The sequence below is a fragment of the Paenibacillus sp. AK002 genome (assembly GCF_053903045.1).
In genome coordinates this window covers 4,742,074-4,857,416 of the sequence record NZ_CP096377.1, presented here as the reverse complement: position 1 = coordinate 4,857,416, position 115,343 = coordinate 4,742,074, and the positions used below count along the sequence as shown (strand labels likewise).

Genomic DNA, 115,343 nt, shown 5'->3' with positions numbered 1-115,343 from the left:
GGAAATACGCCTGACCGTGCATAAGGATAACCTGATAGCGAAAAATTTGTACAGCAATCTAGGTTTTGTGGAAACGGGGAACTGGTTCGGCGATGAGGAAGTTATGAAGCTGAATGTTCAATCCAATCAAGAGGTTAAGAGAAGGGGGAGCGACCCATTGTCGCAGATCAACATCAATCGAAGCAGCCCGGAAGAAGCGCTTGCGGTACGGACGAACCTGATACAATTCAATGCTCGGTTTATCGCAGAAGATTTGCAGCAGAATTACGAGGAGATCAACTTACATATAAAAGATGAGTTTGGAGAGATCGCAGGCGGCATCAACAGTGTTTTTTGCTGGAATTGGATTGAGGTCGATATTCTGTGGATCGATGATCGATATCGAGGGCGGGGATATGGCTCAAGATTACTACAAGAGATTGAGACGATCGCAAGAGAAAAGCAGTGCACCTTCATCAAGCTCAATACCTTCAGCTTTCAAGCGCCGGCATTCTACCGTAAACATGGATTTCAAGAGATAACTCGCATTGAAGATGCCCCAAGGGGACATCAGCACTATTATTTTGTTAAATATTTGGCGTAAACCCGTGTGAACATTAACAACGATTCGAAGGAGCTTGACATGATTAGACTGCAGCCCATAGATAAGGATAATTGGACCGAATGCATTAAACTGAAAGCGAAACCGGAGCAAGAAGGCTTCATTGCCTCCAATCTGTATTCGATTGCCCAGTATCAATTTCTTGAACATTTTGAAGCGATGGCCATTTATGATGATCAGACGATGGTCGGGTTCGCGTTATATGGCTTGGACGCCGATGACGGCAACTATTGGATTTACCGTTTCATGATCGACGGGAATTTCCAAGGGGAGGGCTACGGGAAAGAGGCTTTGCGATACATCGTTGAACAAATCCGTAACAAGCATGACCGGACAGAAGTCCTTATGCTAAGTTTTGATCCGAAGAACGAACGGGCCAGACAACTGTACATCAAAGCGGGTTTTGAGGAAATCGGCGTTATGCCCTGGTCGGGGGGAGAATCCGTAGCGAAGCTGGGGCTATGAGATATCAACTTAGTGGTGTTCAAAAAGGCGTGAAAAGCACTGTATGACAAAAAAGGGAGTGCCTACTGTTTGCAACAGTTGTGCACTCCCTTTGTTAACTTAACTAGAACTTGGGTTCATACCATGTGGCTTGGGTAAAGTCCTGGAACGTATCAGCGTAATAATACATAACTTCAATGTTGTTATTGTCGCCGGTTGCTTTTTGACCCTTGCTTCGGATAATGGGGATGAATTCCGCGTAGTATGCGCCATTCAAAGGGATTCGTACAGGCTGCTTAGGGTTGCTCAACTGCTCGTAAGTATAATAGGATGGCTCCCCGTTCACGTTGATCTGCAAGTCGATTTTCTCCGTAGCCTTCAAGGCCAGATAGAACTCCGGCAGGGCATCGGAATTCACCAAAGCGAAGTCATAAACCGGACTTTGTCCGTGTCCTGACGGGGAACCCGCATAGATAAAGTTTCTTGTGCCATTCGGAATGAGATCATCCGGCGATGGTTCTCGAACATAGCTGCCGCCATCAAAATAGTCGTAAATTCGATGCAGGACAACTGCGGTTTCTGCTAACGTTACCTTTTGATTCGGGCGAAAATACCCTTTCGTATCGGGTTTCATGATGCCGGCCTCGGCAAAGCCGAGCAGTGCATAGGCTTTGACGTGATCGAGATCGGAGGCTAAGGAAAGCCCCCATCTTTTGTCTTGCATCAACCCGATTTCGGGCGCTAATGGCTGATAGGCATACTTCCACTTATCATATTGCTTGTAGGAATTGAAATTTCTTTTGGGTAGGTCTTTAATCGCCCGCAATCTCGCGATATCCTCACCGTCGTATAACTCCAAGGAATAACCAATATCATCGAACAGCGTATTCAGCGTAATCAACAAGTCCCAGCGTGTTAACACTTTCTCCGGTATATACTTGAAGGTTTCATCGTTGTAATTGATTCTGTCTGCGGCTCCGATTAATCCGTTCGGCGCTGAAGGTATGCTGCCGTAAACATCCTTAAAAATCTGGTAGGATGGGTGCCCGTTAGGGACGCCGGGAATGTTGAACTTCTTATCAGCATCGACCCGGAAATCGGTAAACAGCCGGTGAACCATAAGGGTCAGATCGGCTTTGGTCACCATCCTGCCTAGCGTTTTTGTCCGATATTCCATGTTCTCAAAAACCCCATGGGATCGAAGAAAGTCAATGGACTCATTGGCCCATGCATACTTGGCTTGACCAGATTCCGCCGCACTTGCCACGGATGTCATGCAAAACGATAATATAAGGGTTAAAGATAATAATTGACGCCACCTTTTTAAAAACATGAAATCCTCCTGTATGTATCGATAGATTGGATTAATATTCCTCCATTGTAGACGACAAATTATGACAAGAGCAATGTTTTTTTAGTCCTCCTTACCTATTAAAAAAAGAGTCGGTTTGCATTGTTCTTGATCCGAAGCGTATTGGAAGCGAACGATTGCCGGGGAAATCGAATGAAAGTGGATGATTTTCGACGGGAAATTTAAATGTAACCGTTGACATTACGGAACAAAATGGTAATATTTTAAGACATTAGCAATAGCGGTTGGTTCGTTGATTCGGTACCTATTGGCATTCACAAGATCATGTAACGACAGGGTTGTGCCATCTTGGATTGTGAATGCAGTACAGCCTATCACGGAGGGGGGGAACGCATGGGAATCGACTGGTATGACATGATCGCGCGCAGGAATGGCGGCTATAGAGGAAGAGCGGTGTGTACCGTAGTCGGAAGGTCGGCGGAAGAAGTGTTTGAGGAGCGGCTGGTGGAGATGCTGCCGCAGTATCATTCCGTGCTGGACGCAGGCTGCGGGCATGGCGAGTTCACGCTTCGGATGTCCAGACATGCTGAGAAAATCATTGGCTTTGACAATTCCGCGGAGATGATTCGAATCTCCCAATCCTTGCTCGAGAGCAGCAGAACCCGGAATGTGGAATTCGTATTTGCCACAACGAAGACACAGATGCCTTTTCTAGACGGGCAATTCGACCTTATCTATGACCGCAGAGGACCTACCTCAATCTTGGAACATCCCAGGATATTAGCTTCAGGCGGCACCATCTTCGGGATACATACCGATGTGACTCACGTTCGAAGGCGATTGTCGGAAAATGGCTACATGAATGTCGAGATTGAGGAGTATAATGAAGCGATTATTTACTTCCCGAATGCCCACGAATTTGCATTAAACCTGTCGGATACGCCAGGCAATCCCGATTATACTTTACCGGAAATGAATGGTGAACTGGAGGCCAAGATACGGGAGAACCAGATCGACGGCCAGCTTGGAGTCCGCGAGCACAAATATATCTGGAAAGCGATGAAGGCATGAATCAAGGATCTTTTATCATACCGAATAAGGAGTGTGCGATATGGATCATGAGTTCAACCGGAAGTGGCTGGAGGACAAATTTGAAAACATCCGCAGCCGTATCTTGAAAGCGTTGGTGCAGTTAAACGATGAGCAAGTGAATTGGCGGCCCAATCATTCCAGTCTGAGCATATCTACGTTGATCAGGCACATCGAAGGCAACATTCAAGAACGGGTCATGAAAGGGATATTGCAACAAGACGTTGCCCCGCGAAACCGGGAGCAGGAGTTGACCCAGGTATTTGTCAGCCGGGATGATCTGATCCAGATTGTGAAGAATCGGTTCCAGTTCCTGATCGATACGGTAAAATCCATGTCGAGTCAGGACTTTGAACAGGTTCACCTGGTCCGGGGAAAAGAACGGAGCAATCTCGACATCCTGCATCAGTGCGCCACGCATTATTCGGAGCATATGGGTCAAATTTTTTACATCGCTAAGCAGTGTTTGACGGTTCAATATAAAACCACATCGATCTAATAAACGAGTCCCCCTTAGATGGCGTTACCAGCTAAGGGGGACTTTGTTTCGGTAGAATCATATAGAGACTGTGTACAAATCAATCCAGGGAAGGCGTCACGCTGGCTTTCAGCACATTCCCGCTGGTGGTCCAGTTCACATGGGCTCCGAACAGAGCAGGGATCGTCTTGACGGGAATCATGGTTATGCCATTCTTCATAATGGCCGCGTCGCTGTTGTACACCGCCTTGCCATCCATTTCATAGATTGACTGTCCGATCGGGACGGTTAAGTTTTTGCCCGGGGCGGTTGCTAAGGCCGCGTGCCGTTTAGGGTCCCACTCCACTTCATAGCCCAAACCTTCAGCGAGCGGACGGAGGGGAACATAGAACTCATCCCCGATGATGGAGGAGCCTAGTGCCGAGCCGTTGATGGCGATCGACAGCTTAAGATTGTCGATAAAATGCCGCTTATGAATCAGCGCATGGATACCTTTGGTTTTGTCCACCACTTGGGAGACCTCGTAGTCCGTAGCGGCACTCATATAGGCGTATGCCGTTGCGCGATCCATGCCCAGCTTCTCATTCAAGAAGCCAAGGGCTTCGCGCACCGCTTCCTTCATGGCCTCATCCAGATCGGGATCGAGACCAACGGGAATCCAGTAATCCTCCGTTTCGGCAAAAGGCTGCTTGAGCTCTGCACGCGGCAAGGAAGGATCGCCAGCCTTCAGCACCGTCAACCGGAAGGTGCCGCGAAGGGAGGCCTCCATTGCGGTCAGGGCAACCTCGCCATCTCCCTGTGCAAAGTGAGGATCGCCGGTATAGAAGAGTCCGCCTTTCACCTGAATCGGAAGATACAGCGTAGATCCGACGCCAAGCTCGTTGATATCGATGTTGCCTCCGGTTTCGATCGGAGGGACGCTGCTAACTTTTTCACTGGTATCCGGTGCGACGCCCATTAGCCCCATAAAAGGCTTGAGCGGGAAGCGGACATGGCCACCCTGCTCAACGGGAAGCACGCCATAGAGTTTGCCGTTGATTTCTTCTACCGGCGTGAACTTGGATATATTTTGGTATAACTCGGGATTTGCTGCGCTTGCCCCTTCCTTGCGCCCGTCATTCTCGGGATATTCGCCGGGAAGGGCACCCTTGTAATGCCGGTTGGATATGACGCCATAGGGCACCCGGGGGGTGAGAGAAAGAACCTCGACCTTCAACACATCTCCGGGTTCTGCTCCCTGGATTTCGATCGGTCCCGTTACGACATGCGGTCCATCGTTGTCAAAATCATGCTGCAGCTCAGAGGCAGCAACCGCTTTAGCGTCATCCAGCACTTGATCCGGCCGGATACCGAAGGAAGCGAAATACTTCTCCGGATCCCTTCCCTGGTCTTCTAGGATGCCTTCATGGGATAGCGTATCAAACATGATGGTGCTGCCGGAGGTGACGGTCATGATGGATTTGCTGTCCCGATTCGGAAGATGTCCCCAACTGATGTTCTCTACCGTGCTGGGGACATAATAATCGGCTTTGACATGGTCTTTGCTGGTGGATTGCAGGATGGGAAACGAATCGAAGGCAGCGGCTTGCGCGGGTACAGCGGTTAACAACGAAATCGTACATAAAGCTGCTGTGATTGAATGAAAGCGAAGTCTCTTTCTCATTGATGGCATATTATCTCCCCCCGTTTTCTATGCGTATGATCAATTTAGCCGTATTATATATGGGAATGGTTAGGTTTATCAATACTTATGTAATGTTATATTACATATAAGGATGGAATTAATTACATAGAACTAGATTTCTGAGAGTGAGTACCTAAAAAAAATCTTCCACGCACCAAGAACCTGAGCCATGGCATGTGGAAGATCTATCTGTTTTTTGGGAAGAAGCTTACGGGTGACCAGGAGAAGGGAGCTGAAACGTGTCTTTTTTCTGCATAATGCTCATCAGCGGCGCAGGCTCCTGATAGGTGATCGACTCGTTAACCCCGGCATCCAGCTGCCCGTTATTAAACTGGACGCCCACGAGATGGGTGCCGGATGGCGATGCAATGCCTAAGGAACGTCCGCTGGTGGAGGTTCCGTTCAGCCCCTGATTGTTGCCCGGCGTAAAGACGGCGAGCAGTTGAGAAGGTGAGAGCTCATCTCCGTTGACTTGATAGTTGGCAAGGAACTGCTCAAAGCCCAGGTCAAAACAGCAAGGCTGCTTCTTGATCCAGATCACCTTGGTTTCATTCGGACCGATAAGGGTATTGGTGCTGTAGCGATCCTTCGTAATGGTCCAGCGGTTGGACTTGGATTTGTCGAACGGAAGGGCAGGGTCGTAATAGTAGTAGATTTGATACCCTTCCAGGTCGATTTCCCGGTTCGTGGGGTTATAAATCTCCACATAATTGTAATTCCCTTGCTCGTTCGAGTTGGCGACCACTTCGGTGATATGAAGAGCCGTGGTCAAGGGCTGCTTGGGCACCGTTTCTCCGGTGGTTTTGTTGGATTGTTGCGAGGTGGCCTCCATCATGACGGGATAATGATCGCTAGGGTATTGGCCGTCTTCCTTGTAGTTGATAATCTCGCTGTGCAGGACATTCCACCCTTGGCCGTGCAGAATCCAGTCGATCCGGTTTCCGCTGCCGCCGCCCGTAGGGTCCTTGTAGTTATGGAAGGTTCCCAGATCATCGTTGGTTCGCTTTTTGGCCGTGACATGGGCATCCGACAACCCGTTGCTTGTAAAAATCGAGTACGTATCGCTCCCAGGAAGCGTGTTGAAATCGCCGGTGATTACAACGGGGATTTCCGGGTCAAATGCCTTCATCTTATCAACGATAAGTGCGGCGCTCTTCTGCCGGGAAACCTCGGATTGATGATCCAGATGCGTGTTGACCATATAAAAGGTTTTGCCGTTTCGAAGATCCTGAAAGCGAACCCAGGTTGCCATCCGCGGAATTTGGTTGCCCCAGCTGGCCGAGCTGATCGTCTGGGGCGTATCGGACAGCCAAAAGTGAGACTGCTCCAGTGGCTTCAGCCGTTCCGTATTATAAAAAATCGCCATATATTCCCCTAAGCTCCCGCCTTCGCGTCCGACTCCGATTCGATCATATCCCGGCAGATCATTCTCCAGATCCACGATTTGCCGGTGAAGTCCTTCCTGAGTTCCAATGACGTCCGGCTGATGCTCCAGGATGAGGTTCCTGGTGACTGGGCGGCGGTTCTCCCAGGGCTGACCGTCATTGGCGGCATACCGCAGGTTGAAGCTCATAACCTTTAAAGGACCCGACGAGGCTTCCGCGGTGCTTCCCATTTCGCCGGAAGCGGATAGCGATGCCGTCGTCAGAAATGTAAGCATCATGAATAGGCTGGTGATTTTGGGGATTCTCATTAAAACTCCTCCTTTGTCATGTGCAAAAAAATATGTTCTTAATGGATGCTAAGCAGGTCACTTGTCCTCCCTTCCTGATTTGCCCATATCATATCGTATTTTTAACGGGCTGCGTATTTACATTTTTTTAGGTTTTTGCTGTTGTTTTGGATATTCGTGGAGGAAAAGGATGAGGACGGAGGGATCAAAAGCGATTTCGGCTAGTACGGAAGAAGCCAATATGGTGCAATCGGAACGTCCGTTAATGACGCTTGAAGAAACGGCCGAGTTCTTGAACCTTACCGAGTATCAGGTGAAGAATATAATCTCATCCGAAAATGCCTTAAGAGAGCAATATGGATCCGAGGTTGGTACATTGTTTCCTTATATCGTGGTGCAGCATGAGATCTACGTTAGCAAAATGGGGCTTATCTCATGGCTGGAGGATGCTACTCGGGATAGAAGAGAATATTGATATGAAGAGATGATGGCGATATGAGGTCCATCAGGCTGTTCGTAATATGTAAACCTAGCACCGCCTATCCGGTTGTTCCCGGCTCCGCGGTGGTTCGGTACAAGAATGAGGCCAAGAAGACACCATTGTCCTGCAGTCCCGTTTGACCTCAATACCGTCGTTAACGTAAATAACGTCTCAAGAAGCACGGGCTCCCGAGTTCTAGTTCTTTTGTAACCACCCATTTCAGGTTTTTAAGAATACGCCGAGCTCCCTTACTTTCCCAGTGCCCGATGTGGCCGCCAGCTTTACAAACCGGGTGAAATGCGTATTTTGCAGCAGCAGCGATTTTTCCGTTTCCGGTTCGCCACCGGATTCCCAGAAGAGCATATCGGTTATGCATTGATTGATTTTCCGCAAGAAAGCGTTACGGATATCCGAGTCTCCCATATGATGATAAAAAACGGTTAACAGGAGGCCGATCTCATACTGCTGAAGTCTTGATGAAGATTCGAAGCGGTCCGGAAGCAGGTCAAAGTTCACCCTTTCCAGCCGATTCAGCCGCAAAGCCAGATCATAATGCTCAGCCAGCGGCTCCAATCCGGTTACGTGCGCACCTTCGCGGGCGAAATGCCGCGCGTAATATCCAATATTGCAGCCGATATCGATCACTTTCGTACCGAGAAGAGAACGTGTACCCAAGAAATCCATAATGACATCAAGTCTTGTCGGATAGGTTTGATCGCGCTCGCTCTTCAAATGAAGATAGGAAGGGTGCAGTATGGGGGTATAAATAAGGCTCCGTTGATATCTCTGAAAAGAATCGGCAACCTCTGACAGCCCTTCGATATTCATCCAGTCCATATAATCTTCGCTGGACATTTTGACTTTCATGCTCCTTTTACCTTGGCAATACAAAAAAGTCGACCTGTGATGTCCATCCTTCAGGTTAAAATAACCTCCTGCGCGATTAAATTTCACCAGAGGCGGGTCTTGGTGAAAAAAAGCGCTGTTGGACGACAGATCCACCTTCATCATGTGATACTGATTTTTCCTAAAGGCGAGGACCTCTTCATCCTGTAAAGGCGGGTCGATCCCCCTGGTGAGAAAGATCTTCTTATACCAATCCAGGTACGCGGACGGGCTGGCTTGTTCGTTCATGAAATATCGGTACAGGCTCTTGTGCGAATCAAAACGCATGATCGGCATATCAGCGGAAAGCTTGTGATGTTCGTACCAGCTATCGGTGTAGTTGGGAATATCCTTTTTTCTTTCCTCCGTAACCAGATCCGTGAACAGCAGTTCGATCGGAACATCAACATTTACATACCCGGACATCGCTCAACCTCCAATTAATCGAATCATCATCATGGTGATGTTCAGGAACGTTTTAGTATTCAATAATATACTCTCTGCCCTATCGGCTTGACCCGACGCGTGACTCTATCTTTAAAAAAGACTTCTAGCAGCGGTGGGCCAAATACTTGAGAAGGAGAGGCATTCGAGTTGAAGATTCAACAACGTCGTCCCGATTGCGTGTTATGTGCGTTAACGGTAGAATAAGGGGAGTTACCAGATATTTCATCCAAGAACCCTCCTCGTGGTTAACGCCAAAGGTGGGTTCTGTTTATGTAGATCATGTGCAGAGGAATGTGGATATGACGGAAAACGGGATCGTGCTTGTGGTCAGCGTTACCCTCGTACAAGGGGATCAAGTGCTCATCATTCAAGAAAATAAACCTTCGGTTCGGGATACGTGGAACTTCCCGGGAGGGCGCATCGAGCCTGGAGAAACGATGTTTGAGGCGGCTATTAGAGAAGTGAAGGAAGAAACAGGTTATGAAGTCCAATTGACGGGCACTACAGGGGTTTATCAGTTTATCAGCAGTTTGAATCACCATGTCGTCATGTTTCATTTTACCGGAATCGTGACGGGGGGCTCGCTTCAATTGAATGCCGACGAGATAAAGGATTGCCGCTGGGTCACGCTGCCTGATATCTTCGCGGATGACAGCATGATATTCCGGGATGCCGAAGTCATGAGGCGGATTGTGGAGAGCCTCGAAAAAGGCGTACAGCACCCGCTTGCGTTGTTTCATCCGTCTTAACTGCTTCTAACTTCGGGGTCATCGCATAATCATAATTCTTAGCGGATATTTCGTATTATTTTTTTCGAATAAAGGAGCGAAAGAGGGATGATCCAACCTAAAAAAATCGCTTTTGGCGGATTCGTTGTCATCGGTATGTTCATATTACTGTACCTGATGACAGAAACTCATAATGAAATTCAAAGGGCATATACAGATTTATCTCCCCAGCAATTCTCGTTATTAAAGATGAGTTTATACGGATTCCTGTTCGGAGTTTTAATAGAGTGGAGAGCACTGGGTAGTTTAATTAAGGGGCAAGTTCGATTAAGGTGGCTGTTATTGCCCGCTGCTATACTTACAGTTATCATCTTTATTCCTAGTGTTTATTGGATCGAGTGGTTTGGACTTGGAAGGCTGTTCGTTATTGAGGTGTTTGGGAAACCGGAAATACACATGCTGCTTTCCGTGCTGTCAGGTATATTGTTTATAAGGTCTATCTGTGACTACAATCCTAGATCCAACCCATAGATAGGGACTGTTAATAGGATGGGGACATGATATTTCTTGTGCTGCAGCGAAACAAAAGATCATTTGTTCCATATATGAAGGGTACGATGATGTTTGGAGGAGGTAAGGAAGTGGTGGTCAGCATCCGTTATCCCCTGGGCTCCTTTGAGCCATTGGTGGAGCCAACTTTGGAGGACAGACAGAAGTTTATGCAGCAGATTCCTTCAATCGTACCGACGCTTCGGCAAATCATCATGAAGTGTCCGCTTTCCCAGCTGCACATGCCATACCGTGAAGGTGGCTGGAGCATTCAGCAAATCGTGCACCACCTCGCCGATAACGACATGAACGCTTACTTGCGATTTAAACGGGCATTGACCGAGGATGAGCCGCTGGCTAGCTCGTACCGGGAGGATTTATGGGCTGAGCTGAGTGATTACACGGAGGTACCCGTTGAGAACTCGCTTTCGCTTCTGGAAACACTTCATTTTCGTTTTCTTATCCTGCTTAAGGATCTACATCCCGAGGATTTCAAAAGAACCATGAGAACCCAAGTGCTCGGCAGCATTACCCTGGACATCGCCTTGCAGCGATTCGTATGGCACAACCAGCATCATATCGCACAGATTAGATCCATAGCGAACCGCGAAGCTGTGAAGTTACATAAGGAGTGAGCCCATATGAGCTGGAGATCCAGGACAGAAGAAGATAGATTCCAAGCCTTCCATGTCAGCATGAAGAACCAAACCAAAGGAGCGTAAAGCCATGGGAATGTCGGATTACTATAAAGATTTGAGAGAGAAGATCGGAGATCAGCTGATATTCATGCCGTCCGTTGCAGGCATTATCCGAAATGATCAGGATGATATTTTGTTCGGAAGGAAGCATCACGAAGAATTATGGGGCCTTGTAGCCGGTGCCATCGAGCTGGGTGAGTCGCCGGCGGAGGCGATGATTCGCGAGGCGAAGGAAGAGACGGGGCTTGATATCAAGCCTGAACGAATCATTGGGGTGTATGGCGGAAAAGAACGCCGATATACATACAGCAATGGGCACCAAGTGGAGTACCTCACCATTGTATTCGAGTGCAGCGTTGTGAGCGGTGAGCTGGACCGGGAGAATGACGAGTTTGCGGAGCTGGCGTTTTATCCGGAGGATCAGCGGCCGCCGACGGCTTTGAAATATCCGGAGCCTATTTTCATCAAGGGAAATGGAGAGCGAGCTCATTTTTAATAGAAAGCAGGCGCCTATGACATTAAAAGCGATCATCTTCGATCTGGATGAGACATTAACGGACAGAAGGGCAGCGATTAACACGTTCATCAAGCGATTGATTGCCAGGTACTTTCCCAGTTCCGATGAAGCTGCTCAAATGATGATAGCCAAGCGATTCAAGGAAGCGGATCATCATGGCTATCGGGATAAGCGCGAAGTATATGAGATGCTGGTCGAGCAGCTTCCGTGGGTGAATCCCCCGAAGGCGGATGAATACTTGTCATTTTTCAGAGGGGAAATCGCCAGTTGTATCCAGCCGATGGATCAGCTGGTTTCCGTCCTGCGCGAGTTGAAGACTTGGGGACTTAAGCTTGGCATCATCACCAATGGAACCGTTCAAGTCCAAGAGGGCAAGATCCATCAGCTGGGGATTCGCGAATACTTCGATTCTATCGTGATCTCCGAAGAGGCTGGCGTCAAAAAGCCGGATCCGGCAATCTTTACGAGAGCTTTGAACCAACTTCACGTAATGCCATCAGAGACATGGTACGTCGGAGACCATCCGCATAACGATATAATCGGGGCCGCTCAATGCGGTATCAAAGCCATCTGGTATACAAGAGACGGGAGATGGGACGACTCTTTGGACGTGAAGCCATACAGGACCATACATAAGCTGGAACAATTGATCCCTATATATGCCGAACACCATGAAGGCAAGTGCATAAGATAAATTTTATGTAGTTGGAGGTGCAGGTATTGAAGCGATTCAAAAGCAATCATGGACAAAAGCTCGTCTATGCATCCTACGACCGCCTGCTGTCAGCGTGGACGGTACCGTATGAGCAGCATAATATTTCTACTTCCTACGGTATGACTCACGTTATAACAGTAGGTTCTTCGGATCTTCCTCCGCTGCTACTACTGCATGGAACGGGCGATAACATCGCCATGATGTGGATATATAACGTGGAGGAGCTATCCCGTAACTTTCATATCATCGCGGTGGATAATATCGGAGGGTCCGGGAAGAGCGAGCCGAACGACAAGTATGCACGCGAATTCAATCAGGCAACATGGTTGGACGAGGTCCTTGAGGCAATGAATGTGGACGCTGTCTATATCGCGGGCGTATCCTACGGAGCTTATCTGGCCTACCATTACGCCATCGTCAGACCGGATCGGGTGAGCAAGATCGTATGTTTGGCCGGGAGCATTGCCGGAAGCCAGTTTGAAGTGATGAGCAAAATGATGCGGGCTTTTCTGCCGGAAGCCTTATTCCCTTCGGAACGGAATGTGCGTTCATTGCTTCGTAAGCTGTGCGGTACCCATGCAGATGCATTTGAGAACAACCCAGAGCTTATGCAGCACTGGTTCTACTTGCTGAAGTACTTCAACAATCGCTCCATGATGAAGCATGCGATTACGATCCATTCGCCTGCCGACATTCAGGCTATTCGCAGCAAGTCCTTGTTCGTCATTGGCGAGCGGGATTTGCTTAGTCATTATCCGCAGGCGGTTGCCAGATTGGAGACGAACGGGATGCGCTACCGCATCGTTAACGGGGCGGGTCACGCCATTAACCATGAGATGCCGGAGCTCGTTCATGAAGAGATTATAGGCTTTTGCAAGGAAGCTTGAGCGAGGTGTGCCGATATGAAAATGAGACGTTTTGCCGCTTTAATCATCATTGCACTTGCCGTGCTAGGCGTGGTTCTATTCGGCAATATGATGACGCCTCGGCCCGGCAGCAGCTCCGGAAACGGCAATCCTGCCATCCTGCTGCTCATCCCTTTAGGCATTCTTTTTCTTATGTTGGTCTATCAATGGATTCGTATTTTTAAAGACCTGAAGATGCCTTTCAGCTGGTTAAGCCTTGTGATCTTAGCTCTGGCTGGCTATATCCTAGCGGGTTATGCATATCAGCTTCATCGACTCGAAATCTATAGAGAAATCCTAGCGGAGGCTTTTCAATTGAGGTGGGGCCAAGCGGACTGGGATCACATCGAATCGATAACGTCCGGCGGACTCCTTTCGATACATATGAACAATCAATTTTTCAATTGGAACACGTATTTCATGATGATTGCCTTCTCGCTGCTGCTGTGCTTCATGTACAAACTGATACAGCACATCATGAACAGAAGACAAGGACCATCCGCGGAGAATTAATTCCGTAAGCGGGCTGGATAGGGGGAACAATCGTGTCTATTGATGAAATTTACGACAAGCAGGCTCAAGCCTATGAGGCCATGGTTAGCAGACAGCCTGATTTAACTGAACTTATCCATAGGGTCAAACCGTACGAAGGACTGGATGTCCTTGATTTGGGGGCAGGCTCAGGCCGATTATCCATGCTGCTTGCCGCCGATGCTAGATCATTGATCTGTACCGACATATCGCAACCCATGCTCGATATTTTGGACGATAAATGCTCTGAAGCTTTAGATTCTCACAATTGGACCACAATGGTTGCTGATCATCGCAATCTCCCGGTTGCTTCATCGAGTGTAGATCTGATTGTATCGGGCTGGAGCATTAGTTATCTGGCCGATTCCAGCCACGAGGAATGGCGTGAGAATCTTGAACTTGTGATGTCGGAGCTGCATCGAGTTTTGAGACCCGGAGGGACGATTTTGATACTGGAAACGATGGGAACCGGAACGGAGACCCCGAATCCTCCCGATTTCCTAACCGGTTATTACGCTCAATTGGAGCAGCAATACGGATTTAGCCATCAGTGGATTCGGACCGATTATGTTTTTGATACGGTAGAGGAGGCATTGCTACACACAGGCTTCTTTTTCGGTGAAGAGTTAACGGACAAGATCATAGCGAACCAATGGTCAACGGTGCCGGAGTGCGCTGGGGTCTGGTGGAAGCATGTTTAACTAGGAGGTGACGCGGCCTCGTGGAGCTTCTAGTTTATGTCGTGTTGTTCATCCTGAATATTCCGATCTATAAGTGGATCTTTAGACGGATATTCGATGACGTGGATGATCTGAAGCAGTCGGTGAAGTATTCGTTTACGCCGGATATTATCTCCTTGTTCCGCAGACGTTATTGGAAGGATCAGTTCGGGGAGCTGAAGCTGTCCGTTTTCTATTTTTGTTGTTTACTGATCTTCGTCATGGAGTGCGTGGTCGTGGCGAAGGTGTTTGGCGTGATCTTTCGATGATTCAGTAAAGGCTATCCAAGCGTCGTTTTGACCTGGATAGCCTTTTATTGTGCACCAACCGGTTACTTCCCGCTGACTTGATAATGATGCTCCACATATTCAATGAATCGTCTGGCCGCAGGCGAGAGGTAGCGGTCTTCCCTCCACTTCAAGCCGATCTCCCAGTACCAGCCTTCATCGGTAATGGGAATCCACGAGAGACCTTCCAGCATGAGGCCGGCCGTTTTCGGCAGAACGGAGACGCCAAGTCCCTCTTTAATAAAACCCGCAACGGTGGCCAAATCTTCTGCATCGTACGTCGAAGACAAAATAAAGCCGGTATGCTGAAATCGCGATTGAATCGTGGCTCGAAGGCCGCAATTATGCTTCAGACCGACGAACGGCTCTCCGGACAGATCCATCAGACTTAGGGAGGGACGTTTCGCCAAGCGGTGGCGGCTTGAAACCACGATATATAAAGGCATGGTTCTCATGACCAGCCAGTTATGATGATCCATGGTGGATTCTCTCGATGTAATCATGAGGTCCGAATGCCCTTTTTCCAAATGTTCGTCAATATCGCCGAGGTTTCCCTGATTCAATTCAAAACGAACCTTGGGATGAGCCAGCTGATAGGCCCTGACAAGGGCAGGGACGAGATCGACCCCTAAAATATTCAGGTAAGAAACCGAAATGATCCCCGTGTCCGGATTGGACGATTCTTCGATTTCCTGCATCCCGTTCTGAATGTCCTGAAGTGCCTGCTCCACCCATCTGGCAAACATGCTGCCATAGCGGTTAAGCTTCACATTACGGCCATTTCGTTCAAACAGCGGGACGCCCAGCTCGCTCTCCAACTTGGAGATGGCGTGGCTTAAAGCTGGCTGCGTGATGCTGAGCGCTTTCGATGCCTTCGTCATATGTTGAAGACGGGAAACCGTCAAAAAATACTCCAGCTGGGTAAGCTCCAATCTTCAAGCACCTACTTTATATGAATTTTATTTATAAATTTTATGATTATTATAAATTGGACGTTATGAAACCGTCAAGGTAAGATATCCTTGTCTTCAACCGGACCGGAGGAGGATAAGCGGCGTCAAGCCTGAGGAATATCACATCATAAGGAGTGAAGCGTTTATGATCGAGATAAGCGAGAAGCAGCTGCCGAGTGTAATTCGCACATTTATATCCGCAAGCAATGATCATGATACAAACCGGATGCTTTCATGCTTCGGCAAGGATGCTATAGTCGTCGATGACAGCAGGGAGTTCAGGGGCAAGGCAGCCATACAGAAATGGAGCGACGACGAATTCATCGGCGCACGGGTAAATGTCCGGGCGACAAACATTCATCATCGCCTAGACCAGTACATCGTTTCAACCGAAGTAAATGGTGATTATCCGGCAGGCCCTTACTATTTTGAATTTTGTTTCACGGTGCAAAGCGGTCAGATTTCAAAATTGCAGATATCTGAATCCAAGTAAGAAAAAATACCATATTCAAAATTTAAGCGTACGAATACTGGAGGGCAATTATGAAACAAAGACATGAAGGACCATGGAATGAGTTTGAAGGCAAAAGAGTGCTGGTTACTGGAGGAACCAGAGGAATGGGTCAGGCCATCGTAAAGCGGCTTTCAGACGGTGGGGCGGCTGTACTGACTACCGCCCGTTCCGAACCTAGCGTTCGGGTCGGCTCCGGCTTGTTCGTTCAAGCCGATATTGCGACGTCTACAGGCGTCGACAAGGTGGTTCAAGGTGTACAGGAGCACCTGCATGGAATTGACATCGTGGTGCACTGCGTAGGCGGTTCGACCACACCCCCTGGAGGGGCGCTTGCCTTAACCGACGAGGATTGGGTTCAAGCCTTGAATTGGAATCTTCTCGCAGCGGTTCGTTTGGACAGGAGGCTGCTGCCGTACATGGTAGAGCAGGGATCAGGTGCCATCATTCATATCACTTCGATACAGAGACGCCTGCCGCTCTATGAAACCACGCTGGCTTATGCCGCGGCGAAGGCTGCCCTTGCCAATTACAGCAAAGGGTTATCCAACGAGTTTTCCCCGCGGGGCATTCGAATTAACGCCGTATCGCCCGGTTTCATTCAGACGGAGGCTGCAGATGCCATGATCGACCGGATTGCGTCGGTATCAGGAAGCCGAGAAAGTGCGCTCCAGGAATTGATGGATTCGCTCGGTGGGATCCCTCTAGGACGTCCCGGGCTTCCGGAAGAGGTAGCCGAACTGGTGGCATTTCTTGTATCGGACAGGGCGTCATCCATAACGGGAAGCGAATATGTGATCGACGGCGGCACCATACCAACCGTCTAATGATAAGATCTAGCGTGAGAACAGTGGTACTTCATCATCCATAGGTAAAACAGGCTATCCGGAGAACTTTAGGCGCTCTGCGATAGCCTTTTTTTTCGAGTGGGTCCGTCGCCAGCGATCGGCGGAAAGTGGCCATATTGCATTTTAACAAATGGGTCGCTCCAGATGCGTTATATCCCGATATGGATCGGAAGATCGTTGTATAGTAAGCGCTTTACCCGCGCTTCTATAATGGTAGCAAGCTGTAAAAGGCGCTTGATGCGATAGCGTCCTGAATGCAGCACAGATGCACGCAGAAGGAGGCAATCCACAGATGTTAGGAAGCAGCGATACGGCGGTGAACGTGGGGGTGAATGCCGAAACTCACATTCGCTTGGCGAATGGTCTGGTGGCCATCGAGGTGGATTTGGAAAAAGGCGGTTACGCCTACGCAGGCAGCAGGGGATTCGCTCTGCAAGAAGTACGAAGCGGCTTTCGATGGCAGGGCCGGGAATACCATACGGGACATTACGACCGCCACTATATGATGGGGCAGCCGGAGAAGATCCAAGATCCGTTCGGTACCGGAATCCATGCCGTGATTAAGCATGAATCCGATCTGCTCCCAGGCCTGGAACAGCATTTTTATGTCTATGAGGGAGCTTCATCTTTCATCACACGGATCGTCATTGTCGGCCAAGAGGAAATGAAGGTAAACCGCATCGCGGTGGTGAAAACCGATAGCGTATCCAGCGGGAACGAGACGGTTCCAGCAGAAGCGCTGCATGTGCTGCGCGTGCCTTATGACAATGACAAATGGGTGCGCTATCTGACGGAGAAGGCCCCGCTGGAGACGGAAAGCTACGAAGTGACGGCCTTGTTCCAGCCGGATAGCCGCAATGGATTGATTATGGGATCGATCAGTCATGACGTGTGGAAGACCGGCATTCGCGTGAAAGGGGAAACCGCAGGCAAGCTGGATGAATTGGAACTGTACGCTGGCGCGGCCGACATCATGACCCGAGATTCCCAGCCGCATGGCTACGTAAGAGGAACGCGCGTCGAATCTCCGCTGGTTATGGTAGGGGATTACGGCGATTACCGGGCAGGACTCGAAGCGTATGGGGAAGCGAATGCGAAGATAGCGCCTGCTCTGAGCTGGGAAGGCGGCGTTCCGATCGGCTGGAACAGCTGGTCGGCTGCCATGAGCACGCTGGATTACGACCTGTATGTGGCGACGAGCGATTTTCTGAAGCGGGAGGTTCAGCCGCAGGGCTTTCATAACGAGAATACCCTGTACGTGAATTTCGATGCGTTCTGGGATCGCCTGACGCCTGCCGAGATGGAGGATGCCTTGAAAAGGGTCCGCGAGAACGGGCACAAACCCGGTACATACTGGACGCCGTTTGCTTTCTGGGGAAGTCCGGCTGGGTTCGGGAACCCCGTGGAGGGCACCGATGGGAAGTATACCTATGGCGATATCCTGCTTCGCGACCAGGATGGCGAGATTTTGCCGGATGTTGACGGCGGACTTGCGATTGATCCTACACATCCCGGAAACCTGGCGCGAATCGATTGGTTCACGGATAAATTCATCTCCGAGGGATTTGAGTATATCAAGCTGGACTTCATGGCGCACGGGGCTCTGGAGGGCAAGCATCATAACCCGGATATTACGACGGGGATCGCTGCATACAACTACGGCCTCTCGTATCTGACGGAAAAGCTCTCCCCGGAGCGAATCGGCAGACCGTTCTTCATCAACCTGTCGATTGCCCCGCTGTTCCCTTATTCCTATGCGCACAGCCGCAGAATTTCCTGCGATGTATTCGGAACGATTAAGGATACGGAATATTTGCTGAACTCGCTGACCCACGGGTGGTGGATGAACGATACGCTGTACCGCTTTAACGATCCGGACCATGCCGTGATCTATAAAAGCTACAATCAGGATTCGACGACCCGCCATGAAGGGCGAAGCCGTCTGACCGCGTCCGTGATCTCGGGAACGGTGCTGCTGCTGGGCGATGACTTCCGGCATGAGGAAGCGGCATGGCGCGCCAAGACCTGGTTGGGAAATGAGGCAATCACTGAGATTGCCCGATTGGGTAGAACCTTTGTGCCCGTAGAGGGGAATCTAGGGAAACAGTCTGCGGATACGTTTGTACTGACACATCCAAGCGAACCGGGAACAACGTATATTGCCGTATTTAACTTTGAGGGGGCCGAGTCCGTACAGAAGACGGTTTCCTTGGAGCGGTGCGGACTCGAGGCGCACGCTTCCTACACTGTCCTGGATGTGTGGGAAAGCACGACAGGTCAAGCGAACGGCACACTCATGGTCGAGCTGGCGCCAGCCGAATCGAAAATCCTGAAATTAAGTAGAAATCAATGAAAAGAAGGGGGAGAGGTTCAGTGAGTATTCATCCGTTCAAATTCTTCCAAAAGCCATTCATGCTATTCTTATCGATGCTGTTAGTGGGGTCTGTGCTAGGCAGCTCCTTTGCTTCGGCAGAACCGCAGCTTTCGGGTACGGCGACGGCGGGAAGCGACCTTACCTACGAGGCCGAGGCTTCTCAGAACTCGTTTACCGGCAATGCAGGTGCAGTCGATTGCGGCTTCTGTTCAGGCGGGCAAAAAGCTGGCAATCTGTACGGCGGCTCCACCCTGACGTTCAACGGGATTCAGGCCGATAAGGCCGGTATCTACAATATGAACATGTTCTACATCTCCGGGGATTCCCGCGCGGCTTCGATCTCCGTAAACGGAGCGGAGAAGGAGAACTTCAGTTTTCCGAAAACAGCAGATTGGAACACGATCGGCACCTATCAGATTCAAATTTACTTGAATCAGGGCAGCAACACGATTCTGTTCGATGATGCAGGCGGATACTCGCCCGATTTTGACAAGATTGAGCTGACCTTTGATTCAGCCGGCGATGACGGATCAGGCCCAGATGGCAGCATTGGCGATTTGGGCAAGCAAAAGAAAGCCACGAGTTATGGCTCCATCACCTTAACCGAATATGCCAACGGCTTCAAGGTATCCAATCCGACGTATGAGCTGCTGTACAACACCTCGACCGGGTTGTCCCAATACAATTGGAACGGCAAACCGGTCGCCAAGGGGTTATACAGCGAGATCCAGCTCGACCGGATGGTTGCAAGCAAGGATTATAAACATCATAAATTCTATAAAAATCAAGTGGTCCCATTCCAGGATGCCACCGGCAAGGGCATCAAGGTGACGGTCGTGAATGAGGATGGGGGAAAACCATCGCTCAGCCAAATCTATTACGTCTATGAAGACGGACCGTATCTGCTTACGGAAACAGTCGCTTCCCATCATTCCGCAATTTCTACGGGGAACATCGCACCTATCGCGATGGAAGCGAGAGGCGGCATCGACATCGGCAGCTATGACGATAACCGGGTCCTCGTCGTTCCGTTCGACAATGATGCTTGGTCCAGATACCAAGCGAAGTCGATGAATACCGGCCTCAACAACGGCCTGTATGTCAGCTCGGAGCTGACGGCCATCTATGACAATACGAGCCGGAACGGCCTCGTCATCGGATCGGTGACGCATGACACGTGGAAGACGGGCATCTATTGGAGCGGCTCGAATGATAAATTGAACAAACTGCGCGTATATGGCGGATTTACGTCATCCACCTCCACGTGGGATACGATTCCGCATGGAAAGGTAACGGGCAAGCAGGTTGCTTCGCCGAAAATCATGGTCGGCTATTTCGAGGATTACCGGACCGGGCTGGAGGAATTTGGCCGGGTGAATGCAGCGATCCAGCCTCCATTAGCCTTTGGCGAGGACATTCCTGAAGGCGTTCCGGTCGGCTGGAACAGTTGGGGAGCTTATGCCAGCGATTTGAGCTTTGACAAGGCGGTTTCCGTCTCGAATTATTTTAAAGACCATATTCAGAACCATTCCTTCAACAATGAAGGCAATATCTATATCAATCTTGATTCCTATTGGGATAACATGACGGATCAGCAGCTGACGGATCTGGTTCAGCTCATTCATAGCAATGGACAGAAGGCCGGCATCTATTATTCGCCGTTCGTGTACTGGGGCAACAATATGGAGCAGGAAGTCGAAGGGACGAACGGCAAATACAAATACGGCGATATCGTGCTGCGCGATATGGACGGCAACGTGTTGCCGACGCTGGACGGCGCTTATGCCGTGGATCCGACGCATCCGGGCGTGAAGCAGCGGATCGATTATTACATGAATAAGTTCAAGAGCAAGGGCTTTGAATATATCAAAATCGATTTTCTGAGCCATGGGGCAATGGAAGGCAAGCACTATGATGCCAACGTTCAAACCGGCATCCAGGCTTATAACCAAGGAATGGCTTACGTGAATGAAGTGCTGGACGGCTCCATGTTCATCAGCGCTTCCATCGCGCCGCTGTTCCCTAGCCAATATGCGCACAGCCGCCGCATCTCCTGCGATATCGACGGCAGCATCGGCAGCACGGAATATCAGCTGAACAATCTCACGTACGGCTGGTGGCAGAACGGAACGATCTACCATTATACCGATCCGGACTATATGCACTTGACCAAAGGCGGATCGATCGAAGGCGCGCAGTCTCGCGTCAATGCGGCCGCGATCTCCGGCACGGTCTTCCTGAATTCGGATGACGTAACGGATGCGACGGCACGGCAGTACATGGAAACGCTGTTGACCAACCCGGAAGTGAACGGGCTAGCGATGAAGGGTAAGGCGTTCCGGCCGGTAGAAGGCAACACGGGCACGCAGGCAGCGAATGTATTTGTGCTGGACGATCAGGGAACCCACTACGTAGCTGTGTTTAACTATACGCAAAATGCGGCACAGCACACCGTGGATCTCGTTCGTGCCGGTATCGCTTCGGAAGGGGCGGCGTCCTATACGGTGACGGATGTTTGGAGCGGCCAATCTCAGACGGCGTCTGGCTCTTCGCTGGATGTGACGCTAAAAGCGGCCGAATCCAAGCTTTATAAAATCGTCCCTAATCCATAACAAGTAGTCATCGATTCATCACGTACATCTGCAAGTCCATCGCGGTTCTCGGCTCCATCCGGGGATCGCGATTTCTTGCTTTTGCTGTAAGGGTAGTGCTTGTCTCGATATTGGAAAATCAAATGAAGAGGAGAAAACAACATGTCAGATATGAAGCTTTGGTATACGAAACCGGCCCAGGGCTGGTCGCAAGGGCTGCCGATCGGCAATGGCCGAATGGGGAATGTGGTGGTATCCACCCCTGACAGAGAGATATGGAATATCACCGAAACCACCTATTGGTCCGGCCGGCCGGAGCCGGCTCAAGGGCAAAGCAACAGCAAAGCGGATTTGGAGCAGATGCGGCAGCATTTCTTCCAAGGCGATTATCGCGAAGGCGATCGACTGGCTAAGAAGCACCTGGAGCCGGAAAAATTGAATTTTGGCACCAATCTGGGACTATGCCAAGTCGTTCTGGAGTTTGATCATAACGTGAAGCCATCCGAAGGCGGGAGACAAGATGCAGCAGCTGAGCCGCTGTTCCATCGGGAACTGGATCTGCAGGAGGCGGTGGCGCGTTCTTTCTACGAGATCGATGGAGTGGAGATGACGCGAGAGGTCTTTGCTTCCCATGCCGATCAGGTCATCGTTTCGCGGATCCGCAGCAGCTTTGGCTCGTCAGGCGTGTGGTTGCGCATTTCGATTCGAGGGGAGAATGGTCCTTTTCATGCTGTCGTTACTGGGAAGGACACAATCGAATTCCAGGGACAGGCGCTGGAAAGCGTACATAGCAATGGGGAGTGCGGGGTGTCCTGCCAAGGACAGCTGCGCGTCGTAACGGAAGGCGGGCAGGTGAGCTGCACGGATGACACCATAAACGTCTCCGGAGCGGATGAGGCGGCGATTTATTTTGTGGTGAATACGGATTACCGTCAAGAAGGCGAGAGCTGGCGGGAGAAAAGCGTGTTGCAGCTAGAACAGGCTGTGCTGCTGGGATATGACGCGCTGAGAGCCAAGCATCTGGCGGATTATCAGCCGCTGTATGCCCGCGTACGATTGGATTTGGGAAGTAGCCAGCATGCCAGTCTGCCAACGGACGAGCGGATCGGCAGGTTTAAGCAGGGCAAGCGGGACGATCCAGCGTTGTTTGCGTTGTTTTATCAATATGGCCGGTACTTGACGATTAGCGGGTCACGACAAGGCTCCATCCTGCCCATGCATTTGCAAGGCATATGGAATGACGGCGAAGCCAACAAGATGGCCTGGAGCTGCGACTATCACCTGGATGTGAACACCCAGATGAACTATTTTCCGACGGAGGCGGCGAACCTGAGCGAGAGCCATGAGCCGCTCATGCGGTATATTCAGCAGCTATCGGTCGCCGGTCGCTCGGCGGCGCGCCATTATTACGATGCCGAAGGCTGGGTGGCCCATGTATTCTCCAATGCCTGGGGATTTGCGTCACCGGGGTGGGGAACCTCCTGGGGGCTTAACGTGACGGGCGGGCTATGGATCGCCACGCATATGATGGAGCACTATGCGTACAACCGCGATCAGACTTTTTTGGAGGAGCTGGCTTATCCTGTCTTGAAGGAGGCCGCAGCCTTTTTCATGGATTACATGACCGTGCATCCGCAGTATGGCTGGCTGGTGACAGGTCCGTCGAATTCGCCGGAAAACAGCTTTTATACAAGCAAACCGGAGGATGGGCATCAGCAGCTGTCCATGGGCCCGACCATGGATCAGGTCCTGGTCCGGGATCTGCTGGCGTTCTGCGTGAAGGCTGCACAGACGCTGGGCGTGGATGAGGAGCTTCAGCAGAAGTGGCAGACGGCGCTGAATCAACTGCCTCCGCTGATGATCGGCAAGAAGGGGCAGCTGCAGGAATGGCTGGAGGACTATGAGGAGGCGCAGCCGGAGCATCGCCATCTGTCGCATCTATATGCCCTGTATCCCGGCAGCCAAATCACGCCGCATCGTATACCGGAACTCGCTGCGGCAGCCCGAGTGACATTGGAGAACCGGAACAGCCGGGCCGACCTGGAGGATATCGAATTTACTGCGGCCCTGTTCGGACTCTTCTACGCCCGATTGCATGACGGGGACCAAGCCGTGCAGCATATTGCCCACCTGATCGGGGAGCTGTGCTTCGACAACATGCTCACCTACTCGAAACCCGGCGTAGCCGGAGCCGAGTCCAACATCTTTGTCATCGACGGCAACTTCGGCGGCACCGCCGCCATTGCGGAAATGCTGCTGCAGAGCCACGAAGGCGAAATTCATCTTCTGCCCGCACTGCCGGCAATATGGCCGACAGGCAGTGTGAAAGGGCTGAAGGCGAAAGGGAATATAGAGGTGGATATGAGCTGGGAGAACGGGAAGCTGGTTGAGGCGAGGGTGAAGGGGAATGAGAGTGGGAGTGTGCGGGTGTTTTATGGGGGGAGGGAGATGGAGGTGGGGTTTGAGAAGGGGAAGGTGCAGGAATTGAAGGTGGAGTTGTAATTGTAAGCATGTTTCCGGTATTTGTGATACTCAAGGACTTTACGTAGTACTATCTTAATTGATACGGCGTCTGGATCCATGCTGAAAAAGCAATCAAGACAGTAAACTAATATAAGTTTAAATCGTTAAACGGTCTTTGTCCTGAAATCCATGGGTCTACTGGCCGTTTTGTTTTGCATGTTGATCGATCAGAAGGTAGTAAAAGTACGTGTTATGGACATCTTTTCCAAAATGATATGTATAAATAAAATAAGAGATATCGATTTAGAAGGGGGAAGTTGAACCTAATAAAAGTAAGCATCAGACAGCAGTAGCAATTATAAAAAGGGGGATGTAAATGAATGCAGGCTTTGTACTTCGTTTTAAAGCGTTTATGATCGATTATTTATTTATCTTAATATATTTAGTAGTTTTATTTCTATTTAATGCAGTCTTGTTCCCATCTTTGCAACAGTTTTTTACGGGCTCTCTTGTAGTCGCACAATTTAGAGGTTTTCTAATGGTGACATTACCAGTATCCCTTTATTTTATCCTTAGCGATTCGGTGATTGGCGGACAGTCATTTGGAAAAAGGAAGATGGGTATCCGAGTAGTGAATAGTAAACATGGGTCCGTTTCGGTTATAAAGATGGTTTATCGAACGGCATTAAAATTCCTGCCCTGGGAGTTGTCACACTTCCTTGTTTACCGTTTAGTTCATATAGGAGATGAAGCAGTGCCGCTTCATTATTACTTTATAGGCGGCCTAATTTATTTATTGATTTTGGTATATATTGCGACTACTATTTTGACAAAAGAGAAAAAATCCCTGTATGATATGATCTCAAGAACAAGGGTAATCAGGACAGGGTGAGTATTGTGCGTTTACTCTCCTTCTAATGAAACATGAAGAAATCGACCTTGGTAAAAATGGTGTCGAGCAGCCATTTCCAAAGTCGGTTTCTTTGTTGTTCTTTGATGGAGCAACTAGGAGTAACTTCATCTACCCATGGATGTGGAGATGACAATTCCTCGTAATTTTTAAGTCTATGAATCATCCAATCGCTTGGACGCCCCAATCTTTTTCACCGCTTATTCTGACAGAGAAAAATTATATCTAACTCTTGATAGCCCCCATCATAATCCCCTTCACAAAATACCTTTGCACAAAAGGATACACCATAATGATCGGCAGCGTAGCGACCATGGTCACCGCCATCCGGATGCTTTCGCTGGAAACCGGGATCCGCTTGGAGCCCTGCGCCAGCTGCTGGGCATCGGACATCATGCCGGCAGTCTGGAATTGGTTGAGGATTTTGACCAGGACGGCCTGCAGGGTCTTGAGCTCCGGCTTGTAGGTATACACATAGGAGTCATACCAGGAGTTCCAATGGCCGATGGCCAGGAACAGGCCGATCGTCGCGAGCACCGGCACGCACAGGGGCATGATGATGCGGAAGAACGTCTGCAGGTCGTTCGCGCCGTCGATTTTGGAGGATTCCTCAATTTCGCCGGGGATCTGCTCCATGAAGGTGCGCACCAGAATCATCAGGAACACGCCGATTAAGCCAGGGAAGATATAAACCCAGAAGGAGTCGATCAGCCCCAGGGATTTGATGATCATATACGTTGGAATCAGCCCGCCACCGAAATACATCGTGAACACAAAGAAGAAGGAGAAGTATTTCCATCCGAGCAGATTGCGCTTGCTGAGCGGATAAGCGAGCAGCGTGATGAAAAAGATGGATGCCGCCGTCCCGACGATGGTACGCAGCACGGTAATCTTAATGGCGCTCCAGATTTCCGGGTTCCGGAAGATGGTCAGGTAGCTCTCGATGGTTGGCACGCGCGGCCAGAAGTACAGATTGCCCCGCATCGTATCGGTCGCATCGTTCAAGGAGATGACCAGGATGTTCCAGAACGGATAGAAGGTGACGAGGAAGATGCCGGTCAGGAACAGGTATAAAGAGGCATCGAAGATACGCTCGGGCACGGTTTTTTTGCTTAACATGGATGTACCTCCTTATAGTTTAGAATAGGGACTGCCCGTTCAGTTTCTTCGCCGTATAGTTGACGATAACTACGATGATGAACGCCACCACGGAGCTGAACATGCCGACGGCTGCCGCATAGGAGAACATGCCGTTCTGAATACCGTAGCGGAACGAATAGGTGGACAGGACGTCGGAGTAATCCCGCGTCAGGTCATTGCCGAGCAGGAAGTGCTGGTCGAAGCCCGCGTTCAGGATGCCGCCAAGCGCCAGGATCAGCAAAATGACAATCGTTGGTTTCAGGTGGGGCAGGGTGATGTACCGGATCTGCTTAAAACGGTTGGCGCCGTCGACCTTGGCCGCTTCATAGAGCTCCTGGTTGATGGACGAGATGGCGGCCAAATACATGATCGAGCTGTAGCCCATATCCTTCCACGTATTGCCGAGCGCAACGATCCACCAGAAATACTTGCCGTTCTGCAGGAATAAAACGCTTTCATCGGTAATGTGTAGGAATTTCAATATGCCGTTAATCGCGCCGTCCGAGGAGAGCAGGGTCACGATGATGTTGGCCGCGATAACCCAGGATATGAAATAGGGAAGATAGGAGGCGGTTTGCACCGTCTTTTTGAACTTCACATTCTTGATCTCATTAATCGCGATGGCGATCAGGATCGGCATCGGAAAAGAGAAGAGAAGCGTGATCAGCGTGGAGGCCAGCGTATTTCGCATGACGATCCAGAAGTCGCCGTTGTTGAAGAAGTAACGGAACCATTCCAGGCCGACGAACTCGCTCGAAAACAGGGTCGACCAGAAACCGCCGAGCGTCGGCTGGTAATTGACGAAGGACATGTATAGACCAACCATGGGCGTATACGCAAACACAACGGCCCAGATCAGTCCGGGCAGCATCATCAGGAATAGATACTTCTGCTGCTTCAGCATGGCCCAGCGGCTTTTTCGATGAGGACTCAAGTTCAAGTCACTCCGCGTCTGTAAGGTTGTAGCAGGTTTCATATGGGGCACCTCGCATCTCAAGTTAACTCAAATTATAAGACTCCGAAAAAATGAGTGTCGATATGACAATGTAACGATCGATGCTTGAAAATAACTTACATTGCTTGTTCCCATAGTTAAAATAACGAAATCGCTATAATATTAAGGGATAAAGCCGACACAGGGGGTATGAGCATGTATAGCATTTTTCTCGTTGATGACGAAGAGCTAGAGCTTGAGATGATCCGAGATTATATTCGTTGGGAAGAGATGGGGATATATGTGGCCGGAACAGCCCTGAACGGCAGGGATGCCCTGGAGAAGATCGAGGTGATTCAGCCCGATATTGTACTGACGGACGTCCAGATGCCCGTCATGAACGGGCTCGATATGGCGAAACGGGTGAGTGAGTTATTCGACTGGATTCAGTTCGTCTTCCTGACCGGACACGATGAATTCAATTATGTGAAGTCGGCCCTAAACGTGGGAGCCGTCGGCTATTTACTGAAGCCGCTGGATCTGAGCGAAATTGTAAGCGTTATCGATAAAGTCAAACGGCGCTGCGAGGAAGTGCGGATGAAGAACCGCTCCATTCGCGGGACCAAATCCAATATTGTACGAGAGATGATGTTCGAGCAGAACGAGGAGCGATTCCGAAACCTCGCTGCCAGCTACCATAAGCTGTCCCGCCATACGGAGCCGAGAACGTATACCCTTACGCTGCTCGGCCTCGATGCTCCGCACGCTGCACAGCCGGGGCTGTCCCTCGAGGATGGCATGGCGCGTCTGCAGACGCATATGGAGGAGTGGCTTGCGGACAAGAAGCTGGAGGCGGATCTGGTCGTCTGCCGGGAAGGCGAGCTGGGCATCTTCATGGATGCTGCCAGTCATCTGAGCCGCTTTACGTGGGAGGATCTGCTGAAGCAGATGCAGGATGCGCTGGGCTTTACGATGACCGCGGCCGTGAACGAGGAGCCGGAAGAGCTGTCCCGCATTCAGGATTTATACCGGGAGACGCGGCTGATGCTGGAGGAGATGTTTTATGTCGGGAACGGGAGAGTCATCTATGCCAAGGACGTGTTGCGGCAGCTGGAGAGCCGGCAAATTCCTCCTTTCCAAGAGACGGCCTATTTCGAGGACATTCATCAGCTGGCATCCGAGCAGGCCGCGCAGAAGCTGCGGGATTATTTCAACCGGCTGGTGATGCTGCGAATCCGAAAAACCGAAGTGTGCGACTTTGCCATCGGACTGGTGGAGCGTCTGCTGGAGGGGATCCACGAGCCGATCACGGAGAGCCACAAGCGGGCGGAGCTTTACCATGCCATCTATCAGTGCCGAACCATGATTGAAATCGAAGCAATCATCATGGATTTTGCCGGGCATGCGATTCGGACGTTGGAACACCGGTTCATGGACAAAAATGCAAGGCTGGTGCATCAGGTGCGCACGACGATCGACCAGACCTATCACCAGGCCATCACGATCAACAGCTTGTCCGATCAGGTGTATCTGTCTCCCAACTACCTGCGTTCCATCTTTAAGGAGAAAACTGGCATGACGATCCATGATTATCTAACGAGAATTCGGCTGAACAAAGCCAAGGAGCTGCTGGCCGACGATTCGCTCAAAGTGCAGGACATCGCCCAAAGGGTTGGTTATGAGAGCACATCCTACTTCATTTCCTTATTCTTAAAAAGCCAAGGAGTTACGCCGAATGAATACCGCAAAAACATCTAGCCCGTCTGGCCCGTGGAGCCGTCTGGCAGGGGCTTTCCCATTCGCGCACTTACGCGCATACACCAATTGGCGGCTCCGGCACAAGTTCTTTTTCATCTTTCTGATCGTCATCATCCTTCCGTTCTCGCTGCTGATCTATTATTCGTATTCTTCGACGCGCAGCACGATTACGGAGCATACGTATACGGCGCTAGGCGGATCGCTGGCACAGATTAACACCAACGTGGAGAAGCGGCTGGAGTATTACAATCAGCTGTCAAACATCCTCTACATGGATGCGCAGCTCCGCAATTATCTGTCTACCGATTATGAGCAGGCGTACTATTATCTGGATGCCTTCCAATATATCAACCGGACGCTGCCGTCCCTGATGACCCTGAATGCCAACATTCTGGGCATCACGATTTATACGGGGAACCATACCCTCTATTCCGACGGCCAATACGTCAAATATACGGAAGAGATGCCTTCGGCGATGGAGGAACAGGTGCTGGATGCCGCCGGCAGTACGGTGTACTTTCATTCCGAGGATTTCAGGGCCAATGATGCACATATCACCATTGCCCGTTCATTAAGCTATTTCAGCCTGCAGCATCCGTACGGGATTTTGACTATGGACATTAACGCAAACGAATTCTATTCCCTGATCAAAATGGAGAACGACAACAAAAGCGTCTATATTATCGACGAGTTTGGCGGCGTGATCAGCACGGGGGATCAGAACCTCCAATCGAACCAGCTGTTCGACGTGTTTCCGATTCAGGAGCGGATGACCCAGGATGCAGGCTCATTCGATATGAAGATTAACGGCCAGGAGCGTTTTTTTACGTATAAAAAGCTCAGCAACGGCTGGTCCACGGTCATCACCGTGCCCTACGACGAGCTGCTGGCCAATGCGAATCAGGCGACCAAGAACGTCATCTGGTTCTCCGTGCTGGCGATTGGCATGGCCATCCTGCTGCTTTATTTTACGACCAAGGTCATGACCAAGCGCATCGAGGTGCTGCTGCAGCAGATCCGGAAGGTGGAGCGTGGGGATTTCCGGCTGTCGATTAAGCCGATGGGGCATGACGAGATCGGTCAGGTGTCTTTTGCGTTCAATAAGATGGCCTCGACGATACAATCCCTGATCCATGACGTATACGTAAAGGAGATTGCAAGGAAGGAGTCGGAGCTGAATACGCTCCAGGCCCAGATCAACCCCCATTTTCTATACAACACCTTGTCCTCGATCTCTTCTCTGGCAATCAAAGAAGGGGCTATGCAGGTGTACCAGATGGTCAATTATTTGGCCAAGTATTACCGGGTGTCGCTGAACAAAGGAAAACGCATCATTCTGCTGGAGCAGGAAATCAATCTGGTGAAGAATTATGTCGCGATCCAGAAGATCCGGTTCCGGGACAAGCTTCATATGCATTACGACCTGGATGAGCAGCTGTTCGGGAACACAACGATCAAGCTGATTCTGCAGCCCTTCATCGAGAACTGCATCAATCATGCCATAGGGGACGAATCGGGAATCAACATTAACGTGAAGCTCAGGCAGGAGGGGGACGATATCTTGCTCCAGGTCATCGACGACGGTATCGGGATGAAGCCCGAACAGCTCGATCACGCGCTGAACAAATCGGATAATCTGTCGGGCTACGGCGTGAAGAACGTGGATGACCGGATCAAGCTGACCTACGGGGAAGAATATGGCGTCAGCATCTTCAGCCGGCTCGGCATCGGAACCGCGGTGACCATTCGGATACCTGTAATCTCCGATAGGCATCCTGCAAACGAACGGGACCCGCAGCAGGCGTTACCTTGAATGAAAGACATTTTGCATCATGGATTGTAAGATTGCGTTATAGATCAATGAACTCCCGATTTTTACAATGATAGATATATTCGAGCACATGAATATGACGACCTTAGAAAGGGGTTCAGGGAATGAAGAAACTAAAATTGATTCTGGCAGCAGCGCTCGTTATGACAACGCTTTCGGCTTGCGGCGGCAACCAGAAGGCGGCATCGGGCGGAGACAGCGGCACGGAGACGGACAGCAATGCGCCGATCACGTTAACCTGGTTTGACCAAAACACGGGGGATGCCTTTACGAATCCGGTCGCTAAAGTGATAACGGAAAAGACGGGCGTCACCGTCGAGATCCAGCAGCCTACGGGCAATCCGGTCGAGAAGCTGAATCTGATGCTGGCCAGCGGCGATCTTCCGGACGTTATTTTGATGAGTCGTGGAAGCGATATCATGAACAAGTATATTACCTCCGGCGCGGTGATTCCGCTGAATGATCTGATCGAAGAGCACGGACCGAATATCAAAAAAATGTACGGCGACACGCTTGCCAAAACCCGAAGCGAGGACGGCAACAATTATTATTTCTCCAACTGGTACGGCTTGGAGCAGTACCCGGTGTTCGGCTTCATGATGCGCATGGACATCATGAAGGAGCTGGGCGTCGGCGATAAAGTGAACAACGGCGAGCCGTTTACCGCGGAGGAATTTGAGCAGCTGCTCGTCAAGTTCAAGGAGAAATATCCGACCATCGACGGCAAAGAAAGCATTCCGATGACGCTCAACGGCGAGAACGTCGGAGCCGTGACCGGCAGCTTCAAGGGCATGTACGGCATGATGCCGTATTACGAAACGAACGGGGAGCTGAAGAAGGACGTCCGCGATCCGCATTATCTCGAAATGGTCAAGTTTCTGAACTCCCTGTACCGCAAAGGCCTGCTCGATAAGGAATGGGCAACGATGAAGACCAAGCAGTTCGAGCAGAAGCTGGGCAACGGCAACGTGTTCGCCACGGCGGAAGCGCTCTGGAATGTGGGAAATGCGAATGCGCTGCTCAAAACCGAGGCAGCCGATAAGGCTACCGAGGACGAGCGTCAGTTCTACCAATATAAAGTGCTGGCCCCGGGCGTGAAGCCGGAAGAGGCCACTTACGGACCGAAGAGCTCTCTGGGTTGGGACGGCGTCGCGATCAGCCGCTCCAACAAGGATCCGGTGCGTACGATGAAGCTGCTGGATTTTCTGGCCAGCGAGGAAGGCCAGTATCTGCTGATGTGGGGAGTAGAGGGCGAGCATTGGGACATGAAGGACGGCAAGCATGTGCCAAGACAAGAAGTGCTGGACGCCTTCAAGAAGAATTGGGATGAAGCTTCCCGTACGACGGGCATTCGCAAGTGGACCTGGATGATCAAGAACGGTCCCGGCGAGGACGGAACCCCGTATGACCTGATGGGCCGTTACCAGACCGATCCGGTCACGGATCTGGCGATCAAGAACCTGGCCGATACGTCGTTTGATACGGCACCGTATGACAATCTGGGTCCGGCTGGCGGAACGCCGGAAGCCATTATGGAAACGAAGGTGAACGACACCATCAATAAATATTTCCTGAAGATGGCCCTGTCGCCGTCCGAGGACCAAGTGGTGGAATCCTATAACCAGATGATGGCCGAGATCGAGGCGGCTGGCCTGGCCAAGCTGGAAAAGATCTATACGGACAACTTCAACAAACGTCAAGAGCTGTGGGGCAAATAATCTGACCAAGGGGAGTCAAAAGATGCTTCGTCTTTTGACTCCTCCTTTTTTTCTTGCGCAGGCATAAACCAGATCAACACGAATCGGAAGGATGATATTCTGTGACCATTCAATACCAAGAACAGTTTCGCGTGTTTGCGATACAAACCGATAACAGCTCCTATCTGTTCGGCATCAACGACAGCGGCAACCTGCAGCATCTATACTGGGGAGAGTCCATCGCGATCGAAGACGCGGCGCCGCTGCTGGGGCCCAGATCGCACAGCTCGTTTGACGCGGAAGTCCATTCGGAGGTGGAGGAATACAGCTTCTGGGGCGGCGTCAAATACAGCGAGCCCAGCCTGAAGGTCCGCATGCCGGATGGCGTGCGCGACTTGGCGGTTCGTTATGCCGGGCACCGCACGCTGCAGACGGAAGGCAGGGAGACGCTGGTCATCGTCATGAAGGATGAAGCGTATCCGCTGGAAGTGGAGCTGTCCTACCGGGCGATTCCCGAGTCCGACCTGATCGAACGTTCGGCCCGGATCGTCAACCGCGGCGAGGCGGATATCGTGCTGGAAAATGTGCAATCCGCGGCATGGGTCATCCCCTATCTGGCGGATTACCGTCTCACACACGTGACGGGGAAATGGTCCGGCGAATTTCAGCTGCGCAGCACCTTTCTCACCGAAGGAAAGAAGGTGCTGGAATCCCGCAGGGGCTTTACGGACAGCCACGCTAACCCTTGGTTTGCGATGGATGACGGACATGCCACGGAGTCGGCGGGACAGGTATGGTTCGGCGCGCTGGCCTGGAGCGGGAACTGGAAGATCACGGCCGAGCGGACGGTGTTCGAGCATGTTCGGGTGACCGGAGGCATCAACGATTTCGACAGCGAGTGGGTGCTGGGAGCGGGAGAAGCCTTCGATACGCCAAGCTTCGTCGGGGGATACAGCAGCGGGGGCTTTGGCGGGATGAGCCGACAGCTGCATCGCTATCAATATTCGGATGTTCTGCCGGGCCGCGAAGCGAGACCTGTCCTGTATAACTCTTGGGAGGCAACATACTTCGATGTCAATGCCAAGGATCAAATGGCTTTGGCCGAAAGAGCCGCGCGTTTGGGTGTGGAATTGTTCGTTGTGGACGACGGGTGGTTCGGCGGGCGCAACCATGATCGCGCCGGGCTAGGCGATTGGTTCGTGAACCGGGAGAAGTTCCCGAACGGTCTGGGCGAGCTGATTAACCGGGTGCATGAACTGGGTATGGATTTCGGCATTTGGGTAGAGCCGGAGGCCGTTAATCCGGACAGCGACCTGTACCGGGAGCACCCGGATTGGGTGTACCATTTCGAGACGCGGGAGCGCTCGGAGCTTCGCAATCAGCTGCTGCTGAACATTTCGAAGCCGGAGGTTAAGGCTTACATTTTGCAGTTTATGACCGACCTGCTGGAGCAGCATGACATCAAGTTCATTAAATGGGACATGAACCGGACGGTGACCGAACCCGGCATGAAGGATCATCCGCTTCACCGTCAGAAGGAAATCTGGATTCGCCACGTTCAGAGCCTGTACGAGATTTGGGCGGAGCTGCGGCGCAAGTTCCCGCATGTGGCGTTTGAAACCTGCGCCGGCGGCGGAGCGCGCATCGATCTTGGCATCTTCCGGTATGCCGACCAATCCTGGCCGAGCGATAACACGGATGCCTTTGACCGCCTCAGCATTCAGGAGGGCTTCTCGTACACGTATGCTCCGCGGATGATGACCTGCTGGGTGACGGAGTCGCCGACAGGGATGAATCGCCGACAGGTCTCCCTCAAATACCGCTTCCACAGCGCCATGATGGGAACGCTTGGCATCGGCTCCAACCTGAATGAGTGGAGCGATGAGCTGATTGCGGAATCGGCCGAATATGTGGCGCAGTATAAATCCATTCGCCATCTGGTTCAGTTCGGCAGTCAGTATCGCTTGGACTCGATTCGGCATAAAGGCGTAACGGCTGTGCAGTACGGCAGCGAAGACGGCAGCGACAACGTGCTGTTTGCGTTCCTGCACAGCCAGAAGCTGGGCGAACCGCTGCCGCGACTGCGTCTGACCGGACTGCAAGCCGATCAGTCGTATGGCATCGAGGGGCTTGAAGGTACGTGGAGCGGCAGGGCACTCATGAACATCGGCGTTGAGCTGCCGCTGCGCGGGGATTTTGACAGCTTGGTGTATCGCATTCTGAAACAGGGATAAGATATCCTAAAATAGAAAGCGCCGCGTTGTCTAATAGACAATGCGGCGTTTTTTTGCCGTTGCCTTCCATGTTAACTTCAATGTTATGCATGATATTAGATCGCGAGAAAAAGCACCCGATACTTTCAGGTGCTTTTTGGTGCCACCGCTTCCGCGTGGCGGTTCTATCCAAACAAAAATAACAGCTTTGCGGCATGAATTACTCCAGGCTTTTGCTCAATTTGACAATCTGGTCCCAGCCTTCGTCGATGCTGATTTTACCGAACATGATCGACTGCGTGATGTTATCGTATTCCTTCGTGAAGTTGGCCCAGCCGCCCTTATTCCCGGGGCCGGGGTCAAACGCGGCCCCGTCCTTGGACACCTCGTTGATCAGGCCGAGGGAGCTTTTATCAACGTCCGTAAATTTGGGCTGGAGTGCATCGGCTACGGTTTTGTTGACCGGAATCCCCCGCGAAGTGCCCAAAATTTCTCCGGCTTCCTCGCTGTTGACAAACCAGTCGATGAACTCCTTCGCTTCTTCTTTATATTGGCTGTTGGGGCTGACGCTCCAGTACATGGAGGCTTTCAGCCAGCCGCCGGCCTGCGTTCCCCTCGGCTGGGTCGTTAACGCCATGACGCCGGGTTTTAAGGCATCCGTTCCGCCGAATTCCGCGGCATGCGCGCCCCGAAGCAGAATCTTTTCCTGGATGAGCAGGTCCATTTGCGCGTCCTGCGCTTTATCCGACACGGTCACGTCAGGGGGTGTTACGAGTTGGTCCTTGCGCAGCTCCACCCATTTGTTCATCCAATCCTTCCAGGTAGCCTCGTCATAATGGAATTTTCCGTCCTTGCTCATGGAGAAGCCCTTGCCCATGCTCAGCTGATACGACATGTAGAATGCGCCATCCGCGGTCAGGTCCCGCGTGAGGTATTGGTCCTTAGCCAGCTTCGGCTTCAGGTCGCGCGCCATGGCGAAAAATTCGTCCCATGTCTTCGGCGGCTGAACGCCGAGGCTGTCCATCATCGTCTTGTTGTAGACCATGCCCCAGGCGTTGTTGCCAAGCGGCATTGCGTACAGCTTGCCCTGGTAGGTGCCTGTCTCGAGCAGCACCTTATCGATATGGTCCGCCGGAATGGAGGAGAGATCGTCCAGCCGTCCGCTGGACGCCCAATCGTTGAACCAGGCAGCATCCATTTGGAAAATATCCGGCGTGTTTTTCCCCGCGGACTGGGTCGACAGCTTGTCTTGATACCCGTCGAACGACTGATACTCCGGTTCGAACGAGATACCCGGGTGCTTTTCAGAGTACAGATCAAGCGCTTTCAGAGTTGCGTCATGCCGGGCCTGAGAGCCCCACCACATGATTCGGAGCTTGATGGATTTGCCGTCTCCCGACACCGCAGATCCGGTTTCTTCTTTCTTGATCCCGCTGCAGGCGGAAAGAACCAGGGACAGTGACAGCACAGCCGCAGCGCCGGCGGCGAGACGGTGCCATGATTTTCTCATTGGAAATGAACCTCCCTTAAGTAACTGATCTTCTTCCTTTACCGTACCAAGTCCAGGGTCCTGCTCGTAGGGGACAAATCAACAAATCATTTCAGTATTTTACGATGATCGAATGAAGGGGGGCGAGATGCTCAGTCGCCAGGAGTAAACGGGACCATCCGTTTAGGCTTTGTGGAACTCGGTGGGACTGCGTCCGGTATGCTTTTTGAACAGGGTGGTAAAGTAGGGAACATTCCGATAACCGACCCGCTCGGCGATTTCGGCGATCAGCAGCTTTTTCTCGAGAACCATGCTCTTGGCTTTTTCCATTCGCACCCTGGTTAGATAATCGCCAAAGGTTTCACCTGTAAACTGGCGGAATAAGGTGCTGAGATAGTTTTTGGAGATATAGACCTGGTCGGCCACATCCTGAAGATGGATGTTCTCGGCGTAATGCTCATGAATGTATTGGATGATATAATCGACCGTTTCCTTATGCTTGAGGTTTTCATTCGGCGTGTAACGCGAACAGATTCGGTTCACTTTTTCCGCTACCCATGCCTTCCACTGCCGGGCATCTTCCAATTGCCCCAGTTCTTTGGTCAATTCGGTAAGAGATATCTCATCGTCGAGCCGGATGCCGGACTCGTACAGGGTAAAGGAGAGGATGGCGAACAGCTGCGTTCCGATGGCGGCAAGCTCGTCGGGCTGGAGCTGAGCCGCGCCGCCGTCCTTGCGGAAGAAGTCGTCCAGCGCCAGCAGCGCTCTGGGCTCGTCAAAGGTCCGCACGGCGTCGGTCATCTCCTGGAAAAATCGCACCGGCCGCACGTTCCGGGGTGCCGTATGCCGGAAGCCGCCTTCGTTATATACGTAGACACAGGGAAGGGCGACATCCGGTTCGCGACGCTCGGCGAGCGCTTGAAACGCTTCTTCGGTGGAGTCGGAGATGGCAAGCCAGTCGTCCTTGCGAAGACCGGCGCCGATGTGCAGCTTGACCTTGAGGAATCGATGCACGGACGAAATGATTCGCCCTGCCAGCGCCAGAACTTCCGAGCGGAACGCTTCCGTCGGCCAGGAGAGGGGCTTATACAGCAGCAGTGCCATATGGTGACTATGCAGCTCCAGGAAATAGCTGCGCAGCCCGTCCTGCCCGGCCAGCTCCTCCACCGTGTTGCCTACGGCGAAACGGAACAGGTGCCAATCCCGGACGGAGATGCCTTCCATGCGTCCCTGCCGCTTGATTTCCAAGGCCAGCATCATAAATTGAGCATTCTTCCACCCGAGCCGCTCCAGCATACGGGAGGGATCCGTCAACGGGGAGGAAGTCCCTCCGGTGAGGACAGATTTGACCCATTCCCTTTCCAGATACGGCTCATACTCCATGAGTTGGTTTTGAAGCTCCCGCTCCCTGTCTTCCAGCGCGCGGCGCTCCGCAAGCTCGCGGGTGACGCGCTGCAGCACCTCGCGGATCGTGGTCGGTGAGGCCGGCTTGGGCAAATAATCGTCGACCTGCAGCCGCAGCGCTTTACGAGCGTAGTCAAAATCCGAGTACCCGCTCAAAATGATGATTTTGCCGGTGTACTGCTGCTTACGGAGCTGTTCGATCATGTCGAGGCCGTTCATGACCGGCATATAAATATCCGTGATGACGATGTCGGGTTGGCTTGCTTCAATCAGCCTCAGTCCTTCTTCGCCATCCATGGCCTCCCCGGCGGGCCTTACTCCGAGCTGCTCCCAAGGGATCAGCCGGGACATGCCGCCGAGCACTTGCCGGTCGTCATCCACGATTGCGATGGTCCACATGTATTCTTCCCCCTTCGTGATTGCGCTGCTGATTCAGCTTGGGCCAATAGATCTCCGCTTCGGTGCCTGGCGCATCGGTACGGTTGCGAAGCGAAACGCCAAAGGGCGGGCCGAAAAAAACCTGAATGCGCTCGGTGACGTTGCGGATGCCGTATCCGCCCGTCGGATGGCGTTTTCGCGATTTCCAGTCTTTACGCAGCCCGATGCCGTCGTCCCGAATCCATATCCGGATGCCTCGGTCTTCTACCGCACAAGTCAGATGGATCCGGCCCTGGCGTTTGCCATGAAAACCATGCATAATGGCATTTTCCACAAAGGGCTGCAGGGTCAGCTTCGGAATCATCAGATGCTGTACTTCCTTCGGGCAATCGATGTGCCATTCCAATCCTTCGCCCCACTTGAACTGTTGGATTCTCAGATAGCAATCAACATGCAGAAGCTCTTCCTGAATCGGAATCATGGATTCGCCGCCCGACAGGCCGATGCGAAACATCTGCCCCATCAGCTCGAGCACGCGGCTGATCTTCTCCTGGCCGGCTTCAAGCGCCATCCAGTTCAGCTGATCCAGGGTGTTGTAGAGAAAATGAGGGTTAATCATCGCTTGAAGCGCCTTAATCTCCGCTTCGCGCTGCGCTTTATACTGCTGCTCCAGCGACTGATACAGCGTTTCGATCCGCTCGGTGAGCTTGCGGTAGCCGCTGAACAGGCTGCCGAATTCGTTGCGGTATTCCGTCGGCAGCGGCTGCCCGCGCTTCCCTGGATTGAACGCCTGCATCAGCTGAACCAGCCTCCGGATCGGGCGTGTGAAATTCCGGGAAAGGAACAACGTGAAGAATAGGGACAGCAGAATGGCGGCGGCTCCCACCACGGCCATTGTCCACGCCAGGCGGACACTCCCGCTGGTGATTTCCTTCCAGGGCGTAAGCTCCACCAGCATCCAGCTGCCCGGGGACGTCCGGGACCACACGGTAAGCATGTTCTTCTCCGGCAGTGAGCCGGCGGCGGCCAGCAGCTGATGCGCATGGCCGGTGTCCCCGCTGACCCGCTCCAGGATGGCATTGATTTCCCCGGGCGGCGGAGCAATCCGGGTGTGCATGATCATCCGGCCGCCGGAGTCGAGCAGCAGCCGGCTGGCCGAGGAGTTGTCTTCCGTCAGAATTTCCCGCAGAAATTTAACCCGGACATTGATGATCAGAATTCCCCGGTTCACACCGTCCAGCGTTGTGATTTTACGGACAAAGCTGATCACCTGCTGCTTTCCCTGCGGCGAACCGACCTCCCGCTGGCCGATCCAGAGAAAATCGGATTTGTCGACGGCCGGATACCAGCTCTCCCGGCTGGCCGAGGCGAGCGGGAGGTACTGAATGTTGGCGTTGGGATCGACCTGAAGCGGATCGCTCATATAAATCTGAAAGGAAAACATCGAGCGCGAGCTGTTCAGCATCGGCGCCAAATAATCCCGGTTCAGCTCGTCCCTGGCCGTCTTGCGTTCATAATAATCTCCTTTCATCGTTACATAGTTGACCAGAGGCGAGTTGATGGACACGGCGAGCGAGGTTTGCTCCACAGCGCTCATCTGGTCGGTAAGCTGTTTGTTGAGCTGCTGCAGCACCGCCTGTTGGTACTTGGAGGCGCTGTCCGCCTGCTCATCTGCTGAGAACCGATAGCTGACAATCATCATAATCGTGATGAGGATCGCGATAAAACCGGCAAAGCTGAAGAAAAAAACGTAATCGATGCGGAACGTGCGAAACGGATTCATGCGTTTTCCCCTTCCTTTGGAAGCCATGAGGACACAGCATTTCGCAATGCTGCCTCAATGCCCATGATGGCGGAAGCCGGATGATCGCGATTGTCCGGCTTAACCGTTACCTGAAGAAGAGCTGGAAATAACGCGGCACAGCTATCCGTTTACCGCTCTGAACCTTAACCTTTCAGCCCGGATGTGGCGATCCCTTCCACGAAATGCTTTTGCGCCAGAAAGAAAATGATCACCGGCGGCAGAACGGAGAGCAGGGATACGGCAAGCAGCTGCCCCCACGGAACGGCCGACTGGGAGTCGATGAACATCCTGAGCGCGAGCGGGACGGTATACTTGTCCACGGTGTTCAGATAAATCAGAGGCCCAAAGTATTCGTCCCAGCCCCAAATAAACGAGAAAATCGTAACCGTGATGAGTGCCGGCAGGGTCAGCGGCATGATGATGCGCAGATAAATGCCGAACCAGGTGCAGCCGTCGATTTTTGCCGACTCGTCAAGCTCCCGCGGAATGCCGCGGATGAACTGGACAATCAGGAAAATAAAGAACGCTCCGCCCATGGCCGACGGGACGATCAACGGCAGATACGTATTGATCCAGTCGAAGGAATGGAACATCGTATACTGCGGGATGAGCGTGACTTGTCCCGGAAGCATCAGGGTCATCAATAGGATGGAAAACCATAACCCCTTCAGCGGAAAGGACAGTCTCGCGAAGCCGAAAGCCACCAGGCTGGCTGAAATGACGTGTAAAATCGTGGTCGCCACGTTGAGCTTGAGGCTGTTCATAAAGAAGCGTGTAAAGGTATACTTGGGCAGCGCCATCCAGCCTTCCGTATAATTTTGCCACAACCATACTTTGGGGAACAGAGTGGGTAGACTGATTTCCGGCGTTGATTTGAAGGAGGCGCCGATCCACCAAAGCACGGGATAAAACATCACAAAACAGAATGCGATCATCAGCACGTGGACCAGCCAGTTTTGTTTTTTATGAGCACCTGTCATTTGCGGCCCTCCGTTTCGGTTTCGTAGAAGACCCAGTATTTGGATGCGATAAAATTAAGCGCCGTGGCGATGCCGATGATCACGAGCAGTATCCAGGCCAAGGCCGAGGCATAGCCCATCTGCAGTGATCCGAAGGCTTTGTTGTACAGGAACAGGGCAAACATCTCGGTTGAATTGACCGGTCCTCCATTCGTGACCACAAAAGCCGAAGTGAACATTTGGAATGCGTTGATGATGCCCATGATCAGATTAAACAGGATGACCGGGGATAACATGGGCAAGGTAATCCGGATGAACTTGCGGAGCGGTGAGGCCCCGTCCACGGAGGCCGCCTCATACAGCTCGCTTGGGATTTGTTTAAGACCGGCAAGGAAAATAATCATCGATGAACCGAACTGCCAGGCCGTCAGCAGCACCAGGGTGCCGAGGGCGGTGGAGGGGGTGCCGATCCAGTTTTTGGGGGCGATTCCGACCCATATCGCGAGCTGATTAATGAAGCCGTTCAGGCCGAAAATATTGCGCCATAGCACGGCCACCGCCAAGCTTCCGCCGATCAGGGAAGGCAGGTAAATGATCGTCCGGTAGAAGGATATGCCCCGGATGTTCCGGTTCAGCAGCAGGGCTACAACCAGCGCGACCAGCAGTTTCAGCGGCACGGAAGCGATCACGTACAGAAATGTCACCTTCAGCGAATTGAAGAAGAGCCGGTCTTGAGCGATATCCTGGTAGTTCTCGAGCCCGATCCAGCGGGCCGGCTCCAGCAGCGAATACTCGGTGAAGGATAGATAGAAGGACTGGATAATGGGCCACAGCTGTAAAATAAGAAAGCCCAGCAGCCAGGGGGCGATGAACAGGTAGCCGGCTATCGGCGCGTTCCAGCGCCCTTTGAGTGTTTTGGCAACCGCTTTCATGCCCTTGTACAGTCCGGCCTTGTCCGACGACTGTACCGTTTGTGCATTCATGATTAATCACCTCTCGCCTATTGATAGCTCCCATTGTATCCTGATGGAAATCGGGCCTGTAGGCGAAAGATGCACAAATTCTTTCATTATTGAATGATTAAGGAGCGAGTTCGGGAGAAAGTGCAGGGGCATGGTCCCTTCGAGGAAACGACGCCGGAAAAGAACAAGCAGCGACGTTACGAATAACGCGCTGCAGCTAAGAGGCAATAAGGGGCCTACCCCTTCCGGGTATCTCGGTATTCGGAAGGGGATTTTCCCATGATTTTTTTGAACAGCCGCGAGAAGTAGTAGGGGTCCTGGAAGCCGAGACGGTGGCTGATCTCCTTGACGCTCTGGCCGGTCAGGTCCAGATGCTGGCAGGCTCGCTGGATTTTGAGCCGCAGATAGTAATCGATGGGGGAGTAGCCCGTCGCTTCCTTGAACCGGAAGGTGAAGTGCGGGATGGACAGATTGGCGTAGGCCGCCAGCTCCTTCAGGCTCACATGGCCCTCCAGATGCTCGGTCATGAACCGAAGCGTCTGCTCCATGTCATGATTGTTATGCTGATCCAGCCCCCGCTGCGGTTGGAGCCGGGCGAGGCGGATGACGGCCGCCAAGTGGCCGGCGAGCTGCGAGACATGGATGATATGGTTCAGCGTATACCCTTTTTGCAGCAACTCGTAACTTTCCTGAAACAACTCCACGATGCTCCTTGACTGGTCGACCGGAACGATGGCGGGTTCGGCTGCGCCGGTAAAGCCCTCGAACAATAAACCTGCATGCGTCCCTTTCATGTGCCACCAGTAAATGCTCCAGGGATGAAACTCCGATGAAGCATATTCATGCGGCGTATCCGGCGGGATGACAACCGCCTGCCCCTTGAGCAGAGAATAGGTTTTGCCGCCGTTCAACCGGTACCAGCCTTCCCCCTCCACGCAGTAGATTAAGATGTACGCGCCACTGCCCTCCGGGCGTTCCCTGTAGTGATGAAGCGCACGCGGAAAGTATCCGATGTCGGTTATGTGCAGCGGTTCAACAAGCGGATGGTGGGCAGCCTCCTTCATAATATGATCCGGGAGGACAATGATTTTCTGGGACTCGAATCCGTCTGGTTTTCGTATGGTATCCATAGCTTTACTATGAATCGGGACGGCAGCCTTGTCAACCTGATGGAGGGCAAGATAATCAGAATATAATCCATCATGAACATGATATCGTCAATGGCTCTGCGTGCAGACGTGCTTATAAAATAGAGACATGAAGCAGCCAATGCTGATATCAATGGAGGGATGACGAATCATGACAAAACAGCTGCAAGTGAGCGTTCGGGAAGAGACCGTGGAGATTCCCACGTATGAAGTGGGGAAGCCGGACCTGAACCCGATGTTTTTGGAGAAACGGGTATATCAGGGGAGCTCGGGGCGTGTCTATCCGCTGCCGGTCATCGATAAAATTTACGATGAGAAAGTAGTGAAGCCCTACCGGATCATTTTCCTTGAAAATGAGTACGTGCAGATTCAGATCATGCCGCAGATTGGCGGCCGCATCTACCGGGCTATCGATAAAACCAACAACTATGATTTTGTATACCACAATCAAGTGATCAAGCCGGCTTTGGTGGGCCTTGCGGGTCCATGGATATCCGGAGGGATCGAGTTCAACTGGCCGCAGCATCACCGGCCGAACACCTTTGGCGAGGTGGAGTGGAGCTTAACGGATCACCCGGATGGCAGCAAGACGGTATGGGTCGGCGAGATCGACCGGATGTACGGCACGAAGGTGTCTACCGGCTTCACGCTGTATCCGGGCAAGGCGTATCTTGAAATTCAGGCGCAAATGTACAATCGGACTTCGGAGCCGCAGACCTTTCTGTGGTGGGCGAATCCGGCCGTAGCGGTCAACGATCATACCCAGTCCGTATTTCCGCCGGACGTTCATGCGGTGTTCGACCATGGGAAGCGGGACGTGTCCAAATTTCCGATCGCAACCGGCACGTATTATAAGAAGGACTATTCGGCGGGCGTCGATATTTCCATGTACCGCAACATTCCCGTTCCGACCTCCTATATGGCCTATCATTCGGATTACGATTTCGTCGGCGGATACGACCATGGCTTGAAAGCGGGAATTCTGCATGTCGCCAATAAACATATATCTCCCGGCAAAAAACAGTGGACGTGGGGGCACGGCGAATTCGGCCAAGCCTGGGATCGCAACCTGACCGACGAAGACGGTCCGTACATTGAGCTCATGACCGGCGTGTATACCGATAACCAGCCCGATTTCACCTGGCTGGCGCCGTATGAGGAGAAAAGCTTCAAACAGTACTTCATGCCCTATAAAGACATCGGGCTGGTGAAGAACGCGTCCATTGACGCCGCCGTAAATCTCGAAGTTCACGACCATAAGGCCGTTGTCCATGTCTATGCCACCTCGGTTAGGGAAGGGGCTCGCATCCTGGTGACCGGAGCGGGACGCACCTATTTGGAACGGAAAGTCAAGCTGTCGCCGGCCGACACCTTCCAGGCCGAGATCGAACTTGATCCCGGCGTCAGGGAAGAAGATGTGCGGGTGGCGGTATTCGCTGCGGACGGCAAAGAGCTGGTCGCTTACCAGCCCAAGCCGCGTACCTTGGAGCGAACGCCGGACCCGGCTACGGCAATTGGCAAGCCGGAGGAGCTGAAGAATACCGAAGCGCTGTTCTTGGCAGGGCAGCATCTGGAGCAGTATCGGCACGCAACCTATGAACCGGAAGCCTATTATGTGGAAGGTCTAAGGCGCGATGCGGGAGACGCAAGGCTGAACAATGCCTATGGTTTGCTCCTGCTGCGCAGAGGGTGCTTTACGCAGAGTGAGGTTTATTTTAGAAAAGCCATTGAAACCTTGACCCGCCATAACGCCCGGCCCTATGACAGCGAACCGTTCTATCATTTGGGCAAAGCCTTGAAGTGGCAGGGACGTTTGGATGAAGCGTACGCTTATCTGTACAAATCGGTCTGGTCGGGGGCTTGGCAAGGGGCCGGCTATCTCGCTATAGCCCAGATTGCCTGCGAGAAGCAGGAATATGAGGAGGCGTTCGAGCTGATCGAACGGTCCCTGGCTGCCCAGTACCGTAATTATAAAGCGCGGCATCTGAAGAGCATCATTTTAAGGAGGCAGGGGCGCTTGGCGGATGCCGCGTTATGGCTTGAGGAAACGCTGAAGCTGGATCCTATGGATGCGGGCGCGATGAACGAGCTGGCAGCCGTATATCAAGAATTGAAGCAAGAGGGCAAGAGCCGGCATGCTTACGAATCACTTGTCCAGCTCCTGCGCGATCATCCGCATAATTATATCGCCGTTGCTCAGGACTATGCGGATGCAGGCCAATATGGCGACGCTTTGGATGTGCTGCAGCGCCTCGAACGCCTTACGGCACCTGCTGTCTATCCGATGGTTTATTACTACCAAGGCAGTGCACTCATGAAGATGAACCGGGCGGAAGAGGCATCCGCTTGCTACCGATTGGCCTCGGAAGCCGATCCGTCGTACTGTTTCCCGAATTCCCTGCATGACTACGTGACGTTAAAGCTGGCGCTCAGCATACAGCCGCAGGATGCGAAGGCGATGTACTACTTAGGGAATCTGCTGTACGACAAGAAGCGTTACGATGAAGCCATAAGCAGTTGGGAAGCTTCCGTCGCTCTGGATGGCAGCTTCGCTACGCCGCATCGGAATCTGGCGCTCGCTTACTATAACAAGAGGCAGGACCGCGATAAAGCATTGGCATCCCTGCAAACCGCCTTCTCGCTGAATCCGGCGGACGCCAGGGTCTTCTACGAGCTGGACCAGCTGTATAAAAAGCTCGGTCATGCTCCGGCCGATCGCTTGAAAGGGATGGAGGAGCACATGGAGCTGGTCGAGCAGCGTGACGATTTATATCTGGAATATTTGACGCTGCACAATACGCTGAATCGTTATGAGGAGGCATTGGCATTGATTCTGAAACGCAACTTTCACCCATGGGAAGGCGGCGAGGGCAAGGTTCCGGCCCAGTATGTGTTGGCCCGGGTGGAGCTGGCGAAGCAGCTGCTTCAGGAGCGTCGCTGCGAGGATGCCGTAGAGCAGCTGTTTGCTGCCAAACAATATCCGCTCAACATCAATGAAGGGAAGCTCACGGGAGCGCAGGAGAACAACATTGACTATTACCTGGGCTGCGCATACGAGGGGCTTGGCCGGTCCGAAGAGGCGGAGGCGTACTTCATGAAAGCCTCGGAGGGGCTGGATGAGCCGGCCAGCGCGATGTATTACAACGATCAGCCGCCGCACATGATTTTTTATCAAGGGGCCGCGCTGCGGAGACTGGGCCGAGAGAATGAAGCCCGCAGCCGGTTTAACAAGCTGATCGATTACGGGGAGAAGCATATATTCGAGCCTCAGAGCATCGATTACTTTGCCGTATCGCTGCCGGACTTCCTGGTGTTTGATGAAGATCTGGACCGAAGAAACGAAATTCATTGCCGCTACATGATGGGGCTTGGGCATCTTGGTCTCGGTGACCGGCAGTCCGCGGAGAAGCTGTTTCGCGAGGTGCTGCAGCTGGAGTCTCACCATCAAGGAGCTGCGTTGCATTTGTCGCTTTGCAAGACGTTGATTTAGAGATTGCAACTTCATTCTCAAGGACCGTTATGAACGGTCCTTGAGCATTTGTGTATTCCGGGCAATGCCTTGACTTATAACGGAGGAGGATGACGAAGATGATCTGGAGCAAAGGGATGCTGGATGGATATGAGGTTTGGAAAGGGCGCACGGAGGTGATGGAGATGGCCGTGGTGCCTGAACTCGGAAGCAGGGTCATCTCGCTTCGCAATCGAAAGACTGGCCGGGAATGGCTGGTGCAGCCTGCTGGAGCTCTGGAAACGAACGGGTATGCAAGCTCCTTTGGACAGCGGGACGGCAGCGGATGGGACGAAATGTTTCCATCGATCAATGTCTGCCGGTATCCCGCGTACCCATGGGAAGGAACGGAGCTTCCGGATCATGGCGAGGTTTGGTCCATTCCATGGAAGGCGCACACCGAGGAAGAACAGCTGCACTGCAGCGTGCAGGGAATCCGAATACCTTATCAGCTGCGCAAAACCTACTCCTTCCCCCGTGAAGAAACCCTACGGATCGATTATGCCGTTCATAATCCGTGTCCGTTCCCGTTCTGTTTCCTGTGGGCCGCGCATCCGTTGTTTCAGATCGATGAAGGCGCAGAGATTATCGTTCCCAACGAGTTGAGGGAGATCATCGTATCGTACTCGGCGAACGGTCGATTGGGAGAATTCGGCGATATTCGGAAATGGCCGCAGCCATGGGATGAAAAGCCCCATATCCGCTTGAATCGAACCGAGAGCAGGCTAGAAGCATCGGCGGAGAAGTTTTATTTTGCTGGCGAGCTGCCGGATGGGCAAGCTTCCATTTACGATCCGGTTGCGAGGGAAGGACTCCGCATGATGTTTCCTAAGGAGCAGGTGCCTTATCTAGCGATTTGGGCGAACTATGGCGGCTATCAGGGACAGTACCATCTTGCGCTGGAGCCTGCGACGGGGCTGCTCGATGATCTCTCGTATGCCATGCATCGTCAGGCAGCGGCCGAAGTGCCGGCCGGCGGCACGTATACGTGGCACCTTGAGATTAGCTGGATCGACGGACAGAAGAACGAAAGAAGTGAAGTGAGGTCTTCTTGATCGACAGTGGACCGACAAACGCTTATACATAAGCCAATTCACGAATGCGCTGGTTGGGATTGTCCGTAAATAACCCGCCGTGGTAACAGATCACGTTGCGGATGTCATAGTGGGTGAGCTTCTGCAAGGAGAGCCGGGCTAACGCCAAATCGACAGTGGCTGCCGGATCCGGCCCGATCAGTTGTCCCTCCCTGACGTTCAGCGCATCCGCGGCAATCAGGGTTTTGCTCGGTATATGATATAAGCTGGTGTGGCCGGGGGTATGGCCCGGCGTCTGGATCGCGATGATACCGCCGCCAAACGGCAGCTCTTCGCCGTCGCGCAACATGCGGTTCACGGGTGCCGTGGGCGGGTTCTCCAGCGTGTGTTTAAACGCGTTCCTCCAATCCAGCGGCACGTTATCCGGCAGCGAAGCCAGCGCTTGCGCGATAGCCTCAGGCGACAATTTGACAAGCCTTGTATCGCCTTCGATATAAGGCTTTTCGATTTCGCTGGCGTACACTTCCGGGGCTTGTTTGCAGTGCTGGATGATAGCTGGCAAACTGCCGATATGATCCAAATCCTGGTGTGTTATAATAATTTTGCTTACATCCTGAACGGAAAAGCCGCAGTCCGATATCTGCTCCTGAATCAGCGGGAACTGGCCGGGATAGCCGGAATCGATAAGCACCAAATTCTGATGATCCCAGAGGAATGTCGGGTGGATCGTTTCGATGCGTCCCATCATGGCCGCGGAAATTTCCAGCATGGCAATGCCTTGATCGATTAGTAGCATGTTTACATACCTCCACTATATAGGAATGTCTTCTCCCAAATTCAATCTCCAGAGAAGAACGAGCAGAAGTAGATTATCAAATCAATGAGCCTAGCTGATCACAAGGCTAGATATCATCTTTCTATTGAGGAATATGTAATTGCTGGTATAATCCTTGAAAAGAGAAACGAAATGGCGCAGCAGATTGAAGAAGGAGAGGGAGCAGCAATGAGCAAGATGATTGAACTGGATGACGTAACCTGGAGAAGGGAGCAAAAGACCGTTCTTACAGGCGTGGATTGGACCGTGCAGCAAGGGGAGCATTGGGCGGTGCTCGGACTGAACGGCTCCGGGAAGACCACCATTTTGAATATGATTAATGGTTACATCTGGCCGACCAGCGGTACGGTTTCGGTGCTCGGGCATCGTTTTGGCAGGGTGGATTTAAGAGAATTGCGTAAATCGATAGGCTGGGTCAGCTCCTCGCTGCAGGAAAGAATCCGGCCGAGCGAATCCACGCTGGATGTCGTGATTAGCGGCAAACACGCCTCGATCGGCCTATATCAGAAGGTGGATGAAGCTGACCGGGAACAGGCCGAGCAGCTGATGAAGGATTTTAATTGTATTCATCTGCTGGGTCGTACATATGAAACTTGTTCGCAAGGGGAGAAGCAGAAGCTGCTGATCGCTAGGGCCCTTATGGCTTCTCCAAGGCTGTTGATACTGGACGAGGCCTGTAACGGACTGGATTTTCTGTCGAGGGAAGCGCTGCTGTCCAGCATTACGGCTCTGGCTTCAAAACCCGATGCGCCGACCTTGCTGTTCGTTACCCACCATATCGAAGAAATCCTGCCGATCTTCTCACACTCCTTGCTCATCCGCCGGGGCAGTGTCTTCGGGAAGGGGCGTTCCCGTGACATGCTGACCAGCGGCAATTTGACCTCGTTCTTTGAGACGCCGGTCGAGGTGAGCTGGCAGAATGATCGGGCCTGGATGTCCATTCCGGACTTGAAATCATAGCTTTTCGTCGAAACAATATTCATGGCCTGGGAGAGTGTATGGATGTGCTAAGTCAAACCATAGCGAATCAACGGCTCTACAATCAGCGCATAACAGGGATGAAGCATGTGAGCCCGGTAGAAGTTGTAAGAGAATTAGGCGCTGTTCAGGCACAGGATTACCACCAAGCGGTATGGGGAATCGGTCTACGTACGCAGTCCGCCAAACTATCCTATGTGGAGCAGGCCCTGAACGATCGCAAAATCGTGCTGACTTGGCCGATGCGTGGAACGATTTTCTTCGTGCCTGCCGAGGATACCAAGTGGATGTTGAAGCTGACGGAATCGCGTTTTCTTACGAATGATAAGAAGAAGCAGGCCGAACTTGAGCTTGACGGAAGTACGCTCCATCGGTGCAGGACGCTAATCAGCGATGCGTTGAGCGGCTGTACGCCCGTATCCCGTCCCAGACTAATGGAGCTGCTCGAGGATGCGGGGATCAGCACCAAGAATGGACGCGGCTACTACATTCTCGGATATTTGGGACGGACCGGCATGATCTGTTTCGGCCCGCATGAAGGCAAACAGCAAAGCTTCGTGCTGCTCGATGAGTGGGTCCCGAATTTAAGGGAGCTGACGCTAGAAGAATCGCTGGCAGAGCTTGCGCTCCGCTATTTTACAGGACACGGGCCCGCAACGGTTCAGGATTTTGCATGGTGGGTCGGATTGACGCTGACGGACGCTAAACGAGGCTTTGAGGCAGTCAAATCAGATCTTCGTTTAGATTTTGTCAACGGCACGGAATACTGGAGCTCTGTTACTGGGTCGGCCGGGTCCGCTGATACGGATTCGGCGGTTCTGCTTCCGGGTTTTGATGAATATTACTTGGGGTACAAGGATCGCAGCGCAATTATCGAGTCAGAGCATGATGCCCAAATCGCTCCCTTTCGCAACGGGATTTTCCAACCCATCATGGTCGCTGGAGGAGAAGTGGTCGGTATCTGGAAGCGGGAGATCAAGCGCAGCGGCATCGAAATCACGTTAAGCCCGTTCTCGCCGTTGGGCCATCGAGAAGAGGCGTTTCGGGAGGCGGCTAAGCATTACAGTGATTTCATGGGCCTGCCGATTACACGAATAGAATCATGAACGAGAAGGAGGAATAATGCATGGAATCCATTATGAAGCTGGAATCCTTGATTTCTGAAGTAACGGAAATTGTAACGGCAATCGACGAGGTGGAATTCAATCTGAAGCTTACGCCTGATAAATGGTCCAAAAAGGAGATCTTGGGCCATCTATGCGATTCGGCGGTCAATAACCATATCCGGTTTGTAAAAATATTGGTGTCGGACTACCCTATTGCGATTCAAGGTTACGCGCAGAACGATTGGGTCCAGGTGAACGATTATCAGAATCGATATAATCAAGCGGATGTTCTGGCACTGTGGCAGCAGGTTAACCGGATGATTCTGCGGGTCATGCAAAGAGCCGATTCATCCGACTTCCAGAAGAAATGCGTGCTGCCCGATAAAACGGAGGTCACGCTGGAGTGGTTGTTTAACGATTATGTCGATCACCTGCTCCATCATTTGGAGCAAATCGAGCTTTAATGCCTGTAGTATAAATAGGTGCATGACATGAAACGGAAGGTGTTCCTCGATGTTCAAAGTACTGAATCTCGCCCTCCGATTTATATTGGAATTGATTTTGTTGTTTTCGATAGGTTACTGGGGCTTCCATTTTGGTTCCGGACTCGTGGTACAGGTAGCTCTCGGGATTGGACTGCCGCTGCTGGCAGCCGTCATCTGGGGCATGACCATATCGCCGAAGGCAAAAGTCAAGCTGCCGCTTGCCGTCGTGCTGCTTATTGAATTTCTCATATTTGCGACCGCCGTTGCTTGCCTGATCGACTCTGGTTTTATAACCTTTGCCATCGTGTTCGCTATCGTGGCTGTGGCCAACCGCTTCTTCGTGATCAAGTGGAGGATGCAGCCTTAGCATATTGAAGTGCGCATTATACAATTACATAACACATTTATAAGCGCATGTGAAAGGCCGCCTCTCATCTGGTTGACAGATGGAGGCGGTCTTTTAGTATTGGGTCCAGGTTCAGGTTAAAAGACGAATTAAAGTCACGTCCTTTAGTCGTGCAGGATGATATGATGGGTGAAAGAAAAGCCTTTGTCCGGCTGCTGGATATCCTTAGTCATGTAGCGAATGGAAAAGCCAGCGAGATCATCTAAAATGCTGAAGGTAAAGGAGAATGAACTTATGACTATGAAAATCGGTATGATTGGTTTGGATACATCCCATGTTTCCATTTTTTCGAAAATGCTCCATGACAAGTCGCATCCATATCACGTTCCAGGTGCACGGGTGACGGCAGCTTTTCCCGGAGGGTCGCCGGACTTTGAGCTGAGCATAAGCCGGGTGGAGGGGTATACGAAGGAACTCGCGGCATGGGGAACGGAGATATTGGAGAGGCCGGAAGACGTGGCCAAACAGGTCGATGCCGTCATGCTGGAAGCGGTGGATGGAAGGTCGCATCTGTCTTTATTTCGCGCGATTGCTCCTTATTGCAAACAGGTTTTTATTGATAAGCCGTTTGCGGTGAGCAGTAAGGATGCAAGGGAAATTGCCGAATTAGCAGAGCAGTATCAGGTAACCGTTATGAGTTGCTCATCTCTCCGGTATGCGCAAGGATTACAGGATGAATTGGCTCGCGGCGGAGTGGATGATATCATCGGCGTGGATTGCGCTGGACCGCTGCCCCTTCAACCTACGCAGCCGGGATTTTTCTGGTACGGCATTCATGCGGCTGAAATGCTGTACCGCGTTCTCGGGCCCGGTTGCGTAAGCGTCCATGTAGCCGCAACGGAGCGGCATGAAGTGTTAACGGCGGTTTGGAAAGACGGGAGAATCGGAACGATACGGGGCAATCGGGCAGGCAACGACCGCTTCGGGTTGACCGTTCATCGCGCGGAGGCCAGCAGCTTCGTGGACATCATGAAGCACCCCAAGCCCTATTACGCCAGTCTGCTGGATCAGATTATGAAGATGTTCACGACGGGCGTTTCCGATGTTCCCTTGTCCGAAACGCTGGAGATCGTTCGTTTTCTGGAGGCGGCGAATGTTTCCCGCGAAACGGGAGAAAACGTGAGACTGGATGATAGCGATCGAACGTGAATGATAGCAGAACAAACACGGGATATACTGACTAGCGATATACTGAGGAAAGGATACATCATATTTCCATATCGGCCGCGTTGATTGTATGATAGACAGATCAAGTACGTTCGGCCGTTTTTTGTAAGCCGGGAGAGGTGGTTATGTGACGTACCACATACGAGTGAGACCGACAGCCTTGGTTCTGAGGGATGAGTCTGTGTTATTAGTCGAGTATGTAGATGAGAACGGATTGCATTATAATTTGCCAGGGGGCGGGGCCGAGCCGGGGGAGTCGATCGTGGAGGGAGCCTTGAGGGAATTGCGTGAGGAAACCACGCTGGAGGCGCAGGTGGGGCCTGTCGCATTCGTGTACGAGTATGCTCCGCATAAACAGTCCAGAGATAACATATCGGGCATCCATACGTTATACATCGTGTTCGAATGTTATCCGCTTTCCTTTCCGAAGCTTCCGGCTGCGCCAGATCCGAATCAAACCAATGTGAAATGGATACCGCTCGAGCAGCTGGACGACATTATTTTGTATCCGAATATTAAGAAACACATCAGACAGTATGCTATGGATCGCAGAAATATTGAAATGATCGAGGATTTTGTCTTGGACAAATATTCGTGAATTGCTGGGGAGATCTGTAATGAAAGCCCATATGCGATTAACGGCCCGCATTCTCCTTCTCGGATATACGTTGCTGTTGTCTTACTGGATGCTCTGGGGCTTCGGAAGGACAACGCAACCGGAATATAGTTACAACCTGGTGCCATTCTTGACGATGGCCAGTTATTTTCCCATTCGCGGAATGGATTCCTTGATCAATATTATTGGAAACATCGCTGTGTTTGTACCCTTTGGAGTGCTGATTCCGCTTGCATTTCAGGCTCGATTCCGTAAAATGCTGGGTTTCTTTTTGACCGGGTTATTCTTGCTCGAAATGATACAGTTGATCTCAAGGCGGGGCAGTCTGGATGTGGATGATTTTATGTTGAACTCGATTGGCGTTACCCTTGGTTATGGCTTGCTTGGAGTCGTCAGGAAATGGAGGAGCGGCTAGCTGCATAATCCGGCCAACGGCACAATAGTGTATAACAAACAGAATGGAATGGCTTCACTACAACGTAGGAGGTCATTCCTTTCTTTTGTATCGCGAATGTTGTTGCGTGTAAAAGTTATTTACTCCTTCGTTTGATGAAAACGGCATGGGGAAAAGTGGAAAAACTATTGTTCGATCAAGTACCGAAGCATACAATGATATCAGGGATTTGGAAAATGTTGTGTGGAAAGAGGCGTTCTATGAACCATAAAGCGATGGGTATGATCTTTATCTGCATATCGGTGTTCTTGTATGGTGTGCGGTATCTGGCAGCTGCCATATTCGGATCCAACCTGACGTCATGGAGCAAAGAGATGTTTGAATCGATGTTGACCTATGTAGGCAAAGGCCCGTTGGTATTAAGCTGGATCAGCCTGATTGTCGGCATCTTGTGTTTCTTAGGTCCGAGTATCGGCAGATGGCATTCGGAAGATTTGAATAAGATCAAGAAGAACTGGAAGGAATTCGATCCGCCTCATAACAAATGAAGTGTCGGCAGGAAGTCTTTTTTTTGAGTATGGAGTGAATTTAAGGGGGAGTCGAGATGACCGATAACCAAGTGGCCGGCTTTTGGATCAGGCTAGGAGCCAACATTCTGGATGGACTTATTGTGTCGCTTCCGCTAACGATCATAGCTGGACTTATCACGGGGAATTATGAGAACGAGCCGATCAGTAACTTGATATTCGGTTTATACGGTATCCTGGTACCGGTGTATTGGAATGGGTATACGATCGGTAAGCGCATGTGCGGCATTCGTATTCGCAAATTCGATTTTCTTGAGCCGCCGGGCCTCGGGACGATGCTGCTTCGCAACCTCGTGGCGGGAATCGTGTATGCGTTAACCCTTGGAATTGGAATTATTGTGAGCATCTTTATGGTTGCGCTGCGCGAGGATAAGCGTTCCCTGCACGATTTTATCGCCGGTACGGAAGTTGTCTATGACTAGGGAATGAAGGGGTTAACCTAATCAGGATTACCTAGCGGAGCAGCCATTCATGGCGTTACCATGACGGGAGTTGATTAGATATCGAGTTTAAGATAAAAGGGATTGTCTTTGATATGGATAACACGCTGCTGCATTCCAGCATTGATTTTGGTGCAATGAAGCGGGATATCTATGCCTTTTTGTGCGATCACAGCATTTTGCCCCCAGGCCTGTCCATGGATACCCATACCACCTCAACCATCATAGCTGAAGCCATGAATACGGGGCAGCTGTCGGAAGAGCTGAGCTGTAGGATGTGGGATATTGCCAAGGAACATGAAGTCCAAGGAATGATGGGAGCAAAACTTGAAGATGGAGCTTTGGAGCTTGTCCAGCAATTACATGGACAGCTGCATCTTGCTATCGTGACGAACAATGCGGTAGAAGCAGCGATGACTGCATTAGAAGAGAACCGGATTGCTCATTACTTCGATCTCATTATCGGCAGGGAAGCCATGGGCTTATTAAAGCCTGCACCGGATGGATATATGGCGGTACTCCAGCATTTTTCGCACACTTCGCCAAAGGAGTGGCTCTCTGTCGGAGATGCCTGGGTGGACGGCAAGGCCTCCGAGAGCGCCGGAATTCCATTTATCGCATATCGTGGGGACATCGTGAGAATGAACCGCATGGGAGTTTTTCCGTTTTCCGAGATTCAGGACATACAAGAAGTCGTGGGGTATCTTCAGCCGCGTATCACTAAATAATTTTCGGAGGTGCCAACCCTATGCTGAGTTTTATAAGGGAAATTCCTCAAAAGACTGGGGTCGTTCGCAGAGCCGGTATTCTGTCGGGCATGCTGGCCGAGGTTACGTGATGAGATGGTATTTGTCCCATGTGTCTCTGACATTGTTTATCTGCATCACCCTGTTCACGCTGTACAGCTTCATGTTTCCGCCGGAGGCAGGCAGTCCCTTACAGGGACTGTCGTATGCGTCGATTCTTCTGTTGTCGCCAGTGGGGATTCTATTAGCACTCATTAGCATTACTCGTGGTGAACTATCACGAATCGGTATTACAGCCATTGCAGGTCACTCCGTGCTGCTATTATTTCTTTTTCTATTTATGACACTGGGATACCTGATTCTCGGTGTGTAAGGTTACCAAAGAAAGGGTAAGTCATGCCTGCTCTCCGTTCATTCGTTCCCAATGCCTGCAAACAATGTATCCAACACCCGATGTACATACTCATTCTGCTCTTCATCGGACAAGGGGAGGCCTAGAAAGTTTAATTGAAAAGCATATTGATAGCAGCTTCCCAGCAGCATGTCCGCAGCGGATCTCGGTTTAACAAACTCCGATACTCTCCCGATTCGCTGCACCTTGAGCAAATAGGATTCAACGGCTTCATTTGCCCGGTGGGGGCCTTCATTCCGAGCGGTGAAGCCTTCTTGATGCTGGGCTAACAGTCCTGGCTCAGAAATAAACGTACATTGAAGCGAAATAAGCAATTAAGCTTTACCATCTTCATCTCGAAAGTTGTATAATCATGGAAGACGTCTAACTCACACGTATGGCCCAGTCTTGGCATGAGCTATTCTAAGGCTGGGTTTTGTCACATACCGACGGCGAAGGAGGACTGCTTCACTATGAAAAAAAGAGCATATATTACGGATCTCGACGGGACGCTTCTGCGATCGGATCAAACCTTATCACCCTATACGATGAACGTTGTCACGGATGCATTGGAGCGGGACTTGATCGTCACGTTTGCGACTGCCCGCGGTTATATTAGCGCTCAGAGCGTCGTTTCGGATATCCCGTGGAAATACCCCGTGATTCTATATAACGGCGCTTTGATATATGACGGGTCGAATCAAACCGTTGTGGATGGATACTGGCTGGAGCGCGACATTTCGAATGAGATTATCGGCGTTGGGAAAAAGCACGGCATTACACCCTTTTATTTCTCGCTCGATAAGGACCAGCGGGAGCGTGTTCTGCATGAGACGCTGCGCAGAGAGGGAGAGATGACCTTCTATGCCGGCCGCCCCCATGATCCGCGGTTCCTGGAAGTGAAGAACCTGAAGTGTCCGCCGGATTACCGGACGTTGGCTCTTACCTACATCGGATTACATGAAGAATTGGAGCCGATTCGGCAAGAGGTCACGGCATTATACGGCGACGTGATTCATGCGCATATGATGCCGGATTATTACATTCGCAACCACTACTTCCTCGAATTCAGCCATGCCAAAGCAAACAAAAGAGACGGCCTCCAATTATGGTCCGCCCACATGGGGATTGATCTGGAGAACACGGTGGTGTTCGGCGACCACATCAATGATGTCGGCCTGTTCGAGGCCGGAGGCACCCGGATCGCGGTCCGGAATGCGCACGAGACAATCCAGCACCTGGCTGATCATATTGTCGACTCGAATGAGCTGGATGGCGTTGCGCATTATATCGAGGAGCAGATGGAACTGGCGGGAATTAATACGATCATATCCACACTGGGAGGACCATGATGACGTTGAACTTGGCAAAGGAAATCTATGATGTAACCCATTTAACGGGAACCTTTACTTTACGCTCGGGTCAAACGTCTCATGAGTATTTTGATAAATACTTGTTTGAGTCAGATCCCGCTATTCTGGCCCAAGTAGCTGAGGAGCTGGTCGGGCTTATTCCTGAAGATACGGAAGTGTTAGCAGGACTTGAAATGGGGGGAATTCCGATTGCAACTGCGCTATCCTTGAAGTCAGGCACTCCGTCCGCATTTGTAAGAAAAAAAGCAAAGGAATACGGCACCTGCAAATTGGCGGAAGGTTCGGACATTAAGGGTAAACGCGTATGTGTGATTGAGGACGTGGTGACGACCGGAGGACAAATCTTGTTAAGCGTTCACGAATTGAGAGAAGCTGGAGCGGTCGTCGAGCATGTCATCTGCGTCATTGAACGTAATCCGGCAGGAAGACAGAGACTGGAGGAAGCCGGTCTTACTTTGCATTCCCTGTTCAAAATGGATGAGCTTATAGCTGCAGGGAATATTGATTAGGCTTGAGATGAACATTACGAAACATTTCAACGGCCAGACGATTTGTTCAAGAGGAAATATCGACTGCATCTCACGGCTGGATAAATGTCATGGTGATGTTCAGGCCTACGTATAACTCATGATCTTCCCTTCATCTCAAAATTGACCTTAACCAGCTCGGCAAAAGCAGAAAACGCCTTGTTCCTGAACCGGTCGTTGCGCCGGACCAGGCTAGTCGAGGTGTGCCGGAAGGCTTCCGGGACCTGATAGCTGCCCATATTGGCATATTCTCCGCTTAAGACGGAGCTGGGAAGCAGCGCAGCCGCAAGTCCTGACCGTACAATGCTGAGCTGGGTTTCCAACGAGGAGACCTCTATCGTATTGGTTAGAGGAATGCCTTCGCTTAGCAGCCATGCTTCAAGGGCGCTTCGAAACGGGCATCCCGCGGGGGCTACGGCCCATTTGGTCACCGCAAGATCGGGAAAGGGCTGCTCTTTGGATTTGGTCAGCAGCATGACTTCATCCTCTTCAATATAATCGGCTGCCAGCTTTGTCGGAATGGTTCCTGTCACAAAAGCCCCGTCCAGCTGATAGTTCAGAACTTGAGTAATCAGCTCCGAAGAGCTGCCAGTCAACAGCGACAGCGTGACGTCAGGGTACATGGTTTGATAGTCGGACAAGGATTGAATGAAGTGCCCGCAATGAACCGTGTCCACGACGCCAATGGCTAATGAACCGCTTGGATACGGCTGTTCCTGCACGGCTCTCACCGCTTCTTCGGACAGGTTGATGATGGTACACGCATAGTCCAGGAACATACGCCCTTTCTCCGTCAAGGTTACTCCATTGGAGTGCCTGTTAAACAAGGGAACCCCCAATTCATTCTCCAGTTTTTTGACCCGGGCCGTTACATTCGACTGCACATACCCAAGCTGCTCCGCGGCGCGGGTGATATTCCCTTCATCGGCAATCCTCAGAAAAACCTTCAGATCGGTAAGCTCCATCTAAACCTTCCTCTCTCCTTCAGGCATCACTAAAAATGATGACATCATTATTAATGATCATTATACGGCATGCCAAATTTGGATTACAATCACAACGACATCATAAACCGATTTAAACAAATACAGAGTGGAAGGGATGTTGGGGGATGAAGAAGGCATGGTGGCTCTTATTATTGGCGGGAGCGCTGGAGGTTGTCTGGGTATCCGGTTTAAAACATTCCGATGTATGGTGGCAGTGGGTCATCACCATCGCATCGATCGTATTCAGTTTTAAAATTTTTTTGGACTCCGCGGCGAAGCTTCCCATCGGCACGGTCTATGTGATCTTCACAGGACTCGGCACAGCCGGCACGGTGCTGGCGGAGATTCTCGTGTTTGGCGAGGAAGCGAATCCCGTCAAGCTCCTACTGATTGGCATGCTGGCCGCAGGCGTGCTGGGGCTTAAGCTGGTCACGAAGGATACGGATCGTCAAGCGAAGGAGAGTGGCATCTAATGGAATGGATCGCTCTGATTGCAGCCGGGTTGTGCGAGGTTCTGGGTGTTATTGCTTTAAGACGGGTAACCCTGCACCGCAGCTTGGGATCCTACGTTTTTTTAGCCTGTTCGCTTGGCTCCAGTTTCCTGCTGCTGACGTATGCGATGAATTTCATTTCCATGGGAACCGCCTACGCGATTTGGACGGGAATGGGGACGACAGGCAGCACGCTGCTGGGGATGTTCGCGTTTGGAGAACCGAAGGAATGGCGCCGTATGTTCTTCATCGCTTTGATTCTCGCTTCAGCCATCGGACTTAAGATCATGACGTAACCAATCGGGGTGTATAGAATTTCATAGACTGTGAAGGATATTCGGATTTGTATATAGAATTTACATATAGTTTGGTGATTTGAAGCCATGCGATCAAACGCCAGGATGCATTTTTTATTTTGGAAAGGACAGGTGTATCTTATGAAATTCAGCGAGTATCGCTATGAACGCCCCGACGTAAAAGCTTTTGAGCAAAAGTTCAAGGAACAACTGAACGCCTTCACCTCCGCCGGCACGTACGAGGAACAGGATGAGGCGATGACCCGTATTAACAAACTTCGCAGCGAGATGGATACCCTGAGTCAACTGGTGTACATCCGTCACTCGATTGATACGAACGACGAGTTCTATAAGGCAGAGCAGGATTTCTTCGACGAGAACGGACCGGTCATCCAGGAATACATAACGGATTATTACCGGGCCCTCGTGGATTCGAAATTCAGAGCCCAACTGGAGGACAAATGGGGACGGCAGCTGTTTCAGCTGGCTGAGCTATCGCTCAAAACCTTCAGCCCTGAGATCATCGAGGATTTGCAGCAGGAGAACAAGCTGACGACGGAATATGCGAAGCTGATCGCTTCTGCAAAAATTCAGTTCGAAGGCGAAGAACGCACCCTGTCGCAGCTGATTCCGTTCCAGCAATCGACGGATCGCGATATGCGCAAACGCGCAATGGAGGCTTCCAGCGGTTTCATGGCCGAGAACGAAGCCACCTTCGACCGCATCTATGATGATCTGGTCAAGGTGAGAACCAAGATTGCCAAGAAGCTTGGCTTCAACAATTATGTGGAGCTGGGTTATGCTCGCATGGCCCGCACGGATTACAATGCGGAGATGGTGGCTAATTTCCGGAATCAGGTGCTGGAGCATATCGTTCCGGTTGCGTCCAAGCTGAAAGAACGTCAGCAGAAGCGGATCGATGTGGATCAACTGCTGTACTACGACGAGAATTTTTCCTTCAAATCGGGGAATGCCACGCCGAAGGGCGACCCGGATTGGATCGTGAACAACGGCGCGAAGATGTACGAGGAATTGTCTCCGGAAACTCACGAGTTCTTCACCTTCATGCAGGAGAACGGCCTTATGGACCTGGTTGCCAAAAAAGGCAAGCAGAGCGGCGGATACTGTACCTATATCAGCGAGTACGGCGCACCGTTTATCTTCTCCAACTTCAACGGGACTTCCGGCGATATTGACGTGCTGACGCACGAAGCCGGTCATGCGTTCCAAGTGTACGAGAGCAGAGGTTTCGAGGTACCGGAGTATGGATTCCCGACTTATGAGGCATGCGAAATCCATTCCATGAGCATGGAATTCTTCACATGGCCGTGGATGGACCGCTTCTTTGAGGACGAGGCGGATAAATACCGCTTCGACCATCTGGCGAGCGGACTCATCTTCATTCCTTACGGGGTAACGGTTGATGAATTCCAGCACTTCGTTTACGAGAATCCGGATGCTACGCCGGCCGAACGGAAACAGGCATGGCGTGAAATCGAGCGGAAATATCTGCCGCACCGGAACTATGATGATAATGCGTATCTGGAGCAAGGCGGCTTCTGGCATAAACAAGGACATATCTTCAATTCGCCGTTCTATTATATCGACTATACGCTGGCTCAAATCTGTGCATTCCAATTCTGGAAGAAGATGCACGAGGACCAATCCGCGGCATGGGCGGATTATCTGCACCTCTGCCGTCAAGGCGGCAGCAAATCCTTCACTGAACTGGTGAAGGTGGCAGGCCTGATCTCTCCATTCGAGGATGGCTGCGTCACTTCCGTCATCGGCAGCATCGAAGCTTGGCTGGACAGCGTGGACGATGCAGCTCTTTAAATCGAAATAAGTTATGCAAAGACATGCAGGAGCACACGAGTGGGTACATACCCAGGTGTTTCCTGCATGTTTTTCATAGTAAGCATCTCCCAATGTGCCATACTTATTTAATGCCCATATACCAGGAGGAATAAAGAACATGATTACGTACAAACCGTTAAGCGAGCTTCCGATTCGGGAAGTATCCGAGCTGTGGAATCTCTCGTTTGAAGGCTATATGGTGAACGCTTCCATGCCGCTGGACCGCTTCATTGCCCGGATCGGGAATGATGGCTTATGTATGGAGCGCTCACTCGCTTGTTATGTGGATGGCGAACCGGCCGGCATCGTCATGAACAGCTTTCGATTGGATGACGGCGTAACCATTGCGCGTAACGGAGGGACGGCAATAGCTCCGAATTTCCGGGGCAAAGGAATCGGCAGATCCATGATGGAGAAAAACGACGCCCTCTATAAGGAGCAGGGCGTGCGTCGTGCCTATTTAGAGGCGATCAGCACGAATGCGGCCGCGATTCGCCTTTATGAAAGCGTCGGATATGAAATCATCGATCGGCTGCTCATCATGACAAATGAACAATCGTTAGAGCCGCAGGACCAGCAGCATTCGTCGACCTCGTTTACGTTGGTCAGAGGCCTAGCCGCGGAGGCCGCCTCCGCAGACTTCTATCGATCCGGCGAAGTCTGGCAGACAGACGCTGCCAGTATCAAGGACGGCGAGTGCGTGCTTGTTTATGAAGGGGAAGAACTTGTGGGCTACGGTTTGTTTAAGCGTGCGTTCGATGCTGCGGGCCGTTTGCAGGCGACCACGCTGTTCCGCTGCGAAACCGCTCCTGGTTACCGGGATGCCATAGCCGTGTTGAAGGCAGCAACGCTCGAGATGATGCAGCCTGGTTCCACTTGCAAGCGATCCGCATTCAATATCCGGGCTTCGCATAAGGAATTGGTGGATGTGCTGGAGGCGCTTGGGTTCGCCAGCTCGTTGGAGCAGGTGCTTATGGTTCGCGACTACAACGCTACTTAGGTTGCATGAATATCTGCAAGGCTGGAGGGATTACGCTTATGAGAAAAAGCACGGATCTAACCCTGTATCCGGCCCTATCGAATGATATCCATTGGGGCGTGGTGCGAGCCCGGTTTGCCCTGGGCGAAGATTTCGATGAATCGATGGTCAGCAATGTCACGATTATTCCATTCGCCGGGGAACGCTGCGTTATTTTTCAGATAGCGGACGGCAGCTGGGAGCTTCCTGGCGGAACCTTGGAGCCTGGCGAGGCTTATATCGAGGGACTCCGGCGGGAAGTGAGGGAGGAGCTAGGCGCAGAACTCGAGTCATACCGGGTCTTTGGCCAGTTTCGCTGCAAGTCCAGCAGCAAGACACCTTATCGGCCGCATATTCCCCATCCTCATTTTGTCCGATTGGTTGGGTACGGGGATGTACGCATCGTTGGAGAGCCGCTGAATCCCGAGGATGGGGAGCAGGTCATCGCAGTGGAGGCGGTTGAACTGGAGGAAGCCGTGAAGCGATTGGAGGAGACGGGCAGGCAGGATATCGCGGATCTTTACAAGCTGGCTTATGCCATACGACAAGGTGACCGCTTAGAGTAATCGACGATGACTCACTAGGTAGGGAGGAAGGAACATGAAAGAGACAACCACCATTTATCTTGTCAGACACGGACAAACCGAGTGGAACGTGCAGCATCGTTTTCAAGGTCATATGGATTCGCCGCTGACGAAGCTGGGCATTCAGCAAGCGGAATGGCTCGGCGAAGCCTTGCAGCATGAACCATTTGATTTCATCTTCTCCAGTACCAGTTCAAGGGCATACCATACGGCCGAGCTCATCAAGGGGAACCGGAATGTGCAAATTACGGCATGTGATGAATTCAGAGAGATTAATCTGGGGGGATGGGAAGGAGAGATGCAGGAACGGATCCGCGAAATGTATCCTCAGCAGTTGGATCATTTCTGGAATCATCCGGAGCTGTTCGGTGTCGAGGGGTGTGAGACGTTTCTCGAGGTCAGAGAGCGTGCGGTTAACAAGCTGAACGAAATCGTCGCTTCAAATCCGGGCTCTCGTATTTTGCTGGTCACGCATACCGTGGTGGTTAAGCTGTTAATGGCTTATTTTGAGGGGAGAAGTTTGGATCGGCTGTGGGATCTGCCTTACATCCATCCGACATGCCTGAGCAAGATCGAGCTGACCGATGACGTCCCTTCCATCCTTCTGCATGGGGATGTCAGTCATTATAGGGAGGAGCAAGGCGTCTAATGATCGTCAGAGAAATATGTTGCATGAGGAACTCCCCCCCAAAAAAAATTCCCCGAATGGAGGGGCAGTTGCTGAGTGAGACCATGAATCAGGATGGGGTTTTATAAGATCGATCATAGGGGGAGCGCGCTGATCAGAAAAGAGGTGTATAGATATTGGAACACTTATTTCAGGAGCTGTTACAGCATTATTTTCATGGCCCTGTGTCTTCGATCGAGACCGTGCCTTTCGGCATGACGAATGATTCCCGAATTGTCGTAATGAACCAAAAGAAATACGTCGCGAGAATATACAATCGTCACACGAAGAATGAAGAGAGATTACGGTTTGAGGTTGGACTAACAGCCTATCTGGAGAGTTGTTGCTTATCGTTTGATATTCCATGTTTCGTTTCCAGTAAGGATGATGCCAATTACGTGGTTCTATCGGATGGTTCCCTGGGCTCCCTGACACGGTTTATCGAAGGAGAGGTTCCTGACCTATCCAGCATGTCCGATGTCCTTAGTTATGGGCGGACAGTTGGGGAAATATCATATGCTCTTCAACAATTCGAATCGGATTCCGTTGATGTAGCTTATCCTGCGATTGCGTTCCATGATTTTTACAACCTCCATTCTCTAGCCAATCAGACGAAAATTAATGAGTTTTTGGTATGCCCTCCATTTGAGATTGATGCCGAACAGATAGCTGTATTGCAAGGATACTATGAATGTGGGTTTAACCGTGCACCTGAATTGAATGTACTGCCAAAGCAAATGGTCCATCATGATATTTTAGTTTTTAATCTCTTGATCGATCCCCAGTCCAGGGAGATGAGTGGTGTATTGGATTTTGATTTTGCCGCTAGGGACATACGGATATGGGAACTATCCATCTGTCTAAACCATCTTCTTCAGCATGAGGACCAGACCTTGACGAAGGTCGAATTATTTTTAGATGAGTATCGAAAAAAAATGAGGTTAACCCGTGCAGAGATCGATTGGATTCCCTATACCATGCAGTTATATTATGTTTCGTTATTAAGCATCTATATCGGACAGCATTTGGCCGGAAGGAACATCACCTCCTATTTTCAACTTATGTTGAAGCAACTTATGATCAGAAAAGAATGGATGGAACGGAATCAACATGAGTTTGTTGAGATGTTGTATTCGAAATGTTTATGAATGTGTCAAGCAAACAACTTCTAGGATGTGATTTATGCTGTGAGATTACCTTATAAAATAGGTTATGCCGTTACATTGGTTTGGCTGGTCTGGATTGTATACGGTTATATGAATTATGACGATATCGCTGAGCGCGGCCAGCTATCCATCGTTCTGTTAAGCGCCGTGATTGGCATCATCCTGCTGCCGATCTATTTTATATCCGTACTGCTGTATTCTGTTTACAAACGGGATCCGCGAAAGAAAAAGTAAGGGGGGATATCTTGAAGGATCGATATCTATTTTTGCTCGGTGGACATTCCTTTCAAGCCGAAGCGAATCGACAGTTTCTAGAGCAAGCGGGCGGTTCTCATGCCAGGATTGCGTTGTGCATCATGAACCGGCCGGGCTGGGAGGAGTATGTTCCGTTGTTTCAGCAGATGTGGACTGAAGCGGGAATGACCCAGAACGTGAGCGTGATCGTTCCCGATGAAGACGGGAATCTGGACATGGGACACGCTGAGCAGGTGCTGTCATGGGCCACGGGAATATTTATTGGCGGGGGTAACACGGAGAAATACCATCACTATTACGCGACGGGGCCTTTTAAAGAGCTGTTAATCGACCGCTATGAGAATGGCGTTCCGATTGCCGGCAATTCGGCAGGTGCCCTAATTCTTCCGGAGACATGCCTGATATCCCCGCTTGATAATGAACAAGGCATCATGATGTTTAAGCAAGGCGTAGGGCTGTTCTCGAATGTCTTGATCAGCGTTCATTATACGGAGTGGGACGACCAGTCCAACCTGCTGCTGGGAATGAAGACAGGGAAAGTGCGTCACGGCATCGGCATTGATGAGCAGGCATGCGCCGTTTTTATCAATGGACAGCTGGCGTCCTCGTTGGGGGAATCCGTCTACACCGTAACCTACGAGGATTTTGACGAGGACCGATATACGATAGTGAAGAGGACATCTTGAAGGATGTCTTCTTTTATAGTTCATCCGAAAAGCAGGTCACCTTGAAATCACGTACCAGGGATCTGGTTTTTCTATCGCAAGTGTGTCAAGATTAAACGGAAAATAGACGGAGGAGACTGGACGGAATGATCTATCATATTATTTCGAAGCAAGCATGGATGGAAGCGCAAGGTAAGGACATGTACGAGCCGCCAAGCCTGCAGACGGACCGATTTATTCACTGCTCGACCGAGGCGCAAGTCAGCGGCGTAGCTAACACAATTTACACAGGCAGAACCGATCTGCTCGTTCTGGGGATTCAAGAAGATCAGGTGGACGCGGAGATCATATTTGAGGATTTATATGAGCTGAATCAGCTGTATCCGCATATTTATGGCGGGTTAAACCTGAGTGCGGTTCGGAAGGTTTATCGTCTGGAGACGGATGAGGATGGCGTTTTTGCATTCCAGGCTTCTCTTGAGCTTGAGTATAAAGGATAGAAAAGCCGTAATACCTCAACTTAATACAAAGGGGGAAGCATGTATGATACTCGAAGTGGCCATGCTGCAGGTGAAGCCGGGACAAACGGCGGATTTTGAACGGAATTTCCAAGTCGCGTCAGGAATCATCTCGAAGATGAAGGGCTACATCCATCATGAGCTGAAGCGATGCCTGGAGGATGATCATAAGTACATTCTGCTGGTGAAATGGGAGACCCTGGAGGATCACACGATAGGTTTTCGGGAATCCGCGGAATATCAGGACTGGAAACAACGGCTGCATCACTTTTACGATCCGTTCCCTGTTGTAGAACATTATGAAGAGGTGTGAATCGAAGCAACATTTTTCATCGTCAGCGAATCACGGGGCTTTTTCGATCGTTGACTGCAAGTGGTGCTTTTTTGAACAGGTCCGGAACCGAGTGATATAAAGGAAAGCACTGTGTTTATATAGACATATAGCGATACGACTTACAAGGAGATGTAAATATGGTGAAATTCCAAGATATCGTGCCTTACATGGATCAGGTTCGTCAGAAATTAACGAAGGTGCTTGAGTCTTTCAGTCCGGATGACAAGGGGTTGCGCGAGGTTCCCAACGGTTGGAGCGTAACCGAGATTGTAGAGCATCTGGGGAAGCTTGAAACCATGATTCAATACCAATTGAAGCAAATGCTTGAGCGGGAACCCGTTCAGCCCTCAGAGCCATTGGAAGAAAAAGTGACTGATGTCAGCGAGATTCTGTCCACCAGCGGCATCATCGGCAAAAAGATTAAAGCCCCTGAACAGGCCATGCCCACCGGTGTATTATCTTATGATGAAGCGATGGATAAGCTGAATCGAGTACGGGAAACAACGAAGCAGATCATAACGAAGCTGGCCGAGCGAAATACGAATGATCTGCACGATCTTCACCCGTATGGATTCGAGCTGAATGCTGCACAGTGGGCCCACTTTATAGCGATACACGAGACCCTGCATATCAGACAGCTGGGACGTATCCGGGAGGCGAATCAGTAACCGTTAAGGCAGGTGTTCAAGTTGAACGTCGAAGAGTTGATGACAGAGGTATACGGCATTCAGCCGCTTAAGGTCGAGCCCATGTCATTCGGCCATACCAATCAGGTGTACAGCGTAACATTTCCGGACCGGCAAATCATTCTACGAACCAATCGCAAGCCCGACGTCCTGAAGCATACTGCAAACAACATAGCGATCCTATCATCGCTGGGCTTGCCGGTACCGAGCGTGATTCGAACGGATGTATCCCTTCAGAAGGTCCCCTATGCTTACATGATGCTAGAGCATGTTCCGGGCCGTGATCTGCGATATGAGCTTGAGGGCATGACGGATGAACAATTGGACGATCTCGCCGGACAGATCATCGTTTTCCAGCGCAAGGTGTCAGAGCTTCCCTTGGGCACCGGATTCGGATGGGTTCCGATCGGAGATCAGGGGCCTTTTACATCCTGGGCGGAGATCATCGATCGTGATATCCGCGATCATATCGGCAACATAACCGGTGAGGTTGCTCCGGACATCATCGTTCAATTGCAGCACATCAAGCGGCGATACGAGCCTGATTTCGACCGGATAGAGCCTGTCTGTTTCCTGGATGATCTCACGATCAAGAACGTGATTGTGTCCGATGGCACGCTGCAAGGTATCGTGGATTTCGATTGGGTCTGTTATGGAGACCCGCTGTACATGATTGCCCTCACCCAAACGGCGGTGGTCTCTGATATCGGAGACCGGGGAATGGCCTACGTAGAGGCGTTATGCAGGCAGTGGGGAGCGGACCGGGAACAGCGGACACTGATTGATTTTTACTCCGTCGTTCATGCGCTGGCATTTATCGGCCATCATCAGAGGGAGCAGAACGAGGTCTGCAAACAGCGCATGGTTTCATTCATAGTAGACAAAATAAAGCATGATGCAAACAGAACCGCATGAGCTTAAGAGCCCATGCGGTTCTTGTTGTTTTATCAAGAAGTTGGCGCAAAGCCCACTCTCGGTTTGTCCCGTTCCTTGGTATTCACCGAAACGTAGCGGATCGCGGTTAACGGTACGTACAGCATCTCGTATTCATCTTTGTATCGGATGAATTGTTCGCCTACTTCCTCCAGCGTGCCGTTTCGCACATAACTTCCATCCGTAAAATAGATGCTCACTTCCTGATTCAGCAAATTTTTCAGCATATACGGTTCACTCCTTGTGAATAAAATAGAGTATCGGGGTTAATCGGATCATGGGCATTCATCGGATAGCGTCACAGTTTGGTGACGATGTCGTCAATGATCCCGTATTCCTTCGCTTCTTCCGCCGACATAAAATAATCCCGCTCCATATCCTTTTCGACGCGTTCGACGGACTGACCTGTGCGCTCGGATATAATATGCGCCAGCTTCTCACGGGTTTTCAGGATGCGTTTAGCCGTAATGGCGATATCGGTGGCCTGCCCCTGTACACCGCCCAGCGGCTGATGGATCATAATTTCGCTGTTCGGCAGAGCGAGGCGCTTGCCTTTGGCGCCAGCCAGCAGCAGGATCGCACCGTATGATGCGGCGAATCCCGTGCAGATGGTGTTGACTTGAGGTTTGATTATCTGCATGGTATCGTAAATGCCAAAGCCCGCCGATACCGAGCCGCCCGGACTGTTGATGTACATATGGATATCCTTCTCAGGGTCCTCGGCCGCAAGAAACAACAGCTGCGCGATAATGCTGTTGGCGATGGCGTCATCGATGGCTGCGCCCACAAACACGATCCGATCCTTCAGCAGTCGGGAATAAATATCGTATGATCGTTCGCCACGGTTGGTTTGTTCAACAACATAAGGAACAAAATTCATGGTTTCATCCTCCATCTTCGTAAGGTTTTCGTGATTCAGCAAGTAAACGAAGAGACCGCTGCAAAAGATACTAAAGAAACCACGAAATATATTTTTGATGACAGCGTAACGAAAAGCACGCTTCATTCGTTTACCTATAAGATATCCTACCGAGATGTGGAAAGGAGTTGGATTCCGATGACGATCTATCGACCGAGCGCCACCACGGCGGCCGACCAGGGCCTGGCGGAGCTGAATGCTGCCCTGCACAGGTATTGTCTGTCCCTTACAAACTCCTCATGGGATTCCGATGATCTGGTGCAGGACACATGGATCAAGGCGCTGGAGCATTTGCAGCAGCGGAGCCATGCCAATCCCGAAGCTCTCCTGATTCGGATCGCCAAGAATACATGGATTGACCGGGTCCGCCGGGATCAAACCTATCGACGAATTCTGGATGAGAAGCTGGAGCACGTATTGCCTAAAGAAGAAGCCTCGAACGAGGACAGCAAGCTGAACATCGAGTTCGCCTTTCAATGGCTGATGGAACATTTGTCTCCCCTGCAGCGAACGGTGCTGCTGCTTCGTGAGGTGTACGAATATTCCATTTCGGAAACCGCGAATATGCTGCAAACGACGGACGGAGCGGTAAAAGCGGCCCTTCATCGAGCTCAAAAGGTGCTGCAATCGTTGAACCCGGAGGAAGAGGAGCTTGGATTGGCTATGCCGGAAGAGGCAGAGATGACCCTGAATCTTCAGGCATTGGCAGAGGCATACCAATCCGGGGATGTCGAAGCTGTCGTTAGGCTGATTCAATGGAACAGCAGCGGGGCATCGGCCATTGGAAGCATGGCTCCGATGGAGGTTCAATCGCCGACCGCGAGTTATATGATGTATGGCGGGTATTCGGCCGACATGCGAATGGCCGCGTAAAGCGAAGATCCAACCAGGTGGATCATACATTGCCGTTAAGGCCGGAGCAGAAGCTGCTCCGGCCTTTTTTGACGAGGATTAACAACCGGTGAATAGTGGCAACAGATATACATGAATCTCCGTCCATCGTATCGTCTTCCAGCGCTTGGGGTTGTATACTATAACCAAGCAGATCGGACAGGAATGAGGGATGAGGTTGCAGACCGAAGTGAAGCTGTACACCATGTGCATGATACAAGACGGAAGCAGAATTTTGCTGATGAACAGACCGGATGACAAAGGATTCCCCGGATATATTGCCCCCGGCGGCAAGGTGGATTTTCCGGAAAGCATTGTAAACGGAGCCATTCGGGAGGTTCGGGAGGAAACCGGCTTGATTGTGAAGGACATCATCTATAAAGGTCTTGAAGAATCCTGTGAACCGAATACGGGGTTTCGGTACATGGTATTTAATTATTTGGCCACTTCCTTTGAAGGGGAGCTGCTTGAGCATCCTCCCGAAGGGGAACTGTTATGGGTGGATCGAGAAGAGGCGTTGAAATTGCCCATGCAGGATTGGTTTAAACGAAGGTTTCCTTTGTTTTTCGAAGAGGGAACGTTTGAATTAAGCGAGATATGGGATGAAAAGACAGGGCACGTTCTGGAGGAAATTGTTAGGCGGTATCCGGTCAGAATACCACAGGCGGCAGGTCTCGCCGATTAACGAAGGGAGCGGAGGGTATGCCAGTCGAGGCGGTGTTCTTCGATTTATATGAGACGTTAATCACGGAGTTTGCAGACGGCAAGCGGGTATCTAAGAGATCCTATGATTATATGGATAGACTCGGGCTATCGGACGCGGAGTTTAAACAGGAGTGGAGCACTCGTTCGGAGCGCAGAATGAATGGGCATTTTCCCGACTATCATTCGGTGATCCGCGACATTCTGGAATCTCGCAGTTTGCCCTATCCTCAGGAACACGTGGAATTTCTATATCAGTCGAGAGTCAGCGAGAAGAAAATTCCTTTCCATACGATCTCGAAGGAGATCTTCAGGATGCTGGAACTTCTGCGGGAACGGGGACTGAGGCTGGGCTTGATCAGCAATTGCTCGGAAGAAGAGGTGGTTTCTTTTGGCCAGAGCGGATTGGCCCCCTACTTCGATGACGTTATCTTCTCTTATCAGGTTGGGGTAGCCAAGCCGAATGCAGAAATCTATCGATTGGCTTGTGAGCGCTTATCCGTAAGACCGGAGGAAGCCCTGTTTATCGGGGATGGCGGTTCAGATGAGCTGAGAGGAGCGGGCAGTGCCGGATTAATGCCATATCACGCCTATTGGTACAATACGTTTATGGAGAGCGGGTATGAGAAGATCCGTCAACCGCTGCATGTGCTGGACATCATTGAATCTATATAGAAAGGGAGCCGCCGAACAATGAATCTGCAGGCCATTAACCATATCTGCTTTTCGGTTTCGCACTTGGAACGGTCCATTGGTTTTTACAGGGACGTGTTTGGAGCCAAGCTTCTGGTCAGAGGGCGAAAGCTGGCTTATTTCGATCTGAACGGGCTGTGGATTGCTCTAAACGAAGAAGACGTGGACCGAAGCACGGCAAACAGAACCTATACGCATATTGCATTTACCATCGATGAGCAGGATGTGGAACCGACGCTGGTTCGCCTTCAATCGCTCCAAGTGGAGATTTTGCCGGGTAGGGCAAGGGACGAGAAGGATAAGAAGTCGATTTACTTCCTGGATCCGGACGGGCACATGTTCGAGTTTCATACGGGCGGATTGCAGGACAGGCTGGACTATTACCGAGCGGATAAAGAGCACATGACCTTTTACGATACCGAATAGTTGGGGGAAGGAACGATTCCAATTGCAGATCGAGGAGATGAGCCGATGAACCTTGCCAACCGCATAACGATAGCCAGAATATTATTGATTCCCGTCTTTATTTTATTTTTTGCCGAGTATCCGTTATGGTTGACCGAGAACAGCCGCTTCTTCGGATTCATTCATGCTTATGGAACCTACATCGCGCTGGGCGTGTTCATTCTTGCATCGGCTACGGACAAGCTGGACGGTTACATTGCACGGAAAATGAATCAAATCACGAACCTTGGAAAATTGCTGGACCCGCTCGCAGATAAACTGCTCATATCGGTCGCCTTAATCATGATGGTTCAATCCGGCATGGTTTCGACTTGGATCGCCGTTGCCATCATCGCCCGGGAATTCGTCATTACGGGACTTCGGATGGTCGCCTCCGAGCAGGGAATCGCATTGTCCGCTGATAGGCTCGGCAAATTGAAAATGGTCCTTCAAGTCACAGCCATTGCAGCGGTATTGCTGGATAACGCTCCGTTTACGTTCATCAGGATGGTCCAAGTGGACGAATTGCTCATGCTTGCCGCAGTAGCCTTAACGATTTACTCAGGCATCCATTATCTGTGGAACAATGTTAAACTCATTCAACTAAGCTGAGGAGTTTATTTTAATGAACAACCGCAGATGGGAAAATATCCTACTTTGTGCCCATTTTGGCTTCAGAAGGTAACGATTTAATCCGGGACTGTCGATATACAGATAGACTGGAAAAAAAGCCTGCGAGACAGAAGGTACAAAGGAGAGAAATAAATGAGCTTAAACAGAAAGACAACGAAGATCTTTCTTGTCGTTGTGATGATGTTGGCGATGGTTTTTCCAACCAGCGTATTCGCCGCCTCCGGGGACGTAACATCGATTGAATTTGACACGAACGAGAGCAAAATTTACTTAACCGTTAATGAAACAACGGAACAACTTCGCGTATTGGCTAACATTGAAGGATCTTCCACGAAGAAGGACGTAACCAATGAGACGACATGGACTTCGTCCAACACGAGAATCGTAAAGGTTGACGGCGGTCTCATTATTCCGCTGGAGAAGGGTACGGCTCGTATTACGGCAAAATACAAAGGCGCAATCAAAACGATTGATGTCGACGTCAAATTTGCCATCGACGAGTTCAAGCTGGATCAGCCGGATAAAGTGGAGCATAAGCTTGGAACGGAAGGTTTAACCGTTAAAGCACTGGCTGACGGAACGAACGACGTGACAACGGAATCGAAGTGGACCACTTCCGATGACAGCGTAGTGAAAGTAAGCAAAGGGGAACTGACCCTCGTAGGACTGGGCAGCGCAACCGTGACTGCGGATTACAAAGGGCTCAAGGCTTCCTTTACGGTCAAAGTCGTCGCTCCTTACCAAAAGCTTGCGATCGTTCCGGGCGAGGATCAGGAGCTGCTAGTCGGTGATGCGCCTGTGGATCTTAAAGTATTCGCCAAGCAGTCGGAGACCGATGCAGGTACGGACGTAACGGACAAGATAGAGTTGAAATCGTCCAACACTTCCGTAGCAACGGTTGAGGATGGCAAGCTGAAGCCGGTGGCATTGGGTAAATCCACGATCAGCGTGAGCTATCTGGGTTCGACTGCCAAGCTGGATGTGTATGTGCGCAATCCATATGAAGCTTTGATACTGGATCAGACGGATTTCGTCAAGAATCCGGTTCTGTTTATGAACGATTCGATTACGGTAAAAGCCAAGGTTCGTAATGCGGCTTCCCAATCCATCGACGTGGCCGGGGAATGGACCTCATCCAATCCGCTGGCGGTATCCGTCAACGGTGGCGTGATTACGGCAAGAGCTAAGGGAACCTCCACCATCAAGGTGAGCTACCTCGGAATCAGCAAAGAATTTACCGTTAAGGTGTATCCGACGGTAACCAAGTTTGAAACAGAGGACACGAAGGTGGATGTGCTGAAAGACGAATCCAAATCCTTCCCTAAAGTGACGGGAACGCTTCTGGACGACGAGGAAGAGGATTTCAGCAGTGCGGTGACCTGGACATCGAGCGATGAGAACGTGGTAACGACCGAAGACGGCAAAATCAAAGGCATCGATGCCGGTACAGCAACAATCACCGGTAAGATCGGTTCCAGAGAAGTAGCGACGCTGCCGGTTACGGTTAACGAAAAAGTGCTGGTGCTGCTGCCGGATGTTGAGGAGTATCAGCTGGTTATAGGCAGAAGCAACGCGCTGCCGAAAGTAAATGCCGTATTCGAGGATGGCGAAGAGAGCGATGTGACCTCTTCCATCGAATGGTCGCTGACAGGATCTGCGGCTGTCATTAAAGACGGTACGATCAAGGGCTTAACGAAAGGCTCGACAACGCTGAAAGGCACATATTTGAACAAAGAGGTCAAGATTCCGGTCGTGGTTGAACAGGAAGTCGTTAAGTTTGTCGTAGACCCGGAGAATATTGACCTCAACATCAAGAAATCCAAATCGATTAAAGTTACAGGCTACTACAGCAACGGCAAAACGGTTTCGCTCTCATCCAAGATGAATTGGAGTTCTTCGGACACCGCGATCGTAACGGTATCCAGAACCTCCGTTAAAGCGGTTGCCGAGGGTAAAGCAACGATTACGGGTTCATACCAAGGCAAAGAAGTCACCGTTAAAGTAAACGTGGTTCCGAAGATGACGAAATTGATCGCCAGCGAGAAGAAACTGAACTTGAAGCCCGGTGACGTCAAAACCGTAACGGTTACGGCCGAATATGATACCGGCGCAAAAACGAGTGTTGGGGACACCGCCGTGTGGACAACCAGCAACTCCAGCGTGGCCAAAGTAACGAATGGACGCATTGAAGCGATCGCGAAGGGAACCGCCCGCATTAAGGGGCAGTACAATTCGAAGACCGTAACCATTACCGTCTCTGTGAAATAGTTAGGACAGCATGCTGCAACAGCCCGGCTCTAAAGATGAGCCGGGCTGTTGTCTGTTCATAAGAATCTTTCTGGGTAAAGCGGGATAAGGTCAAATTCCAGGCTGCTGCGTTCTCAGAAACCAGGCAAGTATATGGCCGTTATAGATCTCCAGCGATTTCACCTGAAAATTCGTCGCTTCGGCGAGTACATATATTTCATCGATCGAATAATATTTCATCTCGGCATCAACAAAACCGTCTCCTATCCGGTAGTAAGGCATATCGATTAGATCAGGATCGTGACGAGCAGGCGCAAAATGCCGTTTCCACGGCGTTGAGATGAGCAGGCTTCCGCCAGGCATCAGTTTGTCATGGATTTTCCGGAGAACCGGTATCGGATTGTAATTCATATGCTCGAGCACTTCCGTAAAGAGAACGATATCGTACCGTTCGTTTCCCGGAATATCCTCGGCTTCTACATTGCACTGACTCCACCGGATCCCGTAGTCCTGTTCCAGTTCCACGGACCAGTAATCCGCCATGTGATCCAAGCCGTGTGCCTGAGCTCCGGACAATACGCTGTACATTAGCAGCGTACCGTAAGCAGCGCCGATATCCAGTACACGGGTGCCCCGGTGCACAAGCAACGAGTCCAGGATCGGAAGCAGCGGGTACCAGTAGCTGGCTTTTTCATCCTTATAAACAGACAGATAGTGGCTCCCATTCCGCTTGGCATGATAGGAAGAGATAATCGTTTGGGCACGGGACAGTTTCTCGTCAGGCGATAGATCATCATCAAGAGGCTGCCTGCATTGCCGCTCGGCAGCCTCGGGTAACGGTCCAACCGTTCCAACGCTGACGAGCAGGTATCCGGGCACATTGCGCTTCTCGTATTCAGGGAGTCTATGGTACCACATCGTCAGCCAATGCTTGACGGTCTGGGAATCCCGGATGAAATCAAGAAAATCCAAACTGTTCAAAAAGCCGATGCTGCTCTCCTCGATCAACGTTATACCACACCGCTCAAATTGATTTCTGAGCGTGGAGGCGGGATGCTCCGTGCCATACATCCAGGTGCCCAGCTGTTCGGCGGCTTCTTTACCCGCACGATACGGCAAACATTCCGCAAAAGGGGTGAGGATCAGCATCGTTCCTCCCGGCTTGGTAACCCGTTTCATTTCTCTTAATATCGCGATCCGCTCTTCTTCCTCAAAATGCTCCAGCACCCCCGCATTCCAGGTTAGATCAAAGTGCTGGTCAGGAAGCCGCATCTCCCTAATATCGGAGAGAACAAAGGTGCCCGGAACCTTCGCGCTATAAAAGGCGCTCCGGCTGTTGTACAGCGCATTCTCGGAATAGTCGACCAGCGTCACTTCCGCATGCTCAGCAGCCAGGCGCATCGAAATCTTGCCCGTTCCGGAACCGGCCTCGAGTATGCGCTTCCCTTCGATGCCTCCTGTAACCTCCATGATCTTATCGTAGATGGTTTGGCTTAGTGAATCCCAGTGATAGGATACCTCCCGGGACCATAGCTGATCCCAAATCTTCTTCTGGCGTTCATCCGGCAGCATATCATTCGGTCACCCCTTTGTGTTCTGGCGTGTACTTGCGAAACAGCCGGTGGAACTCACCGGAGCCGTTGTGAATCTCAGCCAGTTCTCTCAATCCGTACGCCCCGTATTGATGAAACAGGCCAGTCTCGTTCATGGAAAATTCGATGTATTTGTCCGGCATCGACATGCGTTGGGCCATGGTTGCATGGTATACCCAGGAGGCCAGGCAGCATTTCGGCCTCCATGCCGTGCGGGTTCCCATATAATACCGCATGCCCAGAAGCAGACTGTCATCCTCATAGCCCTGCTTGCCGGATAAGAATCGAGTATCATAACCTCCAATATGGCGAAGGGCTTCCGCACGGTGAACGACCGGATGCACGAATCCATCCGCAATCCCTTTTCTTGACAGCCGCTGGAGCGTTTCGCTGAGCTCACCTGGTGTTTTCGGAAGAACAATGAACTCACCCAAGGGCTGCAGTTCTCCGGTTGAGGTAACGATGCCGGGCGATACCATAGGTTCGTCGTTACATTCCAGATAACGAAGAAGAGGTTCGTGCCAATCCGGAGGAAAGAGCATGTCGACATGAATTTCGGAGATGTACCCCGCTTCAGGGAAGTGCTCCCATATGAATTCAAAACAGGCTTGCCTGGCGGCAGCGATACCGATATTCGCTCCGTTCCCGAGAATAACACCGGATAGGCCTGACGTTTGCAGCCATTCTTGCAGCTCTTCATTCGTAAGGCATCCTTGATTAAACAGAACCGTCCTATGCTCCCGGGAACGCTGCAGACTGCTTAACGCCAGGCTGGCCATGTGTAAATCATTCTTGCGCGAGCTCTCCCGAATGAATAAGGGCAGGGTATGAATGATTTTCAATTCTATCGCTTCCTCTTATGGTTATTCGTTATTCCATCCATTCAACAAGTGCAGGCGATTCCTCCAGAATGGAGTCGTACTGTTCTTTCGAGCCGAACTCCGCTTCAGGATCAAGCTGACGATAACGCTTGAGCTTCTCCAGCCTGTATTCCGGTTTGGCCCACCCGTAATGTTTAAGGCGAATAGCTGAAAGATGGTGGGGAAGATCGAATACATTCGCCGGGAACCTTCCACAGTGCTGGGCCGTCTCTTTCCAGCAATACTTCATTTCGGGACGGTAACGCAGAAGAAAAGGGCGATAGGTTTTATGCGAGCTCCAGAATTCATCGTCCCGGTAATGGGTTTCGTTCCAAAAATCATAAAGCCGGAAGCAGTATAAATCGAACTCGTTTTGCTTCAGCATGGAAGGAAGCTCGGCCGTAAAAGAAGACTCAAACCATTCGTCCGCATCCAAATTCAGAATCCATTCGGGATGAACGTTCAAGGTTTCGCGCCATTGCTGCTTTCGCAGCTCAACCTCGTTGTGAAACAAGGATGCCTCGTTGCTGATAAGGCGCAGCGGAATTCCCTTCAAAACTTCCATACATACATCCAGCGTGTTATCCGTACTTGCATCATCGATAATAACGGCTTGGTCAATGTAGTCCCGATGCCGTTCAAGCGCTTGACGCAGATAGCGTTGGCCTTCATTCTTCAGAACCATCGTCAGGGTGAGCGATGGGCGGGCCGTGCGGCGATTCGCATCAATGGGGTTGAGACAGCCCTCTTCTCGCTCATCGAGGCAGCTTCGCGTAACCTCGGGGATGGATGTAGTCTTATCCGTTGCCTTCAGGAACAGTCCGGCATGGTGAAGATCGCTTTCACGGTAGATATGGTAAGCCGGGTAGTGCGTATCTACATACAAGGTGAACCCCAGCGCAGCCGCCCGGATGCTGAAATGCCGATCCTCTCCCCAGAAGGACAAATTGTAGATGGGTTTATAGTTAACCCCGCGCACAAGAGCCCGGCGGCTGATTAAAGTGCAAGCTCCGAGTCCGCCGACTTCATACACGCCGGCCTCCGCTAACCGGCTCACGAATTGTTGATAGCGATGTTCCTTTTGGGCTTCGTCCAACGTTTCGCCCGCCTGTTGTTCGTATTGGGTATATTCATCCTTGAGCCACACCTGGGGTTGGGGACGTGAGTCCGGCTGCCAACGGGTCCAGAAGATTTCCGAAATGATCTCTTTGTCGGCGGCGATGAGGTGAATCAGGGTCTGCGGTGCCAGCAGCAAATCCGAATCGACCAGAAACAGATAGTCAAACCGTAAGTCAAGCGCATATTGAATGATCTTGTTCTTATAATCGGCTACCTTCCAAATCAATCGATCGTTCCAATAATGGGTTGTCTCGTCGCGGATATATTCGTGATCATCAGGCATATGGGCGCTGTGGATAACCACCCGGTTAACTTCTTTCATAAATCGGCTCAATCTGGCGCTGGATAATTCATCGTTGTTGTCATCGATAAAGAAGTAGCACAGCTCCAGGGAATTTTGTTCCAGCCGCAGCAATGAGGTAAGGAAATGGTCCAGAATCTCCGGTTTCTGCCGTACAGGACTGCCGATCAAAACGCGTCTTCGCCCCTGGGTCGTCATGAGCTCTGCCTCTCATCGTCACGCTGAAGCTCCTGCAGCTTGTTTCGAAAATATTCTTGGTTCGCCAGCATCGTCTCATCGCCCGGTCGGTAGGCAAGCGCCTTCTCATTATGCTGATTGGCAAGCGCATAAGCTCCGATTCGGTCGTAACAAACGGCCAATTGCAGATGGGGAAGCCATGTGGAGAAGGAGGGATTATGAAATCCCATGTAATCCGGAGGCAGCTCAAGCTCGGTAGCCAGCTTATACCAGTAGATGGCCGTATCATATTGGTTTTTCTCGAGAAAATGGTAACCGATGCGGCAGCAGAATTCGGCCCGCGGCGGCGCATATTGCAGGGATCGGAGAGAGGATTCAAATGCGGCTTGCCCGTTTCCGAGCTCGTGATGGCAATCGGACAGCCTGCTGCAGGCCGAGAGAACATCCTCGACCCAGCCTTTTTCCGTATGTAAGAATCGTTCGTAATAATCGATCGCTTTCTCGAAAAGACGGTGATCCTTTAGTTCATTCGCATAATAGAACAGATCCCGCGGGGTGAACGATTCGCCGGCTGCCTCGCGCTGCACATAGATTCTGAGATTCCGGCCGGTGTCCGGATCATGATTCGAGCTGAGATGGGTAATGGCAACATCGCTATTCAGAACATGACCGTACACCTCCAAATATTCGTGGACGGGCCCGATCCATCGAAAAGCCCGGCTTCGTTTGACAAGACGATTGCGCCGCAGACGGAAGGTGACATTGCCGAATTCGTCCGAGCTCAAATGATAGAGCATGGTCACGGAATCGATGTCGGGCGTAAGGTTTTCTTTAAGCGCTATTAGTTTCATCCGGTCTTCTTCAAGCAGCACGTCGTCGGCATCGAGCCACAGGATATAGTCCTGGCTGGCCTTGCTAAAAGCAAAGTTTCGCGCAGCCGCAAAATCGTCGATCCATTCAAAATCATAAACGACCGCCTGAAAGGACCGGGCGATTTCTTTCGTGCGATCGGTGGAGCCTGTATCCACAATGACGATCTCATCCACGATGTCTGTTATCCGGGACAGGCAGCGGTTCAGATGATGTTCCTCATTTTTTACGATCATGCATAGGCTGATAGCGATCAATACATCACCCCCGCGTATAGTCCATTCCAAAGAATATGCCAGATATATATTCAGGTCGGCTTACGAAATGAACCGTTGAGCGCCAAATTGAACCCGTGCGTATCAAAAAATGACGAATTATCGCATCATCAAGCTCATTTCTCTATAAAGAACCGGTCACATAGACCGTTTTTTTGCTTGCACGTCGTCGAGCAACGGGACCGGCGGAACGAAATTTGCCGGGTGAAGGCTGCTGATTGTAAATTTGGTCTGGATTTAACCCATGTCCAATGGTAAAATCTTCTCAAATTTTGTTCTCCATTTAAGTCATTATTGAAAGAAGGAACTAAAGGACATGAAATCCATAAATGTACTTCATTATGATGCATTCTCCATACAGCCTAATATGGGTAATCCTGCCGGCGTGGTCTTGAACGCAGACGAGCTGACAGAGAAGGAGATGCAGGCCATCGCCCATAGCGTAGGGTTCAATGAAACGACCTTCATATTAAAATCGGAGCAAGCAGATGTCCGATTAAGATATTTTACGCCCGGACATGAGATGAATTTGTGCGGCCATGCCACCATGGCCTCGATGTATGCCTTGAAGACCAAGGGGCTGCTCCCTGACAAAGAAACCGTGTGGATTGAGACAAGAGTGGGCAATTTGCCGATCGAATTTCAGGATGCTCAGGGAAAGCTAACCATGAAGATGAAGCAGGATCATCCTCAATTCCTGCCCTTTGAGGGAGATGTTGACCGCCTGGCATCATCCATGGGCCTGCAGCGCGAGGATTTGGATTTCGCAATGCCGATCGTATATGGAAGCACGGGGATTTGGACATTGCTGGTACCGATTAAGGGGCTGGAGCCGTTTAGGCGGATGGTGCCTCATAATGCCATGTTCCCGGATATATTAACGGACAATCCGAAAGCCTCTCTGCACCCTTTTTGCCTGGAAACGATCGACGAGTCTTCGTTCATGCATGCCAGACATTTCTCTTCACCGTACTCAGGCACCGTCGAGGATCCGGTAACCGGAACCGCGTCAGGCGTAATGGGAGCTTACTATTTAACCTATTTGAATCCCGAGGCCCCCTCCGCACGATTTATCGTTGAACAAGGCAAGGAAATGGGGAAAGACGGTAGAGTCGATGTTCAAGTGAATCGCTTTGAAGAGACCATGGACGTCTATATTTCCGGTACGGCTGTATTCGTTAAAGAATTCGAGGTTAGCTATGATTCATAACGATCGGATGATATCCTCTAGATATTGTAAATAGAAACAGGGAGTGCAAGCTATGCAGGAACAAGAAGAAATCAAGATTTATCCCAAGGTGACCAAAATGCTGGTGGGTTCCCTGGCATTTGTGTTGGTAGGCAGCGGGTTAGTGTACGGAGGGTTAACCTCGAACAATATCTTTATCGTATTGGTTGGAATCATTTGCGCGTTGTTTTTTGGCATGGGACTGGTGTTTTCCATCGTCAAGCTTGTTCAATCGGAGCCTGCACTCCTGATCCAGCGGGAGGGAATCGTTGATAGATCCTCCTATGCGAGCGCCGGAGCCGTCGCGTGGAGCGAAATCAAGAACATTCACATCTATCAGATTAAGAATGAGAAGTTTATAGGGATCGATGTATATGATCCTGAACTTTTGATGTCCAGGCATCCCGCCTGGAAAAGGAAGCTCATGAGCATGAATAAAGGCATGACGGGTTCTGCTATCCATATATCCGCATCAAGTATCTCATGTAATCTGTATGAGTTGTTTCCTCTGTTATATCGAAGATGGAATGCGTCCAGGAACCTGAATACGGAGACGAAGGAGGGGCAAGGGTTATGAAGACATTCAAGCCGGAGATGACTTTGGATAAGGCGGTAAGCCATCTCCAGCAGATTGAAGGAGAGACGGTGCTGAATGTCACCCCCATCGAGATGGGAGAATTAAGCAAGGTATTCAGTTATCGTAAGGGCGATGCCGATTATGTCATTCATTTTAAGGATAATGGGGACAGCCTTCATAAAGTAAACAAAATCTACAGTATGTACGGTGATCAATCCTTGCCCATTCCTCGAATCCATAAGATCGGAAGCGTGGGGAATATCCATTACTCGATCTCGGATAAAGTACCCGGTACGCCGATAAGCGCTCTTGAGCCGGCACAAATTCGAGGGCTGGTTCCCGACATCGTCCAGCAATTCATGCGGATCCTTCAGACCCCTACCGGAGAGTCCCATGAGGGCTTCGGGTGGATTACTCCGGAAGGCAAGGCCGCTCATCGTTCATGGCTGGACCACCTGACGTCTGTATTCGATGCGGAGCAAGAAGGTTTCTACCATGGATGGCAGAGCCTGTATGAGCACAGTTTTCTGGAAAAAGCGTTTTTCGAAGAGATCTACCAAACGATGATTGAACTTGTTCGCTATTCGCCATCGGAGCGCTATCTTGTCCATGGTGATTTCCATTTGGGCAACATGCTTGGAGAGAACGAAAACGTAACCGGTATCGTGGATTGGGAGATGGCCATGTTCGGCGATTTCATGATGGACGTCTCCGTTATTCATATGTGGTATCCGATGCTGGGATTTCCCAAGCGGCTGCAGGAAGCGATGGAGCAGCAAGGCGAGAAGATTCCCTATTTTGAAGAAAGGCTGCTGTGCTATCAGCTATTTCGGGCGCTGGACGGGCTTCGTTTCTATGCGAAGAAGGATGATCAGGGCAGCTATCAGTTCATGAAGAATCATATCACCTCATTATTAAATGGATAGATCCCTTCGGGGATCTTTTTTTGTTTATGAGCGAAATGTGTGCAACGAAAATGGTTAACTGACGAGTCCGGAATGGAAGGCCAGGAATACACTGGATTAGGTTGGAATGGAAGAGCCGGGGAGCGTCATGAATCGAATGATGAATATGATGATGAATTTGGGGCGTTAAGATTCCGAATGGAGGTATGGGAATGGGGACGTCAAACTGGCAGAATTTATCGTATTGCGTGGATCTGATCCGCTATGTAGCTCCCAAGTCCGTTCTGGATATCGGGGTAGGTTTTGGCCGCTGGGGCATGATCTGCCGGGAGTATTTGGACGTATGGGAAGGACGCGTATTTCGCGCGTATTGGAACACGCGGATCGAAGGAATCGAGATTTACCCTGTCAATATCGATACCTACCACGAATGCTTCTATAATAAAATCCACGTTGCGGATGCTTACGATCATCTGCAAACGCAGGTCCAGCCGGGACAATTCGATTTAATCATTCTGGGTGACGTTCTGGAGCATTTTACAAAAGAGCGGGCGCTCGTCCTGCTGCAGACCTGCATTGAAAAATCCCGCTTTGTCCTGCTTAATATTCCGATTGGAACAGACTGGCCGCAGGGCGCTGAATACGGCAATGAGTTCGAGACCCATCTGAGCGAGTGGACAACAGAGGAACTGGATCGTTTTCCCGTAGCTGACAAGAGGCATTTTAAGGATTACATTAACCGTGATTTCTCCACGTATTTGTTTTCGATGCCAAGGAAGTAGGTTTCGTACGAATGGAGCACCTTCTATGAGGAGGGTGTTTTCTTTTTATTCTCTATTGAAAAAATGGTATATTGGAAGAAACGATGGTCAAATGGAGTATATGATGTGGATAAAACATAGAGAAATGAGCTGATTTTATTCTATGAAAAAGATCGTTTTAGCTGGTGGAACTGGTTTTATCGGAACTTATCTTGCGAAAAAATTCACGAATGAGCAGCAAGCACAGGTACTTATGATCTCCCGACGGCAGGGTCATATCGCATGGAACGATCGCGAAGCCATCGTCGCTGCCCTGGAGGGGGCGGATATGCTCATTAATTTAGCGGGCAAATCCGTTAACTGCCGTTACAATGAAAACAACAAGGAGCTTATTCTGAAATCGAGAACGGAGACAACGAACATACTCGGCAGCGCCGTTGAGGCCTGCCGTATTCCTCCGCGTACCTGGTTTAATTCCAGCACGGCCACGATTTATCGCCATGCCGAAGATAAGCCGATGACGGAGGAGCAGGGCGAGATCGGCGAAGGCTTCTCCGTCGAGGTTGCCAAGGAATGGGAGCGCGCTTTCTTCTCTTTCCGATTGCCTCAGACGAGACAAATCGCCCTGCGCATTGCCATTGTGCTGGGACCTGGCGGCGGTGTCATGACGCCTTATGTTAACTTGGTAAAATTCGGGCTCGGCGGCGTCCAAGGTACGGGTAAGCAAAGGTTCAGCTGGATCCATGTGGAGGATCTGTATCGCATGATTCTGTTTTTGCAGGAGAAGGAAGAGCTGAGCGGGGTTTTTAATGGTGCATCTCCTTATCCCGAGACGAACAAGGAACTGATGGAGCAGCTTCGGCTTGCGTTGAATCGCAGAATGGGATTGCCATCGCCTAAATGGCTGCTTGAGCTGGGGGCCAGGCTTATACGTACGGAAACGGAACTCGTGCTGAAGAGCCGCTGGGTGATTCCGGACAGACTCTGCAAGGCAGGTTTTCATTTTGCATACGATACGCTGAATGAAGCGCTGGCAGACATCTTGAAACGATAAGGGAATCTGAGCGCGCGGCATGGCTTGACTTTGCAGAAAATAATTACATATGGCAACAGAACGGATAGAATGGGTTTAATAGATGAGAGAGGGAGTGTCCGATCATGAATCAGGAATTTACGATTGTGGAGGTCGACCGATTAGAAACCGACACGCATCATCAATTGACGGAATTATTGATTCGGGTTGTAGAAGATGGGGCCTCGGTGGGATTCTTAGCTCCGCTGTCTTATGATGAAGCTTCCGCTTACTGGAAGGATGCCCTTGGCCCAGGGGTTACCCTGTGGGCAGCCATGCAGGATGGGAAGATGATCGGCACGGTTCAATTGCAGTGCGCAACGAAAGCGAATGGAAGGCACCGGGCTGAGGTGGCGAAATTGATGGTAGATCCGGCTTCCCGCCGCGGAGGTATCGGCAGAACGCTGATGCTGCATCTGGAGCCGAAAGCGAAGGCAGAGGGCAGAACCCTATTGGTCTTAGATACCCGGGAGGGGGACCCCTCTAACAAACTGTATCAGTCTTTGGGTTATATTCAAGCTGGAGTTATACCCGATTATGCCATATCCTCTAACGGTGAGCTTGCCGGAACGGTATTGTATTACAAACGTATCTAAACCTTGAAGCGGAGGGATCGGATGGAGCGAGATGCGCGATTCTATCGCAGGTGGACGCAGATCCGGGGGAAGGGAAAAGGCAAATTCGTATTTTCCCGAGGACTGGCTCACGGCTTGTTTTTATATGCTGTATGGGCTGCCGCGACCTGGCTCCTGGATCAGGACAGATTTACCCCGGAACATTTTGTAACAAGATACTATTATTATTTTCCCATTTATATCGTGGTCGGCTTCATCATATCCAACGGGGCATGGAATGGGAATAACAAGCGTTATGATCGATTGACCAAAGTCGATGACAAAGAGCGCAGGAACTTGCCGTAGCGGTGAGTTCTTTTTTTTGAAGATATGAGAAAATGGTATACTGTTTTTTAACAGGCAATAGAGAAAGGAATGTGGTTATGGGTTACCAGCTGACCGAACGGGTGATCAAACTGTTGTGCGGAAAAACCTCCTACGATCGCGGCGGGGTTTTATATAGGGATGGATATGTATCGATGCTGAAGCAGGATCCGGACGCTCGAAAATACGAGGCTGAAGTGAAGGATCAGGAGTCGGGAATCGCCTATGCGGAGATTGACTCGAACGGGGACGTATACACGGAATGCAGCTGCATCGATTACGGATTTTCCCAAAAGCGGTGCAGGCATATTGCGGCACTCCTCCTGAACATACGGGATATTGAACAAACGGTCGAGGCTCCCATGCGCCCCTTTCCATCGTTATTACATCCTTCCGCCAACGTGAACATGGAAGAAGGACAGTTAACGCCCCGGCACTCGCCGGAATATGGCAGAAGCTCGAACGAGAGAGAACGGGATGCGCTGCTCAGCAGCCAGCTGCTCGGATTGTTCACGTATTCCGGAGGTCGGAGGGCTGCGGCGACGTCCCGCTTCGATACCCGAGAGGTTCTGGAGATGGAGTGCATTTTCAAGCTATATCCGTACGGGGACCGGAAATACCTGTTCGGCGTCGAGCTGCGAGTCGGGAATAAACGCTTGTACATCGTACAGCGGATTCGGGAGTTCTTAGCGTGCGTGAAACGCGGCGCAGCCTGCGTGTTCACGAAGAATTTCACCTACGATCCGGAGGTGCACAGCTTCAAAAAGGAGGATGACACGCTTCTGCAGGAGCTGATCCGTATTTCCGATCATGAGAGCATGTATCAACAGTCGGTGAACATCTACGCTCCGCTTGGCAAAAAGGGGAACGGCGACCGAATGCTGATCATTCCTCCTGCCTTTTGGCCTCAAGTACGGGATGCGCTCGGTTCTTCGGTTCGTGCCCTCTTGTCGATGGATGGAATCATGACGGATAAGCTGGAGTTCGCTCAGGAACCGATCCCGCTGCAATTCGAGTTCGATGAGGCTGCTGCGGATGATCACTATCTGATGAAGATCGATGGATTGGAGCGGATGACCGTGCTGGAGGGGTACGGGGTCGTCATTGCGGATGGCAGGCTGATACAGCTTGAGATGGATGCTTGCAAAAGGCTCGCCGAGATGAAGCTGCTGCTTGAACCTTCCAACACACCGCATATTCGGATACAGCCGGAGATGATGGAGTCCATCATGGAGCGGGTGGTTCCGGGGCTGATGAAACTGGGCAGCGTGCACGTGGCGCAGACCGTGTCCGACCGCATCGTCAAAACGCCTTTAAAAGCGAAGCTGTTTCTGGACCGTGTCCGCGGCCGGCTATTGGCCGGACTCGAATTTCAATACGGCGACATCATCATCAATCCGCTGGAGGGACACCGCGCCAAACGAAGCAGCAGCTCGATTCTCGTTCGCGATGGAGAGACGGAGCAGCGGATTCTGGAGCTCATGGAGAACGCCTCTTTTGCCAGGACTGACGGCGGTTTCTTCATGAATGACGAGGATGCCGAATATGAATTTTTGTATCATACGATTCCGCAGCTGGAGAAGCTGCTGGTTGTTTATGCAACGACGGCGGTGAAGGAGCGGGTGCTCACTGAACCGATGGGAGCCAAGGTTCGGGTGGAGGTCGATGAACGGACGGATTGGCTAGAACTGAAGTTTGACATGGAGGGCATTCGCGAAGCCGAAATCCGGGAAATCGTCAAATCGCTCGAAGAAAAGCGCAAATATCACCGGCTGCGAAACGGAGCGCTGCTTCCGCTGGAAAGTGCGGAGTTCCAGGCCATGGTTGCTTTAATGAACCGGGTGGGACCTTGGCTGTACGAAGGGGAGGGGACGCGGTTTAAACTGCCGGCGGTCCAAGGACTTCAGCTGCTGGATTGGGAGGATTCGGGATCATCGGTCCAGCTTGGCCGTTCCCTGCGCCGGATGCTGCAGAATGTGAAGAATCCGGATTATTTGGACTTTGCCGTGCCGGCCAGCCTGGAAACGGTTCTCCGGGATTATCAGAAGTTTGGCTTCCAGTGGATGAAGACGATGGCCCATTACCGCTTCGGCGGCATCTTGGCCGATGATATGGGACTCGGAAAAACCATTCAGAGTATCGCTTTCATTCTGTCCCTGCTGCCTGAGATCCGGGAGCGTAAAGAACCCGCGCTCATTGTGGCTCCTGCCTCCCTGCTCTATAACTGGTTTAACGAGCTTAAGAAGTTTGCGCCGGAGATCAAGGCCGTCATTGCCGATGGCACGCTGTCCGAGCGGGCGAAGGTGATCCAGAATATAGGCAAAGCGGATGTTGTCATCACTTCTTACCCGCTGCTCCGCAGGGATATCCAGCGATATGCGAAGCTGCCGTTCTTAACCTTGATCCTGGATGAAGCCCAAGCCTTCAAAAATTACGCGACGCAAACGGCTCAGGTCGTAAAAACGCTCCATGCCCGTTATCGGTTTGCGTTGACGGGCACGCCGGTCGAGAATCGCCTGGAGGAATTATGGTCCATCTACGATGCCGTTTTCCCGGCGCTTTTCGGAGATCGAAAAGCATTTCATGAATTGCCTAAAGAAGCAGTGGTGAAACGGGTGCGTCCCTTCCTGCTCCGCAGGCTGAAATCGGACGTGCTGAAGGAACTGCCGGAGAAAATCGAGACGATTCAGGCTTCGGGCCTGCTGATCGAACAGAAGAAGCTGTATACCGCCTATCTTGCGAAACTGCGGCAGGAGACGCTTAAGCATTTGGCACAGGACGGTTTCCAGAAGAACCGGATCCGCATCCTGGCGGGCATTACCCGCTTGCGACAGATCTGCTGCCACCCGGCTCTGTTCGTGGATGGCTACGAGGGCAGCTCGGCCAAGCTTGAGCAGCTGCTGGAAACGATCGAGGAATGTCGTCTTGCAGGGAGACGGATGCTGGTATTCTCCCAGTTTACAGGCATGCTGAACCTGATCGCCGGAGAGCTGGGATATCGGGGGGTTCCGTTTTTTTACCTGGACGGACAGACGCCGGGATCGGAGCGGGTGGAGCTGTGCGAACGCTTCAACGAAGGGGAACGCGAGGTATTCCTGATATCGCTGAAGGCAGGCGGAACGGGGCTCAACCTGACCGGGGCCGATACGGTGATCCTGTATGACCTGTGGTGGAATCCGGCTGTCGAGCAGCAGGCGATGGACCGGGCCCACCGTATCGGTCAGAAGAAGGTTGTGCAGGTCATACGCTTCGTTGCTCAAGATACGATCGAGGATAAAATGGTGGCTCTGCAGCAGAAGAAAAAGGATCTGATCGAGGAGCTGGTTCAGCCGGGGGAAGAGTCGCTTCCAAGCTGGTCCGAAGCGGAAATTCGGGAGCTGCTTGCCCTTCAGGGCTAATCGGCCGGATAAGATGAACCGCGTTCCAAAAGGATGACAAGGAGCTGTTGTTTTGAAAAAAGCCATGTTTCTCATACTGGCCGCCGTTGTGGTCGTCATCAGCTACCTGCCGCTGTTCCTGGACGGCTATGCATACAATGAAGAGCAGGCGATACGGCGCGTTCACCCTGCGTATACCGGGGATAAGCTGTACGAGAAGTCAGAGGATCATCATAAGCTGATCGTCTGGCAAGATGGCCATGTTAAGACCGTCAACGTCCTGGAGAGCAAATGGGGACTGCTGCATAAGATTACGAACGCGGTCGCGCTGGAACCCAAGTCCGAAGATGAACCTTTTGTACGAACCTGGTCTGCCAGTCATCGTGGTGACGGCATCTATGACACCCTGGTGGCAGTGGAGACGTCGGAACCCGAAAGCAAGAAAATCATCGTCACCAATGAGCCCTGGGACGATAAACCGATCGAAGATCTGGAACAGGTGAAGGCTTTGTCCGGGATTTACATGGAAATCGACGTGGAGCAAGGCTACGCCATCCATTATGAACAGCTGCCTGCCGACCAGACCGGCGGCTTCATATTTCGAAGCATCGATGCCGAAGGGAATATTCTTTCCGTTCAACCGTAGCGGATGGGCGCGAAGCATAAACGCTGATATAATAGGGTGTATGTGATGTATGCAACATATACTCCAGATATAGAATAGGACGGTTCTCGGATGATCTCTTTTTTGTTAACGTTAAAACGTCTCCTCAGCGGTTTGTTTCGAGCGTTCAAACAGCGGTATTTCATGGCGCTGTTTGTGCTAATCGTCATCATGCTGTTATCGGGCACGATGTTCTATACCAGACAAGAGGGCTTGTCGGTGCTGGATGCCCTTTATTTCTGCGTGGTGACCTTGAGCACGGTAGGGCATCCGGAATTCGTGCCGCAGACGGCGCTCGGAAAAACCTTCACCATGGTTTACATCGTCGTCGGGACGGGCTTGTTCCTCGGAATGGTCGGACAGTTGGCGTATGCATTAATTCGTACGAATCAAAGGGAAGAGAAGAAGACAACGAATTCATAATGGAAACGAAGAAACAGCCCTGGCGCCGGGGCTGTTTCTTTTTTATGGACAGACGATGCGGAAATGCTTGGTTAATCGATCCAGAGCACGTCTATTCAACCGTCACCGCAAAATAAAAGCTGGCTTCTCCTTGATCCAGAGGCCATGTGCAGTGAATTTCGTACAGGTACGAGCCGGCTTTCGATGGCACGGTATACCCATCGTTACCTGAATCCGTCAGGTTGAGGATGGAGAAGCCATGTATTCCGTCGGGTGGCGTCGATTGAATGTCGGCACCGCCTTGGACCACAACCGGCGTCATATCCTCGAGCCTGGGACGGGCCGCATCCGTCGTCGCGCAGTTATCCCCGTTGCACCAGGAATAACCGCCACGTTGCAGATGGATCTCGGTGCCGTCAATGCTTACCTTGGGCAGCGGAGGTTCGGCGGCCTTCACCCACAGGGTTTGAATGGCTTTGCGGGCATTTTCCTTCGAGATCGGTATTACGTTCTCCGATCTGGATCCGATGTAGTACCCGGTACCGAACACCATGATTAGAAGAAAAATGTATAACACCGGCCGCATTTTTTTCATGTCCAGCTGTCCCCCCTTTATATCCTTTGTCTCATAACTTGCTAGAAAATATGTTATAATTTTGAAATCAAGCACTTCCATTATAAACCAATCACGGATAGCAGGCGTTATATATTATGAGTTTCTTTGAAGAGGATGAAACCTATGACAATAAAATGGTTAGCGTGGGCCAAGGAGATGCAGGCCATCAGCCAGGCCGGACTGGAGTATACGAGGGACGTTTATGACAAGGAACGGTTTGAGCAGCTGAGGGAGCTCAGCATCAAGATCATGCAGGAGTATACCGAAGCAGGCGAAGAGAAGATCCGTACGCTGTTTGCGAGTGAAACCGGATACCAGACGCCGAAGGTGGATGTCCGCGGCGTTATTTTTCAAGACGGAAAGCTGCTGATGGTGAAGGAAAAGGCCGACGGGGCCTGGGCGCTGCCGGGAGGATGGGCGGACATCGGCTTATCCCCTGCGGAGGTCGTGGTGAAGGAAGTGAAGGAAGAAGCCGGCTACGACGTGCGTGCAGGGAGGCTGCTGGCCGTATTGGATAAGAAATTTCATAACCATCCGCCATCGGCCTTCCACGTGTACAAAATGTTCATTCAGTGCGACATTACGGGCGGAGCCGCAGGCGTGGGGACCGAAACGTCCGCGGTCGGTTTTTTCCCTCAGGACGAACTGCCGCCGTTATCCGAAGAACGGAATACCAGGGAGCAGCTGAAGAGAATATTCGAATTCGAGAACAACCCGCATTTGCCGACTTGGCTGGATTAAACCATATAACAAAGGAGCGTAGACAATGTGATCGGCTTTAAACCTTATAAAGACGTACCGGATGAATCAGAAACCAGGCGTAAATTCCATGGACGGATCAATATTTTCTTTTTCAGCGCATTTTTAATCTTTTGCGTCATTATCGTTCGCCTTGCCATATTACAGTTCGTGGAGGGACCGGAGCTGGCAAGCCAGGAAACCGGGGGGGAGCAGAAGCATTTCCCGCTGCAGCCGATCCGGGGGTCCATCATCGACGCGTCCGGCACCAAGCTTGCATACTCAACGGCTTCAAATTCTTTATATATCACGCTCATGAAGGATTACAGCAAGAAGACGGACAAAGGAAAAGAAAACCGGCCGGAAGCGGAGGAGATGGCGAAGCGGCTTGTCCAGGCGTTTAACAAATATGGGGATCCGAACTTGGAACCGGTGACCGTAAAAAAAGTGATGGACGACCTGGATTTGGAATATAACAAGCAGCATGGTTATGAGCCCAGACGCATCAAATCCGATCTGACGAAGGAAGAGATCGCTTATTTCATGGAGAACCGCGCCAAGTTTCCCGGCATCCAGATCGTGGAGGAGAATGTAAGGCATTATGATCCGGATACGGTGGCCGTTCAGACAATCGGATACTTAAGGAAGTTCAAAGGTTCTAAATCCGTAAAAGTATATGAGGATATCGATCAGAGCAACAAGGATCAGGATAATCCCGGCATGATCTACACGGAGGAAGAATCGGTGGGGTATGACGGTTTGGAGCGGATGTATCAGGAAGAACTGCGCGGTCAGAGCGGGTATCTCAGTATTCCGATCAATCCGCAGAATATGGTGGATGGCGTTCCGACGATGGTCGCTCCGGAAAAAGGCCATAATATTCACACCACGATTCATAAAGACATTCAGCTTGCTACGGAGCAGGCCATCATGGATCAGCTCCAATATCTCCATACTCATCCGGTATCGGGAAAGCTTCATAAGGATGCCGTAACCGGATACGCTGTGGCCATGGAGGTGGATACCGGTCATGTGGTCGCGATGGCCAGCATGCCGGATTACGATCCGAATATATGGGAAAGCGGAGGCAAAATTACGCAGGATGTCGTGGACGCGTCGGGAAACGGCACGATTACGATCTATGGATCAGGTCGCTCGAGAAACGGCTTTGAGTCCATGATTTTTCTCGGTTCCGTCATTAAACCGCTGACGGTGCTGATCGGGCTTAATGAGGGGTTATTTGGCATTAATGACACTTATCCTGATCAAGGGTACGCCACCATAGGTCGGGAAGGAAGCGAAACGAGAATTTCCAACTCGAGCGGTCATCGAAACGGACCCATCAAACCGCAGTTAGCGATTCAGCAATCCTCGAATGCTTTTATGATTGATATGATTGGCAAAAGGCTAGTCAGCAAGTATGGCGGGGAGAAGGGCGTTACGGTCTGGGATGAATATATGGAGAAGTTTGGTCTTGGCGTCGTAACGGGGAGCGGCTTGCCCAACGAGCATAAAGGACTGAAAAATTATACCGATACAAAAGCAGCGGGAAGTAATCTGGCGGCGTTAGCCTACGCTTCCTTCGGTCAGCAGGGTAAATACACCCCTCTACAGCTTGCTCAATACACCGTCATGCTGGCGAATGAAGGCAAGCGGGTCAAGCCTCAGCTAGTCAGCAAAGTCACGGATCAGGATGGCAACGTGGTCAAGGAATTCGGGCGCGAGGTCCTGAATGAGGTCGAATTCCCTAAAACGTACTGGCAGACCATTAAGCGGGGGATGAATACGCAGGGTCTCGCAGCCTTTGATGATTTTAAATATGACTTCGCCCGGAAAACGGGAACCTCCGAGCAGGAGGCTAAAGTGAATGGAAAGTGGCAGAAGATTGATAACGGCGTCTTCATCGCCTTTGCTCCGCGAGATAACCCGAAGCTGGCGGTGGCCGTCGTTGTGCCGGAAGGCGGCTTCGGATCGCAAAGCGCCGCGCCGATTGCGAGGAAGATATTCGACGCTTATGACGAAGTCTACGGACTTGACGGAACGCCGCATCCGAAGAAAACCGAAGATCAAGCTAAGGATAACGGAGAAGACGAGACAGGGGAGAATGAATAAACAGCGTAGACGCGTAATCGTGAAGATTAGCGATGGGAGACAGGGAGACTAAACCAATGATATGGGATGAAAGTATATCGGGTGCAGTCGGTTCATGTTTATCATTATTAATCAATACCATTCGCTTGTAAGGTGCAAAATCATTATAGGCAGGCTGTAGAGGCGAACTTGATCCTCTCCATCCTGCCTTTTCTATATCCCATTTAATCAATAAGGGTTATTTCTGATCTTCAGCACTTCCGCAAGAAAGGTCAATGCTAATCCTTGGCCCCAGCCTTGAATTCGCTTGTCGGGCACGCCTCTGTACCCTGCGGCGTCCTTCATGACGGCCGTTCCCGCGGAGACACCCGTTACGGTACCATCCTCGGCGATTTTGGCCAAGATGCCGTCAATCGATTTCTGCGTGTATTTATTATAAATGCGTCCTTTGGTCAGCAAGGCGGCGGCGATGCCGGCCGAGCCGGACGTTTCCAGCGGGGATTGCGGATCGGTCGTAATCGTATGCCACAGGCCGGATTCATGCTGCAGCCGGACCAGGGCGCTGAGCTGGTCGCGCAGCGAGCCTTCAATGATCATGAAGGACGGATGCGTGACCGGCACAAGCTCCAGGGCACGAGCCATCGTGATGGCGGCCCAGGCATTGCCCCGGCACCAGAAGACACTTGACATATGGTTGCCGGCGATGTTGTCCCAGCCGTGGTAATACAGATTCGTGACGGGATCCTGCAGGCAATCCTCATGGCCGTGATACTGCTTCAAGCCATCCTCGAAGTAATCCTCCCGGTCCAGCATCACGCCGATCCGAAGCAGGAAGTAGCCTGCCATGAACATCGTATCGACCCATGCCTGCTCCGGAAAGTTATACGTTTCGGAGTTCACCGTATGCTGAAAGATGCCATTGCCGAAACGCAGCGCATCATGCGTGAGATACTCGGCCATTTCCTTCGCCGTTTCGATATACCGCTCATCCTCATAAACCTCGTACAACGTCAGGAGGGAGTGGCCGATGGAGACGCCGTTGACGGACAGCTTGGGCAGCCCCTCTTCCATATTTTCGTCGACCCAGGCTTTCAGCTGTTCCAGATATTCCTTTTTGCCGGTGGCCTTGTAGGCTTCGCATACCCCGTAAAAGGCGACCCCGCCCGGCCAATCCCAGCTGAAATCCATGCGAAAGGTCCGGTCAACCACGCGGTCTATGACATTCTCAATCTGTTGATCATCAAATACAAGTGCAGGCATGATGAGAAACTCCCTTCATATTCAATTGAATCTATGTGTATGGATTACCCTTTTAATCCCGTCGTGCTGATCCCTTCCACGATGTATTTCTGGAAGATAAAGAAGACGATGACGACCGGCAGCAGCGATAAGGTAGCCATGGCAAACATGCCGCCCCAGTTATTAAGCGATTCCCCGTCCAGGAATAGCTTCAAGGCAAGTGACACCGGATATTTCTCCGGATTGTTCAAATAAATGAGCGGATTGATGAAATCGTCCCATCTCCAGTAGAAGGAGAAAATCGAACATGTAATGAGAGCGGGCACGATCAGCGGCACAACGACCCGGAAGAAGATCCCGTACTTGCTGCATCCGTCAATCTTGGCGGCTTCGTCCAGTTCCTTCGGAATCGTGCGGATGAACTGCATGATCAGAAAGATGAAGAACGGAATGCCGAAGAATTGGGGAACGATTAACGGCTTGAAGGAAGACAGCCAGCCGAATTTGGCGAACATGACATATTGCGGGACGATCACAACGTCATGGGGCAGCATCATCGTAATCATCATGCAGGCGAACCAGAACTGCTGTCCGAAGAACTTGGTCCGAGCCAATCCGAAGGCGACAAGCGCCGAGGAGGCGACGGCCCCGATGGTGGAGATGATGACAATGATGAACGAGTTCTTGAAGAAGGTGCCAAAGGTGGTCCCGGCGAATCCCTTCCAGCCCGTAGCATAATTCGAGAACTCCAGCCGGCTCGGAATCAGGCTGTAAGCCGTCGTGAATATTTCATGATTGGGCTTAAGCGAGCTGGCGACCAGCCACAGAATCGGATAGGTCATGCCGAGGGCGAATAATCCGACCAGGGTATGGTAGAGAACACGTCTGGATTTGGTCATAACCGTCAATCTCCTTTCGACTCGTAATGAACCCAGCGGGTGGATGATCTGAAGATGAGCAGGGTCAGGACACCGACGATAATGAGCATGATCCAGGCAAGAGCCGACGCGTAACCCATTTCAAAATGCGAGAACGCCTTGCGGTATAAATAGAGCGAATAGAGCAGCGTTTGATCCAGCGGGCCGCCTTCGCCGCGGGAAATAATGTAGGCGGGGGTGAAGGTCAGGAACGCCGAGATCGTCTGGAGCGTCAGATTGAACAGAATGATCGGACTGAGCATAGGCAGCGTAATCTTGAAAAAGCGATGGACCGCATTGGCACCGTCCACGCTGGCGGCTTCGTAGTAATCCTTCGGTATATTTTTCAAGCCGGCCAGAAAAATGATCATCGAAGAGCCGAACTGCCAGATGGACAATGCGATGAGCGTCCACAGCGCCGTGCTGGGATTCCCGATCCAAGAGGTCGTGGAATGGATTCCGAAGAGGGACAGGGCAGAGTTCACGAGTCCCTTGTCGCCGAAGATCTGCTGCCACATGATGGCCACGGCCACGCTTCCCCCAATGAGGGAAGGCAGGTAGAAGGCGGAGCGGTACAGCCCAACGGCTTTGGTTGCGGTATTCAGAATCATGGCAACGAAGAGGGCGAATATGAGGCGCAGGGGAACGCTGGCGAATACATAGGTGAATGTGACCTGAAAGGACTTGCCGATCTTGTCGTCCTCCAGAAACAACCGCTCATAATTCCCGAGGCCCAGCCATCTCGGCGCTTCCATCAGATTGTAATTGGTGAACGAATAATACAGGGACGACAGGATTGGATATAAGGTAAAGATGAGAAAACCAAGAACGAACGGCGCTGAAAACACGTAACCGGTGATGTGCTCGTTCTCACGGAGCCTCTTCATAATTTTCAACCCCTACGATTCAGATTTGGTTGCGCCCCGTGCAGGGGTCACTGATGTAAAAAGGCATCTCTTGCACGGGAAAGACGTGCGGGAGATGCCTTGTCTAGCCGTATCCTGGTTATTGCTGAGATCTGGCCAAGATGGCATTCGCTTCCTTGCGGAACTCGGCCGCGGCATCTTCGATCGAGATTTTCTTGAACAGGATGCGTTCGCTGAGATCTCGCAGCAGCTTCTCGATCTCTACCGCACCGATCGGATTAGGCGGATCTCCTGGCGTGCTGTTGGCCTCAGCCCAAGTGACATAGTCGAAAATTTTGGCTTCGTTCTCGGAGAGGAGCGGCTTCAGCGCTTCCTTTACCTTGGCGGACACGGGAACGCCCCGTTCGCCCTTGATCAGCTTGTTGGCCTCGATGTCGTTGATGAAGAAGCTGATGAATTTGGCGGCTTCTTCCTTGTGCTTCGAGGTTTCGGTGACCGAAAAATACATCGAAGGTTTCAGGAAGAGACCGTCCTTCGTTCCGGGACCCGGCATCGGATTCAGCTCCAGCGAACGGTCGGTTACTAGATTGGCCACGGCAAGGAACTGGTTGGACCAGCCGGTGCCCGAGATGGAATTGCCAAGGACGATTTCATCCTCTTCCGCTACGCCTTTCTTCTGGGCTTCCTTGTCGAGAGACAGGATATATCCGTTGTCGTACCATTTCTGGTAGCGGGTGAAGTAATCGATAAAGGGCTGGTCGTCGCTGTACCCGATCGTTTTGCCGTCAGCGCTGTACATTTTCTGGCCGATGGTTCTTAAATAGTACGGGAAGAAGACGTCATGCCGGTAAGCAAAACCTCCGATTTGCAGGCCTTTTTCTTTGGCTTGGGCCCCCATTTTGTCCATGTCGTCCCAGGTCCATTCCTTGGACGGAATATCGATGCCGTTCTTCTTCATCGTCTCGACGTCAAACGTGGTTTGGAGTGCGTTCACGCCGAGGTTCATGGCAACCAGCTTGCCGTTGACCTCACCGCCGCTCAACGCATTCTCGCTGACGTCCGCGACATCCAGTTCGCCGCTCTCGGTGAACGGCTTCAAATCCGCCAGCTGATTCCGGCCTGCATATTGATTCAGGTAGGAGATGTCCATTTGGATAATGTCCGGAAGTCCGCCGGCCACCGCTTGGGGAGCAAGCTTCTTCCAATAGTCATCGAATGGGGCATATTCAGGTTCAATGGTGACATGCGGATTCTGGGACTCATACATTTCGATGACCTTCAAGGTATAATCATGCCGGGACTGACCGCCCCACCACGCAATGCGGAGCTTGACCGGATCCTTGCTATCGCTTGCAGCCGCCGGCGGCGTTTCCGTTCCGGTTCCGCCGTTTGCCGGCGGTTCAGCAGCGCCGCCGCCCGAACAGCCGATCAAGCTTCCGATCAGGGAAAACATCAGGACCGCGTTTAACATTTTTTTCATTCCATTTCCTCCCCTTTGTTGATGGACCACAAATCAATGCTTCAAATGTTAGTGCTTACATTCCCAATTATCTAGTTTTCGAGGGGAAAGAGTAAGGAAAAAAACCGTGCAGTTTGTTTAAAAAGCAGAGATGTACGTACAAGTTAATCGCTCTTTTTCATATATTCGGAGGGCGTGCAGCCGATCTGTTTCTTAAACACTTGGCTGAAATATTGAGGATTATCGCCAAAACCGAGCCGCTCCGCCATTTCAAAAATTTTGATATCGGGATCGCTGAGCATCATTTCGGTTGCGCGTTTCATCCGAAGTTTCATCACGTAATTGGAGAACTTCTCGCCGGTCTCCTTTTTGAACAGCTTGCCAAGATAGTCGGCGTTCATATACAGCATGTCGTTTGCCACCAGGTTGAGGGTAAGCTCCGAGTTGCCCAGCTGGTTCTCGATGATCTCCACCACCTTGCGCACGATGGCATTGTATTGGACCTTGTTCCGTTCAAAGTTTCGCAGCGTGATTTCCCGAACCGTTTCTTCCAGTACGCCTTGAATTGCTTGGAGCGTGCTCATCTCGGCGATTTCCGGGATTCGTGCGTAACGTTCCTGCATCTGGTCCGGATCGGTCAGCCGGATGAGGGATACGTATTGCTGAATGATATAGGATTTGGTCATCTCGATGCTCAGCTGCGCACGCTTCAGTTCCTGAACGAACTCGGTCAGGGCAAGCTCCGCTTCGTTTCGATGGCCGGATCGTACGGGCATGCACAGCCGCTCCTCATCAAGGACGAAGCTTCCTTCCAAACCGCCGACGTGCAGCGTATCCTCGGTTGTGATCATTCCGCTTTCGTCCAGGTAGAACCGGTAGTTCAGGCACTGCAGCGTATCCCGGTACAGCCTCCGCGCCTGGGTAACAGGCCCGGGATTGCTGATCGCGATCGTGACGTCCATTTTGTAATACTGTTTAAAAGTGCAGCGGATATCCTGGAGCTGCTGATGAAGCCGCTGCTGATCGTTACGGTCCTCGATCAGCACCAGGACCTGCTGCCCGATCGTCGTACTCAGCAGCGTCGTGTCCAGCAGATCCTCGGCGATGTTCTTCACGGCGAATTGATGCTCGAATTCGACGGAGCCTTCCAGCTGGAACAGCAGAAGACGCACAGGCTGATCGAAATCGTATTCGAACAGGCTCCGGTACTCCTCCAGATCATGGCGCCCATAGGTCTTGTTGGTGACAAACTCCTTGAGCACCTGTTCTTTGACATGGGGCAGCACCTTCCGGAGCCGGTCCTTCATCTCCTGGACAAACGTTTCCTTGTTCCGGTCCTGGGTCAGCTCGTCGATGACCTCTTTCAGCGCTCCACCGATCTTGTCCTCGTCGGTCGGCTTCAGCAGGTAATGCTTCACGCCGTATTGCATGGCGCGGTTGGCATACTCGAATTCGCCGAAGCCGGACAGCAGCACGAATTTGATATGAGGATGGGAGGCGTAGGTCTTGGCAACGAGCTCCAGACCATCGAGCCCGGGCATGCGAATGTCGCAAACGACGATATCCGGGCTCTCCCTGACGATTTTTTCATACGCTTGAATTCCGTTCTGGGCGGTACCCGCCAGCTCGGTTCGGTATGCCGACCAGTCCACCATCTGAGATATGCCGTCCAGAATAATCCGTTCATCGTCCACGAGCAGTACTTTGTACATTCGAATCCCTCCGTTATTTGGGTAAAGACAGAATCACGCGGGTTCCAAGACCCGGTCCGCTGTCGATGGATAAACCGTAATGGTCGCCAAAAGCCAGCTTGATCCGTTCTTCGATGTTTAACAGTCCGATTCCGTTGCCGCTGGTGGCCAAATCGCCGTTTCGCAGCCGCGTCAGGGTATCCGGCGCCATACCGGGACCGTCGTCCTCGACGATGATGCAGAATGCGGAAGGCGTCTCCTTGCAGGACAACGTAATTCGACAAGGGTCAACGGATGGCTCCAGCGCGTAATGAATTGCATTTTCGAGCAGGGGCTGAAGGGACAGCTTGGGTATTTTGCGGTGCAGATCCTGCTCTTGTACATCCAGTGTAAATTGTAAGCGGTCTTCGAACCGGAATTTTTGTATGATGACGTAGTTTCGGACGATCTCCAATTCTTCCCCTAATGTCAGAATAGGCTCCTTCAAACTGACGGAGTTTCGGAGAAGGAAGGCTAAAGCCTGCACCATGTCGGAGATTTGGGACTGCTTGTTCATCTTCGCCAGCCAGTTCACGGATTCCAGCGTGTTATACAGAAAGTGAGGATTGATTTGCGCTTGCAGCGCTTTAAACTCGGTCTCTTTGATCAACAGCCGGTTTGAATAGTTTTCGGTAATGAGGGCGTTGATTCGCTCGATCATGAGACGGAAAGTGCGATGCAGCAGTCCCAGCTCGTTCATGGCGACGGGAGCTGCGTCCTGAGGCAGCACGTTGGCTTCCGCAAAGTTTCCTTTTTCCGCGAGTTTCATCCGGGTGATGAGACTTTCGATAGGACGTGTCAGCCCCCGGCTGAACCTGATGCCGAGCAGAATCGCAACCGCGAAAATAACGGTGAAAACGATGATGACAAGCTCTTTAATGAATATGATTTGCTTGAAGGTTTGGTTAAACGGCGTGACATTCATATATGTCCAGCCCGTGTTGCCCGATCGGTTATGCGCAATGAAGTAGGTGTGGCCATCGATTTCCCGGGTAAGGTACCCGTTTCCGGATGACAGGGAGGATTGAATGACCGCCGGATCGAAGTGCGGCGTTGCGGGATAGATCACATCCGCACCCGAGGTCACGATCAGGTCGCCTTCACCTCCGGCGGATTTCCGGACGATTTTGTCCATATTGATGCGAATGATGATTGTGCCCAAGTAGTTAAGATCGAATAATGTGCCGGAATAGGATCTTATTTCCCGGGAAAGCAGAAGAGCCGGATCACTTTCGTCCGGGTATATCCAGCGTTCTTCTCCATCCGCGTCCCCGGCAAGCTGAAGAATCAGTTCCTTCTTGGCAGGATCAATCGGGACGACGCTGCCGACGTCCTGTTGATGGTCATATGAATCGATCAGGTGAATGGAGTAAAGCATGGGCTCGGAGCCTACATAATTCAGGAGGCGGTCCACCAAATGCTGCCGGAGGATGAGCCTGTCATAATCGGATTCGCTCCCGGCGATGGAACGTAATATATTCTGGATCTGGGTATCCGTAATGATATTAAAGGATAACTGTTCGACCCGTTCGAGCTCTGACTCAATCGCGGAGGAAGACAGGTGAAGGACCTGGGACGATTTGAGGTACAGCTGCTCGTCGTAGATGGAGAAGGCATACTGCTGGACGATGACGGCGAACGCAAATGCCATGGCAACGATTAGGCTGATAAGAAGGGAAAGCTTGTTTTTGATTTTCATATTTTTATAGATCGTCATCCATTTTTGCACGGCAACGTCTCCTTGCGCTGGTCCTAAAATGTTGTGTACACATTATGTACCGGGTTGTAAACGCTGTCAATATGTGCGAGGTTATTCCGACACCCGGGATAATCGGGGCGGCTCTTCTTTAATTAGTCGGTTATTTGAACATGGAGGACGGTTATTTGAATGTATGTTCGGCGGTTACCGTTCCATAATGGACTTAGATGAAATTCGACCGGGAGAGGTGAAGTTCGTTGCAAAACATGTATAAATTCGATTTCGGTACGGAAGCGCCAGGCCATGAACATATCAAAATAACCACTGAGACCTTATATAGTCCTGAGCTTGGCTACGGATTCCATTCCCTATCCAACGTCTCCGCCGCGAATCGGGCGGGGGAAGAGGCATTAACGGGTGATTTTATCATACCGCTGAATGCTGCGTATCAGGTCGATGTGGCGGATGGCCTGTACACTTTGCATTTGTTGATGGGCGATGCCTGGTTTGATACGGAAACCTCCATTCGGGGGACGGAAGGGCAGATGCTGCTGGATGGGAAACTCATCCCGGCAGGCCACTTTGAACGTTATAGTATGACGGTGCCAGCGGTTCAAGGCAAAATCGTATTGTACTTTTCTGGGCGGGCTCCCCGAATTAACGCACTGGAAGTGCTGCCTGCACCGCATGCGTGCCAGGTGTTTCTGGCTGGGGATTCGACGGTAACAAACCAGCCTGCGGACGGATATCCCTATGCCGGGTGGGGGCAAATGCTGCCCGCATTCATAAAAGCGGATGCGGCCGTGAGCAATTATGCAAGTTCCGGCCGAAGCTCCAAGAGCTTTATTGCGGAGGGAATCCTGGAGCAAATCCGGGAGAAGATGAAACCCCATGATTATATGCTGATTCAGTTTGGCCATAACGATCAGAAGCGCGACGAGGGAAGGTATACGGAACCTAACTCGACATACAGGGAGTTTTTAAGACGGTACGTGGACGTTTGCCTGGAGAAACAGGCGACTCCGATCCTGGTTACCCCTGTTCACCGCCGCTATTTTGATGGTAAGGGAAGGCTGGAGGACACGCATGGCGATTATATTACGGCCGTTCGGGAGCTGGCCGCGGAGGAGCAGGTGCCCTTGGTCGATTTGGCGGCGCTGAGTCTGGAGTATTTTAACCGGTTGGGTCCGGAAGGGACCAAATCCGTGTTTATGTGGGGAAGGCCGGGGGAATTTCTTCGTTTCCCGCAGGGCGTAATGGACAATACCCATTTTCAACAGCGCGGTGCGGCCCAATTGGCCGATATGGTGGTTGGGGCTTTGAAGAATCTTGGACTCCAGCCGTTGTCCCTGTTTCTGCGGTAACATGCCGGGTCCCGAACCTGAAAAAGAGGAACCTCGACGCCCGCAGCGAATTTATTCAAAACACCCTAAATCATACGAGTGAGGAGCGAAACGCATGTCAAAAGGTGAACAACAATGGATTATTCCCGACGGGTATATCCCTCCCGAAAGCAGCGGAGAACTAACCAGTCATGAATCCGTCTGTGTTTTGAACTTAACCGAGCAGGACGTAGTGGTTACGATTCATGCTTACTTCGAGGATCGAGATCCATTGCTGGGAATGGAAACCATCGTGCAAGCAAGAAGAACCAAGCACATACGGACCAGCTCGCTTCAAACGGACGAAGGGAACGTCATTCCTTCGGGTATTCCCTATGCCATGGAAGTTATAAGCAGTGCACCTGTGTTTGTTCAATACAGCCGCCTCGACTCCACTCAGGCGGAGAATGCTTTAATGAGCGTGATGGCATACCCGGTAACCATATCCTAAAGGATGGTGATTGTATGAAACAAACTGTGTTCTATACCTCAGAGCCCCCAGAGGATTTTCAGCAACTGGAGGCTCTGTACGCTTCGCTTGGTTGGAACTCTATTCATCTGTCCGTTACCGAATTGAAAACGATGTGCTTGCATAGCTGGTATGCCGTCTATGCGTATGAAGGACAGAAATTAGTGGGCATGGGACGCGTGATTTCCGACGGGGTGATCACAGGCGTTATATGCGGATTAGGCGTACATCCGGATTATCAGTCCAGAGGGATTGGCCGACAGATTCTTCATCGATTGGTTGAACATTGCGAGAAGTCCCGGGTCTTCCCGCAACTAATGTGTGAGGAAGGTCTGGAACCCTATTACGAGAAACTGGGCTTTCGGCGATTCACCATCGGGATGAAGAAGAATATACAGCGGACTCATTCATCGGACGTCCCATAATCTTTGATCGTTATTTTGACCTCATGCTTGATCGGAACCTCGCTAAAGGTTTGATCCCAATCTTTTTTGGCTGTCTTCCATATATGAGGATACTTGATTCTCAATTTGTTTCCGAAACCGGAAACGTCTGTTTTGTATTCATGTTGAATTTTATCGAGTGCATTCTTTACCAAACGCTCAACCTCTTTTTCAATCGCTTTTTCCGTTCTTTTCAAAAACTCAGTTTCCATAGTTTTCTCCGAAACCACCCAATGCTCGGCGATTCTTCCTTCAGACTCAATTTCTATATTAAACGAGATGTCGTTTCCATCAACATGAGGTTTAATTTTACTTTTCATAGACAATATTTCGTATATAATAGGCTGGCCCGTCTTTTTATCCACGCTTTTAACCAAACCGCCTTTCCCCTTTCCGGTTATCCACGTTAAGCCTTCGATTTCCTGTTCATTTAAAAAACCGCGTAGTTTTTTCGTTTTCCCTTCAATGACGGCAGCTCCTGAAAATTTTATGTCTCCATTCGACGACGAGATGACATTTTGCAAAAGAAAGCTGGTCCCTGAATGCAGCTTCCCCTCAATCTTGGTCAGTGTAGTCGGGGGTAAAATCTTGGTGGTTCTTTCGTGACCATGTGTCATTTCAACGAGTTTAAACGCTGGAATTTCCATCGGCTTTTTCGATTCTAGCGTTTTGCTCGCACGGTTCTGAGCGATGAGAAGGAGTCCGCTTGGCCTCATCTCCTGTTCCCTGATAAAAAAATCCAAGATCTTTTGCAGATCCAAGGTGCGTGCAAGATCCTCGCCAACAATAATCACTTTGGAATGCTCGGCAAATGCGTGCTTTTCGATTCTTAAAACCATATTGCGTAAGGTCGGCAGGATCGTATCTCCTGTTTCGGAAACGTTGTTATAAGCTTTTTGTGGTGAAGAACCGGTTTTTGTGCCTTTGCCTGTTGTCTCTGCGGTGACAAATTGATTGGTTATCGTAATTCGATCCCGGCGAGGAGGCCCCCCTGCTCGTCCCGCAGACTCTTCCCGAGACTCCTCCTGTTTTTCCAAATCCAACGAAGTACCTACAATGAGGCCCAAATCTTCAATTTCTTTATTGCTCCAGCATCCAGTAAGCGGTAGGAGCGTAAGGACCAACAGCGCACTCAAGAGGGTTCGTATCGTCATGTGCTTCAAGCTTTTCCACCTCTCACGCTCGATACTAGAAGTAAGATGACCGGCAGTACGGTAAATAATACTAACGCGACATTGCCGACCATATCCCCAAGTTTAAATAGGTCATTGATATTTTTTGGAACCATGGCAATGACGTAAATAATCGGAACCAAGCCATATACAAATGGGTGAATCTTTTTTTTGAAGAGTTGGGCCAGCCCTAGAGCAGCCGCATAGTAGGTAATGGTAAAGGTCGTGAATATTTGCATAATCCATATGACAAGCAAGAAAGATTCAAACCGTTCAAAGATCAAACCGGGGATCTCAAAACTTCGCATAAGCTCCAGCGTAGGCCATGTACTCGTGACCACCCCATCGATCGATAGGGCTCCGATGACCATAACAACGGTGATGACGTAAAAGAGCAAAGGGATGAATACGCCAACTAGAACGACTTTTACGGCTTTGTCCGGCTGTTTCATAAACGCAACAAGGAGCAGCATAATTTCAGAACCTAAAAAAGCGAGAGCGGTTGTCTTTATTCCCTTTAGCATGGGGACAATTCCCAATCCTAACACGGGACGGAGATTATCCAGCTCAAATATGCCTAAACTCAAAAAGGCAACCAGTAAAAAAATGACGATGGTAATAGGGAATATGATTTCGAACAAACGGGCGATCGTGTTTATTCCTCCTATGATCAGATAAAGACCTATCCACATAAAAGGAAGGATGATGGCCCAGGTGGGGGTACCTTCCAGCAAAAAAAGGCCGGTTACTTCTGCCATCGTTCTGACTTCATATGCAGAAAGTGTAAAAAAGTAACCGATAATAAGTAAACTGAGGAACCCGCCCATCCATTTTCCTACAATTTCTTGGCTGTATTGATAGAAGGTTTTTTCGGGGTACCGCTGGTTTAATTTCACGATGATCAGCCCTACGATCATGGCGATGAGCCCGCCCAAAATAACGGTGATCCACACATCGGGTGTTTGCACCTTCTCCACGGAAGTGCGGGGAAGGGTGAGGATCCCGGCTGCAAGAATATAATTGACGAGGATAACCGCTGCCTGCAAATTCGTAATTTGGCCCTTTGAACTACCCATCATGTTGTTTTATTTCCTTTCATAAAGAGCTATCCTTAGCGGATGGAATCTTTCTTATGTATCGCCTTCCGAAAGCGTTTCATCTTCAGAAGCGGCATTCGAATCATAAAGTCTTTCCAATCACTTACTCGATAAGGAACGACCGGAGTGATAAAGGGAACACCGAAACTCTTCAACCTTACTAAATGGCTGCAAAGGAAAAGGAAAAACAGAACGACCCCGTACAATCCATAGACAGCAGCGAAAAACATGGCTACAAATCGAAGCATGCGAAACGTTATTCCAGCGCTGTATTGAGGGACGGCAAACGAAGAAATGGCAGTCAATGCCACCACGATCACCATAATGGGACTGACAATCCCCGCTTGTACGGCTGCTTCCCCTATGACTAATCCGCCAACGATACCCATGGCCGGACCAATAGGTTTAGGCAATCGCAAACCACCCTCACGCAGAATCTCGATGGCCACTTCCATGATCAGGGCTTCGATTATGGCGGGAAACGGTACGCCTTCCCTCGTGCCCATGATGGATAAGGCCAGTTTAGTAGGGATCAGCCCTTGGTGAAACGAGACAAACGAAATATACAAGGAGGGACCAAAAAGCGATATAAGGGCCGCGAAATAACGTAATAGGCGAATGAGAAAACTCGGCAACCAGCGATCATAATAGTCTTCTGGTGAGTGCAGCATCATACTTAATGAAACCGGAACGATTAAAGCGAAAGGCGTCCCATCCAACAAGATGGCAACTCGTCCTTCCATCAAGGCACTATAAACACGGTCGGGACGTTCCGTATTCTGTACTTGTGTAAAAGGACTGAGATAATTATCCTCGATGAGCTGCTCCACATAGCCTGATTCCGGTACATCATCTATATTGATTTTTTTGATTCTTTCCTGCACCTCTTCCACCAAGGCAGGATCCGCCATATCTTTGATATAGGCGATGACAAGTTCTTTTTTTGAACGTTCTCCTACTTGAAACTTGATGATGGATAAGTTGGTGTTGTCTCCATGCTGTCGTAAAAGGGCGGTATTATCACTTAACGATTCCGTGAAACCTAACCGCGGACCTCGAACCAATGGCTCCGATGACGGTTCTTCAACATTGCGCGATTTCCCTTTGGTTGTACCGAGTATGAGCACATTCTGCACGCCATCCACTAACAGTGCAGTCGAACCTGTCAATATTTTGGACACCAAATCATGAACATGAAGCGCTTCTGTTACTTCACTAATGGTAAGAACTTGATTTTTAATAAACTCTTTTGTGATGACTCCTTGCACAAGGGATGGATCCTGAACATTTTTTTCGAAGAAACTCGCCATAAGCGAATTCATAATGTGTTTGTCGATGAGCTCTTTATCCGACAATCCGTCTACGAATATGATGGCCGCACAAATGCCAGTGCCTCCAATGTAAAACTCCCTAATGCGCACATCCGAGTTATGGCCGATCTCGTTTCTCACCAGTTCAAGATCCAAGGCGAATTTTCCCGTAAAACGCTCTCGTAAGCTTTGAGCGGGATCCAATGTTTTGTTATTTTCATGGTCATGTTGTTTCATTGTGGATACCTGCCATTTCCTCAGTCTTCCTTTGAGTGATGAACCCATTTAAAAAACCTTGAGATGATATATGGAACCAAAAAAGCGATAAAACCTTGCATAAAAACCTTCCAATCCGGAATGTAGGAAAGCACCATTTTCCACATGTGAATCCCCCTGTTCAGGCGACAAGTTTCGGACATAGACCCTCTAGTTCCATTATTATCGATGCAGCAGCAGTTTAAACTAATGCATGGTTCCTCCGTTCCGGGGGAGGCCCACCGTTTCGTTATCCTCTTGCATATCACCACGAGTGCGTTGAACGATGTACATTGTGATCTGCTGAAGGAAACGGGATACGCGGGAGGGAAATAATGTTAAAATAGGTTTAGGCGAATAAAGGCAGGCTGAGTTGTGATTTCCGTGCCGGCCCCGGTAAGGAAAGTACATAGAACCAAGAAACGAAGGTGATGGACATGTTTCAGAATGACCCGCTTTTGCTCATCGCGGACCTTCCCGGTTATTCACCGGATATTAGCCGCTTGCTGTCGATGATGAATTATGCCAGGTTCACGACGCTGCAAGAGGTCAAGGGTTTAACCATGGAGCAGCTCGATTTCGTCGCAGAAAAAGGGGGGAATTCGATCGGTGCATTGCTGCTGCATGCTGCCGCCGTGGAATATGCCTATCAGGCCAGCACGTTCGAAGAGCGCGAATTAAACCAGGATGAGCTGCGGAAATGGGGGCCCGCCCTCAATCTGGGCGATGAAGGCAGAGCCGCAATACGAGGCCATGACCTCGATTATTATATTGAGCGGTTAAACGAAGTCCGAAACCGGACCTTCGACTTGTTCCGGTCGGTTACGGATGAATGGCTTTATATCGAGCAGCCATTCTGGTATAACAAGCAAGCAAATTACTATTTTAAGTGGTTCCACGTCTTTGAGGACGAGATCAACCATCGCGGGCAAATTCGTCTTATTCGAAAGAAGCTGAGCACATGACTCAGCGCCGTTTACAGATAGGCATGTGGGATCAGTTTACGGAAGATCGATGGGAACGGCTTGCGGGTAAGCATATTAGCGGGATGGAAATATGCAGCTTTCCGAATCGGGAGGCGTTGGTTGAGGTTAGCGATTTTTGCAGTAACCAGCGGATCGCGTTCGGTGTTCATGCCCCGATTCTTCGTGAAGCGGGATATCGGTTGCCTCAAGTCAATGCACCCGAACCCGAGGTCTTTCGGGAAGCGCTTGAACAAATCTCGGCAGAGGTTCAGTTAGCCTCCAGTGTGGGGGCAGATTATATGCTGTTTCATTATCCGTTTTATCCGGTCTTTCAGGAGCCTTTCACGCCGTACCCGAGACTTCCTGGCCCCGAGGATCGTTACAATTACAACCAATTGAGCAAAGAAAGATTCCGGGAAATGTCGAAGCGGTTATTCGAGTTTCTCTGTGAACTCCAGCTTCGCTATGGGCAGCGCATCGTGCTAGAGCATGATTTCTTTGGAGATTACGGGGATGTGCTGATCGATAGCTTTCATGCTTATCCCGACATCGGGTTTGTGCTGGATACGGCCAGGCTTGATATAGCTCGCAGGGCCTTTCAAGGTTTTGACCCATACCCGTTTCTCGATCGGATGGCGTCCCGGATTTATTTGGGCCATTACAGTAACGTATTATACGAGAATGACAAGTTCACGCATCATCTGCCGGTGCTGCCGGAGCATGATCATGATGCGGAATATGGAGAAGCCTACGCCTATTTGCAATACGTTGCCGCCCGTAATTCACGGTTCCATGTGACGTTTGAACATAACGCAAGCCTGATCACTCGGCAGCAATTGCAGCAGATCTATGACCGGACGGCATTCATGCTTCAAGAACAGGGAGGGCACGTACTAATCCGGCCGTAAATGCGATAGACATATAGGGAGAAACAGACTGCAGATTCAATCGATGACATGATATGGTACGACTTAGCCTGCACCTCAGGTGGGGAGGAACCCTCTATGATACAGAGCTTGATCGTTGTGTTTGTCCTGACGATGATTATTCATACGGCGGAGACGTTGTCATACTCTGCGAGATATGCCGGAGTGAAGTTGAACAAAATTGCGGTGGCGTTATCCTTGACCGGAATCATTGTGCTGGTTTCCCGAACGTCCAACCTGGTTCAAGCTCCGCTGACGGGCAAATTCGTAGATTACGCAAAAGTGGATCCTTCGTTTGACGTGCTCACCTATTTCAGGGCGATATTGCTGGCCGCATCCATCGGTACGATTGTCGCGATCGCATTGTTTCCTACCTTCGTCAATCTGTTCAGCCGCATTATCAGTAAACTGGAGGTTGCCGGATCCATCCCGAAGCTTGTATCGAGCGTGACCATTGGGCAGCTCAAGAATACACGGCATTACATCAGGAAGCCGAATTTGAAGTGGAGCCAGTTTCGCTACTTAGGCGTACCTAAACGGTTCATTTTGCTGAATATCGTGGTTACGGCTTTTTACACGGTGGGTGTCCTGGCATCCCTGTATGCCGCACATCTCGTGCCCCAGTACAGCACCATGGCCTCCCAAGCGTCCGGACTGATCAACGGGATTGCAACGATTATCTTAACGATATTTATCGATCCCCAGCTTGGTTTGATTACGGACAAAGCCACCCGCAATGAGGAAGCGAGGGAACAGCTGGGCAAGGTGTATACGATGCTGATGGTTTCGCGGTTTTTCGGAACGATGCTGGCCCAGCTCGTGATTATTCCGGCGGCTTACGTCATCAGTGAGATTGTGAAATGGATATAAAGACGGTGGTTTGGTTAGAAAACTAGAACGAGAGAGGTGGGGATCATGTTGACGCGTAAACGTCTGGCGATGGAATCCGTGCTGTTTGCCGCAGCGATATATATAGGCTATTTTGCATTTATGATGCTGCAAGGGATGGTGCTAACACAGAGACATGCGCAGGATCTGGATCTGGCCAAGCAATATGAACGGATGGAAACCCTGCAGACTCAGGTAACGTTTGGAATGATGGAGCGGAGCAGCGGGTGGCAAACAGCAGCAGCGATCGGAGGCTTCGTTCTATTAGGCGGCTTATATGGTTATATAAGATGGCAATGGACCAAACGGAGATTGCAGTCATAAATTTGAAGTCTTAGAGCACAAACCCTGTCATGGATTTTCGTCCTTCGTCCACGGCGGGGTTATTTATTATGTCCCATGGATCGCCATCTCGAGGCACTCAAGCGTCCAAAAGATCGGATGATTGGGTGACCCAATTATCCGGTTTTTACTGCCTTATAGGTCAAAACTACCGTAATTCTATCGATGAAAGCGCTATTTTTATGCTTGACAGCCTATTCAGATGCGTTTATGCTAAACGTGCGGTTAATTGGATCACCCAATTATCGTTTGCGCAAGTAGGGATAGAGAGGGTAGTCATATGACCATTAAGAAGATTAAATATCATCGGGTGTACGAGGATGTTATCGAACAGATCAAGAATCTGATTCTGGAAGGGAATCTGGCTCCGGGTGATGTCCTGCCGACAGAACGGGAGTTGGCCCAGTCCTTCGGCATTAGCCGCGGAACATTGCGGGAAGCCTTTCGTATTCTGGAGCGCGAAGGATTGATTGAAGCCAGACCGGGCGGCGGACGTTTCCTGAGCAAGGCACTGGACGTTGCCGAGGATCGCAGCCGTATTCTGGACAACATTGAACGTGCTACCATCATCGAGTTGTTAGAGGCGCGGGAATTGTTCGAGACGGGAATCGTGGAGCTGGCGGCAAAGCGCGCAACCGATGAGGATATTGCCGAGATTGAGGCCGCCTTCGCGACATGGGGACAGATCGATCAGAACGCGGAGGATCGCTCGAAGCCGGATCAGGCATTTCACCTGTCGATCGCCAAAGCCACGCATAACGTGGTCCTTGTCAATATGATTGAACTGCATATGGATTTGCTTCAGCGGACGCTGAGCAAAACAGCGAAGATACCGGGGCGAAAGAGCGAGGTCTACGAAGAACATTTACTTATTATGCAAGCCATTAAGGAACGGGATCCGGTAAAAGCGAAGTTGGCTTTGCTGAACCATCTTAGCCGGGTTAAAGAAAACATACAGAAAAACCACATTCATGTTTAAGAGGGGGAAAATGCACCCCTTTTAGCACAAATTGGATAATCCAATTATCCAATGGTCATGGGTGAATATGTGGGTAGAGAGGGACTGCAGATGAATACAGACATTCGAATTCTATCACCCTGCGGCATGCTGGGATATGGCTTTCCTGAACAATCCTTTATGAACGGAATGGACTTTGAACTGCACGGCATCGTCGTGGATGCAGGATCTACGGATGGCGGACCGCATAAGCTGGGCGCCGGCGTTTCGATCGTCAGCAAGCGCGCGGTTAAGAAAGACTTGGACATCATGATCACCCAGGGTTTGCCTCGGAAAATTCCGATTATCATCGGATCGGCCGGCGGCTCGGGAGCAAGGACCCATGTGAACTGGACGCTGGATATCATTGATGAGATTTTGGATGAGCGGGGTCTTCAGGCCAAAGTGTCCGTTATCTGGGCGGATTTTACGCAGGAGGAAATCCATCTGGCAAGCGAAGAAGGAAGAATCAAGGGACTGAGCCCGAACATACCGCCACTGACCCGGGAGCGAATTGATTCCACGAACAGCATCGTTGCTCAGATGGGACACGAGCCTATTGTGGAAGCGCTTAAACAAGGCGGAGACATTATCGTATGCGGCCGGGCTTATGATCCGTCCCCATTCGCGGCGATCGGGATCTATCATGGCAAGGACCCGGGGCTATCCTATCATCTGGGAAAAATATTGGAATGCGGCGCACTATGCGCCGAACCTGGCACAACCAAGGATAGCATTCTTGGCACGATTAGCGATGATTCGTTTACCGTTCAATCGCTTAACCCGAACCGGACGTGCAGCCCGACCAGCGTTGCCGCCCATACCTTCTATGAGAAGGAACATCCGTATATTCTGCATGGTCCCGGATTTACGCTTGATTTGGAGAACTGCCGATTCGAGGAAGTGGAGAAAGGTGTCGTTCGCGTGACGGGCAGCAGGTACCTTCCGGCGGAGAAATATTTCATCAAACTGGAAGGCGCAAGGCGCGTCGCGTATCGAACCTTCGTGGTTGCCGGGATCCGGGACCCAATCCTCATCGGGAAGCTCGAAGAGGTTGAAGATTATGTGCGCAACCAGGCGCGGGAATATTACCGGGAAATTCCGGAATCGGATTATCGGATTCAATTCTACAACTACGGCAAGAACGGCGTACTCGGAAGCAAGGAGCCCGAGTCGTTCGACGGGCACGAGATCGGCGTCATGTTCGAAGTGGTGGCCAAGACGCAGGAGTTGGCAAACAGCATCTGCGCGACGGTGCGTTCCACTTTCCTGCACTACGGCTACGAAGGCCGGAAATCAACGGCAGGAAATCTCGCGTTTCCGTTCGCGCCAAGCGACATCGAGTTCGGTCCTGTGTATGAATTCTCCGTCTACCACCTGATGGAAATGAAAAATAATGCTTTTCGTATAGAGCATCGATAAGGAGGATCAAACCATGACTCAACTCGGCGATTTGGCGAAGGTGCTGCGAAGCAAAAACTCGGGCCCTTTCGAAATTACATTAGACGTGTTGTTTGATTCCAAGGAGCAATATGACAGAGTGAAACAGTCCGGCATCATATCGAAACGGACCATATGCGAGCTGTATCAGATACGGGAGGAGCAGATTCATCATCTGGTGTTTTTCGACCAGGCGCTGGGTTTCAAGATCACGATGTCGCGGGACATATCGTCGGGCAGCGTCGGCGACCGCGACGTGTACGGTGCCCAGCAGCATGCTCCCCTCATGAAGTTATCCATCGAACACGGGGAGGAGGGGTAACCCATGAAGGTGTTAAGACGCTTAAGGCAGGATTGGGTATTATACGCGATGCTGTCGCTGCCTCTGCTCTACTTTTTTGTTTTTCACATCATTCCGCTGTACGGCATGAAACTCGCCTTTCAGGATTACCGGATTCTTGGGGATCATGTGTGGGTCGGGTGGAAGCACTTCAAGACGTTGTTCAGCTCTCCCGCCTTCACGAGCGTGCTGCAGAATACCATCATCATCAGTTTGATGAAAATCGTATTCGTGTTCCCGATTCCGATCATGCTGTCGCTTCTGATTAATGAAGTTCGGAGCTCGAAATACCGCAAATATGTGCAATCCGTGGTTTATCTGCCGCATTTCCTGTCGTGGGTCGTGATTGCCGGGATCTGGATCAGTCTCTTGAACCCAGCCGAAGGCGGAGTCAATCTGATTGCGAATTTCTTTCAACTGCCATCCGTGGATTACATGACCAGCAAGGAGCATATCCGCTGGGTGCTCGTATTCTCCGAAATCTGGCGAAGCGCGGGTTGGGATTCCATCATTTATCTGGCAGCCATCATGAAGATCAGCCCAGGATTGTATGAAGCAGCCAAGATCGACGGGGCGACCCGGCTGCAGCAGATGAGGTACATCACGCTTCCTCATTTATACAGCACAGTTGTAACCGTCTTCATTCTGAATCTGGGCTTCTTCATGAATGCTGGTTTCGATCAGGTGTTTAACTTTATGAACGATTCCATCATCAGCGTGGTCGATATTCTGGACACGTATGTGTACCGGATCGGTATCGGAAACGGGCAGTTTGCTTATGCAACCGCAGCGAGCCTGTTCAAGGGCGTGATCGGCATTATTCTCATCCTGGGCACGCATTTCATATCGAAGCGCTTCTCGGGCAAGGGCGTCTGGTAAAGGAGGGATTTACGATGAGACGGCTTGAAATTTCCAAAATCGTCATTTATCTGATGTTGTTTGTATTTACGCTCATGGTCTTGGTTCCTCTCCTGAATCTGCTGGCGCTGTCTCTGACCGACCCCGGCAAAGCCCATCTGATGGGCGGTCTGGACATCATACCGAAGGGATTCTCAACGATCAACTACCAGCTGTTGTTGTCCAATCCCTTGATCACGGGCAGTATTCTGAATTCGGTATGGATTACCGTGGCAGGCACATTCCTGAATCTGCTGCTGACCTCCATGGCAGCGTACGTGCTGGCCAGAACCGAGTTTATCGGGAAAAAGGTCGTGTTGTTTTTCCTGATCGTCATTATGGTATTCGAGCCGGGCATGATTCCCGAATACCTGCTCGTGAAGGATCTCGGACTGATGAATACGTTAACTTCGCTGATCCTGTATAAAGCGATCAACGTATACTATCTCTTTATTCTCATGCGGTTCATTCAGGACATTCCGGAGGAGATTCTGGAGGCATCCCGAATCGACGGCGCAGGCCATTTCCGCTTGTACAGCCGCATCATCCTGCCGCTCTCCAAACCGGGGCTGGCGACCTTGGGCTTGTTCTACGGGGTGTATCACTGGAATGAATATTTCCGGGCGACGCTCTATATTTCGGACCCGACCAAATGGCCGCTGCAGGTCGTGCTCAGACAGTTTGTTGTCCGTAAGGACAATACGTCCCTGATCGGGAACCAGAACATGTTCGACAGCTCGATCAATTTTGATTTCGCTTCCCTGCAGGCAGGTACGATCATGATTGCGATTGTGCCGCTGTTATTCCTATATCCGTTCATTTTGAAATATTACGCCAAAGGCGAACTGGAGGGCGGAGTCAAGGATTAAGCTAAGGAAGGCAGCTTAACTTAAGGCATGAATGTTCAAATTCAAAAAAGGGGAGAAAGATGAACATGAAAAAATTAAGCCTGTTATTAATCGTTGCCATGCTGGTTATGGTCATGTCGGCATGTACATCGAATTCGAAGACGCCGGGAGCGGGCCAGACCGAGCCCGGGACCGCGCAGCCTGAAGGAAGCGGTGATCCGGTTACGCTGAAGATCGTGTACAAGGATGAAGGAACGGCGAATCCCGTTTCCGTTAAATTCTTCGAGACCTTGGAGAAATCCCTGGCCGAAGACGAAGGCTTGAACGTGAAATTCGAGCTTGTGGATCTGGCACAGGGCAGTTATGCCGAGAACCTGAATCTGCTGCTGTTGGGCGGAACCATTCCGGATAT

At 51.0% G+C, this 115,343-nt stretch carries 115 protein-coding genes and 1 pseudogene (2 of these 116 only partly in view); 84 read left to right on the top strand and 32 right to left on the bottom strand.

The genetic code is table 11. From position 1 onward, the window contains the following. The 3 genes and pseudogenes from M1D70_RS21615 to M1D70_RS21605 form a co-directional block, all read left to right on the top strand. Positions 1–112: pseudogene (locus tag M1D70_RS21615) on the top strand (GNAT family N-acetyltransferase) (its annotated part extends 338 nt beyond the left edge of the window); the annotation flags it as partial. A 45-nt stretch (positions 113–157) separates the two neighbouring features. Next, positions 158–583: a GNAT family N-acetyltransferase gene (locus M1D70_RS21610; protein WP_085981255.1), complete on the top strand. Its 426-nt coding sequence runs from the start codon at positions 158–160 to the stop codon at positions 581–583. A gap of 39 nt (positions 584–622) precedes the next feature. Next, positions 623–1,066 (top strand): GNAT family N-acetyltransferase, encoded by a 444-nt coding sequence (locus M1D70_RS21605; protein WP_456287910.1) that lies wholly within the window; start codon positions 623–625, stop codon positions 1,064–1,066. Positions 1,067–1,169: 103 nt separating this feature from the next. Here M1D70_RS21605 and M1D70_RS21600 read toward each other — a convergent pair whose 3' ends face one another. Continuing rightward, positions 1,170–2,222 carry an S-layer homology domain-containing protein gene (locus M1D70_RS21600; RefSeq protein ID WP_456287909.1) on the bottom strand — a complete coding sequence of 351 codons (1,053 nt, stop codon included), beginning with the start codon at positions 2,220–2,222 and terminating at the stop codon, positions 1,170–1,172. A gap of 528 nt (positions 2,223–2,750) precedes the next feature. On the opposite strand from M1D70_RS21600, the gene M1D70_RS21595 reads away from it, so the two are divergent. Then, entirely contained in the window at positions 2,751–3,428 is a 678-nt protein-coding gene (locus tag M1D70_RS21595; protein WP_456287908.1) for a class I SAM-dependent methyltransferase, read from the top strand. A gap of 40 nt (positions 3,429–3,468) precedes the next feature. After that, a complete protein-coding gene (locus tag M1D70_RS21590) occupies positions 3,469–3,945 on the top strand; it encodes a DinB family protein (protein WP_456287907.1) in 477 nt (158 codons plus the stop codon). A 79-nt stretch (positions 3,946–4,024) separates the two neighbouring features. Here M1D70_RS21590 and M1D70_RS21585 read toward each other — a convergent pair whose 3' ends face one another. Next, on the bottom strand, positions 4,025–5,596 hold the full coding sequence (locus tag M1D70_RS21585) for an acetamidase/formamidase family protein (protein ID WP_456287906.1): 1,572 nt from the start codon (positions 5,594–5,596) through the stop codon (positions 4,025–4,027). A 220-nt stretch (positions 5,597–5,816) separates the two neighbouring features. Further along, on the bottom strand, positions 5,817–7,301 hold the full coding sequence (locus M1D70_RS21580; RefSeq protein ID WP_456287905.1) for an endonuclease/exonuclease/phosphatase family protein: 1,485 nt from the start codon (positions 7,299–7,301) through the stop codon (positions 5,817–5,819). A gap of 169 nt (positions 7,302–7,470) precedes the next feature. Here M1D70_RS21580 and M1D70_RS21575 point away from each other — a divergent pair, with 169 nt between their 5' ends. Continuing rightward, a complete protein-coding gene (locus M1D70_RS21575; RefSeq protein ID WP_009590009.1) occupies positions 7,471–7,755 on the top strand; it encodes a hypothetical protein in 285 nt (94 codons plus the stop codon). A 225-nt stretch (positions 7,756–7,980) separates the two neighbouring features. Here the strand turns inward: M1D70_RS21575 and M1D70_RS21570 are convergent, their stop codons facing one another. After that, the gene (locus tag M1D70_RS21570) at positions 7,981–9,072 is read right to left on the bottom strand and encodes a class I SAM-dependent methyltransferase (protein WP_456287904.1); all 1,092 of its coding nucleotides are present in this window, start codon (positions 9,070–9,072) and stop codon (positions 7,981–7,983) included. A gap of 320 nt (positions 9,073–9,392) precedes the next feature. On the opposite strand from M1D70_RS21570, the gene M1D70_RS21565 reads away from it, so the two are divergent. The 9 genes from M1D70_RS21565 (at position 9,393) to M1D70_RS21525 (ending at position 14,724) form a co-directional block, all read left to right on the top strand. Next, entirely contained in the window at positions 9,393–9,842 is a 450-nt protein-coding gene (locus M1D70_RS21565) for an NUDIX domain-containing protein (RefSeq protein ID WP_456290477.1), read from the top strand. Positions 9,843–9,929: 87 nt separating this feature from the next. Next, positions 9,930–10,352 carry a hypothetical protein gene (locus M1D70_RS21560; RefSeq protein WP_456287903.1) on the top strand — a complete coding sequence of 141 codons (423 nt, stop codon included), beginning with the start codon at positions 9,930–9,932 and terminating at the stop codon, positions 10,350–10,352. Between the two features lie 86 nt (positions 10,353–10,438). Beyond that, entirely contained in the window at positions 10,439–11,005 is a 567-nt protein-coding gene (locus tag M1D70_RS21555) for a YfiT family bacillithiol transferase (RefSeq protein ID WP_456287902.1), read from the top strand. 91 nt (positions 11,006–11,096) lie between these two features. Then, positions 11,097–11,564 (top strand): NUDIX domain-containing protein, encoded by a 468-nt coding sequence (locus M1D70_RS21550; RefSeq protein ID WP_119847269.1) that lies wholly within the window; start codon positions 11,097–11,099, stop codon positions 11,562–11,564. Between the two features lie 16 nt (positions 11,565–11,580). Continuing rightward, positions 11,581–12,279, top strand: coding sequence for an HAD family hydrolase (locus tag M1D70_RS21545; protein WP_456287901.1), 699 nt, complete (start codon positions 11,581–11,583; stop codon positions 12,277–12,279). 26 nt (positions 12,280–12,305) lie between these two features. Further along, entirely contained in the window at positions 12,306–13,187 is an 882-nt protein-coding gene (locus M1D70_RS21540) for an alpha/beta fold hydrolase (RefSeq protein ID WP_456287900.1), read from the top strand. A gap of 15 nt (positions 13,188–13,202) precedes the next feature. Continuing rightward, positions 13,203–13,718, top strand: a complete 516-nt coding sequence (locus M1D70_RS21535) for a hypothetical protein (protein WP_009590056.1) — start codon at positions 13,203–13,205, stop codon at positions 13,716–13,718. A gap of 32 nt (positions 13,719–13,750) precedes the next feature. Next, positions 13,751–14,437, top strand: coding sequence for a class I SAM-dependent methyltransferase (locus M1D70_RS21530; RefSeq protein ID WP_456287899.1), 687 nt, complete (start codon positions 13,751–13,753; stop codon positions 14,435–14,437). A 20-nt stretch (positions 14,438–14,457) separates the two neighbouring features. Then, positions 14,458–14,724: a hypothetical protein gene (locus M1D70_RS21525; protein ID WP_009589968.1), complete on the top strand. Its 267-nt coding sequence runs from the start codon at positions 14,458–14,460 to the stop codon at positions 14,722–14,724. Positions 14,725–14,786: 62 nt separating this feature from the next. On the opposite strand, the gene M1D70_RS21520 is transcribed toward M1D70_RS21525, so the two are convergent. Then, the gene (locus M1D70_RS21520) at positions 14,787–15,674 is read right to left on the bottom strand and encodes a LysR family transcriptional regulator (RefSeq protein ID WP_456287898.1); all 888 of its coding nucleotides are present in this window, start codon (positions 15,672–15,674) and stop codon (positions 14,787–14,789) included. A gap of 166 nt (positions 15,675–15,840) precedes the next feature. On the opposite strand from M1D70_RS21520, the gene M1D70_RS21515 reads away from it, so the two are divergent. From M1D70_RS21515 to M1D70_RS21490, 6 genes are all read left to right on the top strand, one after another. Continuing rightward, complete coding sequence (locus M1D70_RS21515) at positions 15,841–16,188, top strand: nuclear transport factor 2 family protein (protein ID WP_456287897.1); 348 nt, start codon at positions 15,841–15,843, stop codon at positions 16,186–16,188. Between the two features lie 50 nt (positions 16,189–16,238). Further along, the gene (locus M1D70_RS21510; RefSeq protein WP_456287896.1) at positions 16,239–17,033 is read left to right on the top strand and encodes an SDR family oxidoreductase; all 795 of its coding nucleotides are present in this window, start codon (positions 16,239–16,241) and stop codon (positions 17,031–17,033) included. Positions 17,034–17,346: 313 nt separating this feature from the next. Continuing rightward, positions 17,347–19,407 carry an alpha-galactosidase gene (locus M1D70_RS21505; RefSeq protein ID WP_456287895.1) on the top strand — a complete coding sequence of 687 codons (2,061 nt, stop codon included), beginning with the start codon at positions 17,347–17,349 and terminating at the stop codon, positions 19,405–19,407. 20 nt (positions 19,408–19,427) lie between these two features. Continuing rightward, a complete protein-coding gene (locus tag M1D70_RS21500) occupies positions 19,428–22,040 on the top strand; it encodes a carbohydrate-binding protein (protein ID WP_456287894.1) in 2,613 nt (870 codons plus the stop codon). A 141-nt stretch (positions 22,041–22,181) separates the two neighbouring features. Continuing rightward, entirely contained in the window at positions 22,182–24,521 is a 2,340-nt protein-coding gene (locus tag M1D70_RS21495; protein WP_456287893.1) for a glycoside hydrolase family 95 protein, read from the top strand. A gap of 337 nt (positions 24,522–24,858) precedes the next feature. Beyond that, positions 24,859–25,374 carry an RDD family protein gene (locus M1D70_RS21490; RefSeq protein ID WP_456287892.1) on the top strand — a complete coding sequence of 172 codons (516 nt, stop codon included), beginning with the start codon at positions 24,859–24,861 and terminating at the stop codon, positions 25,372–25,374. Positions 25,375–25,617: 243 nt separating this feature from the next. Here M1D70_RS21490 and M1D70_RS21485 read toward each other — a convergent pair whose 3' ends face one another. Together M1D70_RS21485 and M1D70_RS21480 are read right to left on the bottom strand one after the other, a co-directional pair. Further along, the gene (locus tag M1D70_RS21485; protein ID WP_251497519.1) at positions 25,618–26,511 is read right to left on the bottom strand and encodes a carbohydrate ABC transporter permease; all 894 of its coding nucleotides are present in this window, start codon (positions 26,509–26,511) and stop codon (positions 25,618–25,620) included. Positions 26,512–26,530: 19 nt separating this feature from the next. Further along, positions 26,531–27,508 (bottom strand): ABC transporter permease, encoded by a 978-nt coding sequence (locus tag M1D70_RS21480; protein ID WP_456287891.1) that lies wholly within the window; start codon positions 27,506–27,508, stop codon positions 26,531–26,533. A gap of 174 nt (positions 27,509–27,682) precedes the next feature. Here M1D70_RS21480 and M1D70_RS21475 point away from each other — a divergent pair, with 174 nt between their 5' ends. The 4 genes from M1D70_RS21475 (at position 27,683) to M1D70_RS21460 (ending at position 34,986) form a co-directional block, all read left to right on the top strand. Beyond that, positions 27,683–29,224 (top strand): response regulator transcription factor, encoded by a 1,542-nt coding sequence (locus M1D70_RS21475; protein ID WP_456287890.1) that lies wholly within the window; start codon positions 27,683–27,685, stop codon positions 29,222–29,224. Continuing rightward, positions 29,202–31,037 (top strand): cache domain-containing sensor histidine kinase, encoded by a 1,836-nt coding sequence (locus tag M1D70_RS21470; protein ID WP_456287889.1) that lies wholly within the window; start codon positions 29,202–29,204, stop codon positions 31,035–31,037. Before M1D70_RS21475 ends, M1D70_RS21470 begins: the two co-directional genes overlap by 23 nt. A 122-nt stretch (positions 31,038–31,159) precedes the next feature. Further along, entirely contained in the window at positions 31,160–32,773 is a 1,614-nt protein-coding gene (locus tag M1D70_RS21465; RefSeq protein ID WP_456287888.1) for an ABC transporter substrate-binding protein, read from the top strand. Between the two features lie 101 nt (positions 32,774–32,874). Beyond that, positions 32,875–34,986 carry an alpha-galactosidase gene (locus M1D70_RS21460; protein WP_456287887.1) on the top strand — a complete coding sequence of 704 codons (2,112 nt, stop codon included), beginning with the start codon at positions 32,875–32,877 and terminating at the stop codon, positions 34,984–34,986. A 199-nt stretch (positions 34,987–35,185) separates the two neighbouring features. On the opposite strand, the gene M1D70_RS21455 is transcribed toward M1D70_RS21460, so the two are convergent. The 6 genes from M1D70_RS21455 to M1D70_RS21430 all read right to left on the bottom strand — a co-directional run bounded on the left by M1D70_RS21455 (position 35,186) and on the right by M1D70_RS21430 (position 43,091). Then, positions 35,186–36,475: an ABC transporter substrate-binding protein gene (locus M1D70_RS21455; protein WP_456287886.1), complete on the bottom strand. Its 1,290-nt coding sequence runs from the start codon at positions 36,473–36,475 to the stop codon at positions 35,186–35,188. A gap of 162 nt (positions 36,476–36,637) precedes the next feature. After that, positions 36,638–38,257, bottom strand: a complete 1,620-nt coding sequence (locus M1D70_RS21450) for a response regulator transcription factor (RefSeq protein WP_456287885.1) — start codon at positions 38,255–38,257, stop codon at positions 36,638–36,640. Next, a complete protein-coding gene (locus M1D70_RS21445) occupies positions 38,232–40,019 on the bottom strand; it encodes a cache domain-containing sensor histidine kinase (protein WP_456287884.1) in 1,788 nt (595 codons plus the stop codon). The genes M1D70_RS21450 and M1D70_RS21445 overlap by 26 nt, the downstream gene beginning before the upstream one ends. A 164-nt stretch (positions 40,020–40,183) precedes the next feature. After that, complete coding sequence (locus M1D70_RS21440; protein WP_009589859.1) at positions 40,184–41,020, bottom strand: carbohydrate ABC transporter permease; 837 nt, start codon at positions 41,018–41,020, stop codon at positions 40,184–40,186. Further along, positions 41,017–41,982: a carbohydrate ABC transporter permease gene (locus M1D70_RS21435; protein ID WP_009589829.1), complete on the bottom strand. Its 966-nt coding sequence runs from the start codon at positions 41,980–41,982 to the stop codon at positions 41,017–41,019. The genes M1D70_RS21440 and M1D70_RS21435 overlap by 4 nt, the downstream gene beginning before the upstream one ends. 215 nt (positions 41,983–42,197) lie before the next feature. Beyond that, positions 42,198–43,091: a helix-turn-helix domain-containing protein gene (locus tag M1D70_RS21430; RefSeq protein WP_456287883.1), complete on the bottom strand. Its 894-nt coding sequence runs from the start codon at positions 43,089–43,091 to the stop codon at positions 42,198–42,200. 169 nt (positions 43,092–43,260) lie between these two features. Here M1D70_RS21430 and M1D70_RS21425 point away from each other — a divergent pair, with 169 nt between their 5' ends. Then, positions 43,261–46,599: a DUF5107 domain-containing protein gene (locus tag M1D70_RS21425; RefSeq protein ID WP_456287882.1), complete on the top strand. Its 3,339-nt coding sequence runs from the start codon at positions 43,261–43,263 to the stop codon at positions 46,597–46,599. A 98-nt stretch (positions 46,600–46,697) separates the two neighbouring features. After that, positions 46,698–47,672: a hypothetical protein gene (locus M1D70_RS21420; RefSeq protein WP_456287881.1), complete on the top strand. Its 975-nt coding sequence runs from the start codon at positions 46,698–46,700 to the stop codon at positions 47,670–47,672. A gap of 22 nt (positions 47,673–47,694) precedes the next feature. Here the strand turns inward: M1D70_RS21420 and M1D70_RS21415 are convergent, their stop codons facing one another. Continuing rightward, positions 47,695–48,447 carry an MBL fold metallo-hydrolase gene (locus M1D70_RS21415; protein ID WP_456287880.1) on the bottom strand — a complete coding sequence of 251 codons (753 nt, stop codon included), beginning with the start codon at positions 48,445–48,447 and terminating at the stop codon, positions 47,695–47,697. A gap of 207 nt (positions 48,448–48,654) precedes the next feature. On the opposite strand from M1D70_RS21415, the gene M1D70_RS21410 reads away from it, so the two are divergent. The 11 genes from M1D70_RS21410 to M1D70_RS21360 all read left to right on the top strand — a co-directional run bounded on the left by M1D70_RS21410 (position 48,655) and on the right by M1D70_RS21360 (position 55,784). After that, positions 48,655–49,446: an ABC transporter ATP-binding protein gene (locus M1D70_RS21410; RefSeq protein WP_456287879.1), complete on the top strand. Its 792-nt coding sequence runs from the start codon at positions 48,655–48,657 to the stop codon at positions 49,444–49,446. A gap of 38 nt (positions 49,447–49,484) precedes the next feature. Beyond that, positions 49,485–50,570, top strand: coding sequence for a winged helix DNA-binding domain-containing protein (locus M1D70_RS21405; protein ID WP_456287878.1), 1,086 nt, complete (start codon positions 49,485–49,487; stop codon positions 50,568–50,570). Between the two features lie 20 nt (positions 50,571–50,590). Next, the gene (locus M1D70_RS21400; protein ID WP_456287877.1) at positions 50,591–51,034 is read left to right on the top strand and encodes a DinB family protein; all 444 of its coding nucleotides are present in this window, start codon (positions 50,591–50,593) and stop codon (positions 51,032–51,034) included. 49 nt (positions 51,035–51,083) lie between these two features. Next, positions 51,084–51,422, top strand: a complete 339-nt coding sequence (locus tag M1D70_RS21395) for a YrdB family protein (RefSeq protein WP_456287876.1) — start codon at positions 51,084–51,086, stop codon at positions 51,420–51,422. Positions 51,423–51,695: 273 nt separating this feature from the next. Next, a complete protein-coding gene (locus M1D70_RS21390) occupies positions 51,696–52,610 on the top strand; it encodes a Gfo/Idh/MocA family protein (protein WP_456287875.1) in 915 nt (304 codons plus the stop codon). A 145-nt stretch (positions 52,611–52,755) separates the two neighbouring features. After that, positions 52,756–53,226 (top strand): NUDIX domain-containing protein, encoded by a 471-nt coding sequence (locus tag M1D70_RS21385; RefSeq protein ID WP_456287874.1) that lies wholly within the window; start codon positions 52,756–52,758, stop codon positions 53,224–53,226. Positions 53,227–53,245: 19 nt separating this feature from the next. Continuing rightward, positions 53,246–53,659 (top strand): VanZ family protein, encoded by a 414-nt coding sequence (locus M1D70_RS21380; protein ID WP_456287873.1) that lies wholly within the window; start codon positions 53,246–53,248, stop codon positions 53,657–53,659. A 239-nt stretch (positions 53,660–53,898) separates the two neighbouring features. Then, positions 53,899–54,186 carry a hypothetical protein gene (locus M1D70_RS21375; protein ID WP_456287872.1) on the top strand — a complete coding sequence of 96 codons (288 nt, stop codon included), beginning with the start codon at positions 53,899–53,901 and terminating at the stop codon, positions 54,184–54,186. Positions 54,187–54,242: 56 nt separating this feature from the next. Further along, a complete protein-coding gene (locus M1D70_RS21370; protein ID WP_009589894.1) occupies positions 54,243–54,647 on the top strand; it encodes an RDD family protein in 405 nt (134 codons plus the stop codon). Positions 54,648–54,760: 113 nt separating this feature from the next. Then, positions 54,761–55,393: an HAD family hydrolase gene (locus M1D70_RS21365; RefSeq protein WP_456287871.1), complete on the top strand. Its 633-nt coding sequence runs from the start codon at positions 54,761–54,763 to the stop codon at positions 55,391–55,393. Between the two features lie 109 nt (positions 55,394–55,502). Further along, positions 55,503–55,784: a hypothetical protein gene (locus M1D70_RS21360; RefSeq protein WP_456287870.1), complete on the top strand. Its 282-nt coding sequence runs from the start codon at positions 55,503–55,505 to the stop codon at positions 55,782–55,784. A gap of 38 nt (positions 55,785–55,822) precedes the next feature. Here M1D70_RS21360 and M1D70_RS21355 read toward each other — a convergent pair whose 3' ends face one another. Next, positions 55,823–56,008, bottom strand: coding sequence for a hypothetical protein (locus tag M1D70_RS21355; RefSeq protein WP_456287869.1), 186 nt, complete (start codon positions 56,006–56,008; stop codon positions 55,823–55,825). A 267-nt stretch (positions 56,009–56,275) separates the two neighbouring features. Here M1D70_RS21355 and M1D70_RS21350 point away from each other — a divergent pair, with 267 nt between their 5' ends. Further along, positions 56,276–57,154: an HAD family hydrolase gene (locus tag M1D70_RS21350; protein ID WP_456287868.1), complete on the top strand. Its 879-nt coding sequence runs from the start codon at positions 56,276–56,278 to the stop codon at positions 57,152–57,154. Beyond that, the gene (pyrE, locus tag M1D70_RS21345; RefSeq protein ID WP_036671106.1) at positions 57,151–57,684 is read left to right on the top strand and encodes an orotate phosphoribosyltransferase; all 534 of its coding nucleotides are present in this window, start codon (positions 57,151–57,153) and stop codon (positions 57,682–57,684) included. The genes M1D70_RS21350 and pyrE overlap by 4 nt, the downstream gene beginning before the upstream one ends. 116 nt (positions 57,685–57,800) lie before the next feature. On the opposite strand, the gene M1D70_RS21340 is transcribed toward pyrE, so the two are convergent. Beyond that, entirely contained in the window at positions 57,801–58,667 is an 867-nt protein-coding gene (locus M1D70_RS21340; RefSeq protein WP_456287867.1) for a LysR family transcriptional regulator, read from the bottom strand. Between the two features lie 146 nt (positions 58,668–58,813). Here M1D70_RS21340 and M1D70_RS21335 point away from each other — a divergent pair, with 146 nt between their 5' ends. The 13 genes from M1D70_RS21335 (at position 58,814) to M1D70_RS21275 (ending at position 68,140) form a co-directional block, all read left to right on the top strand. Further along, positions 58,814–59,161 carry a DMT family transporter gene (locus M1D70_RS21335; protein WP_456287866.1) on the top strand — a complete coding sequence of 116 codons (348 nt, stop codon included), beginning with the start codon at positions 58,814–58,816 and terminating at the stop codon, positions 59,159–59,161. Continuing rightward, positions 59,161–59,475 (top strand): DMT family transporter, encoded by a 315-nt coding sequence (locus M1D70_RS21330; RefSeq protein ID WP_456287865.1) that lies wholly within the window; start codon positions 59,161–59,163, stop codon positions 59,473–59,475. The genes M1D70_RS21335 and M1D70_RS21330 overlap by 1 nt, the downstream gene beginning before the upstream one ends. Positions 59,476–59,616: 141 nt before the next feature. After that, positions 59,617–61,311 (top strand): M3 family oligoendopeptidase, encoded by a 1,695-nt coding sequence (locus tag M1D70_RS21325; RefSeq protein ID WP_456287864.1) that lies wholly within the window; start codon positions 59,617–59,619, stop codon positions 61,309–61,311. A 139-nt stretch (positions 61,312–61,450) separates the two neighbouring features. Then, positions 61,451–62,332: a GNAT family N-acetyltransferase gene (locus M1D70_RS21320; protein ID WP_456287863.1), complete on the top strand. Its 882-nt coding sequence runs from the start codon at positions 61,451–61,453 to the stop codon at positions 62,330–62,332. A gap of 38 nt (positions 62,333–62,370) precedes the next feature. Next, on the top strand, positions 62,371–62,916 hold the full coding sequence (locus M1D70_RS21315) for an NUDIX hydrolase (protein WP_456287862.1): 546 nt from the start codon (positions 62,371–62,373) through the stop codon (positions 62,914–62,916). Positions 62,917–62,950: 34 nt separating this feature from the next. Further along, positions 62,951–63,583, top strand: a complete 633-nt coding sequence (locus tag M1D70_RS21310) for a histidine phosphatase family protein (protein ID WP_009589931.1) — start codon at positions 62,951–62,953, stop codon at positions 63,581–63,583. Positions 63,584–63,738: 155 nt separating this feature from the next. After that, positions 63,739–64,749, top strand: a complete 1,011-nt coding sequence (locus M1D70_RS21305) for a phosphotransferase enzyme family protein (RefSeq protein ID WP_009589874.1) — start codon at positions 63,739–63,741, stop codon at positions 64,747–64,749. A 39-nt stretch (positions 64,750–64,788) separates the two neighbouring features. Next, the gene (locus tag M1D70_RS21300) at positions 64,789–65,001 is read left to right on the top strand and encodes a hypothetical protein (protein WP_009589787.1); all 213 of its coding nucleotides are present in this window, start codon (positions 64,789–64,791) and stop codon (positions 64,999–65,001) included. A gap of 11 nt (positions 65,002–65,012) precedes the next feature. Next, the gene (locus M1D70_RS21295) at positions 65,013–65,708 is read left to right on the top strand and encodes a cyanophycinase (RefSeq protein ID WP_456287861.1); all 696 of its coding nucleotides are present in this window, start codon (positions 65,013–65,015) and stop codon (positions 65,706–65,708) included. Between the two features lie 125 nt (positions 65,709–65,833). Then, positions 65,834–66,187, top strand: coding sequence for a DUF952 domain-containing protein (locus tag M1D70_RS21290; RefSeq protein ID WP_456287860.1), 354 nt, complete (start codon positions 65,834–65,836; stop codon positions 66,185–66,187). 43 nt (positions 66,188–66,230) lie between these two features. Continuing rightward, positions 66,231–66,518: an antibiotic biosynthesis monooxygenase family protein gene (locus tag M1D70_RS21285; protein ID WP_036664092.1), complete on the top strand. Its 288-nt coding sequence runs from the start codon at positions 66,231–66,233 to the stop codon at positions 66,516–66,518. A 158-nt stretch (positions 66,519–66,676) separates the two neighbouring features. Continuing rightward, positions 66,677–67,207 (top strand): DinB family protein, encoded by a 531-nt coding sequence (locus tag M1D70_RS21280; protein WP_456287859.1) that lies wholly within the window; start codon positions 66,677–66,679, stop codon positions 67,205–67,207. Positions 67,208–67,246: 39 nt separating this feature from the next. Beyond that, complete coding sequence (locus tag M1D70_RS21275) at positions 67,247–68,140, top strand: phosphotransferase family protein (protein WP_456287858.1); 894 nt, start codon at positions 67,247–67,249, stop codon at positions 68,138–68,140. Positions 68,141–68,172: 32 nt separating this feature from the next. Here the strand turns inward: M1D70_RS21275 and M1D70_RS21270 are convergent, their stop codons facing one another. Together M1D70_RS21270 and clpP are read right to left on the bottom strand one after the other, a co-directional pair. Next, a complete protein-coding gene (locus M1D70_RS21270) occupies positions 68,173–68,385 on the bottom strand; it encodes a hypothetical protein (RefSeq protein WP_009590043.1) in 213 nt (70 codons plus the stop codon). 71 nt (positions 68,386–68,456) lie between these two features. Beyond that, positions 68,457–69,038 carry an ATP-dependent Clp endopeptidase proteolytic subunit ClpP gene (clpP, locus tag M1D70_RS21265; RefSeq protein WP_009589802.1) on the bottom strand — a complete coding sequence of 194 codons (582 nt, stop codon included), beginning with the start codon at positions 69,036–69,038 and terminating at the stop codon, positions 68,457–68,459. A gap of 177 nt (positions 69,039–69,215) precedes the next feature. On the opposite strand from clpP, the gene M1D70_RS21260 reads away from it, so the two are divergent. The 6 genes from M1D70_RS21260 (at position 69,216) to M1D70_RS21235 (ending at position 74,708) form a co-directional block, all read left to right on the top strand. Next, positions 69,216–69,950 carry an RNA polymerase sigma factor gene (locus M1D70_RS21260; RefSeq protein ID WP_036671122.1) on the top strand — a complete coding sequence of 245 codons (735 nt, stop codon included), beginning with the start codon at positions 69,216–69,218 and terminating at the stop codon, positions 69,948–69,950. 190 nt (positions 69,951–70,140) lie between these two features. Beyond that, positions 70,141–70,653 carry an NUDIX domain-containing protein gene (locus tag M1D70_RS21255; protein ID WP_456287857.1) on the top strand — a complete coding sequence of 171 codons (513 nt, stop codon included), beginning with the start codon at positions 70,141–70,143 and terminating at the stop codon, positions 70,651–70,653. A gap of 17 nt (positions 70,654–70,670) precedes the next feature. After that, positions 70,671–71,345, top strand: a complete 675-nt coding sequence (locus M1D70_RS21250) for an HAD family hydrolase (protein ID WP_456287856.1) — start codon at positions 70,671–70,673, stop codon at positions 71,343–71,345. Between the two features lie 18 nt (positions 71,346–71,363). After that, a complete protein-coding gene (gene fosB / locus M1D70_RS21245; RefSeq protein ID WP_456287855.1) occupies positions 71,364–71,789 on the top strand; it encodes a metallothiol transferase FosB in 426 nt (141 codons plus the stop codon). Between the two features lie 45 nt (positions 71,790–71,834). Continuing rightward, the gene (gene pgsA / locus M1D70_RS21240) at positions 71,835–72,419 is read left to right on the top strand and encodes a CDP-diacylglycerol--glycerol-3-phosphate 3-phosphatidyltransferase (RefSeq protein ID WP_456287854.1); all 585 of its coding nucleotides are present in this window, start codon (positions 71,835–71,837) and stop codon (positions 72,417–72,419) included. A 153-nt stretch (positions 72,420–72,572) separates the two neighbouring features. Next, entirely contained in the window at positions 72,573–74,708 is a 2,136-nt protein-coding gene (locus tag M1D70_RS21235; protein WP_009589988.1) for an Ig-like domain-containing protein, read from the top strand. A 90-nt stretch (positions 74,709–74,798) separates the two neighbouring features. On the opposite strand, the gene M1D70_RS21230 is transcribed toward M1D70_RS21235, so the two are convergent. From M1D70_RS21230 to M1D70_RS21215, 4 genes are read right to left on the bottom strand one after another with little or no spacing between them, the layout of a single operon-like run. Further along, a complete protein-coding gene (locus tag M1D70_RS21230; RefSeq protein WP_456287853.1) occupies positions 74,799–76,259 on the bottom strand; it encodes a methyltransferase domain-containing protein in 1,461 nt (486 codons plus the stop codon). Between the two features lies 1 nt (position 76,260). Beyond that, on the bottom strand, positions 76,261–77,121 hold the full coding sequence (locus M1D70_RS21225) for a hypothetical protein (RefSeq protein ID WP_456287852.1): 861 nt from the start codon (positions 77,119–77,121) through the stop codon (positions 76,261–76,263). A gap of 28 nt (positions 77,122–77,149) precedes the next feature. Next, complete coding sequence (locus tag M1D70_RS21220; protein ID WP_456287851.1) at positions 77,150–78,757, bottom strand: glycosyltransferase; 1,608 nt, start codon at positions 78,755–78,757, stop codon at positions 77,150–77,152. After that, positions 78,754–79,863, bottom strand: a complete 1,110-nt coding sequence (locus M1D70_RS21215) for a glycosyltransferase (RefSeq protein ID WP_456287850.1) — start codon at positions 79,861–79,863, stop codon at positions 78,754–78,756. Before M1D70_RS21215 ends, M1D70_RS21220 begins: the two co-directional genes overlap by 4 nt. A gap of 334 nt (positions 79,864–80,197) precedes the next feature. On the opposite strand from M1D70_RS21215, the gene M1D70_RS21210 reads away from it, so the two are divergent. The 10 genes from M1D70_RS21210 to M1D70_RS21165 all read left to right on the top strand — a co-directional run bounded on the left by M1D70_RS21210 (position 80,198) and on the right by M1D70_RS21165 (position 89,826). Beyond that, positions 80,198–81,091: a PhzF family phenazine biosynthesis isomerase gene (locus M1D70_RS21210; RefSeq protein ID WP_456287849.1), complete on the top strand. Its 894-nt coding sequence runs from the start codon at positions 80,198–80,200 to the stop codon at positions 81,089–81,091. 52 nt (positions 81,092–81,143) lie between these two features. Further along, positions 81,144–81,686, top strand: coding sequence for an STM3941 family protein (locus M1D70_RS21205; RefSeq protein ID WP_456287848.1), 543 nt, complete (start codon positions 81,144–81,146; stop codon positions 81,684–81,686). Further along, positions 81,683–82,612, top strand: coding sequence for a phosphotransferase family protein (locus tag M1D70_RS21200; RefSeq protein WP_009589984.1), 930 nt, complete (start codon positions 81,683–81,685; stop codon positions 82,610–82,612). Before M1D70_RS21205 ends, M1D70_RS21200 begins: the two co-directional genes overlap by 4 nt. A gap of 191 nt (positions 82,613–82,803) precedes the next feature. Further along, positions 82,804–83,373: a methyltransferase domain-containing protein gene (locus M1D70_RS21195; protein WP_009589841.1), complete on the top strand. Its 570-nt coding sequence runs from the start codon at positions 82,804–82,806 to the stop codon at positions 83,371–83,373. 142 nt (positions 83,374–83,515) lie between these two features. Beyond that, positions 83,516–84,406, top strand: a complete 891-nt coding sequence (locus M1D70_RS21190; protein ID WP_456287847.1) for a TIGR01777 family oxidoreductase — start codon at positions 83,516–83,518, stop codon at positions 84,404–84,406. Between the two features lie 104 nt (positions 84,407–84,510). Next, positions 84,511–85,020, top strand: coding sequence for an N-acetyltransferase family protein (locus M1D70_RS21185; protein ID WP_456287846.1), 510 nt, complete (start codon positions 84,511–84,513; stop codon positions 85,018–85,020). A gap of 21 nt (positions 85,021–85,041) precedes the next feature. Then, a complete protein-coding gene (locus M1D70_RS21180; protein WP_456287845.1) occupies positions 85,042–85,344 on the top strand; it encodes a hypothetical protein in 303 nt (100 codons plus the stop codon). 77 nt (positions 85,345–85,421) lie between these two features. Further along, on the top strand, positions 85,422–88,760 hold the full coding sequence (locus tag M1D70_RS21175) for a DEAD/DEAH box helicase (RefSeq protein ID WP_456287844.1): 3,339 nt from the start codon (positions 85,422–85,424) through the stop codon (positions 88,758–88,760). Positions 88,761–88,812: 52 nt separating this feature from the next. Continuing rightward, positions 88,813–89,385 (top strand): hypothetical protein, encoded by a 573-nt coding sequence (locus tag M1D70_RS21170; protein ID WP_456287843.1) that lies wholly within the window; start codon positions 88,813–88,815, stop codon positions 89,383–89,385. 90 nt (positions 89,386–89,475) lie between these two features. Continuing rightward, the gene (locus M1D70_RS21165; RefSeq protein WP_009589965.1) at positions 89,476–89,826 is read left to right on the top strand and encodes a potassium channel family protein; all 351 of its coding nucleotides are present in this window, start codon (positions 89,476–89,478) and stop codon (positions 89,824–89,826) included. Positions 89,827–89,917: 91 nt separating this feature from the next. Here the strand turns inward: M1D70_RS21165 and M1D70_RS21160 are convergent, their stop codons facing one another. Continuing rightward, entirely contained in the window at positions 89,918–90,400 is a 483-nt protein-coding gene (locus M1D70_RS21160; protein ID WP_456287842.1) for a hypothetical protein, read from the bottom strand. A gap of 144 nt (positions 90,401–90,544) precedes the next feature. Here M1D70_RS21160 and M1D70_RS21155 point away from each other — a divergent pair, with 144 nt between their 5' ends. Both M1D70_RS21155 and M1D70_RS21150 read left to right on the top strand, forming a co-directional pair. Further along, positions 90,545–91,162, top strand: a complete 618-nt coding sequence (locus tag M1D70_RS21155; protein ID WP_456287841.1) for an NUDIX hydrolase — start codon at positions 90,545–90,547, stop codon at positions 91,160–91,162. 27 nt (positions 91,163–91,189) lie between these two features. Continuing rightward, entirely contained in the window at positions 91,190–93,271 is a 2,082-nt protein-coding gene (locus M1D70_RS21150; RefSeq protein WP_456287840.1) for a peptidoglycan D,D-transpeptidase FtsI family protein, read from the top strand. Between the two features lie 207 nt (positions 93,272–93,478). On the opposite strand, the gene M1D70_RS21145 is transcribed toward M1D70_RS21150, so the two are convergent. From M1D70_RS21145 to M1D70_RS21120, 6 genes are all read right to left on the bottom strand, one after another. Next, entirely contained in the window at positions 93,479–94,510 is a 1,032-nt protein-coding gene (locus M1D70_RS21145; RefSeq protein WP_009590052.1) for a glycoside hydrolase family 88/105 protein, read from the bottom strand. Positions 94,511–94,554: 44 nt separating this feature from the next. Continuing rightward, entirely contained in the window at positions 94,555–95,388 is an 834-nt protein-coding gene (locus M1D70_RS21140; RefSeq protein WP_009589991.1) for a carbohydrate ABC transporter permease, read from the bottom strand. A gap of 5 nt (positions 95,389–95,393) precedes the next feature. Beyond that, positions 95,394–96,293, bottom strand: coding sequence for a carbohydrate ABC transporter permease (locus M1D70_RS21135; protein WP_009589786.1), 900 nt, complete (start codon positions 96,291–96,293; stop codon positions 95,394–95,396). 118 nt (positions 96,294–96,411) lie between these two features. After that, a complete protein-coding gene (locus M1D70_RS21130) occupies positions 96,412–97,752 on the bottom strand; it encodes an ABC transporter substrate-binding protein (protein ID WP_456287839.1) in 1,341 nt (446 codons plus the stop codon). Positions 97,753–97,895: 143 nt separating this feature from the next. Next, positions 97,896–99,443: a response regulator gene (locus tag M1D70_RS21125; protein ID WP_009590041.1), complete on the bottom strand. Its 1,548-nt coding sequence runs from the start codon at positions 99,441–99,443 to the stop codon at positions 97,896–97,898. A 13-nt stretch (positions 99,444–99,456) separates the two neighbouring features. Further along, positions 99,457–101,190 carry a cache domain-containing sensor histidine kinase gene (locus M1D70_RS21120; protein WP_456287838.1) on the bottom strand — a complete coding sequence of 578 codons (1,734 nt, stop codon included), beginning with the start codon at positions 101,188–101,190 and terminating at the stop codon, positions 99,457–99,459. A 236-nt stretch (positions 101,191–101,426) separates the two neighbouring features. Here M1D70_RS21120 and M1D70_RS21115 point away from each other — a divergent pair, with 236 nt between their 5' ends. From M1D70_RS21115 to M1D70_RS21105, 3 genes are all read left to right on the top strand, one after another. Beyond that, the gene (locus M1D70_RS21115; RefSeq protein ID WP_456287837.1) at positions 101,427–102,524 is read left to right on the top strand and encodes a rhamnogalacturonan acetylesterase; all 1,098 of its coding nucleotides are present in this window, start codon (positions 101,427–101,429) and stop codon (positions 102,522–102,524) included. A 94-nt stretch (positions 102,525–102,618) separates the two neighbouring features. Beyond that, complete coding sequence (locus M1D70_RS21110) at positions 102,619–102,993, top strand: sensory rhodopsin transducer (RefSeq protein ID WP_456287836.1); 375 nt, start codon at positions 102,619–102,621, stop codon at positions 102,991–102,993. Positions 102,994–103,007: 14 nt separating this feature from the next. Next, positions 103,008–103,436 carry a GNAT family N-acetyltransferase gene (locus tag M1D70_RS21105; protein ID WP_009589798.1) on the top strand — a complete coding sequence of 143 codons (429 nt, stop codon included), beginning with the start codon at positions 103,008–103,010 and terminating at the stop codon, positions 103,434–103,436. Here the strand turns inward: M1D70_RS21105 and M1D70_RS21100 are convergent. From M1D70_RS21100 to M1D70_RS21090, 3 genes are read right to left on the bottom strand one after another with little or no spacing between them, the layout of a single operon-like run. Next, entirely contained in the window at positions 103,415–104,608 is a 1,194-nt protein-coding gene (locus M1D70_RS21100) for a Ger(x)C family spore germination protein (RefSeq protein ID WP_456287835.1), read from the bottom strand. The genes M1D70_RS21105 and M1D70_RS21100 overlap by 22 nt on opposite strands. Positions 104,609–104,613: 5 nt before the next feature. Beyond that, complete coding sequence (locus tag M1D70_RS21095) at positions 104,614–105,705, bottom strand: spore germination protein (protein ID WP_456287834.1); 1,092 nt, start codon at positions 105,703–105,705, stop codon at positions 104,614–104,616. Positions 105,706–105,737: 32 nt separating this feature from the next. Then, positions 105,738–107,270, bottom strand: a complete 1,533-nt coding sequence (locus M1D70_RS21090; RefSeq protein ID WP_456287833.1) for a spore germination protein — start codon at positions 107,268–107,270, stop codon at positions 105,738–105,740. Positions 107,271–107,725: 455 nt separating this feature from the next. Here M1D70_RS21090 and M1D70_RS21085 point away from each other — a divergent pair, with 455 nt between their 5' ends. The 10 genes from M1D70_RS21085 to M1D70_RS21040 form a co-directional block, all read left to right on the top strand. Continuing rightward, a complete protein-coding gene (locus tag M1D70_RS21085; protein ID WP_456287832.1) occupies positions 107,726–108,253 on the top strand; it encodes a DinB family protein in 528 nt (175 codons plus the stop codon). Beyond that, a complete protein-coding gene (locus M1D70_RS21080) occupies positions 108,250–109,161 on the top strand; it encodes a sugar phosphate isomerase/epimerase (RefSeq protein ID WP_456287831.1) in 912 nt (303 codons plus the stop codon). The genes M1D70_RS21085 and M1D70_RS21080 overlap by 4 nt, the downstream gene beginning before the upstream one ends. Positions 109,162–109,257: 96 nt before the next feature. Further along, complete coding sequence (locus M1D70_RS21075) at positions 109,258–110,049, top strand: lipid II flippase Amj family protein (RefSeq protein ID WP_009589794.1); 792 nt, start codon at positions 109,258–109,260, stop codon at positions 110,047–110,049. A 45-nt stretch (positions 110,050–110,094) separates the two neighbouring features. After that, positions 110,095–110,391: a hypothetical protein gene (locus M1D70_RS21070; protein WP_433940696.1), complete on the top strand. Its 297-nt coding sequence runs from the start codon at positions 110,095–110,097 to the stop codon at positions 110,389–110,391. Positions 110,392–110,689: 298 nt separating this feature from the next. Then, positions 110,690–111,388: a FadR/GntR family transcriptional regulator gene (locus tag M1D70_RS21065; RefSeq protein ID WP_456287830.1), complete on the top strand. Its 699-nt coding sequence runs from the start codon at positions 110,690–110,692 to the stop codon at positions 111,386–111,388. A gap of 90 nt (positions 111,389–111,478) precedes the next feature. Continuing rightward, positions 111,479–112,828, top strand: coding sequence for an acyclic terpene utilization AtuA family protein (locus tag M1D70_RS21060; protein WP_036671104.1), 1,350 nt, complete (start codon positions 111,479–111,481; stop codon positions 112,826–112,828). 13 nt (positions 112,829–112,841) lie between these two features. Continuing rightward, positions 112,842–113,168 (top strand): DUF4387 domain-containing protein, encoded by a 327-nt coding sequence (locus M1D70_RS21055; RefSeq protein WP_009589826.1) that lies wholly within the window; start codon positions 112,842–112,844, stop codon positions 113,166–113,168. A 3-nt stretch (positions 113,169–113,171) separates the two neighbouring features. Beyond that, positions 113,172–114,065: an ABC transporter permease gene (locus M1D70_RS21050; RefSeq protein WP_009589957.1), complete on the top strand. Its 894-nt coding sequence runs from the start codon at positions 113,172–113,174 to the stop codon at positions 114,063–114,065. A 14-nt stretch (positions 114,066–114,079) separates the two neighbouring features. Continuing rightward, positions 114,080–114,952, top strand: a complete 873-nt coding sequence (locus M1D70_RS21045; RefSeq protein ID WP_009589953.1) for a carbohydrate ABC transporter permease — start codon at positions 114,080–114,082, stop codon at positions 114,950–114,952. A gap of 65 nt (positions 114,953–115,017) precedes the next feature. Then, positions 115,018–115,343, top strand: partial view of an extracellular solute-binding protein gene (locus tag M1D70_RS21040; RefSeq protein ID WP_036671103.1) — the start only. It continues 1,168 nt past the right edge of the window; 326 of the gene's 1,494 nt are visible here — the first part of the coding sequence; the start codon lies at positions 115,018–115,020; its stop codon lies off the right edge, out of view.

Coding starts and splice junctions, on each gene's coding strand:
- M1D70_RS21080 (WP_456287831.1), top strand. CDS start 108,250: ATGACTCAGCGCCGTTTACAGATAGGCATGTGGGATCAGTTTACGGAA.
- M1D70_RS21135 (WP_009589786.1), bottom strand. CDS start 96,293: ATGAAGAGGCTCCGTGAGAACGAGCACATCACCGGTTACGTGTTTTCA.
- M1D70_RS21275 (WP_456287858.1), top strand. CDS start 67,247: ATGACAGAGGTATACGGCATTCAGCCGCTTAAGGTCGAGCCCATGTCA.
- M1D70_RS21410 (WP_456287879.1), top strand. CDS start 48,655: ATGAGCAAGATGATTGAACTGGATGACGTAACCTGGAGAAGGGAGCAA.
- M1D70_RS21200 (WP_009589984.1), top strand. CDS start 81,683: ATGAAGACATTCAAGCCGGAGATGACTTTGGATAAGGCGGTAAGCCAT.
- M1D70_RS21585 (WP_456287906.1), bottom strand. CDS start 5,596: ATGCCATCAATGAGAAAGAGACTTCGCTTTCATTCAATCACAGCAGCT.
- M1D70_RS21335 (WP_456287866.1), top strand. CDS start 58,814: ATGAAGAAGGCATGGTGGCTCTTATTATTGGCGGGAGCGCTGGAGGTT.
- M1D70_RS21280 (WP_456287859.1), top strand. CDS start 66,677: ATGGTGAAATTCCAAGATATCGTGCCTTACATGGATCAGGTTCGTCAG.
- M1D70_RS21310 (WP_009589931.1), top strand. CDS start 62,951: ATGAAAGAGACAACCACCATTTATCTTGTCAGACACGGACAAACCGAG.
- M1D70_RS21435 (WP_009589829.1), bottom strand. CDS start 41,982: ATGAATGCACAAACGGTACAGTCGTCGGACAAGGCCGGACTGTACAAG.
- M1D70_RS21045 (WP_009589953.1), top strand. CDS start 114,080: ATGAGACGGCTTGAAATTTCCAAAATCGTCATTTATCTGATGTTGTTT.
- M1D70_RS21090 (WP_456287833.1), bottom strand. CDS start 107,270: ATGAAACAACATGACCATGAAAATAACAAAACATTGGATCCCGCTCAA.
- M1D70_RS21495 (WP_456287893.1), top strand. CDS start 22,182: ATGTCAGATATGAAGCTTTGGTATACGAAACCGGCCCAGGGCTGGTCG.
- M1D70_RS21130 (WP_456287839.1), bottom strand. CDS start 97,752: ATGAAAAAAATGTTAAACGCGGTCCTGATGTTTTCCCTGATCGGAAGC.
- M1D70_RS21075 (WP_009589794.1), top strand. CDS start 109,258: ATGATACAGAGCTTGATCGTTGTGTTTGTCCTGACGATGATTATTCAT.
- M1D70_RS21185 (WP_456287846.1), top strand. CDS start 84,511: ATGAATCAGGAATTTACGATTGTGGAGGTCGACCGATTAGAAACCGAC.
- M1D70_RS21155 (WP_456287841.1), top strand. CDS start 90,545: ATGACAATAAAATGGTTAGCGTGGGCCAAGGAGATGCAGGCCATCAGC.
- M1D70_RS21555 (WP_456287902.1), top strand. CDS start 10,439: ATGATGTTTGGAGGAGGTAAGGAAGTGGTGGTCAGCATCCGTTATCCC.
- M1D70_RS21175 (WP_456287844.1), top strand. CDS start 85,422: ATGGGTTACCAGCTGACCGAACGGGTGATCAAACTGTTGTGCGGAAAA.
- M1D70_RS21445 (WP_456287884.1), bottom strand. CDS start 40,019: ATGAATCCGTTTCGCACGTTCCGCATCGATTACGTTTTTTTCTTCAGC.
- fosB (WP_456287855.1), top strand. CDS start 71,364: ATGAATCTGCAGGCCATTAACCATATCTGCTTTTCGGTTTCGCACTTG.
- M1D70_RS21255 (WP_456287857.1), top strand. CDS start 70,141: ATGAGGTTGCAGACCGAAGTGAAGCTGTACACCATGTGCATGATACAA.
- M1D70_RS21580 (WP_456287905.1), bottom strand. CDS start 7,301: ATGAGAATCCCCAAAATCACCAGCCTATTCATGATGCTTACATTTCTG.
- M1D70_RS21455 (WP_456287886.1), bottom strand. CDS start 36,475: ATGAGAAAATCATGGCACCGTCTCGCCGCCGGCGCTGCGGCTGTGCTG.
- M1D70_RS21250 (WP_456287856.1), top strand. CDS start 70,671: ATGCCAGTCGAGGCGGTGTTCTTCGATTTATATGAGACGTTAATCACG.
- M1D70_RS21595 (WP_456287908.1), top strand. CDS start 2,751: ATGGGAATCGACTGGTATGACATGATCGCGCGCAGGAATGGCGGCTAT.
- M1D70_RS21330 (WP_456287865.1), top strand. CDS start 59,161: ATGGAATGGATCGCTCTGATTGCAGCCGGGTTGTGCGAGGTTCTGGGT.
- M1D70_RS21055 (WP_009589826.1), top strand. CDS start 112,842: ATGACTCAACTCGGCGATTTGGCGAAGGTGCTGCGAAGCAAAAACTCG.
- M1D70_RS21420 (WP_456287881.1), top strand. CDS start 46,698: ATGATCTGGAGCAAAGGGATGCTGGATGGATATGAGGTTTGGAAAGGG.
- M1D70_RS21365 (WP_456287871.1), top strand. CDS start 54,761: ATGGATAACACGCTGCTGCATTCCAGCATTGATTTTGGTGCAATGAAG.
- M1D70_RS21430 (WP_456287883.1), bottom strand. CDS start 43,091: ATGGATACCATACGAAAACCAGACGGATTCGAGTCCCAGAAAATCATT.
- M1D70_RS21550 (WP_119847269.1), top strand. CDS start 11,097: ATGGGAATGTCGGATTACTATAAAGATTTGAGAGAGAAGATCGGAGAT.
- M1D70_RS21425 (WP_456287882.1), top strand. CDS start 43,261: ATGACAAAACAGCTGCAAGTGAGCGTTCGGGAAGAGACCGTGGAGATT.
- M1D70_RS21180 (WP_456287845.1), top strand. CDS start 85,042: ATGGAGCGAGATGCGCGATTCTATCGCAGGTGGACGCAGATCCGGGGG.
- M1D70_RS21315 (WP_456287862.1), top strand. CDS start 62,371: ATGAGAAAAAGCACGGATCTAACCCTGTATCCGGCCCTATCGAATGAT.
- M1D70_RS21065 (WP_456287830.1), top strand. CDS start 110,690: ATGACCATTAAGAAGATTAAATATCATCGGGTGTACGAGGATGTTATC.
- M1D70_RS21105 (WP_009589798.1), top strand. CDS start 103,008: ATGAAACAAACTGTGTTCTATACCTCAGAGCCCCCAGAGGATTTTCAG.
- M1D70_RS21590 (WP_456287907.1), top strand. CDS start 3,469: ATGGATCATGAGTTCAACCGGAAGTGGCTGGAGGACAAATTTGAAAAC.
- M1D70_RS21145 (WP_009590052.1), bottom strand. CDS start 94,510: ATGCCTGCACTTGTATTTGATGATCAACAGATTGAGAATGTCATAGAC.
- M1D70_RS21050 (WP_009589957.1), top strand. CDS start 113,172: ATGAAGGTGTTAAGACGCTTAAGGCAGGATTGGGTATTATACGCGATG.
- M1D70_RS21085 (WP_456287832.1), top strand. CDS start 107,726: ATGTTTCAGAATGACCCGCTTTTGCTCATCGCGGACCTTCCCGGTTAT.
- M1D70_RS21235 (WP_009589988.1), top strand. CDS start 72,573: ATGAGCTTAAACAGAAAGACAACGAAGATCTTTCTTGTCGTTGTGATG.
- M1D70_RS21070 (WP_433940696.1), top strand. CDS start 110,095: ATGTTGACGCGTAAACGTCTGGCGATGGAATCCGTGCTGTTTGCCGCA.
- M1D70_RS21360 (WP_456287870.1), top strand. CDS start 55,503: ATGAGATGGTATTTGTCCCATGTGTCTCTGACATTGTTTATCTGCATC.
- M1D70_RS21505 (WP_456287895.1), top strand. CDS start 17,347: ATGTTAGGAAGCAGCGATACGGCGGTGAACGTGGGGGTGAATGCCGAA.
- M1D70_RS21095 (WP_456287834.1), bottom strand. CDS start 105,705: ATGATGGGTAGTTCAAAGGGCCAAATTACGAATTTGCAGGCAGCGGTT.
- M1D70_RS21190 (WP_456287847.1), top strand. CDS start 83,516: ATGAAAAAGATCGTTTTAGCTGGTGGAACTGGTTTTATCGGAACTTAT.
- M1D70_RS21440 (WP_009589859.1), bottom strand. CDS start 41,020: ATGACAGGTGCTCATAAAAAACAAAACTGGCTGGTCCACGTGCTGATG.
- M1D70_RS21570 (WP_456287904.1), bottom strand. CDS start 9,072: ATGTCCGGGTATGTAAATGTTGATGTTCCGATCGAACTGCTGTTCACG.
- M1D70_RS21485 (WP_251497519.1), bottom strand. CDS start 26,511: ATGTTAAGCAAAAAAACCGTGCCCGAGCGTATCTTCGATGCCTCTTTA.
- M1D70_RS21285 (WP_036664092.1), top strand. CDS start 66,231: ATGATACTCGAAGTGGCCATGCTGCAGGTGAAGCCGGGACAAACGGCG.
- clpP (WP_009589802.1), bottom strand. CDS start 69,038: ATGAATTTTGTTCCTTATGTTGTTGAACAAACCAACCGTGGCGAACGA.
- M1D70_RS21350 (WP_456287868.1), top strand. CDS start 56,276: ATGAAAAAAAGAGCATATATTACGGATCTCGACGGGACGCTTCTGCGA.
- M1D70_RS21480 (WP_456287891.1), bottom strand. CDS start 27,508: ATGAAACCTGCTACAACCTTACAGACGCGGAGTGACTTGAACTTGAGT.
- M1D70_RS21560 (WP_456287903.1), top strand. CDS start 9,930: ATGATCCAACCTAAAAAAATCGCTTTTGGCGGATTCGTTGTCATCGGT.
- M1D70_RS21515 (WP_456287897.1), top strand. CDS start 15,841: ATGATCGAGATAAGCGAGAAGCAGCTGCCGAGTGTAATTCGCACATTT.
- M1D70_RS21545 (WP_456287901.1), top strand. CDS start 11,581: ATGACATTAAAAGCGATCATCTTCGATCTGGATGAGACATTAACGGAC.
- M1D70_RS21465 (WP_456287888.1), top strand. CDS start 31,160: ATGAAGAAACTAAAATTGATTCTGGCAGCAGCGCTCGTTATGACAACG.
- M1D70_RS21535 (WP_009590056.1), top strand. CDS start 13,203: ATGAAAATGAGACGTTTTGCCGCTTTAATCATCATTGCACTTGCCGTG.
- M1D70_RS21600 (WP_456287909.1), bottom strand. CDS start 2,222: ATGGAATATCGGACAAAAACGCTAGGCAGGATGGTGACCAAAGCCGAT.
- M1D70_RS21475 (WP_456287890.1), top strand. CDS start 27,683: ATGTATAGCATTTTTCTCGTTGATGACGAAGAGCTAGAGCTTGAGATG.
- M1D70_RS21340 (WP_456287867.1), bottom strand. CDS start 58,667: ATGGAGCTTACCGATCTGAAGGTTTTTCTGAGGATTGCCGATGAAGGG.
- M1D70_RS21565 (WP_456290477.1), top strand. CDS start 9,393: ATGACGGAAAACGGGATCGTGCTTGTGGTCAGCGTTACCCTCGTACAA.
- M1D70_RS21205 (WP_456287848.1), top strand. CDS start 81,144: ATGCAGGAACAAGAAGAAATCAAGATTTATCCCAAGGTGACCAAAATG.
- M1D70_RS21375 (WP_456287872.1), top strand. CDS start 53,899: ATGAACCATAAAGCGATGGGTATGATCTTTATCTGCATATCGGTGTTC.
- M1D70_RS21320 (WP_456287863.1), top strand. CDS start 61,451: ATGATTACGTACAAACCGTTAAGCGAGCTTCCGATTCGGGAAGTATCC.
- M1D70_RS21110 (WP_456287836.1), top strand. CDS start 102,619: ATGTCAAAAGGTGAACAACAATGGATTATTCCCGACGGGTATATCCCT.
- M1D70_RS21140 (WP_009589991.1), bottom strand. CDS start 95,388: ATGACCAAATCCAGACGTGTTCTCTACCATACCCTGGTCGGATTATTC.
- M1D70_RS21380 (WP_456287873.1), top strand. CDS start 53,246: ATGAAAGCCCATATGCGATTAACGGCCCGCATTCTCCTTCTCGGATAT.
- M1D70_RS21390 (WP_456287875.1), top strand. CDS start 51,696: ATGACTATGAAAATCGGTATGATTGGTTTGGATACATCCCATGTTTCC.
- M1D70_RS21490 (WP_456287892.1), top strand. CDS start 24,859: ATGAATGCAGGCTTTGTACTTCGTTTTAAAGCGTTTATGATCGATTAT.
- M1D70_RS21100 (WP_456287835.1), bottom strand. CDS start 104,608: ATGACGATACGAACCCTCTTGAGTGCGCTGTTGGTCCTTACGCTCCTA.
- M1D70_RS21230 (WP_456287853.1), bottom strand. CDS start 76,259: ATGCTGCCGGATGAACGCCAGAAGAAGATTTGGGATCAGCTATGGTCC.
- M1D70_RS21605 (WP_456287910.1), top strand. CDS start 623: ATGATTAGACTGCAGCCCATAGATAAGGATAATTGGACCGAATGCATT.
- pyrE (WP_036671106.1), top strand. CDS start 57,151: ATGATGACGTTGAACTTGGCAAAGGAAATCTATGATGTAACCCATTTA.
- M1D70_RS21210 (WP_456287849.1), top strand. CDS start 80,198: ATGAAATCCATAAATGTACTTCATTATGATGCATTCTCCATACAGCCT.
- M1D70_RS21270 (WP_009590043.1), bottom strand. CDS start 68,385: ATGCTGAAAAATTTGCTGAATCAGGAAGTGAGCATCTATTTTACGGAT.
- M1D70_RS21160 (WP_456287842.1), bottom strand. CDS start 90,400: ATGAAAAAAATGCGGCCGGTGTTATACATTTTTCTTCTAATCATGGTG.
- M1D70_RS21290 (WP_456287860.1), top strand. CDS start 65,834: ATGATCTATCATATTATTTCGAAGCAAGCATGGATGGAAGCGCAAGGT.
- M1D70_RS21060 (WP_036671104.1), top strand. CDS start 111,479: ATGAATACAGACATTCGAATTCTATCACCCTGCGGCATGCTGGGATAT.
- M1D70_RS21165 (WP_009589965.1), top strand. CDS start 89,476: ATGATCTCTTTTTTGTTAACGTTAAAACGTCTCCTCAGCGGTTTGTTT.
- M1D70_RS21370 (WP_009589894.1), top strand. CDS start 54,243: ATGACCGATAACCAAGTGGCCGGCTTTTGGATCAGGCTAGGAGCCAAC.
- M1D70_RS21325 (WP_456287864.1), top strand. CDS start 59,617: ATGAAATTCAGCGAGTATCGCTATGAACGCCCCGACGTAAAAGCTTTT.
- pgsA (WP_456287854.1), top strand. CDS start 71,835: ATGAACCTTGCCAACCGCATAACGATAGCCAGAATATTATTGATTCCC.
- M1D70_RS21400 (WP_456287877.1), top strand. CDS start 50,591: ATGGAATCCATTATGAAGCTGGAATCCTTGATTTCTGAAGTAACGGAA.
- M1D70_RS21450 (WP_456287885.1), bottom strand. CDS start 38,257: ATGTGGACCATCGCAATCGTGGATGACGACCGGCAAGTGCTCGGCGGC.
- M1D70_RS21260 (WP_036671122.1), top strand. CDS start 69,216: ATGACGATCTATCGACCGAGCGCCACCACGGCGGCCGACCAGGGCCTG.
- M1D70_RS21405 (WP_456287878.1), top strand. CDS start 49,485: ATGGATGTGCTAAGTCAAACCATAGCGAATCAACGGCTCTACAATCAG.
- M1D70_RS21470 (WP_456287889.1), top strand. CDS start 29,202: ATGAATACCGCAAAAACATCTAGCCCGTCTGGCCCGTGGAGCCGTCTG.
- M1D70_RS21115 (WP_456287837.1), top strand. CDS start 101,427: ATGTATAAATTCGATTTCGGTACGGAAGCGCCAGGCCATGAACATATC.
- M1D70_RS21395 (WP_456287876.1), top strand. CDS start 51,084: ATGTTCAAAGTACTGAATCTCGCCCTCCGATTTATATTGGAATTGATT.
- M1D70_RS21415 (WP_456287880.1), bottom strand. CDS start 48,447: ATGCTACTAATCGATCAAGGCATTGCCATGCTGGAAATTTCCGCGGCC.
- M1D70_RS21575 (WP_009590009.1), top strand. CDS start 7,471: ATGAGGACGGAGGGATCAAAAGCGATTTCGGCTAGTACGGAAGAAGCC.
- M1D70_RS21125 (WP_009590041.1), bottom strand. CDS start 99,443: ATGTACAAAGTACTGCTCGTGGACGATGAACGGATTATTCTGGACGGC.
- M1D70_RS21220 (WP_456287851.1), bottom strand. CDS start 78,757: ATGACGACCCAGGGGCGAAGACGCGTTTTGATCGGCAGTCCTGTACGG.
- M1D70_RS21510 (WP_456287896.1), top strand. CDS start 16,239: ATGAAACAAAGACATGAAGGACCATGGAATGAGTTTGAAGGCAAAAGA.
- M1D70_RS21195 (WP_009589841.1), top strand. CDS start 82,804: ATGGGGACGTCAAACTGGCAGAATTTATCGTATTGCGTGGATCTGATC.